General features: G+C 65.4%; 75 protein-coding genes and 1 tRNA gene. 27 read left to right on the top strand and 49 right to left on the bottom strand.

Translation table 11 applies throughout. The annotated features are described in order from the left end of the window. Positions 1-249: 249 nt before the first annotated feature. The 9 genes from BCUN_RS05815 to hisS form a co-directional block, all read right to left on the bottom strand. The gene (locus BCUN_RS05815; protein WP_238552338.1) at positions 250-714 is read right to left on the bottom strand and encodes a Fic family protein; all 465 of its coding nucleotides are present in this window, start codon (positions 712-714) and stop codon (positions 250-252) included. 311 nt (positions 715-1,025) lie between these two features. Beyond that, a complete protein-coding gene (locus BCUN_RS05810; RefSeq protein WP_081895570.1) occupies positions 1,026-1,880 on the bottom strand; it encodes a CDGSH iron-sulfur domain-containing protein in 855 nt (284 codons plus the stop codon). 196 nt (positions 1,881-2,076) lie between these two features. After that, positions 2,077-3,447, bottom strand: a complete 1,371-nt coding sequence (locus tag BCUN_RS05805; protein ID WP_033518643.1) for a uracil-xanthine permease family protein — start codon at positions 3,445-3,447, stop codon at positions 2,077-2,079. A 25-nt stretch (positions 3,448-3,472) separates the two neighbouring features. Then, entirely contained in the window at positions 3,473-4,864 is a 1,392-nt protein-coding gene (locus BCUN_RS05800; RefSeq protein ID WP_051920852.1) for an amidohydrolase family protein, read from the bottom strand. Positions 4,865-5,230: 366 nt separating this feature from the next. Further along, the gene (locus tag BCUN_RS05795) at positions 5,231-6,238 is read right to left on the bottom strand and encodes a helix-turn-helix transcriptional regulator (RefSeq protein WP_033517469.1); all 1,008 of its coding nucleotides are present in this window, start codon (positions 6,236-6,238) and stop codon (positions 5,231-5,233) included. 239 nt (positions 6,239-6,477) lie between these two features. Beyond that, entirely contained in the window at positions 6,478-7,419 is a 942-nt protein-coding gene (locus tag BCUN_RS05790; RefSeq protein WP_033517468.1) for an Mbeg1-like protein, read from the bottom strand. 7 nt (positions 7,420-7,426) lie between these two features. Beyond that, positions 7,427-9,415, bottom strand: coding sequence for a lipase family protein (locus BCUN_RS05785; protein ID WP_033517467.1), 1,989 nt, complete (start codon positions 9,413-9,415; stop codon positions 7,427-7,429). 161 nt (positions 9,416-9,576) lie between these two features. Continuing rightward, on the bottom strand, positions 9,577-11,376 hold the full coding sequence (gene aspS, locus BCUN_RS05780) for an aspartate--tRNA ligase (protein WP_033517465.1): 1,800 nt from the start codon (positions 11,374-11,376) through the stop codon (positions 9,577-9,579). Positions 11,377-11,448: 72 nt separating this feature from the next. Beyond that, positions 11,449-12,849, bottom strand: coding sequence for a histidine--tRNA ligase (hisS, locus tag BCUN_RS05775; protein ID WP_033517463.1), 1,401 nt, complete (start codon positions 12,847-12,849; stop codon positions 11,449-11,451). Positions 12,850-12,975: 126 nt separating this feature from the next. On the opposite strand from hisS, the gene BCUN_RS05770 reads away from it, so the two are divergent. Next, positions 12,976-14,370 (top strand): DUF349 domain-containing protein, encoded by a 1,395-nt coding sequence (locus BCUN_RS05770; RefSeq protein ID WP_033517462.1) that lies wholly within the window; start codon positions 12,976-12,978, stop codon positions 14,368-14,370. Between the two features lie 70 nt (positions 14,371-14,440). Here BCUN_RS05770 and BCUN_RS05765 read toward each other — a convergent pair whose 3' ends face one another. Together BCUN_RS05765 and BCUN_RS05760 are read right to left on the bottom strand one after the other, a co-directional pair. After that, positions 14,441-14,758 carry a hypothetical protein gene (locus BCUN_RS05765; protein WP_034258462.1) on the bottom strand — a complete coding sequence of 106 codons (318 nt, stop codon included), beginning with the start codon at positions 14,756-14,758 and terminating at the stop codon, positions 14,441-14,443. A gap of 273 nt (positions 14,759-15,031) precedes the next feature. Further along, a complete protein-coding gene (locus BCUN_RS05760; protein WP_051920851.1) occupies positions 15,032-17,560 on the bottom strand; it encodes an ATP-dependent Clp protease ATP-binding subunit in 2,529 nt (842 codons plus the stop codon). Positions 17,561-17,719: 159 nt separating this feature from the next. Between BCUN_RS05760 and BCUN_RS05755 the strand changes: the two genes are divergently transcribed. Together BCUN_RS05755 and BCUN_RS05750 are read left to right on the top strand one after the other, a co-directional pair. After that, positions 17,720-18,685 carry a universal stress protein gene (locus BCUN_RS05755; protein WP_193345979.1) on the top strand — a complete coding sequence of 322 codons (966 nt, stop codon included), beginning with the start codon at positions 17,720-17,722 and terminating at the stop codon, positions 18,683-18,685. A gap of 99 nt (positions 18,686-18,784) precedes the next feature. Beyond that, complete coding sequence (locus BCUN_RS05750) at positions 18,785-19,675, top strand: hypothetical protein (RefSeq protein WP_033517603.1); 891 nt, start codon at positions 18,785-18,787, stop codon at positions 19,673-19,675. A gap of 71 nt (positions 19,676-19,746) precedes the next feature. Here the strand turns inward: BCUN_RS05750 and BCUN_RS05745 are convergent, their stop codons facing one another. The 5 genes from BCUN_RS05745 to BCUN_RS05725 form a co-directional block, all read right to left on the bottom strand. Continuing rightward, entirely contained in the window at positions 19,747-20,826 is a 1,080-nt protein-coding gene (locus BCUN_RS05745) for a DUF3027 domain-containing protein (RefSeq protein WP_051920850.1), read from the bottom strand. Positions 20,827-20,829: 3 nt separating this feature from the next. Next, a complete protein-coding gene (locus BCUN_RS05740) occupies positions 20,830-21,219 on the bottom strand; it encodes a cold-shock protein (RefSeq protein WP_033517608.1) in 390 nt (129 codons plus the stop codon). A 103-nt stretch (positions 21,220-21,322) separates the two neighbouring features. Beyond that, complete coding sequence (locus tag BCUN_RS05735; protein WP_051920849.1) at positions 21,323-23,056, bottom strand: sensor histidine kinase; 1,734 nt, start codon at positions 23,054-23,056, stop codon at positions 21,323-21,325. Positions 23,057-23,064: 8 nt separating this feature from the next. Then, the gene (locus BCUN_RS05730; protein WP_033517620.1) at positions 23,065-23,799 is read right to left on the bottom strand and encodes a response regulator transcription factor; all 735 of its coding nucleotides are present in this window, start codon (positions 23,797-23,799) and stop codon (positions 23,065-23,067) included. A gap of 64 nt (positions 23,800-23,863) precedes the next feature. Beyond that, entirely contained in the window at positions 23,864-24,607 is a 744-nt protein-coding gene (locus BCUN_RS05725; RefSeq protein ID WP_152598184.1) for a TPM domain-containing protein, read from the bottom strand. Positions 24,608-24,680: 73 nt separating this feature from the next. Here BCUN_RS05725 and BCUN_RS05720 point away from each other — a divergent pair, with 73 nt between their 5' ends. Next, positions 24,681-24,974 carry a WXG100 family type VII secretion target gene (locus BCUN_RS05720; protein ID WP_033517610.1) on the top strand — a complete coding sequence of 98 codons (294 nt, stop codon included), beginning with the start codon at positions 24,681-24,683 and terminating at the stop codon, positions 24,972-24,974. Positions 24,975-25,062: 88 nt separating this feature from the next. Here BCUN_RS05720 and groL read toward each other — a convergent pair whose 3' ends face one another. The 3 genes from groL to BCUN_RS05705 all read right to left on the bottom strand — a co-directional run bounded on the left by groL (position 25,063) and on the right by BCUN_RS05705 (position 27,990). Continuing rightward, positions 25,063-26,676, bottom strand: a complete 1,614-nt coding sequence (gene groL, locus BCUN_RS05715; RefSeq protein WP_033517612.1) for a chaperonin GroEL — start codon at positions 26,674-26,676, stop codon at positions 25,063-25,065. A gap of 228 nt (positions 26,677-26,904) precedes the next feature. Then, positions 26,905-27,096: a cold-shock protein gene (locus BCUN_RS05710; protein ID WP_420796467.1), complete on the bottom strand. Its 192-nt coding sequence runs from the start codon at positions 27,094-27,096 to the stop codon at positions 26,905-26,907. A 234-nt stretch (positions 27,097-27,330) separates the two neighbouring features. Beyond that, a complete protein-coding gene (locus tag BCUN_RS05705; protein ID WP_033518094.1) occupies positions 27,331-27,990 on the bottom strand; it encodes a LytR C-terminal domain-containing protein in 660 nt (219 codons plus the stop codon). 99 nt (positions 27,991-28,089) lie between these two features. On the opposite strand from BCUN_RS05705, the gene BCUN_RS05700 reads away from it, so the two are divergent. The 9 genes from BCUN_RS05700 to BCUN_RS05660 all read left to right on the top strand — a co-directional run bounded on the left by BCUN_RS05700 (position 28,090) and on the right by BCUN_RS05660 (position 35,860). Then, positions 28,090-28,794 (top strand): uracil-DNA glycosylase, encoded by a 705-nt coding sequence (locus BCUN_RS05700; RefSeq protein WP_033518096.1) that lies wholly within the window; start codon positions 28,090-28,092, stop codon positions 28,792-28,794. A gap of 75 nt (positions 28,795-28,869) precedes the next feature. Further along, complete coding sequence (locus BCUN_RS05695) at positions 28,870-29,946, top strand: AAA family ATPase (RefSeq protein ID WP_033518107.1); 1,077 nt, start codon at positions 28,870-28,872, stop codon at positions 29,944-29,946. Next, positions 29,943-30,905, top strand: coding sequence for a DUF58 domain-containing protein (locus BCUN_RS05690; protein WP_033518098.1), 963 nt, complete (start codon positions 29,943-29,945; stop codon positions 30,903-30,905). The genes BCUN_RS05695 and BCUN_RS05690 overlap by 4 nt, the downstream gene beginning before the upstream one ends. Further along, a complete protein-coding gene (locus BCUN_RS05685) occupies positions 30,902-31,405 on the top strand; it encodes a hypothetical protein (RefSeq protein WP_033518099.1) in 504 nt (167 codons plus the stop codon). Before BCUN_RS05690 ends, BCUN_RS05685 begins: the two co-directional genes overlap by 4 nt. Continuing rightward, a complete protein-coding gene (locus tag BCUN_RS05680; protein ID WP_152598209.1) occupies positions 31,405-32,454 on the top strand; it encodes a vWA domain-containing protein in 1,050 nt (349 codons plus the stop codon). Before BCUN_RS05685 ends, BCUN_RS05680 begins: the two co-directional genes overlap by 1 nt. Continuing rightward, complete coding sequence (locus tag BCUN_RS05675) at positions 32,451-33,458, top strand: vWA domain-containing protein (protein ID WP_033518103.1); 1,008 nt, start codon at positions 32,451-32,453, stop codon at positions 33,456-33,458. The genes BCUN_RS05680 and BCUN_RS05675 overlap by 4 nt, the downstream gene beginning before the upstream one ends. Then, positions 33,455-33,997 carry a DUF6466 family protein gene (locus BCUN_RS05670; RefSeq protein ID WP_033518105.1) on the top strand — a complete coding sequence of 181 codons (543 nt, stop codon included), beginning with the start codon at positions 33,455-33,457 and terminating at the stop codon, positions 33,995-33,997. The genes BCUN_RS05675 and BCUN_RS05670 overlap by 4 nt, the downstream gene beginning before the upstream one ends. Positions 33,998-34,088: 91 nt before the next feature. Continuing rightward, the gene (locus BCUN_RS12550; RefSeq protein ID WP_033517803.1) at positions 34,089-34,385 is read left to right on the top strand and encodes a hypothetical protein; all 297 of its coding nucleotides are present in this window, start codon (positions 34,089-34,091) and stop codon (positions 34,383-34,385) included. Next, positions 34,382-35,860, top strand: a complete 1,479-nt coding sequence (locus tag BCUN_RS05660) for a PGAP1-like alpha/beta domain-containing protein (RefSeq protein WP_033517804.1) — start codon at positions 34,382-34,384, stop codon at positions 35,858-35,860. Before BCUN_RS12550 ends, BCUN_RS05660 begins: the two co-directional genes overlap by 4 nt. 58 nt (positions 35,861-35,918) lie before the next feature. Here the strand turns inward: BCUN_RS05660 and BCUN_RS05655 are convergent, their stop codons facing one another. From BCUN_RS05655 to BCUN_RS05615, 9 genes are all read right to left on the bottom strand, one after another. After that, positions 35,919-36,200 carry an HU family DNA-binding protein gene (locus BCUN_RS05655; RefSeq protein ID WP_033517806.1) on the bottom strand — a complete coding sequence of 94 codons (282 nt, stop codon included), beginning with the start codon at positions 36,198-36,200 and terminating at the stop codon, positions 35,919-35,921. Between the two features lie 164 nt (positions 36,201-36,364). Continuing rightward, entirely contained in the window at positions 36,365-38,812 is a 2,448-nt protein-coding gene (locus BCUN_RS05650) for a lysylphosphatidylglycerol synthase transmembrane domain-containing protein (RefSeq protein WP_033517808.1), read from the bottom strand. Between the two features lie 97 nt (positions 38,813-38,909). Next, a complete protein-coding gene (gene purB / locus BCUN_RS05645) occupies positions 38,910-40,352 on the bottom strand; it encodes an adenylosuccinate lyase (RefSeq protein ID WP_033517810.1) in 1,443 nt (480 codons plus the stop codon). Positions 40,353-40,396: 44 nt separating this feature from the next. Continuing rightward, on the bottom strand, positions 40,397-41,833 hold the full coding sequence (locus tag BCUN_RS05640) for a proteasome accessory factor PafA2 family protein (protein ID WP_033517812.1): 1,437 nt from the start codon (positions 41,831-41,833) through the stop codon (positions 40,397-40,399). Then, positions 41,833-42,030, bottom strand: coding sequence for a ubiquitin-like protein Pup (locus BCUN_RS12765; protein WP_033517814.1), 198 nt, complete (start codon positions 42,028-42,030; stop codon positions 41,833-41,835). The genes BCUN_RS05640 and BCUN_RS12765 overlap by 1 nt, the downstream gene beginning before the upstream one ends. Before the next feature lie 23 nt (positions 42,031-42,053). After that, positions 42,054-42,917 carry an inositol monophosphatase family protein gene (locus BCUN_RS05630; RefSeq protein ID WP_034258460.1) on the bottom strand — a complete coding sequence of 288 codons (864 nt, stop codon included), beginning with the start codon at positions 42,915-42,917 and terminating at the stop codon, positions 42,054-42,056. Positions 42,918-43,064: 147 nt separating this feature from the next. Beyond that, positions 43,065-44,651 carry a depupylase/deamidase Dop gene (gene dop, locus BCUN_RS05625; RefSeq protein WP_033515869.1) on the bottom strand — a complete coding sequence of 529 codons (1,587 nt, stop codon included), beginning with the start codon at positions 44,649-44,651 and terminating at the stop codon, positions 43,065-43,067. Beyond that, positions 44,648-46,189, bottom strand: a complete 1,542-nt coding sequence (gene arc / locus BCUN_RS05620) for a proteasome ATPase (RefSeq protein WP_033515867.1) — start codon at positions 46,187-46,189, stop codon at positions 44,648-44,650. Before arc ends, dop begins: the two co-directional genes overlap by 4 nt. A gap of 85 nt (positions 46,190-46,274) precedes the next feature. After that, positions 46,275-47,009 (bottom strand): DedA family protein, encoded by a 735-nt coding sequence (locus tag BCUN_RS05615; protein ID WP_051920853.1) that lies wholly within the window; start codon positions 47,007-47,009, stop codon positions 46,275-46,277. Positions 47,010-47,047: 38 nt separating this feature from the next. Between BCUN_RS05615 and serB the strand changes: the two genes are divergently transcribed. Beyond that, positions 47,048-47,731 (top strand): phosphoserine phosphatase SerB, encoded by a 684-nt coding sequence (gene serB / locus BCUN_RS05610; RefSeq protein ID WP_033515865.1) that lies wholly within the window; start codon positions 47,048-47,050, stop codon positions 47,729-47,731. 4 nt (positions 47,732-47,735) lie between these two features. Here the strand turns inward: serB and fmt are convergent, their stop codons facing one another. The 5 genes from fmt to rpoZ all read right to left on the bottom strand — a co-directional run bounded on the left by fmt (position 47,736) and on the right by rpoZ (position 54,058). Continuing rightward, positions 47,736-48,704: a methionyl-tRNA formyltransferase gene (gene fmt / locus BCUN_RS05605; protein ID WP_033515863.1), complete on the bottom strand. Its 969-nt coding sequence runs from the start codon at positions 48,702-48,704 to the stop codon at positions 47,736-47,738. A 100-nt stretch (positions 48,705-48,804) separates the two neighbouring features. Further along, positions 48,805-51,006 (bottom strand): primosomal protein N', encoded by a 2,202-nt coding sequence (locus BCUN_RS05600; protein WP_033515862.1) that lies wholly within the window; start codon positions 51,004-51,006, stop codon positions 48,805-48,807. A gap of 77 nt (positions 51,007-51,083) precedes the next feature. After that, complete coding sequence (locus BCUN_RS05595) at positions 51,084-52,367, bottom strand: class I SAM-dependent methyltransferase (RefSeq protein WP_033515861.1); 1,284 nt, start codon at positions 52,365-52,367, stop codon at positions 51,084-51,086. 133 nt (positions 52,368-52,500) lie between these two features. Then, on the bottom strand, positions 52,501-53,727 hold the full coding sequence (gene metK / locus BCUN_RS05590) for a methionine adenosyltransferase (RefSeq protein WP_033515860.1): 1,227 nt from the start codon (positions 53,725-53,727) through the stop codon (positions 52,501-52,503). A 46-nt stretch (positions 53,728-53,773) separates the two neighbouring features. After that, a complete protein-coding gene (gene rpoZ / locus BCUN_RS05585; protein WP_033515859.1) occupies positions 53,774-54,058 on the bottom strand; it encodes a DNA-directed RNA polymerase subunit omega in 285 nt (94 codons plus the stop codon). A 165-nt stretch (positions 54,059-54,223) separates the two neighbouring features. Here rpoZ and ilvD point away from each other — a divergent pair, with 165 nt between their 5' ends. Together ilvD and BCUN_RS05575 are read left to right on the top strand one after the other, a co-directional pair. Further along, a complete protein-coding gene (gene ilvD, locus BCUN_RS05580) occupies positions 54,224-56,083 on the top strand; it encodes a dihydroxy-acid dehydratase (RefSeq protein ID WP_033515876.1) in 1,860 nt (619 codons plus the stop codon). A 221-nt stretch (positions 56,084-56,304) separates the two neighbouring features. Then, positions 56,305-57,264 (top strand): hypothetical protein, encoded by a 960-nt coding sequence (locus tag BCUN_RS05575; RefSeq protein ID WP_152598073.1) that lies wholly within the window; start codon positions 56,305-56,307, stop codon positions 57,262-57,264. Here BCUN_RS05575 and BCUN_RS05570 read toward each other — a convergent pair. From BCUN_RS05570 to efp, 7 genes are all read right to left on the bottom strand, one after another. After that, positions 57,248-57,685, bottom strand: coding sequence for a GNAT family N-acetyltransferase (locus BCUN_RS05570; RefSeq protein ID WP_033515857.1), 438 nt, complete (start codon positions 57,683-57,685; stop codon positions 57,248-57,250). The genes BCUN_RS05575 and BCUN_RS05570 overlap by 17 nt on opposite strands. After that, positions 57,682-58,266: a guanylate kinase gene (gene gmk / locus BCUN_RS05565; RefSeq protein ID WP_033515855.1), complete on the bottom strand. Its 585-nt coding sequence runs from the start codon at positions 58,264-58,266 to the stop codon at positions 57,682-57,684. The genes BCUN_RS05570 and gmk overlap by 4 nt, the downstream gene beginning before the upstream one ends. After that, complete coding sequence (gene pyrF, locus BCUN_RS05560) at positions 58,263-59,180, bottom strand: orotidine-5'-phosphate decarboxylase (RefSeq protein ID WP_033515853.1); 918 nt, start codon at positions 59,178-59,180, stop codon at positions 58,263-58,265. Before pyrF ends, gmk begins: the two co-directional genes overlap by 4 nt. Positions 59,181-59,182: 2 nt before the next feature. Beyond that, entirely contained in the window at positions 59,183-62,572 is a 3,390-nt protein-coding gene (gene carB / locus BCUN_RS05555; RefSeq protein ID WP_033515851.1) for a carbamoyl-phosphate synthase large subunit, read from the bottom strand. Further along, positions 62,565-63,782 (bottom strand): glutamine-hydrolyzing carbamoyl-phosphate synthase small subunit, encoded by a 1,218-nt coding sequence (gene carA / locus BCUN_RS05550; RefSeq protein WP_033515849.1) that lies wholly within the window; start codon positions 63,780-63,782, stop codon positions 62,565-62,567. Before carA ends, carB begins: the two co-directional genes overlap by 8 nt. Before the next feature lie 83 nt (positions 63,783-63,865). Next, positions 63,866-64,297: a transcription antitermination factor NusB gene (nusB, locus tag BCUN_RS05545; protein ID WP_033515847.1), complete on the bottom strand. Its 432-nt coding sequence runs from the start codon at positions 64,295-64,297 to the stop codon at positions 63,866-63,868. Positions 64,298-64,333: 36 nt separating this feature from the next. Beyond that, complete coding sequence (gene efp / locus BCUN_RS05540; RefSeq protein ID WP_033515845.1) at positions 64,334-64,897, bottom strand: elongation factor P; 564 nt, start codon at positions 64,895-64,897, stop codon at positions 64,334-64,336. Positions 64,898-65,174: 277 nt separating this feature from the next. On the opposite strand from efp, the gene BCUN_RS05535 reads away from it, so the two are divergent. Both BCUN_RS05535 and BCUN_RS05530 read left to right on the top strand, forming a co-directional pair. Continuing rightward, on the top strand, positions 65,175-65,849 hold the full coding sequence (locus BCUN_RS05535) for a Pr6Pr family membrane protein (protein ID WP_033515843.1): 675 nt from the start codon (positions 65,175-65,177) through the stop codon (positions 65,847-65,849). A 6-nt stretch (positions 65,850-65,855) separates the two neighbouring features. Further along, positions 65,856-66,650 (top strand): alpha/beta hydrolase family protein, encoded by a 795-nt coding sequence (locus tag BCUN_RS05530; RefSeq protein ID WP_051920847.1) that lies wholly within the window; start codon positions 65,856-65,858, stop codon positions 66,648-66,650. A gap of 135 nt (positions 66,651-66,785) precedes the next feature. Here BCUN_RS05530 and tuf read toward each other — a convergent pair whose 3' ends face one another. From tuf to rpsL, 4 genes are all read right to left on the bottom strand, one after another. Continuing rightward, on the bottom strand, positions 66,786-67,985 hold the full coding sequence (gene tuf, locus BCUN_RS05525) for an elongation factor Tu (protein ID WP_033515841.1): 1,200 nt from the start codon (positions 67,983-67,985) through the stop codon (positions 66,786-66,788). A 165-nt stretch (positions 67,986-68,150) separates the two neighbouring features. Then, on the bottom strand, positions 68,151-70,280 hold the full coding sequence (gene fusA / locus BCUN_RS05520) for an elongation factor G (protein ID WP_033515839.1): 2,130 nt from the start codon (positions 70,278-70,280) through the stop codon (positions 68,151-68,153). A 36-nt stretch (positions 70,281-70,316) separates the two neighbouring features. Continuing rightward, a complete protein-coding gene (gene rpsG / locus BCUN_RS05515; RefSeq protein WP_003836460.1) occupies positions 70,317-70,787 on the bottom strand; it encodes a 30S ribosomal protein S7 in 471 nt (156 codons plus the stop codon). A 5-nt stretch (positions 70,788-70,792) separates the two neighbouring features. After that, a complete protein-coding gene (rpsL, locus tag BCUN_RS05510) occupies positions 70,793-71,164 on the bottom strand; it encodes a 30S ribosomal protein S12 (protein ID WP_006294990.1) in 372 nt (123 codons plus the stop codon). A gap of 626 nt (positions 71,165-71,790) precedes the next feature. On the opposite strand from rpsL, the gene BCUN_RS05505 reads away from it, so the two are divergent. Further along, a tRNA-His gene (locus tag BCUN_RS05505) sits at positions 71,791-71,866 on the top strand. A gap of 197 nt (positions 71,867-72,063) precedes the next feature. Then, positions 72,064-73,089 carry a threonine aldolase family protein gene (locus BCUN_RS05500; RefSeq protein WP_033515837.1) on the top strand — a complete coding sequence of 342 codons (1,026 nt, stop codon included), beginning with the start codon at positions 72,064-72,066 and terminating at the stop codon, positions 73,087-73,089. A gap of 69 nt (positions 73,090-73,158) precedes the next feature. Here BCUN_RS05500 and BCUN_RS05495 read toward each other — a convergent pair whose 3' ends face one another. Further along, on the bottom strand, positions 73,159-74,328 hold the full coding sequence (locus BCUN_RS05495) for a glycosyltransferase (protein WP_033515835.1): 1,170 nt from the start codon (positions 74,326-74,328) through the stop codon (positions 73,159-73,161). An 89-nt stretch (positions 74,329-74,417) separates the two neighbouring features. Here BCUN_RS05495 and purT point away from each other — a divergent pair, with 89 nt between their 5' ends. From purT to BCUN_RS05480, 3 genes are all read left to right on the top strand, one after another. Then, entirely contained in the window at positions 74,418-75,665 is a 1,248-nt protein-coding gene (gene purT, locus BCUN_RS05490) for a formate-dependent phosphoribosylglycinamide formyltransferase (RefSeq protein ID WP_033515833.1), read from the top strand. Positions 75,666-75,833: 168 nt separating this feature from the next. Then, positions 75,834-76,583: a phosphoribosylaminoimidazolesuccinocarboxamide synthase gene (gene purC / locus BCUN_RS05485; protein ID WP_033515831.1), complete on the top strand. Its 750-nt coding sequence runs from the start codon at positions 75,834-75,836 to the stop codon at positions 76,581-76,583. Between the two features lie 95 nt (positions 76,584-76,678). Next, positions 76,679-80,416: a phosphoribosylformylglycinamidine synthase gene (locus tag BCUN_RS05480; protein WP_033515829.1), complete on the top strand. Its 3,738-nt coding sequence runs from the start codon at positions 76,679-76,681 to the stop codon at positions 80,414-80,416. A 67-nt stretch (positions 80,417-80,483) separates the two neighbouring features. Here the strand turns inward: BCUN_RS05480 and BCUN_RS05475 are convergent, their stop codons facing one another. From BCUN_RS05475 to BCUN_RS12615, 4 genes are all read right to left on the bottom strand, one after another. After that, positions 80,484-81,710 (bottom strand): GTPase, encoded by a 1,227-nt coding sequence (locus BCUN_RS05475; protein ID WP_051920846.1) that lies wholly within the window; start codon positions 81,708-81,710, stop codon positions 80,484-80,486. 202 nt (positions 81,711-81,912) lie between these two features. Next, on the bottom strand, positions 81,913-82,422 hold the full coding sequence (locus BCUN_RS05470) for a hypothetical protein (protein ID WP_033515827.1): 510 nt from the start codon (positions 82,420-82,422) through the stop codon (positions 81,913-81,915). A gap of 238 nt (positions 82,423-82,660) precedes the next feature. Further along, positions 82,661-83,410 (bottom strand): hypothetical protein, encoded by a 750-nt coding sequence (locus BCUN_RS12270; protein WP_156100130.1) that lies wholly within the window; start codon positions 83,408-83,410, stop codon positions 82,661-82,663. A 111-nt stretch (positions 83,411-83,521) separates the two neighbouring features. Then, complete coding sequence (locus BCUN_RS12615) at positions 83,522-83,665, bottom strand: hypothetical protein (RefSeq protein ID WP_169744063.1); 144 nt, start codon at positions 83,663-83,665, stop codon at positions 83,522-83,524. A gap of 264 nt (positions 83,666-83,929) precedes the next feature. Between BCUN_RS12615 and BCUN_RS05455 the strand changes: the two genes are divergently transcribed. The 4 genes from BCUN_RS05455 to BCUN_RS05440 form a co-directional block, all read left to right on the top strand. Continuing rightward, positions 83,930-84,577 (top strand): helix-turn-helix domain-containing protein, encoded by a 648-nt coding sequence (locus tag BCUN_RS05455; RefSeq protein WP_238552337.1) that lies wholly within the window; start codon positions 83,930-83,932, stop codon positions 84,575-84,577. 91 nt (positions 84,578-84,668) lie between these two features. Further along, positions 84,669-85,949, top strand: a complete 1,281-nt coding sequence (locus BCUN_RS05450) for a hypothetical protein (RefSeq protein ID WP_033515821.1) — start codon at positions 84,669-84,671, stop codon at positions 85,947-85,949. An 84-nt stretch (positions 85,950-86,033) separates the two neighbouring features. Continuing rightward, the gene (locus tag BCUN_RS05445; RefSeq protein WP_156100118.1) at positions 86,034-86,504 is read left to right on the top strand and encodes a helix-turn-helix domain-containing protein; all 471 of its coding nucleotides are present in this window, start codon (positions 86,034-86,036) and stop codon (positions 86,502-86,504) included. Then, positions 86,501-87,195: IS3 family transposase (locus BCUN_RS05440; RefSeq protein ID WP_051920845.1), on the top strand; the 695-nt coding region annotated here is incomplete at its 3' end. The genes BCUN_RS05445 and BCUN_RS05440, both read left to right, overlap by 4 nt.

The raw sequence follows: 87,195 nt of genomic DNA, 5'->3' as shown, positions 1-87,195 counted from the left end.
CAAAAAGGGCGGAATTCCGCCCTTTTGCGAAAGCGGATACCTGGCCATATGCCCGATTCTGATATCTCTCAACGTCGCCGTGGTTCCGTCGTTACGTCTGTGCACCGTATCGGGCACGTGTCGGTCGTCGCACGGCACCAGTCAACGACCAAAGTGCACATGACCATGCCGATAAGTCAATGACCCGATGCCTCGAAGCATGTCTTGTTCACGCTGTCGGACCTAATGCACTGAAACGCGAAAAGCCCTTCAATCTTCGGACGGCACGGCATGCCCGAATCGGTCCAAGCCATCCACGTTGTTGTTGTAGTCCGCCAACCAGCGGATTACGTCGGAATTCCCGTTGACGTACCATTCGCCCAGCAATGTGTTGAATTCGGTCCTGTCCGGATCGTCCACTGGTACCACCAACACCTGATTGCACCCTTTGATCATGAGCAACTGATTGGCGGCCAGCAGTGCGGTGCGCTTGTTGCCGTCTCCGAAGGGCTGCGCCTTCGCCAGGACCGCGAACAGACGTGACGCATCGGTCAAGGTTCCGTCTGTGGCTTGAATGTCGGCAATGACGGAAGCCAGTTCGTCCCGGTTCGGTACGGGAGGAACATAGCTCCCCAACGCGGTGCGGACCATGATGTTCTGCGCCGTGCGCAGGACTCCCGGTTCCAGGGCGGCGGTCCTGCTGAGATTGGCATTGATCCTCTCCACGAACTGCACGTCCAAAGGTTCCCATGGGTGCATGCAGCGTGGTGGCTGCCGCATCCCGCAGATCCTCGAGCAGTGCCAAATCGGAACGCGAACCGATGATCTGTGGGTTGTTTGTTGTCAGGAATTCAGCGGCTGCCATGTAGGTCGCGGACAGGTTGTCGAACGTGCGTCCCATGGAATACAGGAGGCCGGTCAGCTGGCGGGTATCCATCATAGCCAGGCTCCTTTCGGCCGTCATCGGGATTTGCGTGACAGTGACATGATACATCCGATGTTTCATGATTCCACCGATGCGCAACTGCAGGAGCCGCGGCAACTGGTCACGGACGGGCTTCGTAGCGGAAGGTCGGGTCTAGGGTGCCGGTCTCGCCTTGCCAGGCAGGGCTGTTGTCTCGGTACTGCACGTTGATGTGCATGGCATCGCAGAAAGGCATCTCCTGGGTGGAGCCGCAGCGGCACAGGGCGTACCGATTGCGGCGTTCATACTCGGTGCCGTCCGCGGAGATGAGCTTGATGTCGCCGGCCACGAAGATCGGCGCGGACACGCCCTCCTCCACGTCCTCGAGCAGCACGATGATGGGGTCGAACCGCTGTTCGATGGGCGTGCCGTCGGAGTCGCGGAAGGACACAAGACGGCCCGTGGGACAGTTCCATGCGCCGACGATGGCGGCACTGACCTTGTCCGGCGTCTTGGCCTCCTCGGTGAGCGTCCAGGCTTCCGAGCCGATCTGGTGACACATGCGCGCATAGGCGCAACGCTGGTCGTCGCCCATGCTCACCACTGGGCCCTCGAAGAGTTCGGCACGCTCATCATAGGGTTTGCGCGACGCGGTTTCCGTGCCGTCGAAGCCACAGGTCTCATGCGACCCGTCGCAGAACGGCGGATTCTTCGAGTCACCGCAGCGGCACAGCGCGACGGACTTGCCCGGCTGTGTGGTGAATTCACGGATGCGGTTGTACTGCATGTGCAGGCGGTCGTCGGCAGCCACGATGGTGTCCTCGACGATGCGCACCTTGCCGCGCACGATGTACGGGCCGTTCTTGGTGATCGTGACGGAGGGCATGTCGTCGCCACCGTGGCCGGCCTGTCCGTTGCCGGTCGTGCTCGCGCCATGTGCCGAGACGCTGCCGCGGCGTTCGGTAGTTGCAGGATGCGTGTGTCTCCATTCGCCCATGGGGTGCTCCGTTCCGTGGTGTGCCCGTGGCATGCTGTTTTCGCATGCCACCATATGTCAGCCATCATGTCCTTTCCGACCGACGCCGGTATCGGTTTTCGCTGCAAAGGAAGCATATGCCTGCTGCAGTCCGCGGCTTCTTCGGGGTTGTGACCCGGTCACAACACACAACTACCGACTGCACCTACTCCAGGGTTCAGGCCGCAGCACTCTCTTGTGCAATCATGGTCATGTCCTGGGTGGCATCTGCTGCATGCCGCTGCCTTTCTTTCGAACATTTGGGCAACACCAGCTGCAGCAGGATGGCTACCGTACCACCGATTGCAATGCCAGAGGACAGGAAATACTGCAGGAAGGCAGGCGCGGCGGCCACCACATCGTCGGGCAGGATCATGGTGCTCACGCCGCAGACCACGGACGCTCCCAGGATCATCATCGTGCGTTCGTCCAGCACTGCGGTCTTGATCATGTGCAGGCTGTTGGAGATGAGTGTCATGCAGACCACTGCGAAAATGCCGTTGATGACCGGCGTGGGAATGGCGGTGATCAGGGCCATCAGCTTCGGGCAGAAACCCATGGCCGCAAGCAGGACGCCGCCGGCAAGAATGGCACGGCGGGACGCCACGCGCGTGATGGCGATCAATCCGGCATTCGAGGAATAGCCCGTCATGGGCGTGCCGCCGAAGAGTGCGCCGACCAGACAGCCGAGGCCTTCACCGATTGTGGCCTTGTCGATGCGACGGTCATCGAGTTCCTCGCCGGTGATGGCCGTGATCGTGAACCAGGTGCCGGTCGCATCCAGCAGGATGAAGAAATACAGGAACGCCATCAACAGGCAGGCCTGCACGTTGAACTGAGGTACACCGAAGTGGAAGGGCTGCGGCAGTGAGAACCATGCAGCGGAAGAGACCTGCGAGAAATCGGCGGCACCCATGCCCACGGCAATCACGGTGCCCGCCACCAAGGCAAGGATCACCGAGCACATATGCAGCCCCTTGACATCGGGGAACCGATACTGCAGCACCATGCATACCAGCAGCACCAAGAATGCCACGCAGCCGCTCACTGCATTGGCGGTGAGGTCGCCATCCGTGCTGAAGACACCCGTAATGGCCGTCGGTACCAGTGTCAAGCCGACGATCAGGATGATGATGCCGCCGATGAACGGAGGGATGGCCTTCCTGATGAACCGGGAGAATCCCTTGCACATGCCCAGCGCGATGACCAGCAAGGCGCCGGGAATGAGACTGCCGATCATGACGGGAATGCCCATGGTCGAACCCACCATGCACAGTGCCGCGAGCGGCACATAGGACGGTCCCTGCACAATCGGGAACTTCATGAAGAGACCGGCCTGGATGAGGGTGGCCAATCCGCAGGCCAGGAAACTCATCTGCAGGAAATACGACAGGTCGGCGCCTTGCAGGCCGATGACGGCACCAAGGATGAGCGGCATGATGTACAAGTCCATGGACAGCACATGCTGCAGACCGAGCACGAAAGCACGCCCGAAGGGAATCCTGTCATTGACGCCGGCAATGAGTTGCATATGGTCGTTGCTGTTCATCGTTCATTCCTCTCCCATGTCCGCTTCAGCAGGCCTGCACTTCGTCCAGGCTCAGGGCCACACGCAGCTTGCGCAGTTCCTCGTCGATGTCGCGGGACAGTTGCCGCTCATCGATGCCGCATGCGAACACGCCGTCGCGGTAGACGACCTTGCCGTTGACAATCGTGGTGCTGATGTTCTCCGGGGAGGACGAGTACACCACGGTGGCGTAGGGGTCATGCATGGGCATGGACTTCAAATGACGCGGTTCGAAGAGCACCATGTCGGCCTTCTTGCCGACTTCGATGCTTCCCAGGCTCTGCTGCATGCCGATGGCCTTGGCTCCCCCGACCGTGGCCATGGCCACGGTTTCGCGTGCGGTGATGCGTGCGGCATCACGCGAGAACCCCTTCTGGATGAGCGCCGCGAATTTCATCGCCTCCAGGAAATCGGTGGTGTTGTTGCTGGCCGCACCATCCGTGCCGATGGAGACCGTGATGCCCTTGTCCAGACATTCGCGGATCGGCGCCACACCTGACCCGAGGTACATGTTGGACACCGGATTGTAGCTGACGGACACGCCGTGACGGGCGAAAGCGTCGATCTCGTCATCGGTCAGGTTCACGCAGTGCACGCCGAGCATGTGGTCGCCCAGGAATCCCATGCCTTCCAGCATGGGCACGATGTCCGAGTCGTAGGTTGCCTGACACATCGCATCGTCGACTTCGGTTTCGTCGATGTGCATGGCATAGCGCACGTCGTGGGCCTTGCAGTAGTCGAGCATGGTCCGGTAGCCTTCCGCCGAGGTCGACCAGGTGACATCCGGCCCTGTCCAGATGGACAGCATGTCGCCATGGTCGCGGTACTCGGTGCGCAGGCGCTCCACTTCCCGCATGGCCTCCTCGGCGGGCTGGACCATGCACGCCGGCATGCCGTAGTCCTCGCCGCGGTCCTGGAAGGTGCGGATGAACACGCTTCGGATGCCGGTGTCCATCATGCCGGCGATACAGCCGTCAGCCAGTTCGGGGTCCTGGTCGGTATAGAAGAACTCGCATAGCGTGGTGCATCCGGAACGAATCGCCTCCATGCAGGTCAACTGAGCGGCCAGGCGATGTTGGTGCGGCGTCATCACGGCACCGTACGGCAGGGCGGAACGGTTGAGCCATTCGATGAGTTGATGGTCGGCGCCCAGACCCTTGAGGAAGGACTGGAAGATATGGGTATGCGTATTGATGAATCCGGGGAAGAGCACCTGTCCGTCGGCGTCGATGACGTCGCTGGCGTTCATGCTGCTCGATGGTTCACCGCTGCCGATCATGGCGATGCGGTCATCGGTCACGGCGACGAAGCCGCGGCCGATGACCTGCATGTCCTCGTTCATGGTGCAGATGGTGGCATTGGTGATGAGCAGATCATACTGGGTGTTGGACTTGTTCATGGGTGCAGGCCTTTCGGGAGCCGCGGATTCCGCGCTCCTACCCAAGGGCTGCAACGGGAACCCGCATGACGGTTGTGCTGTCATGGTCCGGCGAGATTCCCGCGAAATGAGATCATCTCAAGAAAATCAAGCCTTCACCTGTTTTGGTAGGAAGGAAAACAGGGAAAACTTATGGCCCTCAAGGTATGCATCCACGGTTTCATCGAGGTGTCAGGCCAGTTACACGCGCCGAAACGGCATGTTTTGGTTGTGTAACATCCACTCTCCGACACATATGTGAAGTGTGACCCGGTCACAACACACAACTACCGACTGCACCTACATCCAGCAGTTGTGACCGGGTCACGACTCACAACTAGCGGATGCTCATGCCTTGGTGGTCTTCACCACGGTGAACACCAGGGTGGAGATGCCGCACAGCAGGCCGCCGATGGGCCAGCTCAACCAGAAGTACACATGGGCGGCACCGTCCACGAAGAGAAACAGCAGGGACAGGCCGACGATGGTGGCAAGAATCATGATGATGCCGCAAACGGCTTCGTTGATGGCGTCATAGCGTGATTTCCCCTGCCGGCCGGCGTCTTCAAAACCGGCACTCTTGCGGTTGTAGTCGTCGATGTTGAGCCGCCCGTAGTCCATGCCGCCGCGGATGAAGCACCAGACGCCCATGGCGATGCATATGAGCATCAAGGAGTACGGCCAACCGTCATGGATGCCCCAGGCCTCGTCGGCCACCACCGAGAAGGCCACGCCCACCACAATCAGTGCCATGCCGGCCACCAGGCATACGGCCAGTTCGCGCCGGCCGGCAGCATGGTCGGCATCGGAGTAGAAATCCTGCACATAGGGATGCCTACGCTGGAACGCCGTATGCGACAGTCCGGCCGGGATCAGCAGTGCGCAGCCGATGAGGACGCCCACCATGATACTCAGGAAGGCGCAGACGTCATTGTATGGATTGTCGGCACCCAGGACCGACCCGGAAGAGTCGAAGGAGTTGCCCACCGCCACGCCGAGGACGATGACCGCCACGCCCCAGGCGATGCGGTTCGCGAAGCGCCGCATATGCTCGTCGTACCCGGTCACGTCATATGCCGTGCCCGTCGGCACCGGCGTCACCCCTGGAAAACCCTCGGCATCATCCTCCGCTGCTGGCGCCGGGCCGGATGCCGTGGTCACGTCGCCAAGCACCAGGTCGTCGAGCGTCACGTCGAACAGGTCGCACAGGATCAGCAGCTTGTCCATTTCCGGATATGCCTTGCCGCTCTCCCACTTGCTGATCGCCTGGCGGGACACGCCCACCAGCATGGCCAGCTGTTCCTGGGTCATGCGCCGTGCAGCGCGCAGGGCCTGCAGGTTGTCTTCGAATGCCATCGGATAGTCCTTCCTCTCGTCCTGTCACGACCTTACCGGCCGTGGCTCCGATGGGTCCACTGTGGCCCATGAGGCGGAAGGATGTCCACCACCTTATGGTTGCATCGCGCACAACGGCGCGCAACCACCGGTTGCATCCGCATGATTCCAACGATTCCCCGCATGCACGGCACGCGGCCACGCAACCGCCACGAGACGGTCCCGCAAGGCCGGAACGTGAGATGCCGGCCGACTGTTGCCTACAGCAACCGCCGCCCCAGCACGCGGTACGGCTTGAACATCACGGTGAACAGGCGCTGCTTGAAGGCGTCGTCCGTCACGTCGATGAGCGTGTTGAGCGCCTTGCACACCACCTTGCCCAGCAAGGTCTGGTGCGCCCCCATCAGGTGGATGCCGCGCGTCTTCCAGTTGTACACGTAATGCTGCATGACGAAGGGCTTCCTGCTGTCGATGTAGGAGACCCTGCCGGCGCCGTGGTCATGGATGTTGCCCACGATCGACGACTTGGGGATGAAGGCATGGATGAGCGGCTCAATCAGCCGGTACGCGTCGGTCCGGCGGTAGCGCGGCGCCAGCCCCGGCCCGTCGAAGTTGCAGATGCACTGGATATCCCGGACACTCTCCGGATCGTCCTCCACCAGCTGACGGCACGCGAACTCCGCCAAGTTGCCGCCCTTGGAGTGCCCGCAGACGATGAGCGGGCCGCCGAAACGCGCGTGCACGTCCTTGAGAAAGGTGGCGGCGTCGCGCTGGGAACCGGTCGGCTCGTCGCGCGACAGCTCCAGCGACTCGTGCCAGCCGGTGACCGTCAGGTCGGTGGCACGGAACGCCACGCACAGCGTGTCGCCGACGCGCACGGCGAGCGCCCCGAACTGCTGGCCGCCTTCCACGTAGTGTGCGCGGAAGTCGGCCATGGTCACGTTGCGGTAGCGTCCGGCCTGCTTGACGACTTGTGCGAGTTCGAGGTCCTCCTTGTTGTTCAGGGAGACGATGGTGCGGTGGCTGGTGCTGGTGATGGTGGGCAGCACGGCGCGTTCGATGGCGTGTGCGATGGGGGTGCCGGCGGTGTGGCTGGCGTAGTCGAAGTTGGACAGTTCCGCCAGGACGAGCAGGTCGAGCGTGTTCGGCTTGACCTGCTCGAAGGTGGCGTCGCCGTAGTCCTTCACGTAGTCCAGGAGCACTGGCGGGTCACCGCTTCTCGAACCAGGCCACGAGGTGACGACTGTCGGTGAGCGGGAAGCTGTATTTCTCCTCGGTGGAGACGGGCTGGTCCACGCCGGGCACCTGGTTCGGTTCGAACCAACCGCGGAAGGAGACGTGGGTGCCGTGGTGGGCTTCGACGATGGCGTAGTCGCCGGCGGAGGCGTCGTGGAAGCCGAGGACGTCGCAGACGACCTGGGGTCCAGGAATGGGGAAGGTGTGGGCGCCCTGCTCGTAGGTGGAGGCGAAGGCCTCGCCGTCCTTGAGTTCGCCGATGCCCTGCACGCTGACGGTGGCGTTGACGGTGTTGAGCGCGTCCATGTCGGTGCTGTGTTCCTGGGTGCGGCGGCGCGTCCAGTCGACGATCTCGTGCCTGGGCAGCGTCACCTGCGTGTAGACGTGTTGGGAGACGGTCTGTCCCATGGGGTGCACCTTGCCTTCGCGGATGTCGAAGGCACCGTCTTCGCGGGCGCGCATGGAGACCACGTAGCCGCCGCCGTCGGGCACCCAGACGCTGTGTTCGCCGGTGTGTTCGTTGACGTACATGGCCAGGAAGTCGTCCCGCTCATACAGTTTCTCGTCGATCCTGTCGCGTTCGATCGAAGCCACGATGTTTCCTTCGGCGTCGTTGACCTGCAGGTCGACGGGGCCGAAGACGCTGATGCGGGTGGTGTCGGTGTCGGCGCCCCGTTCGATGTCGATGCCGTACTTGCAGCACAGGGCCAGCTTGATGAGGTAGCCTTCCTCCTGGTGGGCGCCCGGTGCGCAGTGGCCCATGATCTGGTTGTGTACGAAGAAGGACAGGTAGTCGCCGAAGACGCCGGAGCCGTACTTGACGAAGTCGGCGGCCTTGAAGTCGAGTTCGTGGCCCTGTACGGCGGCCAGGTCGGTGAACAGGGTGAAGTACTGGGCGAAGGTCAGGGTGCCGGCGTGCGAGAAGCGCTTCTGTTGGTACATGGTGGGCACGTCGGGGCACAGGCTCTCCAGCACGTGCTCGAGGGCGTTCGTGGCCGCGTTGCCGTGGAAGGCGGGGAAGTCCATGCGGGTCCACGCCTTGAAGGTGTCGAGGAACTCTTGGCGGTACATGCGGTAGTCGGCGTAGCGGGTGGCGATGCTCGGCAGGTACAGGTCGCGGCCGAAGCGGCGGATGCCCCAGCCGTAGGGTGGCAGGCGGGGGATGTAGTCCTCGGGGTTGATCACGTTGAAGATGTTGTCGAAGCGTTCGCTGTTCCAGTCGTCGCGCATGGTCACGCGGCTGGCGGAGAAGGTGTACGCGTAGAAGCGGTCTTTGCTCACGCCCAGCGTGGTGTCCTCGTCGATGATGGCGGCGAGCGCGTTGGCCACGGCCGCTCCCCTGCTGTGGCCGATCACCCACAGCTTGGCCTGGGACATGTCGAGGTCGTGCCGGGCGATGTAGGTCTTCAGGTCGCGCATGGCCTTCTCGGCGCTGAAGCGGAAACCCTCGTGCTCGCTGAAGCGCGAGTAGTCGCCGTCGCTGATGGAGTCCGCGACCTCGCTGTTGGACAGCCATTCGGTGGTGTCCGAAGTGCCCCGCAGCATCATGACGAGCAGCATGCGCCGGTTGCCGTTGCCGTCGTCGACCATGCGGTGTCCGAAGGCGTAGCTGACCTGGTCCACGTTGCGTACGAAGCCGATGCGGTTCTCGTCGTTGAGGTGGTAGTAGCTCGTGATGTCGATGTCGTCGCAGCCCAGGGCCTCGAAGGACCTGCGGATGTAGCGGTACTGGTTGGACGGCACGTTCTTGTAGCCGGACAGGCAGATGGCCATCGCCGACCATGCCATGTAGGGGTTGTATTCGTTGCTCGGCGCGAAGAACCAGGCGCCGTCGAAGGGGAATTCGATGTCGTTCTCGAACCGTTCCTTCGCCTTGCCGCACATCTGCGCGAAGTGGGACAGGAAGGTGGTGGAGAGCATGGTCATGTCCGGGCTGTGCTGTTGTGCTTCGCGTGGCGTCATGGTGGGGCCTTTCCTCAGTCGTGGGTCTGTACTTTCGGATTGTAGGTGATGGAAGGCGTTGCACTGGCAGAGAACGCGGCGGGACATGTCGGCGCCCGATGCGATGAGCGCCACCGCCCGTGGCGGGCGGTGGCGCTCATCGAGTCAGGAAACGGGGAATGTCAGTCCTCGTCCTCGTCCGGGTCGTAATCGACGCCGGTCTCGGCGCGCTGTTCGGCGCTGATCGGGGCCGGGGCGCCTGTCAGCGGGTCGCGGCCGCCGCCGGCCTTCGGGAAGGCGATGACGTCGCGGATCGAGTCGGCGCCGGCGAGCAGGGCCACGGTGCGATCCCAGCCCAGGGCGATGCCCGCGTGCGGCGGGGCGCCGTACTTGAAGGCCTCGAGCAGGAAGCCGAACTTGTCCTCGGCTTCCTCGGGGGTGATGCCCAGCACCTTGAGCACACGGTCCTGGATGTCGTCGCGGTGGATACGCACCGAGCCGCCGCCCATCTCGTTGCCGTTGCACACGATGTCGTAGGAGTCCGACATGGCATGTTCCGGATCGGTGTCGAAGGTGTCGATCCAGTCCTTGGACGGCATCGTGAAGGGGTGGTGCATGGAGGTCCACTTGGAGTGACCGACCGCCACGTCGTCGTCATCCGGGTCGTCGGTGCACTTGAACAGCGGGAAGTCCACCACCCAGGTGAAAGCGAAGTCGTCGGGCTTGAGCAGGCCTGCACGGTCGGCGAGCTCGACGCGCACCGCACCCAGCAGCAGCTGGGAGGATTCACGGGCACCGGCCGCGAAGAACACGGCGTCGCCATCCTCGGCGCCGACGGCCTCCTTGAGGCCCGCACGCTCGGCTTCGGAGAGGTTCTTGGCCACGGGGCCCTTGAGCTCGCCGTCCTCGGCGAAGACCACGTAGGCCAAGCCCTTGGCACCGCGCTGCTTGGCCCAGTCCTGCCAGGCGTCGAACTGGCGACGCGGCGTGGCGGCGCCGCCCTTGAAGAGCACCGCACCCACGTAGGGAGCCTGGAACACGCGGAACGGCGTGTCCTTGAAGTAGTCGGTGAGCTCGACGATCTCGTTACCGAAGCGCAGGTCCGGCTTGTCGGAGCCATACTTGTCCATGGCGTCCTGCCAGGTGATGCGCGGCAGCGGCAGCTGCACGTCGTAACCGTCGGCCTTCCAGATCGCGGCAATGACCTGCTCGGCCATGGCCATGACGTCCTCCTGGTCGACGAAGGCCATCTCCATGTCCAGCTGGGTGAACTCCGGCTGGCGGTCGGCGCGAAAGTCCTCGTCACGGTAGCAGCGGGCGAACTGGTAGTAGCGTTCGACGCCGGCCACCATGAGCAGCTGCTTCAGCAGCTGCGGCGACTGCGGCAGCGCATACCAGGAGCCGGGTACCAGGCGGGCCGGCACCACGAAGTCGCGGGCGCCTTCCGGCGTGGACTTGATCATGGTCGGCGTCTCCACCTCGGTGAAGCCGAGACGGTCGAGCACGGTGCGCGCAGCGCGCATCATGTCGGAACGCAGCTTGATGTTGCGCTGCATCTGCGGGCGGCGCAGGTCGAGGTAGCGGTACTTGAGGCGCACGTCCTCGCCGGGCAGCTTGTTCTCGGACTCGTTCTCCAGCGCGGTGGACACCTGGAAGGGCAGCGCGTCCGACTTGGCGAGGATGCCGATGCGGTCGGCCACGACCTCCACCTTGCCGGTGGCCAGGTGGTCGTTCTCGTTGCCTTCGGGGCGCAGGCGCACGTCGCCTTCGACCTCGATCACGTATTCGCTGCGCAGGGGGCGTGCCATCTCCTCGTCGTTGATGACGATCTGCACCAGGCCCGTGTTGTCGCGCAGGTCGATGAAGGCGACCCCGCCGTGGTCACGGCGACGGTCGACCCAACCGGCGAGCTTCACGTGCTTGCCGGCCATGTCCTCCGTCACGTCGGTGGCATGCTGCGTACGATAAGCCGTCTGGCTCATGCTTCCTCTATTCCTTGTATTCCTGTTCGTTGGCTGTTGGTTGACAGTATGGTTGGCATACCCGTCCGGACGTCACTCGCCGGCCGCGGGCAGCCGCACCGCCTGCGAAGCGTATTCATTATCGGGCGTCCAGGTGTCTGCGTCGGCGCGCTTCTGCTCTCCGGTGACGATGTTCTTCACTTCGTCGGCGCCGTCGTCGTCTGGGTCCTCGTTGGGGAACCACACGTACGGGATGCCGAGCTTGTCGGCGTACTTGATCTGCTTGCCGAGCTTCGCGGCGGTCGGCGCCACGTCCGCCGCGATGCCGCGGGCGCGCAGCCGGTAGGCGACCTCGTTGGAGTCGGCGCGGTTCTCCTCGTTCCACACGGCCACAAGCACGCAGGCCGGCGAGATGCGGCTCGCCTCGGCGCCGGCGGTGTGCAGCAGGTAGGACACGAGGCGCGACAGGCCGATGGACAGGCCCACGCCGGGGTAGGTGCGCTTGCCGGAGGACGCCAGGTTGTCGTAGCGGCCGCCCGAGCAGACCGAACCGAGCGAATCGGCGCCCTCGAGGAAGGTCTCGTAGACCGAACCGGTGTAGTAGTCGAGGCCGCGGGCGATCTTCAGGTCCGCGATCACGGCGCCGGGGCGCAGGTGATGGGCCTCGTCCACGATCATGGTGAGGGTGTCGAGGCCCTCCTTGAGCAGCGCGTATGCGTCCGCGTCGTCGTCCACGTGGTGGATCTCGCACAGTGCGTTGACCTGCTCGACCAGGGAGGCGCCGTTGTCGGCGGTGATGCGCGCCAGTTCCAGGCACGCGTTGGCCTGGTCGCGGCTGGCACCGCAGGTCTCCATGAGCAGGCGCATGACCTCGTCGGCGCCGATCTTGTCGAGCTTGTCGATCTCGCGCAGCACGCCTTCGATGTCCGTCAGGCCCAGTCCGCGGTAGAAGCCTTCGGACAGCTTGCGGTTGTTGGCATGGACAGTGGCCTTCGGCAGCCCGTACTCGCGCAGGCGCTCCAGGGCCTGCACCATGACGAGCGGCAGTTCCACCTCGTAGTGGTCAGGCAGGGTGCCTTCGCCGACCACGTCGATGTCGGCCTGCACGAACTCGCGGAACCGGCCCTCCTGGGGACGTTCGCCGCGCCACACCTTCTGGATCTGCCAGCGCTTGAAGGGGAAGGCCAGCTGACCCGAATGCTCCACGACGTAGCGGCTCAGCGGCACGGTGAGGTCGAAATGCAGGCCCAGCCGCTGTTCGACGGGCGTATCGGACTCGTGTCCCACTTCCTGCAGGCGGCTCAGCAGGTAGATCTCCTTGCTGGTCTCGCCTTTCTTGAGCAGGCTCGAACCGGGCTCCACCGCCCTGGTCTCGATGCCGATGAACCCGTTGAGTTCGAAGACGTCACGGAGCGTGTCCACGACACGCTGCTCCACTACGCGTTCAGAGGGGAGCCACTCTGGGAATCCTGAAATCGTTGCACCTTTTGCCACGATGTCCCATGATATGACAGGTCACGGAAAACGTATCGACGGGATTGCCTACACTAGGGAGCCAGGGATGCGCGCGCATGCGCACGCGTGGCCCGCCGTGTACCACCAAGCTTAAGGAGCTGACCCATGGCCGACAACACTGTCACCGAAGCACAGACCACCGATGCCGCGACCGCGCAGGAGGCACCGACCCCCGCCGCCGTCAAGGCACATGCTCCCTCCCCTGCCGCCCTGGCGAAGACCACCACGCACACCACGCCCGCACCGACCGGCTATACCGAATCCGAGGTGAAGGCCGCCGAGGCCTTCGGCCGCGTCGCCGAGGACGGCACCGTATTCGTCAAGGAAGGGGACGGCGAACGTGAGGTGGGTCAGTTCCCGAACGCCTCCAGCGAGGAGGCGCTTTCCCTCTACGCACGCCGCTATCTGGACCTCAAGGCCAAGCTCGACCTGTTCGCGCAGCGCCTCAAGTCCCGTTCCATCAAACCGCGCGAGATCGACGAGACCCTCAAGACGCTGTCCGAGGAGATCGCCAAGCCGGATGTCGTCGGCGACATCGCCGCACTTCAGTCCCGCTTCGAACAGGTCAAGACCGAGGCGGCCGCCAAGAAGGAACAGATCGCCAAGGCCCGCAAGGAAGCCATGGACAAGGCCGTGGCCGAGCGCACCGCGATCGTGGAGAAGGCGGAGGTCCTGGCCGCCAACCTGGGTGACGGCACCAACTGGCGTTCCACCGCGGACAAGTTCCGTTCCCTCTTCGAGCAGTGGCAGGAGCACCAGCGCACCACCATCCGCATCGACAAGGCGCAGGCCGACGCCCTGTGGAAGCGCTTCTCCGCCGCCCGCACCACCTTCAACCAGGCACGCCGCAAGTGGGCGCAGGCGCGCGACAACGAGCGCAACCAAGCCAAGAAGGCCAAGGAGCAGATCATCGCCGAGGCGAACGAGATCAAGAACTCCACCGCCTGGGGCGAGACCTCGCACAAGTTCAACGAGCTCATGGACCGCTGGAAGAAGGCGGGACGAGCCGGCCGCAACGACGACGACACCCTCTGGACGCAGTTCCGCGAGGCCGCCGACACCTTCTTCAATGCACGCCAGGCCGACCGTGACCAGACGAACAGCGCCGAGAAGGAGAACCTCGCCAAGAAGGAGGCGCTGCTGGCCCGCGCCGAGGCGCTCCTGCCGGTCAAGACCGAGACCGAGGCGAAGCAGGCGCGCCAGCAGCTCGCCGCAATCCAGGAGGAATGGGACCAGATCGGCTACGTGCCGCGCGACGACATGCGTCGTATCGAGAACCGTCTCGACAACGTGGACAGGCAGATCAAGGCCGTCGAGGACGCCGCTTGGAAGAAGAGCGATCCCGAGGCCGATGCCCGCAAGTCCAGCTTCGAGGTCCAGCTCAAGGCGCAGCTCGACGAACTCGACGAGCAGATCGCCAAGGAGTCCGACCCGAAGAAGAAAGCCAAGCTCGAGGCCGAGAAGGCCACCAAGGAGCAGTGGCTCAACGCCATCAAGTAGCCACTAGGACGTGAAAAGGGGCCCCGGCACATGTGCCGGGGCCCCTTTTCACGTCGTGACGACGTCCTCGTCACTCGAAGAGGGTCATGTTCGGGTCCTTGGTGGCCTTGTCGCCGTACTCCACCACCAGCCAGTCGTTGACCAGGTACTTGGCGATGGTCAGCAGCGGCGTGCGGTACGAATCCACCTTGAGGCCGGAGCGCAGGTCATCCACGCCCTGGGCGTCCGTGTCCTCGGGGACGAAGGAGGTGGGATCGCCATCCTCGAGGTGCCTGGCGATGGACGCGGCAGCCCCCTTCACGAAGTCCGCCGCCAGGTACGAAGTGCCGCGTGAATCCGGGAAGTACCCACCGTAGTTGGCATCCACACGGGCGTTGAAATCCTTCACCAGCGTATCCCGTCGATGGACGAGGCATCGATCCGGCCGATTCCCATGGCAGTCATGTTTGCGCCATCCTTTCGTTGTCAAGCCTTGCAAACAACCCCGACTCTAAGGCGATTCTCCGCCATGGGCGCCTATTCGCCCTGTGAGCAAATCCCGCTTTCCGGACATCGGTTCCGTGGCCTAGATGTGCCATGCAGGGATGCCGAGGGGCCGTCTGCGGAATGCATCAAATGCATTCCGCAGACGGCCCCTCGGCATCCACGGTGTCAGGGAGGCTTACTCGACGCCCACGGCGACCGGTTCCTCCCGCTTGGCGGACTCGTCCTGCGGTTCGTCGAAGGGCTCGCTGGCGAAGGTGAACTCGCCGAGGATGCCCTCGCCGTCCGCGTCCACGACCACGCGCTCGTTGTCGTGCAGCTCGCCCATGAGGATCTTCTCCGAGACGGCGTCCTCGATGTCGCGCTGAATCACGCGGCGCAGCGGACGAGCGCCGAGCAGCGGGTCGAAGCCCTTCTGCGCGAGCAGGTCCTTCGCCTTGTCGGTAAGCTCGAGCTCCATATGGCGGTCGAACAGGCGGTCGTTGAGCTGCTTGACGTCGAGGTCGACGATCTCGCGCACCTGCGGCTCGGTGAGCTGGCGGAACACGATGATGTCATCCAGTCGGTTGAGGAACTCGGGACGGAACTGCTGCTTGAGCTCGTTCGACACCTGGTCCTTCATGCGCTGGTAGCTCGTCTCCGTGTCGTTGCCCAGGTTGAAGCCGGTATTGGCGGCCTTGGCGATGTCATGGGTGCCGAGGTTCGTGGTCAGGATGATGATGGTGTTCTTGAAGTCCACCTTGCGTCCCTGGCCGTCGGTCAGGTGGCCGTCGTCCAGCACCTGCAGCAGCGTGTTGAAGATGTCCGGGTGGGCCTTCTCGATCTCATCGAAGAGCACCACGGAGAAGGGCTTGCGACGCACCTTCTCGGTGAGCTCGCCGCCCTCCTCGTATCCGACGTACCCCGGGGGCGCACCGAAGAGGCGCGACGCGGCGTACTTCTCGGAGAACTCGGACATGTCCACGCGGATGAGCGCGTCCTCGTCGTCGAACAGGAACTGGGCGAGCGTCTTGGCCAGCTCGGTCTTGCCCACGCCGGTGGGACCGGCGAAGATGAACGAGCCGGAGGGACGCTTCGGGTCCTTGAGGCCGACGCGGGTGCGGCGGATCGAGCGGGACAGGGCGGCGACCGCCTCGTCCTGGCCGATGATGCGCTTGTGCAGCTCCGACTCCATGGACAGCAGCTTCTTGGACTCGGCCTGGGTCAGCTTGAAGACCGGGATGCCGGTGCTCTGCGAGATGACCTGGGCGATGACGTCCTCATCCACCACCATGCGCACGTCGGACTCGCCCTCGCGCCAGGACTGCTCCTTCTCCTTGCGCTCAGCCTCGAGTTTCTCCTGCTTGTCTCGCAGTTCCGCAGCCTTCTCGAACTCCTGGTCCTTGATGGCCTGATCCTTCTCCTTGGCGATGCGCTCCACGCGGGCATCGAGCTCCTTGAGCTCGGGCGGGGCCGTCAGCCGCTTGATGCGCAGGCGGGCGCCTGCCTCGTCGATCAGGTCGATGGCCTTGTCCGGCAGGTTGCGGTCCTGGATGTAACGGGCGGACAGCTCGGCAGCGGACTGCAGCGCACCGTCGGTGATGGTCACGTGGTGATGGTTCTCATACCGTGCACGCAGGCCCTTGAGGATCTCGATCGTCTCGGCGATGGACGGCTCGTTGACCTGGATCGGCTGGAAACGGCGTTCCAAGGCGGCGTCCTTCTCGATGTACTTGCGGTACTCGTCGGTCGTGGTCGCGCCGATGGTCTGCAGCTCGCCACGTGCCAGCATGGGCTTGAGCATATCGGAGGCGCCCAGGGCACCGTCCGCGGAGCCCGCGCCCACGATGGTGTGGATCTCGTCGATGAACAGGACGATGTCACCGCGGGTCTTGATCTCCTTGAGCACCTTCTTGAGGCGTTCCTCGAAGTCGCCGCGGTAACGGGAGCCCGCCACCATGGAACCGAGGTCCAACGAGTACACCTGCTTGCCCTTGAGCGTCTCCGGCACGTCGCCGGCCACGATCTTCTGCGCCAGGCCCTCGACGACGGCGGTCTTGCCGACGCCGGGCTCGCCGATGAGGACCGGGTTGTTCTTGGTGCGCCTCGAGAGCACCACCATGACGCGCTCGATCTCGGCGGTGCGGCCGATGACCGGGTCCAGCTTGCCATCCGCGGCCTCCGCGGTCAGGTTGCGGCCGAACTGGTCCAGGATGGCGGAGCCCGACTGTCCGTGCTTGTCCTGCACACCGCCGGCGTTCGCCAGGTCGCCCTTGTCGTCGTCGCCACCGGCATTGCCACGGATCATGTCGATCGTGGTGGTGCGCAGCTCTCCGAGATCCACGTCCATCTTGATGAGCACCTGAGTGCCCACGCCCTCGCCCTCGCGGATGAGGCCCAGCAGGATGTGCTCCGTGCCGATGTAACTGTGTCCGAGCTGCAGCGCCTCGCGCAGGGACAGCTCAAGCACCTGCTTGGCGTGCGGCGTGAAGGGGATGTGGCCGTTGGGAGCGGCATTGCCCTTGCCGATCATTTCCTCGACCTGCTTGCGGGTGTCCTCCAGGGTCACGCCCTTGGCCTCCAGAGCCTTGGCGGCCACGCCCTCACCTTCACGGATGAGGCCCAGCAGGAGGTGCTCCGTACCGATGTAGTTGTGCTGGAGGGCACGAGCCTCTTCCTGCGCCAATACGATGACGCGCCGCGCACGGTCGGTGAACCGTTCGAACATGCTAGTCCTTCCATTACGTAGTAATTCCACCTCACTCTACAGATTTCAGGTGACGAACATTCCCGTTCCCCGAGATTTTCTCGAGCGACGGTACACGTTATGCTGGTCTGAGGAGCAATGGACAGCCAATCGCAAGGAGGCCATGAGATGAATGACGCCATGAGCACACTCAACCAGCAGGGGGATCTCGTCGTCGGCGTGGACGGTTCCGCGGAATCCTTCGGGGCATTGCGTTGGGCACTGGGCCAGGCGGCCCTGTCGGGACAGAGCGTGAACGCCGTGTACGGCTGGTCCTATTCTTGGGACATGGGGCCCGAGCCGCAGACCGACGAGGAGGTCGCCGAACTGCGTGTGACGATTGCCGACCGACTGCGCACCTGGGTGGATGACGCCACGAAGGACATCGACATCGATCGGGACAGCATCAAGCTCACGTCCTTCCGCGCCTCCGGGGCGGCCGCGTTGCTGGAGATCGGCGCCAACGCCCAGCAGATCGTCGTCGGCCGCCGTTCCATGAGCCGCGTGGCGCGCTGGCTTGTGGGCTCCCTGTCCTCCTCGGTCGCCGAGGATGCCACGGTGCCGGTCACGGTGATCCGCACGGCCGGCGACGAGGACCTGGACGTGCAGGACCAGATCGCCAATGCACTCACCCCGGAGGACACCGAAGTGCATTACGAACGTCCGGGCAGTCCGGTGCCCCGCGTCGGCAGGCCCGTCGTCGTGGGTGTGGACGGCTCCGCGCTCTCCCTGCGCGCATTGTCCTTCGCGGCACGGCTCGCCACGCTCAACCATGCACCGCTGCATGTGATGTTCTGCTGGACCCTGCGTGACCTGGGCACGATTCCGGGCTACGAGACCACCGTCGCGCCCATGGAGGTGGCACAGGAGCATGCCAAGGGCATCGTGGAGCGGCTCATCGACGAGACCGACCTGCCCCAGGGACTCACGGTCACGCCGGATGTCTTCCACATCAGCGCAGGCAAGGGCCTGGTGAGCGCATCCCGCTATGCACGCCACCTGGTGGTCGGTTCACGCGGCCTGAGCGGACTGGACGCCCATTTCCTCGGCTCGGTCTCCAAGCAGGTGCTCAACCTTGCCGAGTGCAACTTGACCATCGTGCACTGACCGTCGTCACCACCGCCTCCCGCACCCGTGTGCCGTTCGTTCACCGTCGGCACACGTCCGGCCGTTTTCCAAGGTCCCCTTGTTACGCTTACCGATGCTATGACACAGAATGAGCAGCACGGACAACAGGCATCCACGGACGAGGTGCCCGAGAACAAGACCGATGGACCCGACGAGACCGACGAGACCGACAAGACCGAGGGCGGCGACAGCCGCGGGGACACGCAGACCCTCCCTTCCTTCAAGCCGGCCAAGGCACGCGCACGCGGTACGGCCGGCACGCCGGGCAAGGGACGGCGACGCGGCCACCGCCATTGGAAAGGCATCGCCGTGACGGTCCTCGCCGTCTGCGCCATCGTGGCCGTGCTCTTCGCCAACGGCAATATCCCGCACACCTCACGAGCCAGCGTGATGAGCGCCTGCCGCTCTGCGGCCGCGGAAGCCACGACCGCGCGGGACATGGCACAGCTGGCATCCAAGGAAGCCAAGGCATACCGGGACGACGACACCCATGAGATGAGTGCCGAGGACCTCCAGACGATGGTGACCCTCCTGGATGACATGGACAAGGAGCCCGACATCCCCACCTGCTCGATCACCATGGTGGACGAGACCCTGTCCGCCAACGGCAGCGATTCAGGCAAGCTGCGCGATGCCTATGTTGAAATCAGCCGGCAGCTGCTCCTGTTGACTGCCACCGACACCGGCCAATCCGCCACATCGCAGGACCAGGAGTCAGGCAGTGGGTCCGGTACCGACGGCACGGAATCCACCCTGGTGCCGCAATGGTCGACACAACCGACCCCCACTCCCACCGCCAGCGCCTCCCCGAGTGCCAGCGCGTCGGCCACGCCGACCGCCAGTGCCTCCCCCAGCCCGTCGGCCTCCGCGTCCTCCGGACAGACGGCGTCGCCCAGCGCCACGGCCGAATCGACGCCGTCCCCCAGTGCCAGTGCGTCACAGTCCGGCAGGACCGGTACTGCGCAGTGACGGCAGGACTGAGGGCATCATCGTGAAGGGGCGGATGGCATGATGCCATCCGCCCCTTCACGATGATGCCCTCAGTCCTGCCGTGGGTCCCCCTCGGTCCCTTGGTCTTCCAACGTAACCGCTTCTTCCAGGACTTCGGTCGTTCCCACCGGCTCCTCCTCCGGTGCCTCACCGTCATCGTCGTGCTTCTCGGTTTCGGAGACTTCCAGGACCACGGCCTCGGCAGCCGCCACGTCGCCCATGTCAGGCTGTTCGTCTGCCTCCGCTTCGGCGGTCTGTTCCACCTGTTCCGCAGGCTCCGGGACAAGTGCCACCCTACCGTCGTCAAGCTGCTCGAGCAGTTCGACGACGGCGTTCTCCTCACGCTCCCCCTGCTCCACGATGTCCACGTGCAGGTTGTCGAAGGCCGGCTTGGTCTGGACCCACAGACGGCTTGGCTCAGGCGGCTCGATCTCGGAATGCTCGCCGCAGCCATGGTCGACGGAGACCACGCGACCGTCATCCGGACTCCACCGGTTCGCGCACACGCCGAACACCGTGCTCAGTTCGCCGCGCAACGGAACGAAGAAGCCACAGGTCGAGCACACGTGCCCGTCGGCTGTCTTCGTGGACAACGACTTGGGGCCGTGGGGCCCCTCATACCAACGGCGTGCGGCCTGCTCCCGCCCCAAGGGCGACATCACGTGGCGTCTCGACAGATCGAAGTCGTCAATGGCATCCTGGAGGTCCTGCGGATCGGTGACCGAGCCGTCCTCGGCCACGGTGCGCTCGACCTGTGTCACCACCTGCTCGGTGGCACCATCCTCGAGACGTACGTCGTCGCTGGCAGTGCCGATGGAATCCGTCACGCTCAGGTCGGTCGGCTCCAGCCGGTCCTTCCAGGGAACCCAAGGCGGGGGCAGCAGCGAATCGTCGGTAGGCGCCAAGGTCGACTCGTCCACGGTCCACTGGTCGAGCTCGGTGTCATGGAACAGGGTCACCGACCACTGCCATCCCTCGTAGCCGACCATGTCGGCCACGAACCGAAAATCCGTGACGCCGTCGTCGTGTTCCAGGGCGGCGACGAAGTCACCGACCTTTGCGGGATCGCCGGCCGTGTCGATGGCCACGGCACGTGCCAACGAGACGGGGTCTACATCATTGAACGCCATCAATCAGTCCTGTACGTCGAAGTTGTCCGCGACCGCGCGCAACAGCACGGCCAGCTTGTGGCTCTCCGCCTGGGAGGGGTAACGGTGGCGGCGCAGCTGGTTGCCGGCCGAGTCGAGCAGCTTGATCAGGTCCTCGACGATGGCCGCCATGTCATCCGGCTTCGGCCTGGTCGCCTTGACCAGGGACGGCGCGGATTGCACGACGGTCACGTCCATGGCCATGGGGCCCTTGCTTCCGTCCACCACGGAGAACTCGACCTTCGTCCCCTTGCGCAGGTCCTTCGTTCCCTCCGGCAGCGCATTCTGGGGCAGGAACACGTCGCTCCCCGCATCGCTGAGAATAAAGCCAAATCCTTTCTTCGGATCATACCAACGCACACGTCCGCTGGGCATTGTCACCTCACACAAGCATCGTTCCGCGCATCCGGCTTCCTGCCGGGCACGCCCATTACGAACGGCCATTGTACCGCAACCGTCTGCCATGGCCAAACCGCCATTACGCTGATTGCAAGGCATCCTTCCCGGTCGGGGGCTGCTCAAGAGGCATGACGATGGTGAAGGTCAGGCCGCCCCCATCGCTTTGGGTGGCGCAGATGAAGCCATGGTGCGCCCTGACCACCGAGAGCGCGATGGCCATGCCCAGCCCGGTGCCGCCTTTCTGGCGCGCACGGGACGGGTCGGACGTGTAGAAACGTTCGAAGATGCGCGACAGCGACTCCTCGGGGACGCCCGGTCCATGGTCCGTGAAACGTGCCACTGCCACCATGGTGCCTTGGCGCGTGGTCCGGAAGCGGGCGGCCGCCTCCAGAATGAGCTGCAGGGAGTTGCCGTCCGGTGCCATCTCGTCCAGTTCGCCGGCATCCAGGTCCAGGCCGATGACGCCCAGGGAGAGTTCCACGGGCGAATCCGCCGGCGTGTAGCGGTGGATGTTGCCCACGATGTTGGTCACGATCTGGTGCAGCCTGGTGCCGTCGGCCACCAAGGCGACGTCGGGCAGCGCCCCTGTGACCATCTCCAGCCGCGGCGGTGCCGGAGCGGCCGCGTTCAGGCCCACGATGCCGGTCCTGATGACGCGTTCCGGGTCGAGCGCGTGCAGGTCGTCGGCGCAATCGCGCATCACCGCGCCGAGGTTGATGTGCTGCGTCATGTCGATGCCGTGCCCCTCGTCCAGTCGTGCCAAGGACAGCAGGTCCTCCACCAGCAGGGTCATGCGCGCGCTCGATGCCTCGATGTGCGCGATGGAGTCGTCGGCCCGCTCCAGCGCATCCGGCGCTTGCCGCTGCATGCGGTAGAGCTCCGCATAGCCGTGGATCGCCGCCAGCGGCGTGCGCAGCTCGTGGCTGGCGTCGGACACGAAACGCTTCATCTTCTCGGTGGTGCGTTGCTGCTGGCGGAAACTGCGTTCGATGCGCGCCAGCATCGAGTTGAGCGAGCGCGCCAGGGAACCCATTTCCGTGTTGTACTGCGCATAGGGCACGCGCTGCGACAGGTCGCCGTCGGCGATCTTCGCCGCGGTCTTCTCGATGCGCTTGAGCGGGCTGAGCGCGTGTTGCACCGCGAGTGCGGACAGTACGCCGCCGAGCAGCACCACGGAGATGCCGACCATGGCGCAGAAATGGGTGAGCTTGTTGACCAATTCGATCTGGTTGCCCATGGACAGGCCGATGTAGATGATGCCGCAATGCTGCATAGGACCGTCCGCGCTCTTGCGGCAGTCCAGCTGCAGAGCCACGACGCGCCATGGGTAGTGCGCCATCTCCAGGGTGGAATGGTCGGGCTGCCGTGTGGCCTTCGCAGTGTCGACGATGGCGGGCGTGGTGAAGGGAACGCCCAGCTGGTACTGCCCCAGGTCGCCGTCCTCGGGCAGCTGCGGCCTGGAGATGATGTCGTTCTTGTAGACCGGCTGCAGCATGATGGTCGTCTGCCCGTTCAGTTCGTCATACAGCTCCACGTAGTAAGTGATGAGGGAATTGCTGACGTTCGCCTTCTCGTTGAGCTCGTGCACGTTGTTGACCACGAGGCTCGCCTGCTGCAGCAGCTGGTCGTCCGTGCGCTTGGTCATGTAGTTGTTCACGAGCGTGCAGATGGCCCAGGAGATGCTGGCGGCACCCACGCTGAGCAGGACGATGATCATGGACACGAGCTTGACGCTCAACGGCACGTCGGAGCGCCGCGGCGCCTTCCGGCCCGCAGCGTCCTGTGATGCCTGGCCTGTCGCGGGCTGGTTCATCCGTACACCTACTGCTTCTTGGGCACCCTGATCATGTAGCCGATACCGCGTTTGGTCTCGATGAGCGGCTGCACCTTGTGCGTGGTGCCGTCCTCGTCGGTGACGGTCAGGTCGTCCACCTTCTTGCGCAGGTAGGAGATGTAGGACTCGACGATGGCCGCGTCGCCGCCCCAGTCGTACTGCCAGACGTGGTCGAGGATCTGCGCCTTGGAGAGCACGCGGCCCTCGTTGTCCATGAGGTAGCGCAGGAGCTTGTATTCGGTGGGGCTCAGTTCGATGGGCTGGCCGGCGCGGGTCACGTCGTGGGAGTCCTCGTTGATCTCGAGGTCGCCGACCCGGATGATCGGGTCGTCCTCCTCCTGTTCGCGGGTACGGCGCAGGATGGCGCGGATGCGTGCCACGACCTCTTCCAGGGAGAACGGCTTGGTGACATAGTCGTCGCCGCCTACGGTCAGGCCCATGACCTTGTCCTGAGTGTCGTCGCGCGCAGTGAGGAACAGCACCGGCGCGTTGATGCCCTCCTGGCGGATGCGGCGCGTGACGGTGAAGCCGTCGATGTCCGGCAGCATCACGTCGAGGATGATGAGGTCCGGATGGCTTTTCTCGATGACCTCGATCGCTTCGGCGCCAGAGGAGGCGGTCTCCACCTCGTATCCCGCGAAATGGAGGGAGGCGACGAGCAGTTCGCGGATGGACGGTTCGTCGTCTACGACGACGATCTTGCTTTCGCTGGCTTTGTTCATGGCACCCATCTTCGTCACTTTCGCTGAATGTTTCCTGAGAGTCTTCTTAAAGGGAGGGGTCGGTTCAGGAGGACCGGCCCTGATGCGCATGGCGGCCGCGATGCTTGCGATGCACGAAGAACCCGATGGCGACCGCGATGAGCAGGACCGCCACGGCGGCCAGGATGATGATGCCCACGGAGGAGGCGGTACTGGACGTGGACGTGGCCTTGGCGTTGCGGATGGCGGCCATCATGTCGAGCGCCGAGGCCGCCCAGTCCGGCGTCTCGTTGCCGCTGACGGCCAACGGGGCGTACGCGGCCTCGGACAGGGCATCCACGGTGGACTGCTTGTGCAGCCATTCGTCGGAATCCGGCGAGACGACGACGGCCAGGTTGGCGTCATCGGTGGCGACGACCAGCATCACCGTGTTGGGCGCCGGGTCGAGCGACTTCATGGTCGACTGCGCCCACTGCGCCGGCGTCTCGGTGGTGTTCAGCGAGGAGAGGTAGGTCAGTCGCACCAGGACGCCCGTCTCCTCCTTCGTCTGCGCGATGGTGTCCGAGACCTTGGTGAAGTCGTCGCCCAACAGGTTCTGGGTGTCCACGATGTATGTCCCCGACGAGGACTGCGCATCGTCGGACGCCTGGCCGTCGCCCTCGGCCCATGCCGTCGCCGGCATGCAGCCTGCGACGGCCATGCCGAGCGCCAGAAGGACGGCGAGGATGCAATGCCATGCCATTGCGCCGACGGCAAAGCGGCGATGTGGATAGGGGGACCGTCCGACCACATCGGCCCCGCTGACTTCCATGCCCATTCGTGATGTCATATCCTCCACCTTACCGGGCGCCCCAGCCGTGGCGCACGGCATTCAGCATACGACACAACCGAAAGGACAACCCATGCCGCAGTACCAAGTCGATTCGGAACGCATCCAGGCGTCCGGCGCCGCCGTGTGTTCCTCCATCAACGCCATCCGCCAGGCGGTGGATGGCATGTACGCCAACCTCAACGCCCTCCAGGATGCCTGGCACGGCAGCGCAGCCACGCAATTTGCGTCCCTGGCCTCGCAATGGCGGGCGTCGCAACTACAGATGGAGCAGTCCCTGCAGTCCATCCAGCAGGCCCTCACCCAGGCCTCCTCGGTGTACGCCGACGCAGAGACCATGGCCACCAGGCTGTTCAGCGCAGGATGACGTGCCTGAAAGCAGGACTGCCGTCCGCTCGGCGAGCGGACGGCAGTCCTGCAAGGCAATCGGCCGGCCCCAAGAGGGCCCGGGTCGATCAGTAGCCCATATCCGGGGAAGCGGCAGCGGCCGGGGCCGGTTCGGGCTTGTTGGCCACCACGGCCTCGGTGGTCAGGAACAGGCCGGCGATGGAGGCGGCGTTCTGCAGCGCGGAACGGGTGACCTTCACCGGGTCGGTGACGCCTGCGGCCATGAGATCCTCGTAGGTGTCGGTGGCGGCGTTGAAGCCTTCGCCCTCCGGCAGGGACAGGACCTTGTCGAGCACAACGTCACCGGACAGGCCGGCATTGTTCGCAATCTGCTTGAGCGGGGCCTCGACGCCATCGAACACGATGGCGGCACCGGTGGCCTCGTCGCCCTCGAGTTCGACGTCCTTCTCGGCCTTCGCGGCAGCCTGCACCAGGGCGACGCCACCGCCGGGCACCAGGCCCTCCTCGATGGCGGCCTTGGCGTTGCGCACGGCGTCCTCGATGCGGTGCTTGCGCTCCTTGGCCTCGACCTCGGTCGCGGCACCCACCTTGATGACGGCCACGCCGCCGGCGAGCTTGGCGAGACGCTCCTGCAGCTTCTCGCGGTCGTAGTCGGAGTCGGTCTTCTCGATCTCGGCGCGAATCTGCGCCACACGGGCCTCCACGTCCTCCTTGGAGCCGCCACCGGAGACGATGGTGGTCTCGTCCTTGGAGACGATGACCTTCTTGGCGGTGCCGAACACGGACAGGTCGATGGAGTCGAGCTTGAGGCCCAGCTCCTCGGACACGACCTGGCCACCGGTGAGGATGGCCATGTCCTGCAGCATCGCCTTGCGGCGGTCGCCGAAGCCCGGGGCCTTGACGGCGCAGGACTTGAAGGTACCACGGATGTTGTTGAGGATGAGGGTCGGCAGCGCCTCGCCGTCGACGTCTTCGGCGATGATCAGCAGCGGCTTGCCCGTCTTCATGACGAGCTCGGCGATGTGGACGACGTCCTGCTGCGAGGAGACCTTGTTGCTGGTGAGCAGGATGTAGGGGTCATCGAGCACTGCGGTCTGGTCCTCGGCGTTGGTCACGAAGTACGGGGAGATGTAGCCCTTGTCGAAGCGCATGCCCTCGGTGAACTCGAGGTCCAGGCCGAAGCGGTTGTTGTCCTCGACGGTCACGACGCCGTCCTGGCCGACCTTGTCGAGCGCCTCGGCGATCTTCTCGCCGACTTCCGGGTCGGCGGCGGAGATGGTCGCGGTGGCCGCGATCTGCTCCTTGGTCTCGACCGGCTTGGCGGAGGCGACCAGTTCCTTGACGATGGCGGCGGACGCCTTCTCGATGCCGCGGCGCAGCGCGATCGGGTTGGATCCGGCGACCACGTTCTTCAGGCCCTCGTGCACCAGCGACTGGGCGAGGACGGTGGCCGTGGTGGTGCCGTCACCGGCGACGTCGTCGGTCTTCTTGGCGACTTCCTTGACGAGCTCGGCGCCGATGCGCTCGAACGGATCCTCGAGGTCGATCTCCTTGGCGATGGAGACGCCGTCGTTGGTGATGGTCGGGGCGCCGTAGGTCTTGTCGAGCACCACGTTGCGGCCCTTGGGGCCGAGCGTCACCTTGACGGTGTCCGCCAGCTTGTCCAGGCCGGCCAGCATTCCCTGGCGTGCTTCCTCATCGTATTCAATGATCTTTGCCATGCAAATTCCTCCACTGATATGGGAAACCATAATGTTCAGCACCACCCGCCCCACGGGAAGGCCCGCTCCGGCCGTCAGCTTCCGGACGTCCCCGCCATGTGTCGGGTGCTATCAGGGAGATTAGCACTCTCGGTGGTCGAGTGCCAACATCCCCATGTCGGGGATGTCGCACCGGCATCCCCGTGCATCGGGGAGACCGGCGGGACCCACTGGCATGGGCCGCACACGTCAGCCCAGCGCGACCACCTCCGTCGCCTGGAGGCCCTTGGGGGTTTGCTCAACGCTGAATTCCACCGGTTCCCCCTTGCTGAGACTGCGGAAGCCGTCGCCCCGGATCACCGAATAGTGGACGAACACGTCCTCCCCTCCCCCTTCGGGGACAATGAACCCGTATCCACGGGCATCGCTGAAGAATTTCACGGTTCCTTGTGCCATAGACCTGCATCTCTCCGCTCGACCGATTCCAGGCAGCATGCGCACGCTCCCGGTCCTCCCTCTCCACGACCTCGGATGCTGGCCTGCAAGCCTCGAAGGGCAGTCGAGCCTCCCGCGCAACCACGGCACGGGCGGACTCCAACCTGTGAGACGGGCATGAAGCGGGGGCCGGCCATCGGATGTCCGATGGCCGGCCCCCGCAGGTCGGCGCATAGCCGTTCAGCCCATGAGCACCGCGACGACAGGTGCGCCAATGGCGGGATTGAGCTCCACCGCCACGCCATCCAGCCCGAGCGAATTGGCGACTTCCTGTGCGGTGGCCAGCTGGTCCTCGGATTGGTACCACACCACGGTCTGGCCCGGAGCGGCCAGACCCAGGTCCGCGAGGTTCGTGGCGGTGACGTCGGTGAAACCGGCATTGCGCAGCTCGTCCGCCTTCGCACCTGCATAGTTGGCCACGCCCGTGCCGTTGGCCACGACGACCTGGTCGGCCAGGTCCGCCGTAGGCGATTCCTCGGGCTCCTGTGACGGGGATGCCGTCTCGCTCGGCGATTCGCTGGCGCTGGCGGACGCGGATTCGGTGGTGCTTTCGCTGGGGGATTCGGTCTGTACGGACGAGGAGGCCGAGGTGGTGGATGCCTGGGTCGTCGTCTGCTGCTCGGCCTGGCGGGCCGAGCGGAAGATATTGGCAGCCTGTCCGGAGAAGATGCTCCAGAACAGGACGCCTGCCAACACGGCCAGGACCAGCACCACACCGAACGGCGCGATGCGCACCAGCGCGGAACGGCGTCCGCGGTGCACCCCGACAGGACCGTCCGGCGGATTGTCGAACGCGTCCTTCGGGTACGACTCATAGCCACGGCTGTCTTTCTGGGCCATTGCGCGTCCTTCCATCTCACTCGTTGTCCATGCATGCATACTGCTTCGTGAACACTATACCAAGCATATGCCAAGATGTGCGTGTTTATACTGTCTACCATGACACAACAGGAACCGACGGACGACGTCATGTCCCGCATCGACCCGGGCTGGGCCAAGGCCCTTGCCCCGGTAGCCGACCGCATCAACGAGCTGATGGCATGGGTCCGTGACCAACAGGCGCACGGCGTGACCGTGCTGCCCTCCTACGAGCGCATCCTGCGCGCCTTCAGCATCCCCTTCGAGAGCATCCACGTGCTGATCGTGGGCCAGGACCCCTACCCTACGCCCGGCCACCCCATCGGCCTGAGCTTCGCGGTCGCCCCCGGCGTCACGCCACTGCCCAAGAGCCTGGTCAACATCTACCGTGAGCTGCAGGACGACCTGCATGTCCCGCCGCCCCGCACCGGCGACCTCACCCCCTGGACGCATCAGGGGGTCATGCTGCTCAACCGGTGCCTGACCGTGGAGGCCGGCAAGCCCAACAGCCACGAAGGCAAGGGATGGGAGGCCATCACCGACCAGGCCATCCGCGCCCTGGATGCCCGCGTGGGCCAGGAAGGCAGGCCGGTGCCACTGGTCGCGATCCTCTGGGGACGCAAGGCACAGCAGCTCGCACCGCTCATGCCGCATGCAGCCATCATCGCCTCACCACATCCCAGCCCGCTGTCGGCTTCCCGGGGGTTCTTCGGCTCCAGGCCCTTCTCCCGTGCCAACGAAGACCTCGAACGCATGGGCGCCCGGCCCATCGACTGGAGTCTGTAACCGCGCCCAGCGAACATCCACGCACTGTCAGTACAATGTGCCTGTCACCATCCACCGAAGGGAAGAATGCACGTCATGTCCTTGTTCTCCAAGCAGCCTGTCCCGGCAACGCCGGTGCCGGCACCGGCGCCGGCCACGGTCACGACCCCACCGGCCGGTGCGCTCACCGCGCAGGATACCGAACTGGCACGCCAGCTCACCGGCCGAATCCGCACCCGTTTCGCCAAGGCAGTGGTCGGCCAGGACAACCTGCGCGAGTCCCTCATCGCCACCCTGCTCGCCGGCGGCCACATCCTCATCGAATCGGTGCCCGGCCTGGCGAAGACGACGGCGGCGCAGACCCTGGCGACCTCGGTCTCGGGAAGCTTCCGACGCGTGCAATGCACCCCCGACCTCATGCCCTCCGACCTGGTGGGCACACAGGTCTTCGACTTCTCCACCCAGCGGTTCACCACCCAGATCGGCCCCATCCACGCCAACTTCGTCCTGCTGGACGAGATCAACCGCTCCAACGCCAAGACCCAGTCGGCCATGCTCGAAGCCATGGCGGAGAACGCGACCACCATCGGCGGCCAGCGCATCGAACTGCCCAGGCCCTTCATGGTGATCGCCACCCAGAACCCCATCGAGGAGGAAGGCACCTTCAACCTCCCCGAGGCCCAGATGGACCGCTTCATGATGAAGGCGGTCATGACCTATCCCACCCCGGAGCAGGAACGGACCATGCTGGCCATGCTCACCACCCGCGGCTCCGACACGCTCAACCCCGCCAGCCTGGGCAACGACGTGCTCTCCCTGCAGGACGCCGACTTCCTGCGCAGTGCCACACGCCGCGTGCATGTCTCCGACGCCATCATGAAATACGCCGTCGAACTGTCCGACACCTCCCGCGGAGGCGGCCCCAAGCCCGTGCAGGGCCTGGCCCAGCTGGTGCGCCTGGGCGCCAGCCCCCGAGCCTCCATCGCACTGGTGCGCGTCGGGCAGGCCAATGCGCTGATGTCCGGCCGCGACTACGTGATACCCGAGGACATCAAGCGTTTCGTGCCCGAAGTGTTCCGCCACCGCATCCTGCTCACCTTCGAGGCACTCGCGGACGGCGTCACCACCGACCAGGTGGTGGATTCCATCGTCAAGGCGGTTCCCGTTCCATGATGCCTCCCCTGAGCGGATCCAATCCCGTCCGGCGCAGGATCGAGTCGCTCGGCACATCCCTGTCGCTGCCTGCGGTGCGCCGTGCCCTGGGCATCGTGGAGGGCGAGCACCGGTCCGCACGCCGCGGGGGCACCGACGACCTCATCGACATCCGCGCCTATGCCGCCAGTGACGAGGCACGCAGCATCGACTGGAAGATCAGTGCCCGCTCCGGACGCCCCATGGTGGTGCAGCGCGAACGGCGCTCGAACAGCACCGTCTACCTGCTGATGGACGGCGGCGAGCACATGCAGTCCACCTGTTCCTCGGGAGAACGGGCCCTGGACGTGGCCGCGAACGCCCTGTGCATGTTCGCCATGCTCGGCCTGCGCCACAGCGACGACGTGTCCCTGTCCGTGGGGGATGCCGACCGCATCACCCGAGTCCCCTTCCACGGCGGTTTCGCGGAGTTCGAGCGCACGCTCGACCGTTCACTGGAACGCCCTTGGGACCAGGGCGGCAACCTCGCCGCACTGCTCGACCATGCACTGCATCTGCGGGACCGGCATGCCCTAGTGGTGCTGGCCACCTGCGAGCAGACCCTGGACGAGGACCACGTGCCCACCATCCGACGCATCGCCAGGACACATCCATTCGTACTCATCGACGTACGGTCGGTCAATCCCTTCGCCGAGCGTCCCATCGAGGGCCATGGCCGCGTGCCGGTCATCGACGGCAGGAGCAGGAGGCAGCTGCCGGCCTTCCTCGTCAATGCAACGGCCGCCCACGAGCTGGCCACCCATCGCGCCTATGTCGCCTCGGCCCTGCGCCAGGACCTGGCCCGCTGTGGCGCATATTTCATCCATGCCGGTTCCAGCGAGGCGGCATTCCACGAATTCATGAAGCTCCTGTCGGCCCGTCGTGCCGGCATGGGCGCCATGATGCCCAGGGTCCCGGCCACTGTGGGAGGTGCACGGTGAACAAGGCGCTGGATCTCGACGTGCCGCACATGGCAGGCGATTTCACTGGCATGTCCATGCTGTGGACCGTAGTGGCGGTGGCCCTCCTCGCCGCAGCGGCCCTTGCGGCTGCCACCGTATGGCTGTCACGGCCGAAACGACGCCGCGCCAGGCCCCATGGAGCCCATGCCCCTGCGAGCAGCCAACAGGCATGGCTGCAACGCATCCAGGACGTGGTGTCGTCCTACGAGTCAGGTTCCATCGGCGAGGACGAGGCATACGCCCAGCTGGCAGCCATCGCCCGTCGGTTCGCCTCGGAGCGGTCCGGCCGGACCCTGACGACCCACACCCTGTCGGACCTGGAACGCGCACCCCGTGGGGATGGCGGCGGTAACTGGGATGCACTCCGCCTGACCATCAGCGCCTTGTACCCGCCCGAATTCGCGGACCCCGGCCAACGACAGGCGAACGTGCGCACGGCAGCCGGATGGGTGGCCGACCTCGTGGAAAGGTGGAGGTAATGCTGCACTGGCAATGGCCCTGGGCGGCCCCCGTCGCCTTGGTGGCAGTGGCTGCGGTGGCCGTATTCGCCTATTGGCTGGGCATGCGGACACACCGCGAGGAGGTCGCCGCCACCGTCTACGACCTCGGGGAGGATCTGCGCACCCCCGAGGCCGCCGCACTCCTGCGCCGATGGAAGACCGTCTCGCGGATCATGGCGGCGTGCCTGGCCGGCGCCTTGGCGACGGCCGTGGCGCTCATGGCGCGTCCCGCGCAGGTGGATGCCGCCAGCGAGCGCAGCTCCACCCGCGACATCATCCTGTGCCTCGACGTCTCCGGTTCGGCACTCCCCTACGATCGGCAGGTGATCGAGGCGTACCGCTCCCTGGTGAGCCATTTCCAGGGTGAGCGCATCGGCATGAGCATCTTCAACTCCACTTCGCGCACGGTCTTCCCGCTGACGGACGACTACGACCTGGTCGCCGAGCAGCTCAGGAAGGCGGACGAGATACTCGCGGGCGTGCAGAGCCAGGATGACATCGACCAGCTGACCGACCGGCAGTACCAGGACATCTCCGACTTCCTGGCGGGCACGCAGAACCGCAGGAACGAGACGAGCCTGATCGGCGATGGCCTGGTCAGCTGTGCGGCCATGCTGCCTGGCGTGACCTACGGCAAGGCCGCGACGGACAGCCATCGTGAAGCGTCGATCGTGCTGGCGACCGACAACGTGGTCTCGGGCAAGCCCACCTACTCCCTGCAGGAGGCCCTGGACCTGACCAGCCAGGCGGGCATCACCGTGGACGGCCTGTATTCCGGTCCGGTCCAGGGTGAATCGGATGAGGCCACCGTGCAGATGCGCACGTTGATCGAAGAGCATGGCGGCATCTTCCTCCTGCAGTCGGACGGTACGTCCGTGCAGGACCTGGTGCGCTCCATCGACGAACGCCAGACACGGATCCAGGACACGCAGCAGGCGGACTGGGTGGACGCACCGGGCTGGTGGACCCTGGCAGTGGCCGTGCTGCTGCTGGCGGCACTGGCATGCGGATGGAGGATACGCAGATGAGCTCGTTCACCTTCGCCCCCGCCTTGGGGTGGGTTGCCGGATCCGTCATCGCCGCGACCATGGCGGTTGCTGCCGTGGCCGTCATATGGCTGCACGCAGTACGCCGTGGTGCAAGCGACGAGACACCGGGCATGTGCATACGCCGATGCGCGGCATGCGTATTGGTGGCGCTCATGGCCCTGACTCCCTGCATCGCCACGACCACCACGACACGTGCGGTGAGCGCGACCGACGTCGTCATCGCCACGGATGTCACCAAGTCGATGGACGTGGCCGATGCGACCTACGGCGACCAGGAGGGGATCAGCCGACTGGAGGCGGCCCGTCTTGCCATCGACGACATCGTCAAGGCCTACCCGAACTCCAGCTATGCCGGCATCAGCTTCGGCGCGCAGGGCACGTTGGACGTCCCGTTGACGCCGGATGCGCAGGCCATTGACAACTGGGCCGACGCCCTGGAGACGGAGCCCGCCTCGGTGGTGTCGGGGTCGTTGATGGATTCCGCGCTCGACGCCTTGCAGCGCACCCTCGAGCACCTCCATGAATCACGGCCCGATGACACGGTGATCCTGTACGTCATCACGGACGGCGAGCAGACGGTGCCCCACCTGCGGCGCACCTTCTCCGCGCTGCGTCCCTTCGTCAAGGATTCCTGCGTCATCGGCGTGGGCAGCACCCAGGGCGGCAAGGTGCCCAAGTCGGCCGGTTCCGACCAGTGGGTGCTCGACCCGGACACGGGCCAGCCGGGCGTATCCGTCATGGATGCGGAGCAGGTCAAGGCCATCGCGGACGAACTGGGCGGCAGTTCCATCCTCACCGCCGATGGCATGACGGTCGCCGACCGCAGCATCGAAGGCGAAGCCAAGCGCTGGACCCAGACACAGTCCGTCAAGGAACGCACGCATCTGGCACCCGTGACCTGGCCGCTGACCATGCTTCTGCTGGCAGTGCTGGCCTGGGAGGCGGGCGCCTGGCTGGCGCAGTCAAGGAGGTTGGTCCGATGAGCGCACGTTCACCGCTTGCCGTACGCATCGTCCTGGGGGCGGTCGCAGCACTTGCCCTGCTTGGTGCGGCCTGGGGCGCCTGGAACCTGCGTGCCGCCGCCGCATACGACCAGGCGACCGCCGCGCTGCGCAACGTGGCCCAGGAAGCGGCCGCCCCCGACGCGGACGCCAGCCAGCTGGCCCAGCAGGCACGGCAGGCACAGGACCGACTCGCCGACGTCGACGGCGACGTCCTGCTGTTGCCTGGGCTGCGTGCCGACATCGGTACGAACCTCGCGGCGGCGCAGGACCTGGTGTGCCAGCTTGACGCGGCGAATGCCAGCCAGGACGGTGCCGACGCCTCCGGCGGTACGGGGACGAACGGCAACGGCACCGCCGCTGGGGTCAGCACCGAGCTGAGCGACGAGCAACGCCAGCGCATCGAGGACATGCTCAAGGCCAACCAGTCCGCATCTCCCAGCCCGGATGCCGGCAGCAATGCCGATGCCGGCCAGGAAGGCACCCCGGGCACGACCTCCGGCGAAGCAAAGCCCTGGTAGCGTCATCCACATTCCGCCGTTCCGACGGCCGTCCGACCACAATGCCCCTGGCGGCTTGCCTTCCCATGGGCCCATGCGCTTGCATGGGCCCATGACCAATTCATTGCCCGCGATCATGCCCGGCCCCGGACCGGGCTTCTCGCTCAACCCCTGTTCGTGCGCACCGGAGCGCACCACCTACGGCGACGCCCTGCGCATGGCCATGCGTTCCAGCGCGGATGCCAACGCACGACTCCGTGCCCTCCATGCCGCCATGGCACTGGAGACATGGCAGGGGCGCGCAGCCGAGCTGTTCCGTACCCGGCTGGCCACGTTGCTGGCCCAAGGGGATACCCACGACGGCACGGCCCTCCAGGACGGGAACGCCAACCTCGCGGTGCTGTCATGAACGTCCAGGTCAGTGCCACCGTGGTCGGCGGACGCATGAGTGCCGCCACCCGCGAAGCGTATGCCTGGGCCCACGAGGCCCTCGATGACGCCGCCCGGGCGTTCCGCTCGGCCAGCCTGGGCTGGCAGACCGCCGCTACACGGTGCATAGCGGTCCAGCAGGCCGCCCTGTGCTGCGCCCAGCACCTGCCGGGACTCGGCGCCGCATTCGATCCGCGTCTCCACGTCGACCGCTGTACGGAATGCCACACGCAGGCGATGCAGCTGGCAGATGAATGCGCGCGTCTCGCCGACCTGGTGGCCCGGGCCTCCGGCATCTATGCCCAAGCCGAACAGGATGCGCTGGCCCTGGCCAGCCAAGGCATACAGGCCGTCACAGTCCTCTCCCCCATACGCTCCACGGTGGCCCTGGTCTCCGGCATGGTGGTCGGCGGCATCGTGGAAGGCGTGCGCACCGGATCGTCGTTCTCCTTCACCGGCGCCTCGCGCGCCACCGCCAGGTTCCAGGAGGGGACCATTGCGGGACTCGGCACTGTCTTCGCGGGCACGGGAACGCCGTGGGGTAGCAGCCGGAGCCGCCTCAACCAAGGCATATCCGACATGGCCCGGACCACTGGTGCCGTCAACGACATGATGCAGGGCAACCGGCTGACGGTCCGCAAGGTCGACACCGCCGCCCATCCCGTGCCGGCGGCCGCCGGCATCGGCGACGCGTTGCATGGCCTGCGCCTGCTGGGCGAGGCGAATGCGCGCCAGGATGACGGACTTTCCTATGCCACCATCGCCATATCACGCTATGAGCGCCAGGACGGATCCTCGTCATGGCTGGTCACCATTCCCGGCACCGACGGACAGGCGAATTCCCCATTCGGTTGGGAACAGAACCTCGAGGCCATGAGCTCCGACGCGGACCAACGCCGGCAGGCGGACAGCGTACGCATGGTCACCGAGGCCATGCGGCAAGCAGGCATCGGACAGGATGACCCCGTCGTCCTGGTCGGACATTCGCAGGGAGGCATCGTGGCCGCCGCCATCGCCTCGGACTGCACGCAGGAGTTCCACGTCGACCACGTCGTCACCGCGGGTTCCCCCATCGCCGGGCACCCCATCACGGCATCGTGGGTCACCAGCGTGGAGATGGAGGACGAGCTCGTGGCAGCCTTGGATGGTGCCGCCAACCCGGCGACCGATACATGGCTCACCGTACGCGGCCGTGTGACCGACAGCACCGCTGCCGCCCAGGATCGTCTTCTGGCCGGCAGCATCGTGCCCGATGCCGTCGGCACTGCCGAGTTCACCCACAACCTCAAGTACCATGAAGCCGCCTGGCGCAATGCCGACGACCTGGGATCGCCGGCATTGCGGGAGCACGACGACCATGTACGGGACACCTTGGCAGGCACCTACCAAGGCACCACCTACTGGCAGGGACGCATCAGCCAGGGACAGGCAGCGGATGCCGCCGATTCCCCATGACAACGGAAGGGGCCCCGCACATGCGGGGCCCCTTCCGTCCGGGTTCAGCCGAGGAGTGTCACTCGGTGACGGCCTTCTTCAGCAGGGAACCGGCGGAGATGCGCACACCGTAGGTCGCGGGGATCTCGATGGTCTCGCCGGTACGCGGGTTGCGACCGGTGCGGGCGGCACGCTTGACGCGCTCAGCGGAGAACAGGCCGGTGAGCTTCAGGCCTTCGCCGGACTTCATGGCCTCGACGAACACTTCCTGGAATGCGTTGACGGCTGCCTCAGCCTGTGCCTTGGTCAGGTGGGACTTCTGAGCGATCTTCGTGACGAGATCAGACTTGTTGTATGCCATGTGAGCATCCTTCTTGATTCAGGGGTTGATCCTACTTACGCGGGTCAACCACACGTTCAGTTATGAATCTTAGCGCACAACACACCGAAACGCCGCCATTTTTCGCGGTTTTCCCGAGTTTTTTCGCCCTTGGCGCCCATTTTCCGCGCATCGGGCGGCGAAAATCAGATGAGGTTGTGCCGATTGAGCCATTGCATGGCGAGCGCTCCCACCGGGATGCGCAGCCAATAGAAGGCGATGCGGTACAGCAGGGTGGCCGAGACCGCGATGGTGGAAGGGACGCCCACTGCGGTGAAGGTCACCGACAGGGCCGCCTCGACCGCCCCCAGGCCGCCGGGCGTCGGTACCGCCGAACCCAGCGTGTTGGCCAGCAGGAAGATGAAGGTGACCTGGATGGGGTTCATCGAGTATCCGAAGGCCAGCAGCGCCGCCCAGAAACCGAAACCGGTGGCGAGGTTGAGCAGGAGCGAGCCGACGCTGGACAACAGCAGCTCGCGCGGCTGGGTCAGCGTCTCCAGCAGGCTGCGTGCATACGACTTGACCAATGGCAGGTAGGTGTCGGTGACCTTCCTGCGCACCGGCGGGATGGCCATGGCCACGGAGACCACCAGGGCGACGCCGGCGACCACCAGGATGAGGGTGTTCACGGGGATCATGCCCGACAGGGCGTTCTTGCCGGAGAACAGGCCGATGAGCAGCAGCAACAACACGGTGATGACGGCCTGCACGGCCAGCACGGCGCTCATGATGGCCGTGGCGACCGTGTTGCGGTAACCGGACTTGCGCAGGAACTGCAGGTTGACGAAGGCGGGGCCGATGCCGGCGGGCATGGAGACCGCCGTGAAACCGGCAGCCATCTGCGAGCACAGCAGTCCCAGGGGGTTGCGCTTGTCACGGTCCATGAAGCCGCCCAGCGAGACGGCCGCGCCCACCCATGCCAGGAAGCTGAAGCCGAGGCAGGCGATCGCCATCCACACGTTCGCATCGCGGATGGCCTTGACCATCTCGTTGGGATTGAGCTGGGTGAACACGACTGCCACGGCCACGACGAGCAGGGCCAGTGCGAAGAAGGAACGCAGGCTGAACCGCGAGAGCGTGACCTGCTCGAGTGATTCGCTGACCTCCTCCGGAGCCATGGCGCCCATGGCACGGCGCAACTGTTCGAGCAACTGCTTGTTCCATCCCGGCAACGCACGCGTGTCCGCGGGGACGGCGACCTTCTGCACGAAGGGAATGAGGTTGATGACCGTTTCCTTGCCCCACACACGGCTCGCCAGTTCCACCGTGCGGTCCACGCCGACGGTCGCTGCGAAGAGCGCGAGCATCTGGACCTTGTCCAGGGCGAGGTTGGCGGCGCTGCTGGCGAAGTCGCCGTTCTGCCAGCCCGCCAGGAAAGGCTGTCCCAAGGAGGTGCGCGCCATCGCCTCGGGGGTGATCCTGCGGTGGGTGAAGCCGCGGCGGTGCGCCTTGGCCAGGTATGCGAGGAAACCGGTGACCGTCTCCTCGTCGAAAGTGTCCGGCAGGCACGCCACGGGCCGCGGCTCGGCGTCGAGCACCAGAATGGAGGATTCGCCGGTGTCAGCGACCCCGTAGGCCACCGGGGCGGGCAAGCCCAGGGACCGCAGCCCGTTGATCATGGCGTAGTGGTGGTGGTTCGCGGTGACGGCGGAACGGTCGTGTCGCACTGCCACGCCGCTGAGACGCACCAGCTGCCACAGCTGGTTGAGGTACCCGGTGAGGTGCACCTGGTTGTCGAGCACCGAAACCACGAAACGCCGTCCGTCCTCGTCCTCGAGTTCGTAGATGCGCGAATTCTCGATGAGATCGTCCTCCAGCGAGGCGGCCAGCACGTCGTCCGCATCCTCACGGTAGATGCGCTTGAGCGCATGTGGCGCCAATCCGATGGTGCGCAACGCCTGGACGACCTGTTCGCCCCAGGCGCCGGTGTTCTGCGTGCCGATCGCGAAGCGCAGGACAAGGCCGACGATGCGCCCGATGCAGATGGAGACGACGACGCCGACGACGGAGTTCCAGGAGAGGATGATGAGGAGCATGGCGCCGATGACCAGGATGTTCCATCCCCATTTGATCGCGGAACGGGTGCGCCGCGGACCGGCTACGGTGAGGAAGGCGGCAATCGCCGCATAGAAGTCAGGCAGGAGCCCCGCACCGATGTGGGTACTGCCCGACCACAGCGCGGACAGGAGCAGTGGGTTGCCGCTCCCGCTCAACAGCAGCGAGACGCCCCACGCACAGGCGAAGCCAAGGAGGAGCGCCCCTACTGCACATGCCGACTGCAGCCACTCCTTGTGGACGAGCAGCTGGACGAGCACGCTGACGGTGACGGAGAGGACAACCAGCTGCTGCAGCAGGGACGAGGGGATGTCCACCAGCCATTCGAAGACGCCTGCCGCGGAACGGGCATCACTTTCGACGCCGAAGGTGATGCCTCGCAGGTAGATGGCGAAGAGGATGACCACGATGGCGAGGATCAGGGCCATGGCCGCATGAACCAAGTCGGAGAACACGCGGGTGCGTCGGGGGACGATGTCCGCGACCAGGACGCCGTCCCGGCTGTCAGGTGGCGCCGTTTCCGCCTGCTTCTTGCTCATCGATGCCCTTCCGTGAGAATCGAACGTCTTGGCCGGGTCCGGGCCCGGCCAAGGACGGTTATGACTCACCCATTGTAGGGCATGGCACGCATGGGCGTCAGCGCATGAACGAGACCAGGTCCGCGGCCGCGCCGACGTAGCCGGACGGGGTGAGCGCCTTGAGTCGTGCCGCGGTCTGTTCGTCGAAAGCCAAGGAATCGATGAACTCCTCCACGTCCTCACGGCCGATGCGCTTGCCGCGCATCAGTTCCTTGACCTTCTCGTAGGGTTGCTCCATGCCCGGCAGTCCGGCGAGCTCGCAGGCGCGCATGGCGGTCTGGATCGGCTCGCCGAGCACCTCCCAGTTGGCATCGAGCTCGGCGCGCATGGCCTGCTCGTCGGGGTGGATGGAGTTCAGGCCTCCCAGCAGGTTGTTGAGGGCAAGCACGGCGTACCCCAGTGCGGAGCCGATGTTGCGCTGCGTGGTCGAATCGGTCAGGTCGCGCTGCCAGCGGGACTCCACCAAGGTGGCGGACAGCGTGTCGAGCAGGGAACAGGACAGCTCGAGGTTCGCCTCGGCGTTCTCGAAGCGGATCGGGTTGACCTTATGCGGCATCGTGGACGAACCGGTGGCACCCTTGACGGGCACCTGCACGAAGACGCCACGGGAGATGTACATCCAGATGTCCACGCACAGGTTGTGCAGGATGCGGTTGGTGTGGCTGATGGTCCCGTACAGTTCGGCCTGCCAATCATGGGACTCGATCTGTGTGGTCAGCGGGTTCCAGTCCAGGCCCATGCGTTCGGTGACGAAGACACGGGAGACCTCGGTCCAGTCGACGTCCGGGCATGCCGCCAGGTGGGCGCCGAAGGTGCCGGTGGCGCCGTTGATCTTGCCCAGGTATTCCTGGTTCTTGACGTGCCTGACCTGGCGTCCCAGACGGTAGACGTACACGGCCAGCTCCTTGCCCAAGGTGGTCGGGGTGGCCGGCTGGCCGTGGGTCAGCGACAGCAGGGGCAGTTCACGGTATTCGTCCGCACGGATGGTCAGCGTCTCCACGATGGACTCGGCGTCCGGCAGCCAGACCTGCTCGATGGCGTTCTTGACGCACCGTGCAGTGGAAAGGTTATTGATGTCCTCGGAGGTGCAAGCGAAGTGCACCAGGGTCTTGAGGCCGCTGAGCTGGGTGGGGCGTCCCAGTGCCTCGGCCGCGCGGTCGAGTTCGTCGTCGATGTAGTATTCCACGGCCTTGACGTCGTGGTGGGTGACGGCCTCGTGGGCGGCATGCCGTGCGATGCCTTCCGCGCCGAACCGCTCGGGGATGGCACGCAGGTAGGCCTGCTCCTCCTCGTCCAGCGGCCGCACGCCGGGCACCAGGGGCTGCCAGCCGTTGCCGGCATATCCGTTGGCCAGCATGACCATCCATTCGACTTCGACGCGCATGCGTTCGCGGTTCAGTGCGGGTTCGCTGAGGAATTCCACGAGCCGGGCGGTCTGCGCATGGTAGCGGCCATCGAGCGGGGTGAGTGCGATTGCGGGGGAAATGTCGGTAAGCTTCATGGGCACGAGGATACCGAATCGTGTGAACGGACGGGTCGGCCGTCTCACGTCTCGCACGTGGCAGGCAATGCTGCGAGGCGGTCCAGCAATGCACGGCACTGCGCGTCGCCGCGGTCGTCGAAGGGGTCGAGCAGCGTGACGGATTGCCTGAAGGGTTCCTGGACATGCAGCGCCGTCCAGTCGCAGGAGAAGCGTGCCCGGGCACGCCGGGCCTCCTGCACGAAGCGTCCGCGCAGCACCGCACGGGTGCGTCGCGGCGGCTCGTGCACGGCGCGCTCGAGCTCGTCCGCACCGGCCAGGGTGCGCATGCGGCCATGGGCCAGCAAGGATTCGTACAACGCGCCATTGGCCACGTCGTGGTAATCCAGGTCGAGCTGGCGCACCTGGGCCTCGCTGAGGTGGCGTCGCTTCCGGATGCCCTCGATCGTCACGCGCTTGCACGCCCAGTCCACGACGTGCGCGAGCGCCGGAAGGTCCCGGTCCGCCAGGAGTCCCAGCACCCAGCGCCATTGGCCGAGCACACCGTCGAAGTCATGGCCGTCCACCAGGGGATGTCGTGCGGCGAAGTTCTCCACGACGTCCAGGATGCGCAGCTGCAGCTCCAAGGCGGTTGCGTGGGACCCGTCGGCCAGTCCGAGCTGAGCGTCGGGACCCTGGGCATCCACGGCCAGGTTGGCGGTGATCGGGTCGGCCAGGGCGATGCCCTCGAGTCCGTTGGCCTCCCCGGTGCGGGCGCTCCATTCCATGGCGCACAGCACGTAGTGCGTGGTGGCGGCTTTCATCATGGTGGCCCACTGCGACCGGTTGGAATCGCCGATGATCACGTGGAGCCGACGGAAGGAGTCGGGGTCGGCATGGGGTTCGTCCCGGGTGTTGACCATGGGACGCGAACGCGTGGTCGCCGAGGAGACCGTCTCGTCCACCACGCCGGCACGCTGGGTATAGGTCCATGCACGGCCGTCGGTGTGCCCGGCACCGGTGTAGATTTGGCGGCTGATGAGGAAGGGCAGCAACTGCGTCTCGATGGCCTTGAGGGGGACCCTGCGGCGCACCAGGTAGTTCTCGTGGCATCCGCAGGAATTGCCAGCACTGTCGAGGTTGTTCTTGAACACGTGGATGCGCGCCTGGGGATGGTCGCGGTGCAGGCGTTCCTGGGCCTCGAGTGCCATGGCGCGCATGATGAGCTCGCCCGCACCGTCGCAGACCATCATGTCGCGCGGGGTGCGCGCCTCGGCGGTGGCGACCTCCGGGTGTGCCCCCACGTCCAGGTAGAGGCGCGACCCGTTGTCCACGTATGTGTTGGTGGAGCGTTCGGAACGCACCATCGGCTGGAACATCAGCATGGCGACCTGCGCGGCGTCGATCCGTGCGCCGCTGACGGAGATGCCGTATTCGGTCTCGAGACCGAAGATGCGCGCGGTGTCGTCACGATGGGCGGCGGGACCGGCCAGCCGGTTGCCGCTGTCGTGCAGCTGCGGCATCACTGGCCGCCTTTCTGCACGAACCCGCGCACGTAGTCCTCGGCGTTGGTCTCGAGCACCGCCGACAGGTCGTCGAGGATGTCGTCGAGGTCGTCGACGCTGTCCCGGGCCTCATCGGCAGCCTGCATCCGCAGCTGTTCCTGGTCCTGGGTCGGTTCGTGGTGCATGCCCTGCATGCTGGGGCGTTCCTGCGGCATGGGATTTCCTTTCCGGGCGCCCCTCAGGCGTCCTCGTGTTCCATACGCGCCAATTCATCCAGCAGGTAGGGACGCAGTTCATCGTAGACCAGTCCGTTGGAGGCGACGATGTCGTTCTCCTGGCGCCAGTAGATGGTGCCGCCCGCCCAGTCGCACAGCTTGCCCTGTGCCTCCCAGATGACCACGGCGCCGGCGGACATGGCCGGGACGTCCCATTGGTGCAGGTGCGGCTCGAAATAGGCGTCATAGGTGCCGTCCGCCACCTTGCACAGGTCGAGGGACGCCGGGCCGATGCGCTTGATGTCGGCGGGCCGTCCCGCGAGCCGGTACACGACGTCCAGGGCCTGCTGCGCGTCCTCGGGCTTGAAGGACATGCCGAACGCGACCACGGAGCCGTCCAGCTTCGTGGTGGTCGACGGCATGATCTTCTCACGCTTCTCCCCCAGCGGGGTGCGCCGGATGCGGATGGCCCCCTGGCCGCGGGCCGCCAGGTAGGTCAGGGCCAGGGCGGGCACGTGCACGATGCCGATGATGGGTTGCGCCGAGCCGTGCTCGTTGAACTCGAAGAGCGAGATGGTCACGGCCCATTCCGCCATGTTGCGCGAGTAGTTGATCACGCCGTCGATACCGCCGATGCACCAGTACCGGCTGCCGGGCGCGCCGTGCTCGGGTCGGTCCTCCCACCGGCCCTGGAAACCGTCGACGTAGGTGAGGCGGTTGTAGATGAACTGTGCCAGCCGGTGGTCCACGTCCAGGCCCCGCGAATAGTCGCGGGACCCGATGTCCAGCGCGCCCAGGTCCTTGGGCGTGATCTGGTCGTTGAGCGCATGTTTGCCGGCGTCCTGTGCGATGCTCGCTGCCTGCATCGCAAGTTCGCGTAGTTCCATGGTTCCTGCTCGTTTCTGTCCGTAGGACGTCTGTGCGGCGCAAGATGAGCGCCATCGTGCAATCGTCTCCAAGGCTCCACTATAGACGCATCGATAGGAAATGGCACGTTGGAGACTGCTGGTGAGACAACGTTTGCAGCGGCTTGGTCACCGTGGGACGCCGCCGAGGGCCCGCACCAGGTGCCACAGGTCGGCGGCTTGTGCCACGGCTTCCGCGCACTCGGGCTCCGTCCAGCGCAGCGGGTCATCCATGTCCAGCAACCAACGACGTCCCCGGCTGTCCGGCTCGGTGGTGATGCGCGTCCAGGACACGGCATGCACCTGGGGCGCGAAACGTCCGATGGCCTGTCCGCGCAACCAGGCACGCGTGTCCACGGGGGCATCCACGGAGGCCTGGGCCACGTCGCCCTCGCTCGAGGTGCGCTCGGTACGCGCGGCCAGGCGGGTGAAGAGCGACGTTGCCGGATCCAGGTCTGCCCATGCCAGGTCGACGGCCTGCATCCGCGGGTCGGCGCACGCTTGTTCCATGGGCTTGTCGGCCATCTTTCGCCGGCGCAGACGGTCGAGCACCTGCCATTTGAGCAGCCATTCCACCCGACCGGCCTCGTTGGCGAGGCCATGCCATCGGTCCCGTGGCGTATGCCGGATGGTCGCCACGTCCACCAGGGCCTGGCGCCACATCGCCATGACGGAGCGCGTCGCACGGTCCGGCCATTGCGGCTCCCCGCGTGTATCGGTGCCGTGGATGACCGCAGCGGCCTCGTGGACCAACGACATGAGCCGCACCTGCAACTGCCATGCGGTGGCTGCCGTGCCGTCGGCGAGCGCCAGAGACGTCGACAGGGTCAGGTCGTGGGACACCTCATGCATCGCGGCGACCGGGTCGTCCAGGACCACTTGCCGGACGATCGACCCGAGGTCCATGCCCGCCTGTTCCGCGTGCTCGCACAGCCACAGCACCATGCTGGTCGTGCCGAGCTTGAGGACGCGCGGAACGTCCATGCGGTTGGCGTCGCCGACGATGACGTGGAGGCGACGGTATGCCTCGGGGGCATGGGGTTCGTCCCGGGTGTTCACGATGGGTCGGTCGAAGGTGGTCTGCAGCCCGACCTTCATGTGGAAGTAGTCAGCCCGCTGGCTCAGCTGGTAGCCGGGACGTTCGCTGCGCTCCCCCAGCCCGACGCGTCCCGCACCCGCGTAGGTCTGCCGGGTGGCGAAGTGGGTCATGAGCACCTGGCTGAGCGGATCGAAGGGGACGGCACGGTCCATGAGGTAGTTCTCATGGGTGCCCCAACTGGCCCCCTTGCCGTCCACGTTCGTACGGTAGAGCCGCACCCGGTCTTTTCCCTCCTGCATGCCGCGGACCGCCTGCATCATGAGCAGGTCACCGGCACTGTCATAGGCGACCGCGTCGAAGGGGTCACGGGTCTCCGGCGCGCTGTATTCGGGGTGGGCATGGTCCACGTAGATGCGTCCGCCGTTGGGGGCGAGCACATTGGTCACCTGTGCCTGGGGGGCGTCGGTGAGCATGTCCGTACGGGCGTTGGCGCGGGGAAGGCGCATGCCCCGCAGGTCGTTGACGGGGTCCTCGGGCGCATAGTCCCAGCGAATGTGTGCTGTCGCCGGGGTGCTGGCCGCCGCCACCACGTCGAAGGACCATTGCACGGGATTGCCACCGGGCGCCCCTTGGACGCCGTATTCCGTCTCCGTTCCCATGATGCGTCGTACGCTCATGCCTCCCAGTCCTTTCGCTCCGCGACGCGCAAGTGGCGCATGCGCCCGTTGCCGATGCCGTTGATGCGGGCCCACTGCCCCGCGTCCACGTCCGCCAGGGTGTCACGCATGGACCGGCATTCCGCCTCCACGGCGCCGGTGATGAATCCCCGGTCCACGCACACGTCGTCCCCATGGTCGATGGAGGCCTTGACGGCTTGCGTCTTGGCCCGGTCCACGATGTTGCGCACCATGGCGCCGCTCATCACGTCCGCCAGGTACAGGGGAGACCAGGTGTCGTCCTCGTCGCGCATCCGGGCCAGGAGGCGACGTGGCTCGCGCGCATAGGCGTCATCCACGAGCGCGTCCACCAGGGTGGCGGCGTCGGGGGTCAGCGGCAGCCGGTCTGTCAGGTAGCGCGATGCGATGGCACGTGCCGCACCGGCGTCGGGGCGTGCCACGTGCACGAGCATGTCGAGCCGTCCGGGACGCAGCACTGCCGGGTCGATCATGTCCACCCGGTTGGAGGCGCCGATCACCATCACGTTGTCCAGGCGCTCCATGCCGTCGAGCTCGGCGAGGAACTGCGGCACGATGGTCGTCTCCACGTCGGAGGAGATGCCCGATCCGCGGGTGCGCAGCAGGGAGTCCATCTCATCGATGAACACGATGACCGGATGCCCCTCGCCGGCACGTTCGCGTGCACGGGCGAAGAGGCGCCGGATCAGTCGCTCCGACTCCCCCACGTACTTGTTGAGCAGTTCGGGGCCTTTTACCGACAGGAACACACCGCGGCCGCCGTCCCACTGGGCGAGGGCGTGCGCCACCGCCTTGGCGATGAGGGTCTTGCCGTTGCCCGGGGGTCCGTACAGCAGGATGCCCTTGGGTGCCGCCAGGTCGTAGCGGGCGTAGAGCGCACGGTGGGTGAAGGGCAGCTGCACGGCGTCGCGGATGGCGTCGATCTGCGCGTCGAGGCCGCCGATGTCTGCGAAGGAAATGTCCGGCGTCTCCTCCAGCAGCAGGTCCTTGTCGTCCTGGACGGGCAGCGTCTGCAGGGCGAAGCGGCCTCCCGCATCCACCAGCACGCGGTCCGTCACGCGTATGCGCGCAGTGCGCAGGTCACGGGTACGGTCCACCAGCTGTTGTGTACCCGTGGTGTCGCGCACCAGCAGGCGTCCGTCGTCGAGGACGTCGTCGACGGTGCGCACCACCCCATGCCGCTCCCCCTCGGCGGTGCCCACGAGCACGAGGTTCTCGTTGAGCGTGACGGTCATGCCGGGGGCGAGGCGGGACGCCTGCACACGCGGGTCGACGGCCACGAGGATGCGTCGGTTGCCGGAGACGACCTCGGCACGTGCCTGCTGGACGCCATGGTCGTCCGTGGTGCACCGGTCGAGGCGCAGCATGGTGGCGAAGGTCAGCGGCGGGACGGTGAATCGCTCCAGCTGCCCCTTGGCCTTCGCCAGTTCCTCGGTCGCCCGCGTCAACGCCTTGGCGAGCGCGTGGTTGCGTGACCGCAGCTGGTCGTTCTCCTCGGCCAGGGTGCGCGAATCATCCATGGGATCTCCTTGGTGTGTCGTGTCCTGTTGCGGGACGGAAAAAGCCGGACGGCACGTACATCGTACGCATGCCGTCCGGCTGACTTCAACGCTCATTCGCGCCGGTGCCATCGTACTGCGCTTGCCGTGTCTCGCGGCGTTCGCGTACCAAATTGCGAACCCAGTGCACCGCGAAGCACACGACGGCGATGGCGAAGGCGGCGATGACCACGTCCTCGAAGACGTTGAGCACCCCGAGGATGGAGCACCATTGGTCACCGAGCAGGTAGCCGGCGGTCACCAGCACGCTGTTCCATACGGCCGACCCCAAGAAGGTCCACAGCGAGAACTGCAGGAAGTTCATGCGGTTGAAGCCGGCGGGGATGGAGATGAGGGAGCGTACGACGGGGATGATGCGGCCGAGGAGCACGGACCAGCTGCCGTACCTGTTGAACCATTGGTCCGCCTTGTCCACGTCCTTGCGGGCGACGCCGGGCAGGTAGTCGACCGCCTTGTGGATGCGGTGCAGCCCCACCCACCTGGCGATGCCGTAGAGTGCCCAGGCACCGAGGAGCGAGCCGACGGTCGCCCAGATGACGGCAGCGGCCAGCGACATGCTGCCGCGCGCCGCGGTGAAGCCGGCGAGAGGCAGGATGATCTCGCTGGGGATGGGCGGGAAGATGGATTCCAGGGCGATGGCCAGGGCCACCCCGAAGCCGCCGATGTGCTCCATGAGCGTGATGAGCCATGCGGTCATGGAACCGATGATGCCATCGGAGCCGGTGGCGCATTCCAGCTGCTGGGTCACGGGGGCCTGTACGAGAATGGTGGAAAAGGTCATGATGGTCATTGTCCCAATGTTTTTCGACAATCGGAAGCATGAGCTCCCAGTTTTTTCAAGTTCTTGACGAGTTGCCCTCCCTGCGCCGTCCCGGCCTGCTGGTGATGGACGTGGATTCCACCCTCATCGACGAGGAGGTCATCGACGAGCTGGGTGCCGCCGCGGGCCTTGGGGCACGCATCGCCTCCATCACGGCACGTGCCATGAACGGCGAGCTCGATTTCGCGCAGGCGCTCGAGGCACGGGTGGCGTTGCTGAAGGGGTTGCCGCTGTCCGTGTTCGACGACGTCTACCGGTCCCTGCATTTCACGGACGGCGCCCTGCAGCTCATCGACATCCTGCACGAAAACGGCTGGAAGGTGGGCGTCGTCTCCGGCGGTTTCCACGAAATCGTGGACCGTCTCGCCGTCGACGCCGGCCTCGACTACCGAATCGCCAACCGCCTTGGCCGCGACGAGGGGAGCGGCACCCTGACCGGCACCGTGGACGGCCCCATCGTGACCAAGGATGTCAAGCTGCAGGCGCTGCGCCAGTGGGCCGGCGACAACGGCATCGACATGGCGCAGACCGTGGCCGTCGGCGACGGCGCCAACGACCTGCCGATGATCGACGCGGCCGGCCTGGGCATCGCGTTCTGTGCCAAGCCTGCGGTCCGTGCCGTCGCGCCGCACGCCATCGAGACACGCGACCTCATGCAGGTATTGGCGTACCTGCGTCACTGAGCCGTCAGTCCAGGAAGGCGTTGTCCGCCAGCCTGGCTCCCCTCGCCCACTGGTCCGCGGTCATCTCCTTCTTGCCCTGCGGCTTGACGAGAAGCAGCTCCAGCGGGTCGCTCTTCGTGCCGACCCACACATGGTGCTTGTCCACGGCGAGTGCACCCGGCTTGAGGCCATGCGACACCTGGTCGTCCTCGGGGGAGGTCGGGGCGGCCTTCGCCACGTGCAACACGGTGGACTGGCCATCGTCGCCGTCGTGGTGCAGGAAGCACCAGGCACCCGGGTTCGGCGTGCAGGCACGCACCTGACGGTCGAGGGCGAAGGCGGGCACGTCGAAGCGCATGTGTGCATCCTCATGACTGATCTTGGCGGCGACCTCGTAGACGCCTTCCGGCTGGTCGACCGGCGTGACCTGCCCTTCCTCCCAGGCGTTGAGCGATGCGGCCAACAGGTGCGCGCCGTCCTCGGCGAGGCGCCCCAGGAGCTCGCCAGCGCTCTCGTGCGCGCCGATGCGCGTCGTGGACTGTGCCAGGACCGGACCGGTGTCCATGCCGGCGGTCAGCTTGAAGACCGACGTGCCGGTCAGTGCCTCCCCCGCCCAGATGGCACGCTGCACCGGTGCGGCACCGCGCCATTGCGGCAGCAACGAGAAATGCAGGTTGACCCACCCCATCGGCAAGGCGTCCAGGACCTTCTGGCGCAGGATGCGCCCATAGGCGACCACCACGCCGACCTGGGCCCCGGTGGCCTGCAATGCCGCCGGGAAGGTGTCCTCGCGCGGATCGCATTCCATGACCGGCAGGTCCAGTTCCAGGGCGGCCTGCTTGACCGGGCTGGGCGTGAGCTTGCGGCCGCGGCCCGCGGGGGCGTCGGGATTGGTCAACACGGCCACCACCTCGAAATGCTCATGGTCATGCGCCAACATGCGCAGCGACGGGACTGCCGTCTCGGGGGTGCCGGCAAACAATACGCGTAACATCCATGCTCTCCTTCTGATGCTTGGGTCCATCCCATCCTAATGGCACCGGCTGCCGTGGACGCCTTTGTTCGCTCTGGCAACAGCCGGCGCGCAGGTTCTCCTACAGCAGGTCCTTGGGATCCACCATGAAGCGCAGCTCGCCGCCTTCGCGGGCGGCCACATGGCGTGCCACGGCGGTGCGCAACCTCACCGCGAGCTCACCACGCCGTTCCAGGGGCACCAGGACGACTGCCTTCACCCGGTCGCCCATCTCCTCAAGTTCTCGCGCGTCCACCGTCGGCCCCGGCGGGAAGGGCACGGGGCCGAGCACGGCCGGTATGGGCTGGCCGTCGTGCTCGATCGTGGCCCAGTCGCCTTCCAGGACGCCGATCTCGTGCAACGCGTGCGCCACGGCGTCCCGGCGTCCCCACACGCGGGCGGCGCCCACGGTCGGGGGCAGCATGGCCTCACGGCGATCCTGCAGTTCGGCCTGGGCGAGCACGCGCGCGTCCCAGGTCATGAGCGATCGGGCGATCAGCGGGTCGGTCTCCCCGCACAGCAGCCCCTGGCCGCCGTCGGTGCGCGACGCACACAGGGACATGGCACGCATCCAGTTGCGCAACACGTCGATGCGCGCATCGATGCGCTGCTCGTACAGGCTCGTCCAGGCGTCCAGGATGGCGACCGCACGGTAGGCGCCGCCGCGCACCCGCGGTTCGGCGCCGGGGGCGGCGACCACGATCAGCGGCGCGTCCTGCACCTGCTCCACCACGCCCTGCGGCTGGTGTTTGCCGGACACCAGGATGGGGATGCCGCGGAACAGTCCCTGGAGTTCCTGGACGGTGCCGGCAGCGCCCACCCTGATGACGCGGAAGCGGTCGCCGCCGCACTGCCGGCAATGCCAGCCCACGGCCCCGGCGCCGCACCATCGGCACCGTGGCGCGGTGCCGGGAGCGACGCGTTCCAGCGGGCCGCTGCAGCGCAGGCACCGCGCCTGCCGGAGGCATTGCGCGCAACTGAGCGACTCGGTGATGCCGTCCTCGGGAATGGAGAGCAACACGGGGCCCGATTGCAAGGCGCGGGACAGCACGCGCACTGCCGTATGGGGCACGCGGGCCCCGATGCTCGGATCGGCCAGGCGCGCCAGCTCGTTGCGGTTGAGCCAGCGGATCGGCGGCACGGCGGCACGCGTGGCGTCGACGGGTGGATGGAAGGCAGTGCTGGGACCCGCCACGGGCGGTTCGCATCCGGTCCGGGCAGACGCCTCCCATTCGCTGAGCACGCTCCTCGCCTGCCCGAGCGCCAGGAAGGTGCCTTCGTGCAGGCTGGCCCGCAGACGGCATACGCCGCGCGCATTCGCATAGGGCATGAAACCGTCCGCATATTGATAGGCGTCATCGTCCATGACGGCGAACAAGGCACGTCCGGACACCGGCGCATACATGGCGCTGCGGGTGCCGATCACGCACTTGACCTGGCCGTTGGTGACCGCATAGTAGGCACGGTAACGCTCGGCCGGCGTGGTGGTGGCGGACAGGACCGCCACGTCTCCCCCGTACGGTGAGTCCGTGTCGTCGCCCGTCGGCGCAAAGGCGGTCAGGCCGCATGTGTTGAGGACATGCATGAGGTCCCAGGTCTCGCGCATGCCGGGCAGTATGGCGACGGCTGTCTTCCCCGACGCCAGTGCGCGGCACATGGCGTAGGCCAGGCAACGCAACGGTGCGGTCCCGGGCAAGGTGTCCAGGACCAACGAGCGGAATCCTTCCGTCTGGATGGCTTCGGCCAGGGCATGGGCATGCTCGACTGCGCGCGCCAGGAACGGCCCCAGCTGCGTGCAGGCCTGCGCACTGCGCTCGCGCAGGTCGACGGCACAGGAACCGCGGTCCTGCGCCGCCTCGATCCTGGCCACACGAGTGGGGACCGCCACACGGACGATATTGGCGCGGGTGCCGCCGTAGGCGTCAGCGACGGCGGTGATGTCACGGCGCATCTGGTCGTGCACCACCACCGGGGACAGGACCCGCTCCACGTAGCGCAGGGTGTGCGAGGAGGATTCGGGCCGTTCGGCCCGTTCCCAGATGATGCCGGTGACCCGCTGGGCACCGAAGCGCACGCGTACCAGGCATCCCGGCTGGGCGGCCTCCGACTGTCTCGCGTCGACCAGGTAGTCGAAGGGCTGGCCCAGGTGGGTGGCCTGCACATCCAGCACCACCCGCGCGATGGGCAGCGTGGCGGCCGGTACCCGTTGCGCCTTGCGCCGGGGCTTGCGTTTGCGTTCTGCCATGCCGTCGAAGGCCGGCTGCATCACCTCGTCATCTTCCATGGTGCCGCCCAGTGTACAAACACGGCCCGGCAAAACGGCACGCAGGGTGCCGTTTTGCCGGGCCGTCGAGCCGTGGCTCAGTGCCGGGGCCACCAGGGGCGCAGCGGATAGGTGCCGGTGCCGTCCGCATCCGGCTTGATGGCCAGGAACTGGTGGACCTGGATGTGGTTCATCTCGAAGTTCACCGCGCAGCCGGCCATGTACAGGCCCCACAGCCGCGCCTTGGGCTCCCCGACCATGGACACGGCCTCGTCCCAGTGCGCGGCAAGGTTCTCGTTCCAGTGGTGCAGGGTCATGGCGTAGTGCTGGCGCAGGTTCTCCTGGTTGATCACCTCGAAGCCGCAGTCCTGGATGGTCATCTCGATCTCCGCCGGGCTGGACAGCTCGCCGTCGGGGAAGATGTAGCGGTCGATGAACAGGCCGGCCTTCTTGCCCTGGTTCGAGTTGCAGCGGGTGATCTGGTGGTTGAGCAGCATCGCGCCGGGCTTGAGCTTGGCGTAGATCTCCTGGAAATAGGCAGGGTAATGCTTATGGCCTACGTGTTCCATCATGCCGATCGAGCAGATGCCGTCGAAGTCCCCTTCGGGCACGTCACGGTAATCCATGAGGCGAATCTCGGCGAGGTCGTCGAGCCCTTCGTCGTGGATCCAGCGCTGTCCCCATTCGACCTGCTCCTCGGACAGGGTCACGCCCAGGACCTTGATGCCGCGCTTGGCCGCCGCGATTTCCATGGAGCCCCAGCCGCATCCGATGTCCAGCAGGCGCTGTCCGGACTGCAGGCCGAGCTTGTCCAGCACCAGGTCGAGCTTGTTGCGCTGGGCCTGTTCGAGCGTGGTGTCAGGCGAGTCGAACACCGCGCAGGTGTAGGTCATGGACGGTCCCAGGAACAATGCGTAGAAGTCGTTGGACTGGTCGTAGTGGTAGCTGACGGTGGCGGAGTCCCCCGCCTTGGTGTGGGGCAGAAGCCCCTCGCTGATGCGGCGCATCTTGCCCGGCCCCTCGATGGAGGGAGGTTCGGGACGCTTCCAGCCGTGGGAGGCGACGGATGCCAGCGCACGCGCCAGTTGGGCCGGGGATGGGGTGCGCAGGTAGGGCTTGACGGCCACCAGGCTCTTGAACAGTTCGTATGGGTTGCCGGGTACCAGCTGGGGCGAGTCGATGTCCCCCTGCAGGTAGGCGCGTGCCAGTCCGAGGTCGTTCGGGGAGTTGACCAGATAGTAGACTGCGCGCGAGTTGCGCACCTCGATCGTCAACGGTGCGTCTTCGCTGCCGTACGACGAACCGTCGAACGCAACGATGCGCAACGGTGCGTCCGGCTTGATGAACAGGGCCGCCATCTGTCCGACATTCATGGCTGTCATGGGGTCGCCTCCTTGTGTGTTCCGGTGTTCCTGCCAAGTCTAGGAGTCGGCGGGACCAGTGCCGTGCCATGCGTTCGCCGCAGGAAAAAGGCGCCGCACCCCGTCATGGGGTGCGGCGCCACTGTCCGGTGCATCATTCGCCGTCTTCGGCGATGGCTTCCCTAAGTGCCTCGACGCGGTTCGTCGCTTCCCACGGGAAGTCGACATCGGTACGGCCGAAATGTCCGTAGGCGGCGGTCTTCGCGTAGATGGGCCGCATCAGGTCGAGTTCGTCGACGATGGCGGCCGGCCGCAGGTCGAAAACGCGGCGGACGGCACGCTGGATGCGCTCGCGCGACATGCCGTCGGACTCAGTGCCATAGGTCTCCACGTTGATGCTCACCGGCTCGGCGACGCCGATAGCGTAGGCGACCTGCACCTCCACGCGATGTGCCAGGCCTGCGGCCACGATGTTCTTGGCCACCCATCGTGCGGCATAGGCGGCGGAACGGTCGACCTTGCTGGGGTCCTTGCCGGAGAAGGCGCCGCCGCCGTGGTGTGCGGCGCCGCCATAGGTGTCGACGATGATCTTGCGGCCGGTCAGGCCGGCGTCAGCGGCCGGGCCGCCCATGATGAAGGAACCGGTGGGATTGACCAGCACGCGGTAGTCGTCATGGCGGACCGCGTCGCCCAACACGTGATCGAGCACCGGCTCGATCACGTGCTCCTTGAGCTGTCCGCGCAGCCATTCCTGGGTCACGGCCGGATCGTGCTGCGTGGAGATGAGCACCGTGTCCACGCGCACCGGACGGGCGGCGTCGTCGTATTCGATGGTCACCTGCGTCTTGCCGTCCGGCCGCAGGTATGGCACTTCCTGCTGCTTGCGCACCTCGGTCAGGCGGTGCGCCAGACGGTGTGCCAGATGGATCGGCAGCGGCATGAGCACCTCGGTTTCGTCGCTGGCGTAGCCGAACATGACACCTTGGTCGCCGGCACCCTGCGCTTCGTAGCGTTCCTCGCGCGAGACGGCGCTTTCCTGGGCCGCGCTCAGGCGCGCCACGCCCTGATTGATCTCCGGGCTCTGCTCCGTCAGTGCCACGAGCACGCCGCAGGAGTCGGCGTCGAGGCCGACCTCCGAACTGGTGTAGCCGATGTCGCGCACCACGGAACGCACGATGTGCTGGATGTCTGAATATCCCTCACTGGTCACTTCGCCGAAGACCATGAACTGTCCGGTGGTCGCGCAGGTCTCCACGGCGACGTGCGAATGCGGGTCCTGCCGCAGCAGGTCGTCGAGGACGGCATCGGAGATCTGGTCGCAGATCTTGTCCGGGTGTCCTTCGGTGACGGATTCGGCGGAAATCAGCTTGCGCTCTGTCATGGGGCGATGCTCCTTGTGTTGCCGGTGCGGGGTTCGGTTCTGTCGGTCAGTTGCCTTCGGTCAGGTCGTCCTCGCCGAGGGTCTCCTCGAGCAGGCCTTCGTTGATCTCGCGGAAGGCGATGGACAGTGGCTTCTCCTGGCTCTGGTACTCGACCAGCGGGCCGACGTTCTGCAGCAGGCCCTCGTTGAGCTGCGTGAAGTAGGAGTTGATCTGGCGCGCGCGCTTGGCGGCGAAGATGGCAAGCGCGTACTTGGAGTCGGCGTGCTCCATGAGGTCGTCGATCGGCGGGTTCGCAAGTCCGGTGGGGGTGGGTTCGGTACCGAATGCCATGGTGGTGCCTCCAAAACATGTGCATGAACATTGTTTCCAGTCGACCCATGATACCGGGGGGACTGTACCGCGCAACCGCGCCGATTTGTGGGGATTTGTCAAATGTTTTCCAGCATGTGGCCCCGAGGCATGGATTTCCCGCGCCGTTCGGGTTGAATGGTTGCCATGGAAATGCGATCTGCGAAAATCATGAATGGACGTATCTTCGCCGGTGCCCGCGCACTCTACCGTGCGGCCGGCGTCGACGGCAAGGACTTCGGCAAGCCGATCGTCGCCATTGCCAACTCCTTCGACGAGTTCGTGCCCGGCCACGTGCACCTCAACAAGGTCGGCCGGCTGGTGTCCGAGGCCGTCAAGCAGGCGGGCGGCATCCCCCGCGAGTTCAACACCATGGCGGTGGACGACGGCATCGCGATGGGACACACGGGCATGCTCTACTCGCTGCCCAGCCGCGAGATCATCGCGGACACCGTGGAGTACCAGGTCAACGCGCACTGTGCGGACGCGCTGATCTGCATCTCGAACTGCGACAAGATCACGCCGGGCATGCTCATGGCGGCGCTGCGCCTGAACATCCCCACCGTCTTCGTCTCCGGCGGCCCGATGGAGGCCGGCACCACGGTGCTGCCCGACGGCACCGTCAAGGAGAACACCGACCTGATCGACGTGATGTATGCGTCGGCGGACGACACGATGACCGACGAGGACCTGCTCGCCTACGAGCGCACGGTGTGCCCCACCTGCGGTTCCTGCGCGGGCATGTTCACGGCGAACTCGATGAACTGCCTCAATGAGGCGATCGGCCTGGCACTGCCGGGCAACGGCACGGTGCTCGCCTCGCACGGCTACCGCAAGCGCCTCTTCGAGCGTGCCGCGCAGACCGTGGTGGACATCGCGAACCGCTACTACCAGGAGGACGACGAGAGCGTGCTGCCGCGGTCGATTGCCACGAAGCACGCCTTCGAGAACGCGATGACCATGGACGTGGCGATGGGCGGCTCCACCAATACGGTGCTGCACATCCTGGCGATGGCGCAGAGCGCGGACGTGGATTTCACGCTCGACGACATCGAGCGCATCTCGCACACGGTGCCGTGCATCTGCAAGGCGTCGCCCTCGGGCGAATGGGAGATCTCCGACGTGCACCGTGCCGGCGGCATCACCGGCATCCTGGGCGAGCTCGACCGTGCCGGCAAGCTGCACCGCGACGTGCATTCGGTGGATTACCCCTCCCTCGAGGCGAAGCTCGCCGACTGGGACATCATGCGCGACACGTGCACCCAGGAGGCGCAGGACTTCTTCAAGGCGGCACCGGGTGGCATCGTCTCCCCCGAGCCGTGGACGCACGAGACCACCTTCGAGGAGCTCGACCGCGACCGCGAGCACGGTGCGATCCATGACATCGACCATCCGGCGGTCACCGAGGGCGGCCTGGCGGTGTTGCGCGGCAACCTCGCTCCCGACGGCTGCGTGGTGAAGACGGCCGGCGTGCCCAAGGAAATCTGGAAGTTCCGCGGGCCGGCGCTCGTGGTAGAGTCCCAGGAGCAGGCCATCGAGGTGATCCTCAACGACACCCTCAAGCCGGGCCAGGCGCTCATCATCCGCTACGAAGGCCCCAAGGGCGGCCCGGGCATGCAGGAGATGCTCTACCCCACGTCCTTCGTCAAGGGCAAGGGCATCGGCAAGGAAGTGGCGTTGATCACCGACGGCCGCTACTCGGGTGGCTCCTCCGGCCTGTCGATCGGCCATGTGGCGCCCGAGGCTGCCAGCGGCGGCCCGATCGCGCTGGTGGAGAACGGTGACGTCATCGACATCGACATCCCCAACCGCACCATCAACGTGGAGCTGAGCGACGAGGAACTCGCCGAACGCCGCCGCAAGCTCGAAGCCGGCGACGGCTACGTGGCGCACCGTGACCGCGTGGTCAGCCAGGCCCTCAAGGCCTTCGCCGCCTTCGCGCGTTCCGCCGACAAGGGCGCCACCCGCGACCCGGAGCTCATCAACCGCCTCTCCGGCCTCGCCTGATTTTTCCCCTTTGTCTGGCTTTTCGTGTCACAACCACACGGAAAGCCAGATAAACGGTGCTGCTTGTCTGGCTTTCCGTGTCCATCTGGCACGGAAAGCCAGACGAAGGGGAGCGCAGCAACGCCGGATGCGGGGCGTCCGACCACATTCCCCTTGCGCACTTGTTTTCCCCATCACGGTTCTCCTAGCGTGGGACGTATCGCCCATGCAGAGGAAGGACCGTGATGCGCAACAATCCGAATATCACCAGGCTGCTTGACGAGGCGAACCAGGAGTGCCGCCTGGCCTTCGCCGCCAGTCGCCCGGACTGCGAGGCCATGCGCAACCGCGTGCGGCATCACGAACTTGTCGAACCATTGCCCAACTGCTTCACCGCAGCGAATACATGGGCGCAGCTCTCCCCCACCGACCGCACGATGCGGTTGGCACGCACCGTGCAGGAAAAATATCCCACGCGCATCTTCGCCGGGGTCACCGCCGCCGTCATCCTCGGATTCTGGGTCGGATGGGGCGCGCTCGATGGCACCATCCATTGCACGGTACCTTCCGGCCGCGTACCAGGAGCCCGCAACAGCCCCATCGTCTACCATGCCCGCCGCGGTGCGTCCATCCTCACCGTCGACGGCCTGCGCGTCACCGACCATATCCATACGCTCATCGACTGTGCACTCATCCTTCCTTTCTGCCATGCACTGGGCGTCTTCGACTCGGCACTGCGACTCGGCGTGCAGCCGGCGCGGATACTGGCCGAATGCGGGCGGCAACGTCGCGACTGCTCGCGTGTGCATCGCCTGTTGCACCATGCCGACCCCTGCAGCGAGAACGGCGGTGAATCCTGGGTGCGCGCCACCATCATCGAACTTGGCTTCGCCAGGCCGCAGCTGCAGGTGGAACTGCGCGATCCGCAGACCGGCAAGTGCTACCGCGTCGACTTCCTGTGGGTGCTGCCCGACGGCACACTCGTGGTGTTGGAATACGACGGCCTGGAGAAATACACGAGCGAACGGATGAAGGGCGGCAGTTCCACCGCGCAACGCGTTGTGGACGAACGCGAACGCGACGCCGCGCTCACTCGTTGCGGCGTCGTGCGCATCGCCCACGTCTTCCACCGCGATGTGGCGAACCGACGGCGGTTCATATATGTACTGTCCTCGCTCGGCGTGCCTACAGCCATTGGATGAAGGCCGTCTTGTCGGCACTGTTGTAGCCGGCATGACGGTAGAAGTCGAGCGTGGACGGATCCTTCGAACCGGTGAGCAGCATCATCTTGTAGCAGCCGGCCGCCATGGCCAGTTCACGCGCCCGGTCCAGGCATGGCGTGGCATGGCCGCGGCCGCGGGCGTCCTGCCTCGTCACCACGTTCTCGACGAAGGCGTAGGGGCGCACTCCCCTGGTGAGGTTCGGGATGACGACGCAGACGCAGGAGGAGACGATGCGACCGTCTTCCTCGCATACGATCACGTGATGGTTCGGGTCGTCCAGGATCTGTTGCCATGTGGCGCGCAGATGGGCGTCCTCTTGGGGGATGCTGTCCTCATGCAGATGCAGGTACAGGTCCAGCAGCTGGCCGAGGTCGGTCGGTGCTGCTCCCCGGAGCGTCATCGGATGCCGTACTCCTGCGCGATGACCTGCCACAGGTCGTGGGCTGCCTGTTCGACGGTGTTGTTGACGATGGTCACGTCGAACTCGTCCTCCGCGGCAAGTTCCACACGCGCGGTCTCCAAGCGCTTCGCCTGTTGTTCCGGCGTCTCCGTGCCGCGGCCCTTGAGGCGCGCGACGAGCTCGTCGAAGCTCGGCGGCGCCAGGAACACGTAGACGACCTCGAGCCCCAGTTCGGCGGCGCGTTCCTTGACGCGGCGGGCGCCTTGCAGGTCGATCTCGAGGAGCGTGGGCACGCCCATCGCCAGATGCTCCTCCACGGGGCGCAGCGGCGTGCCGTAGTGGGCCATGCCGTGCACCACGGCGGTCTCGAGGAACTCGCCGGCCCTCTCCTTGGCGAGGAACTCCTCCTCGTCCATGAACCAGTAGGTCACGCCGTCCACTTCACCGGGACGGGGCGCACGCGTCGTCGCGGATACGGACACCCACACCCCGGGGTGCTCGCCGCGCAGCGCGGCCTCGACGGTGCCCTTGCCGACGGCGGTGGGGCCGGTCAGCACGATCAGGCGGTTACGTTGGCTCATTGCTCATCCTCCATGGACTGTGCCATCAGTGCGCTGCGTACGTCCAGCGCGATGCTTTCGGTCGCCTGGCTCAGGGACTGGATGTCCGGACCGTGCTCCGCAATGGCGCGCGACACGGTGACGAGCACGTTGCCGTGCGTCCCGCGGAACACCGTCTTGAGGTCCTTGGCCTCGGCGCCCTGCCAACCATAGCCCGGGGAGAGGATGGGGCCGGTGAAGCTGGAGGGGGCGATGCCGCTTTCCTGCAGCCACTGGCCGATGGTGGCGCCGATGATCAGGCCGACCGAACCGAGGCCGGGGACCTCCCTGTTGTATTTCTGCGCCGTGCTGGCGATGCCGTAGGCCACCGTCTTACCCTTGTATTCGCCGGTCTGGCGGATGGCGGTCTGCAGGCTGGCCCCTTCGGGATTCGAGGTGAGCGACGCGATGAACACGCCCCGGCCGTTGTTGAGCGCCTCCTCGATGAGGTCACCCAGGGAACGCGCCCCGTAATACGGCAGCAGCGTGATGGCGTCGGCGAGCATCGGGGCGCCGGGCTTGAAATAGGCGTCAGCGAAGGCGCGGATCGTCGTGGACAGGCCTCCGTGGAGACAGTCGACGATGGTGATCAGCCCGATCTGCCGTGCCGCGTAGAGCACGCGCTCGAGTGCCGCGACTCCCTTGGAGCCGTAGCGTTCGAACATGGAGGCCTGGAACTTGACGGCGGCGGCACGTCCGCTGGCCGCCTGCAGCATGCGCATGGCGAAGAGCTCCGCGCCCTCCGCATCCACGTCGTACCCCCAGTCCAGGAGGAGCTGGCGGTGCGGGTCGATGCCCACGCACAGGGGTCCGTACTGCTGCATCGAATTGCGCAGGCGCAGGCCGAAATCGCTGCGCAGTGCCAGGCGTTCCTCGGGACTGGGGTCACGTGTCATGGTCAGGCTGCCTTTCTCTCGCTCTCGAGCGCGAACAGCTCGCGGGCATGTTCCTGGATGCTCATCACCTGGTAGTCGTTGGCCTTGACCGCCTCGATGGCCAGGAGCACCGCGGAGAACTCGGTCATGGTGGTGAACTGCGGGATGTCCGCCGCGATGGCGGCGGCACGGATGGAGTAGCCGTCGGAACGCGAACCGCGGGAGTTCGGGGTGTTGAGGATCAGGTCGATTCGGTTCTCCTCGATGAGCTCGACGACGTTCTTGCCGATGCTGCCCTCGGCACGCTCCACCTGCACGCCGGCGTCGGGATCGCTGTCCACGCGGGCGGTGATCTTGTCCACGATGGCGCAGTCGATGCCGTAGCGGCGCAGTACCGAGGCGGTGCCTCCGGTGGCGCAGATGGTGAAGCCAAGCTCCACCAGACGGGTGGCGAAGAGCGGCAGCTGGCGCTTGTCCGTGTCGTTCACGGACAGGAAGGCGACGCCGCTGGTGGGCAGGCCACCCTCGTAGGCGGACAGCTGGCTCTTGGCGAAGGCGTGCGGGAAGTCCCGGTCAAACCCCATGACCTCGCCGGTGGAGCGCATCTCGGGCCCCAGCAGGATGTCGACGGTCTTGCCGACGGGCGTACGGAAACGCTTGAAGGGCAGCACGGACTCCTTGACGGCGACCTGCTGGCCGATGCGGACGTCACCGCCGTCGCCGTGGGGCAGCAGCAGGCCGTTGTCGCGCTGCTGCCGGATGGTCTCCCCTGCCATGATGCGTGCCGCTGCCTTCGCCAGCGCCACGCCGGTTGCCTTGGATGCGAAGGGCACGGTGCGAGAGGCGCGCGGGTTCGCCTCGATCACGTACAGCGTATTCGCCATGAAAGCGTACTGCACGTTGATCAGGCCCTGCACGGAGCAGCCCTTGGCGATGGCGTAGGTGGCCTCGCGCAGGCGGCGGATCTGGTCGTCGCTCAGCGTGCTCGGCGGCAGCGTACAGGCGGCGTCGCCGGAGTGGACGCCGGCTTCCTCCACGTGCTCCATGATGCCGCCGATGTAGAGCTCTTCGCCGTCGAACAGCGCGTCGACGTCGATCTCGATGGCGTCCTGGAGGAACTTGTCGATGAGCAGCGGCGAGGGCAGGCGCCCGGAGACCACCATGTCCGCTCTGGCCTCGCTCAGCGCACGGTTGACGTACTTCTCCAGCTGGGCATCGTCGTAGACGATCTCCATGCCGCGGCCGCCGAGCACGTAGCTGGGGCGCACCAGCACCGGGTAGCCGATCGAATGGGCCGCCTCCAGCGCCTCCTCCAGGCTCAGCGCGGTGCCGAAGCGCGGCGCGTTGAGCTTCTCGGAGCGCAGGACCTCGCCGAAGAGCTCGCGGTTCTCCGCCAGGTCGATCGCCTCGGGCGTCGTGCCCAGGATCGGCACGCCGGCTGCCTTGAGGCGCGCGGCGAGCGACAGCGGCGTCTGGCCGCCGAGCTGCACGATGACGCCCTTGACTGGTCCCTGCTTCTTCTCCGCCTCGTAGATCTCCAGGACGTCCTCGAAGGTGAGCGGTTCGAAGTACAGGCGGTCGGACATGTCATAGTCGGTGGACACGGTCTCGGGGTTGCAGTTGACCATGATCGTGTCATAGTCCTTGCCGAGCTCCTGGACGGCGTGCACGCAGGTGTAGTCGAACTCGATGCCCTGGCCGATGCGGTTGGGGCCGGAGCCGAGGATGATCACGGCCTCGCGGTCGCGCTTGCGCAGCTCGCTCTCCTCGGCGTAGCACGAGTAGTAGTACGGGGTGGCGGCGTCGAATTCGGCGGCGCAGGTGTCGACGGTCTTGTACACGGGGTGCAGCCCGTAGTTCCAGCGCAGTTCGCGTACGGTGTTCTCGCCGGCATCGCCCAGGCCGCGCAGCCGTGCGATCTGCAGGTCGGACAGGCCGGCCAACTTCGCCTTGCGCAGGATGCGCTCGCTGAGGGTGTCGGCCTCGCGCACCTGGAGGGCGACCTCGTTGATGTACTGGAACTGGCGGATGAACCACGGGTCGATCTTCGTGGCCGCGTAGATCTCCTCGGCGGTGGCGCCGCCCCAGATGGCGCGCATGAGCTGCAGGTAGCGGTGCTCGGTGGGCACCTTCATGGCCTCGAGCAGTTCCTCGACCTCGGCTCGCTCCGGGGGTTCGCCATCCCAGGAGAAGCCCATGTCACGCTTGTCGATGGAGCGCATGGCCTTGCCCAGGGACTCGGCGAAGTTGCCGGCCAGGGCCATGGCCTCGCCCACGGACTTCATGGAGGTGGTCAGGGTGGGGTCTGCGCCGGGGAACTTCTCGAAGGCAAAGCGCGGCACCTTGGTGACCACGTAGTCGATGGTCGGCTCGAAGCTGGCGGGCGTGGACTCGGTGATGTCGTTCTGGATCTCGTCGAGCGTGTAGCCGAGGGCCAGCTTGGTGGCGATCTTGGCGATCGGGAAGCCGGTGGCCTTCGAGGCGAGCGCAGAGGAACGCGAGACGCGCGGATTCATCTCGATGACGATGATGCGGCCGGTGTCGGGATGGATGGCGAACTGGATGTTGCAGCCGCCGGTGTCCACGCCCACGCCGCGGATGATGGCGATGCCGATGTCGCGCAGCTTCTGGTATTCACGGTCGGTGAGGGTGAACACGGGGGCGACGGTGATGGAGTCGCCGGTGTGCACACCCACGGGGTCGACGTTCTCGATCGGGCAGACGACCACGACGTTGTCGTTGCGGTCGCGCATGAGCTCCAGCTCGTATTCCTTCCAGCCCTCGATGCCTTCCTCGATGAGTACCTCGTCCGTAGGAGAGTAGTGGATGCCGGCACCTGCGATGCGGTGGAGTTCCTCGGTGTCATGCGCGATGCCGGACCCCAGGCCGCCCATGGTGAAGCTCGGGCGCACCACGAGGGGGAAGCCGAAGCGCTCGGCGATGGCATCCACTTCCTCGAGGGTGTGGGCGATGTCGCTGCGCGCGGATTCGGCACCGGCCGCCTCGACGACCTTCTTGAAGGATTCACGGTCCTCGCCGCGGTCGATGGCCTCGAGGGAGGCACCGATGAGTTCCACGCCGTACTTCTCGAGGACGCCGGCCTCGCCGAGGGCGACCGCCGCGTTGAGCGCGGTCTGGCCACCCAGGGTGGGCAGGAGCGCGTCCGGACGTTCCTTGGCGATGATCTTCTCGAGGATCGGCACGGCAATCGGCTCGATGTAGGTGGCGTCGGCCATCTCCGGGTCCGTCATGATGGTGGCCGGGTTGGAATTGACCAGGATGACGCGGATGCCTTCCTCGCGGAGGACCCGGCACGCCTGGGTTCCCGAATAGTCGAACTCGGCGGCCTGTCCGATGACGATCGGTCCGGAACCGATCACCATCACCGACTTGATGTCGTTGCGCTTAGGCATTCGTCTTCTCCTCCTTGGCTGCGTTCATCATGGCGACGAAACGGTCGAACAGGTATGCCGCGTCATGGGGACCCGCCGCGGCCTCGGGATGGTACTGCACGGAGAATGCGGGGATGTCCACGCATTGCAGCCCCTCGACCACGTCGTCGTTGAGGTCGACGTGGCTGACGAAGACCTTGCCGTAGCGGCCATGGTCATAGGGGGCGTCCACGGTCTCGCCCAGCGGGGCGTCCACGGCAAAGCCATGGTTGTGGGCGGTCACCTCCACCTTGCCGGTGGTCACGTCCTTGACGGGTTGGTTGATGCCGCGGTGGCCGAACTTGAGCTTGTAGGTGCCGAAGCCCAAGGCGCGGCCCAGCAGCTGGTTGCCGAAGCAGATGCCGAAGAAGGGGTGACCGGCGTCGAGGACGGCACGCAGGAGTTCGACCACGTCCTCGGCCTGTTCGGGATCGCCGGGGCCGTTGGAGAAGAAGACGCCGTCGGGATTGACGGCCTCGAGCTGTTCGAGGCTCACGTCGGAAGGGAAGACGACCACGCGGCAACCACGTTCCGCCATGCGCTGCGGCGTCATCGCCTTGATGCCCAAGTCGACCGCGGCCACGGTGGCTACCGGTTCCTTGCCTTCGAACTCGCCAGTGGGTTCGATGACGTAGGCCTCGTCGGTGCTCACCTCGTCGAAGAGGCGCATGCCCTGCATCTGCGGGACCTGGCGCACCTCCTCGAGCAGGGATTCCAGGGAACGCACCTCGCCGGGAGCGGCGAGCAGCGCCTCACCGGAGAAGATGCCCGCGCGCATGACGCCTGCGGTGCGCAGATGGCGCACGAGCTTACGCGTATCGATGTGGCTGATGCCCACGATGCCCTGTGCGACCAGTGCGTCGTCCAGGGAACTGTCGGCACGCCAGTTGCTCACGTTCATGCTGGGGTCGCGCACCACGTACCCGGCCACCCAGATGCGCACCGACTCGGGATCCTCGGCGTTGACGCCGGTATCGCCGATGTGCGGGAAGGTCTGCACTACGATCTGGCGGTCGTAGCTCGGGTCGGTGAGCGTTTCCTGGTAGCCGGTCATCGCAGTGGAGAAGACGATCTCGCCGAAGGTGATGCCGTGGGCACCGTACGGCTCGCCCACGTAGACCTGTCCGTCCTCGAGGACGAGCACTGCGTCCCCATCGGTAAAGCGAGCGGTTGCCGAGTCGTTCTGGTTCACCCAAAACCCCCATTCATCAAGGTAATTGTCCCGTGGATAGCGGCCGGTTGAGAGTCGCGACCCGGCCGAACGCGCTTGTTGGATCAATCGGTCGTTTCGGTTGGGGCCTCCACCGTCGGCTTGTGCGCACAGACCGCGCTGAGCAAACCGTGGATGAACGCGGGAGCGTCATCGTCACATAATGTCTTTGCGAGATGCAGCGCCTCGTCAATGGCCACCTTGTCCGGGATGTCGTCGTTGTAGACGATCTCCCAGGTTGCTATACGAAGGATATTACGGTCCACTGCATGCATGCGCTTGACCTTCCACCCTGTGGAATGCCGGTTCAGCGTGCCGTCGATGTCCTTGAGATGGTCCGCCACCCCTCGCACGATCTCGATGGAGTATTCGGGAAGCGGGGTCTGCGCACCGGGCTCGGCGATGCGCTCATCAAGAAGGGACAGGATGTCCTGTCCCTTCTCATCCGCCTCATACAACGTGTTCAGAGCCCTCTTGCGAGCAGTGGAACGTGCCATGAAAGCCTCTCGATGGTCTGTCGGTGAAGGACGGAATCAGTTCTCGCGGCCCAGGTAGGAGCCGTCGGTGGTGTTGACCTTGACGCGCTCGCCTTCGCTGATGAACAGCGGCACCTGGATCTCGGCGCCGGTCTCGACGGTGGCGGGCTTGGTGCCGGCGTTGGAACGGTTGCCCTGCAGGCCGGGCTCGGTGTGGGTGATGGTCAGCACGACGGACGCCGGCAGCTCGACGGAGAGCGGCTGGCCGTCATGGAAGGAGATGATGCAGTCGGTGCCCTCGATGAGGTACTTGGCCTGCTCGCCGACCAGGGTCTTGGGGATCATGATCTGGTCGTAGGTGGTCATGTCCATGAAGACGAAGTTGTCGCCGTCCTCGTAGGAGTACTGCAGCGTGCGATTGTCGACGGTCTCGAACTCCATCTTCATGCCGGCGTTGAAGGTCTTGTCCACGATCTTGCCCGACAGCACGTTCTTGATGGTGGTGCGCACGAAGGCAGGGCCCTTGCCCGGCTTGACGTGCTGGAACTTGATGACCTGCCACAGCTGGCCGTCGAGGTTGAGGATGGAACCGTTCTTGATGTCATTGGTAGTCTGTGCCAAATTTCTCACCTATTCGTTCTTGGTTCGGGAAAAGCTGTACAACGAGCCACGGTCATTATGCCAGCACCTCCCTACAGCACGCAGCGTTGTCCCATGCGCATTCCGCGGACGTGGACGGCTGCGTTGTGGATGCGTCCCACGACGGCGCACGCATTTCTGTGGCTTCGCACAATGCCGCGGGAAACCCGCCGACTGTAGAATCGGGCGGGTTGCGACGGACCCGGCTTGCCGCCGTCGTGCCTCCCCGGCCCGGCAAGCCCCAAGAAAGGAATCACCCATGGTACACAGCAGGACGGCCCAGCTCATCTTCCAATCGTTCTACCTGGCAATCGGATGCATCGGCATCCTCGGCAGCCTCGGCCTCTACGATGCCGAGTTCGACGGGACCTTCTTCGTGTACTTCACGAACCTGTCGAACTACCTGTGCATCGCGGTGATGCTCTTCGAGCTCGTGCAGACCGCCAACCGCAAGGGCGACGGCTTCGTGCGCCTCTCCCCCACCGTGAAGTTTATCAGCGTGACGGCGATCCTGCTGACCTTCTTCGTGTTCAACTTCCTGCTTGCCGGCGCACCGGACCGTGACCCGCTCTCGAACTTCAAGGTGACGAGCATCGCCTTCCACATGGTCCTGCCGCTCATGTTCACCGCCGACTGGATCCTCTTCTACGAACACCGCAAGGTCAAGTGGACCTATCCGCTGTATTCGACGATCTTCCCGCTGGTCTACCTCGCCTTCGTGTTCCTGCGTGCCTGGGCGGTGGGCTTCGATCCCGACGTGCCGCTGCTGTACCCCTACTTCTTCCTCGACGTATCCCAGCAGGGCGTGGCCGGCGTGGTACGTTGGTGCTGCATCCTGCTGGTGGCCTTCATCATCCTCGGCTACATCCTCATGGCGCTTGACCGTTCCATGGGGGCGAGGACATCGGCTGCGCAGGAGGTGGACAAGGAGTAAGGACAGATGGAGTATACGACCAAGGAAGTGTGGTGCCATGACGGGGATACCAGGATCTACGGCCTGGCGTTCCTGCCTGAGGTGGAGGACGGCCGGCGCGTGCCGCTGGTGATCTTCTCCCACGGCTTCGGCACGAATCATGCCTCGGGATCGACGTACGGCCGGCATTTCGCCGAACGCGGCATCGCCTTCTATGAATTCGATTTCCCCGGCGGCTCCCTCGGCGGCAACCGGAGCGACGGCGATCCCAAGGACGAGTCCGTGGCCACGGAGATGCAGGACCTGTTGGCGGTGGTCGAGCAAGCACGCCAATGGGATTTCGTGGACCCGGAGCGAATCGTGTTGTTCGGGCAGAGCCAGGGCGGCTGCGTCAGCGCCCTGGTTGCCGGGAAGCATCCCGGATACGTGCATGCGCTCATGCTTGAGTATCCGGCACTGTGCATCAAGCATGATGCGGAAACCCGCTACCCCGGGCTCAAGGACATCCCCGACACGAATGCCATGTTCAACGGCATGGTAGTGGGTTCGAGATACTACACGGACCTGCGTGGCCTCGACATCTACGGCACCATCGCCGGCTATGACGGCCCGGTGCTCATCCTGCATAGCAATGACGACACCATCGTCGACATTTCCTACTCTGAACGGGCCGCCCAGGAATATGCGGGCCACTGCCGGTTCCATGTGATGCAAGGACATGGCCATGGTTTTACGCAAGACGGCGACTACCGCGCCATGGAGGTCATGGATGCATGGCTGCCGGGCGAGGCGGGCATCGACGTACCGTCACTCGATCGTTGACCCATGATTTGATTCCGGCTGTTCCTGCGAAACGCGAAGTGAACAGCCGGAATATACGGGAAGGGCCCCGCAGCTTCAAGCTGCGGGGCCCTTCCAGGTTTCCGGGGTTCTACCCGATCACCGACCTGATGGGAATCAGGCGAGGATCTTGGTGACACGGCCCGAGCCAACGGTGTGGCCACCCTCGCGCACAGCGAAGGTCAGGCCCTCTTCCATGGCGATGGGCTGGATCAGCTCGACCGTGAAGGTCGCGTGATCACCGGGCTGCACCATCTCGACGCCTTCCGGCAGGGTGATGACGCCGGTGACATCGGTGGTACGGAAGTAGAACTGCGGACGGTAGTTCGAGAAGAACGGCGAGTGGCGGCCACCCTCGTCCTTGGTGAGGACGTAGACCTCGCCCTCGAACTTGGTGTGCGGGGTGACGGAGCCCGGAGCGGCCACGACCTGGCCACGCTCGACGTCCGTACGGTTGATGCCGCGGAGCAGCAGACCGGTGTTGTCGCCAGCCTCGCACTCATCCATCTGCTTGTGGAAGGTCTCGATGGAGGTGACGGTGGTGGTCTGGGTCGGGCGGATGCCGACGATCTCCACGTTGGTGTTGATCGGCAGGCGGCCACGCTCGACACGACCGGTGACCACGGTGCCACGGCCGGAGATGGTGAAGACGTCCTCGATAGGCATCAGGAACGGCTTGTCCAGGTCGTGGGTCGGGGTCGGGATGTACTCGTCGACATCGTTCATGAGCTCCTTGATGGTCTCGACCCACTTCTCGTGGTCCGGGGCATCATCGTGCAGGGCGCCGTAGGCGGAGGTGTGCACGACCGGGCAGTCACGATCGAAGCCGTTCTCGTCGAGGAGGTCACGGACCTCTTCCTCGACGAGCTCGATAAGCTCCTCATCGTCGACCATGTCGCACTTGTTCAGGGCGACCAGAATCTTCGGAACGCCGACCTGACGGGCGAGCAGCACGTGCTCGCGGGTCTGGGCCATCGGGCCGTCGGTGGCGGCCACGACGAGGATGGCGCCATCCATCTGGGCGGCACCGGTGATCATGTTCTTCACGAAGTCGGCGTGGCCCGGGCAGTCGACGTGAGCGTAGTGACGCTTCTCGGTCTGGTACTCGATGTGGGCGATGTTGATGGTGATACCACGCTGCTGCTCTTCCGGAGCGGCATCGATCTGGTTGAAGTCGTAGGCCGGGTTGACGTCCGGGTACTCCTCGTGCAGCACCTTGGAAATGGCTGCCGTCAGGGTCGTCTTGCCGTGATCGACGTGGCCGATGGTACCGATGTTAACGTGCGGCTTAGTACGCTCGTACTTTTCCTTTGCCATGTATTGTCCTCCTGGACGTTTCTCGTTGTAAGCCTTGAACATTCAAGGCACTTGCAACATTTTACTGGGTTTCTGGGTTGTCGCCACTTTCGAGCCCGAACCCAGTCAGCGCTACAGAATACTAGCGCTGACTGGGGACACGGTCAAGTGCGGTGACAACGTGTGTCACTCGCCGCGCTGGGCCTTGATGATTTCGTCGGCGACGGCCTTCGGGACCTCCGCGTAGGAATCCATCTGCATGGTGAACATGGCGCGGCCCTGGGTCTTGGAACGCAGGTCGCCGATGTAGCCGAACATCTCGGACAGCGGGACCTTGGCGTCGATGACCTTGACGCCGGTGGCGTCGTTCATGGACTGGATCTGGCCACGACGGGCATTGAGGTCGCCCATCACGTCGCCCATGTACTCCTCCGGGGTGCGGACCTCGACGGCCATGATCGGCTCGAGGATGACCGGCTTCGCCTTGGGAGCGGCCTCCTTGAAGCACATGGAGCCGGCGATCTTGAAGGCCATTTCCGAGGAATCGACGTCGTGGACCTGACCGTCGACGACGGTAGCCTTGACGCCCACGACCGGGAAGCCGGCGAGGATGCCGGATTCCATGGCCTCCTGGACACCCGCATCGATCGAAGGAATGAATTCTTTGGTGATGTGGCCGCCGGTGACCTCGTTCGCGAACTCGTAGACCTCGCCGTTCTCGGTGTCGAGCGGTTCGAAGTTCATGAGCACCTTTGCGAACTGGCCGGAACCACCAGTCTGCTTCTTGTGGGTGTATTCCTGGTTCATGACGGCCTTGCGGATCGTCTCGCGGTAGGCGACCTGCGGCTTGCCGACGTTGCACTCGACCTTGAACTCGCGGCGCATGCGGTCGACGATGATGTCGAGCTGGAGCTCGCCCATGCCGGAGATCAGGGTCTGGCCGGACTCCTCGTCGGTCTTGACCTGGAAGGTCGGGTCCTCGTCGGAGAGCTTCGCCAGGGCGATGCTCATCTTCTCCTGGTCGGCCTTGGTCTTCGGCTCCACGGCCACTTCGATGACCGGGTCCGGGAAGGTCATGGACTCGAGGGAGATCGGGTGCTTCTCGTCGCAGAGGGTGTCACCGGTGGTGACGTTCTTCAGGCCCACGAAGGTGTAGATGTTGCCTGCCTCGGCGGAGTCGACCGGATTCTCCTTGTCGGCGTGCATCTGGAAGATCTTGCCGATGCGCTCCTTCTTGCCCTTGGTGGAGTCGAGCACGTTGTCGCCCGGCGTGACCTTGCCGGAGTAGACGCGCACGAACACGAGCTTGCCGTAGAAGGGGTGGGTGGAAATCTTGAAGACCAGGGCCGAGAACGGGGAATCGAAGGTCGGCTTGCGGTCGATCTCGATGGATTCGTCGGACGGGTCGAAGCCGACGATGGACGGGACGTCCTCCGGGCTCGGCAGGTAGTCGACCACGGCGTCCAGCATGGGCTGCACGCCCTTGTCCTTGAACGCGGAGCCGCACAGGACCGGGTAGGCCTGGCGGGCGATGGTCAGCGTACGGATTCCCTTGCGGATCTCCTCCTCGGAGAGCTCGCCGGACTCGAGGTACTTCTCGAGCAGCTCCTCGTCGGACTCGGCGACCTGGTCGAGCAGCTCGGAGCGGTACTGCTCGGCGCGCTCCTTGAGCTCCTCCGGGATGTCCACGGTATCGTAGTGGGCACCCATGTCGTCCTTGACATCGTTCCAGACGTAGGCCTTCATGCGGATGAGGTCAACGACGCCGGAGAAATCGTTCTCGGCGCCGATCGGCAGCTGCACGACGAGCGGGGTCGCGCCCAGCTTCTCCTTGATGGTGTCGACGGAGTAGTAGAAGTCGGCACCGAGCTTGTCCATCTTGTTGATGAAGCAGATGCGCGGCACGCCGTACTTGTCGGCCTGGCGCCACACGGTCTCGGACTGCGGCTCCACGCCTTCCTTGCCGTCGAAGACGGCCACGGCGCCATCGAGCACGCGCAGGGAGCGCTCGACCTCGGCCGTGAAGTCCACGTGGCCGGGGGTGTCGATGATGTTGATCTGGAACTTCTCGTCCGTGTCGTGCGTCTGGCGGTTCCAGAAGCAGGTGGTCGCAGCGGACTGGATGGTGATGCCGCGCTCCTGCTCCTGGGCCATGAAGTCCATGGTCGAGGCGCCGTCGTGGGTCTCGCCGATCTTGTAGTTCTTGCCGGTGTAGTAGAGGATGCGTTCCGTGGTAGTGGTCTTACCGGCATCGATGTGGGCCATGATGCCGATGTTGCGAACCTCGTTGAGGTTGCTGAGCACGTCCTGTGCCATATATGTTCCTTAACTCTCTTGGCCTGGGGCCTTGAATTACCAGCGGTAGTGAGCGAAGGCCTTGTTGGCCTCGGCCATCTTGTGGGTGTCCTCGCGACGCTTCACGGAAGCGCCGAGGCCGTTGGACGCGTCGAGGATCTCGTTGGCGAGACGCTCGGCCATGGTCTTCTCGCGGCGGGCACGGGAGAAGTCGGTGAGCCAGCGCAGGGAGAGGGTGTTCGCGCGGGCCGGCTTGACCTCGACCGGGACCTGGTAGGTGGCGCCGCCGACACGGCGGGAACGCACCTCGAGGGACGGACGGATGTTGTCCAGGGCGCGCTTGAGCACGGCCACCGGCTCCTGGTCCGTCTTCTCCTTCACCATATCCAGCGCGGAATAGACGATGTCCTCGGCGATGGACTTCTTGCCGTCCAGGAGGATCTTGTTGATGAGCTGCGCCACGACGGTCGAACCGTAGATCGGGTCCGGCAGCAGCTGGTGCTTCTTGGAAGGTCCTTTACGTGACATATCTCTTACTTCGCCTTCTTTGCTCCGTACAGGGAACGGCCCTGCTTACGATCCTTGACGCCCTGGGTATCGAGTGCACCACGCACGATGTGGTAACGCACGCCCGGGAGGTCCTTGACACGGCCGCCGCGCACGAGCACGATGGAGTGCTCCTGCAGGTTGTGGCCCTCGCCCGGGATGTAGGCGGTGACTTCAACGCCGGAGCTCAGGCGGACACGGGCGACCTTACGAAGGGCCGAGTTCGGCTTCTTCGGGGTGGTGGTGTACACACGGGTGCACACGCCGCGACGCAGCGGGCTGCCCTTGAGCGCCAGGGTCTTGGACTTCTTCGGCTTTGCCTTGCGTCCCTTACGGACAAGCTGTTCAATAGTAGGCAACTTGAATTCTCCGATTCAGTGGTTTGCTGTTTTCTTCCTCGTGAAGCCGCCGCACCGCAGCCCCACTTCCCCGTTCGGAAGTCCTCCCACTGATGGAGGAAGGCAGCCACTGTTCACCGGCCCGATGACCCGTCGCCCTATTGCTGCCGCATTACTGCGCGCAATCCATGCGGGTTCCGGGATATCCCAGCCCAGGTTCCTGTCACATAAGGCACCTGGCTGGCACACACAAAGGATCACCATACCATGGACCGCAGAAAAAGACAACCCCCGGGGGTGTCTAGGTTCCCGCCGGGGGTTGTCTCGTCCTGGTTCATTCCATCCATCCAATGCGGCCGCCTCCTGCGGCCGTCCTTTCATGCCTGCCGCAATGCCGCCCACACCGCCTTGTGTGACGCGGCCGGCTTGCCGTTCCATGCGCTGGCATCCATCCATCGTTTCCGAACGTTCCCTGCGGCCCCTTGGCCGCCGCCCGGATCATTCATCCTTCGCCATGCACCACCCATTATACCGCGCGCACGAAGGCGACATGCTGACGCGCGTACGACACGCCGGTGAGCGCCTTTCATGCAGCCTTCGTGTATAGTGTTCACCTGTTGTCCGGTTCTTCGAGGACCGCTGCAATGGTGGCTATAGCTCAGTTGGTAGAGCATCTGATTGTGGTTCAGAAGGTCGCGCGTTCGAGCCGCGTTAGCCACCCCACGAAACCCCGTGGTTCCACTTGGCGGAACCACGGGGTTTTTCCGTTGCCCCGGGGTGCCCACCCGGAGCGGGGCACGCCATCCATCACCCATTTCGCGCGGCGCCGCAACCTCTCCGATGCCGCGGCGCGCAGGCGTACACTGCTGTGCAGTACCCTGTGCGGTTCGCCGCCTGTCCCGGAACACCAAGGAGCACCCATGCTGTCCTTCGAAAACGACTATTCCTCCACCGCCTGCCCCCAGATCGTCCAGCGCATGACGCAGATCCAGGACGAGCAGTATCCCGGCTACGGCCAGGACGACTACTGCACCATGGCCGCACAGAAGATCCGCAAGGCCTGCGACGACCCGACATGCGACGTATGGTTCCTGGTGGGCGGCACGCAGACCAACCAGACGGTGATCGACTCCATCGCGCCGCAGTACACGGGCGTGGTCTGCCCGGACAGCGCGCACATCAACGTCCATGAGGCAGGCGCCATCGAGGCGACCGGTCACAAGGTGCTGCCGATGCCCCAGCAGGACGGCAAGATCGGCGCCGCGCAGCTCGACGACTACTGCGAACGCTTCACGGCTGACGCCAACCATGCGCATATGGTCCGTCCGGGCATGGTGTACGTCTCCCAACCGACCGAGTACGGCACCGTGTACACCCGCGAGGAACTCGCCGCCCTGGCGCAGGTCGCACACGACCACGGCATGCCGCTGTTCATCGACGGCGCCCGCCTGGGGTACGCGCTGACCAGCGACGGCAACGACGCGAACCTCGACGACATCGCGCGCATCGCGGACGTCTTCACCATCGGCGGCACCAAGGTGGGTGCCATGTTCGGCGAGGCCGTGGTGTTCACGCGCGGCAACACCCCGGCGAACTTCACGGCCCTCGTCAAGCTGCACGGCGCCCTGCTTGCGAAGGGCTGGCTGCTGGGCCTGCAGTTCGACACGCTGTTCACCGACGACCTGTACCTGAAGCTGGCCCGGCGCGCCAACCAGGAAGCCGACCGCATCCGCCAGGCACTGCTGGAGAAGGGGTACGACGTGGCCTTCGTCTCGCAGACCAACCAGATCTTCATCACCGTGACCACCGCGCAGGCCGAGGAACTGCAGTCCAAGGTCAGGCTCGGCTTCATGGAGGCGGTGGACGCCGACCACGTGATGCTGCGCATCTGCACGAGCTGGGCCACCACCGACGACCAGGTCGACCAGCTCATCGCACTGCTCTGAGGCGTCGTCGCCCCCTATAACATCCACAGACCCGACGACGCCCCTGATGGGGCCAAGAGGACCGACCCCTCAGCGGGACTCCGCCCAGTCGGCGACGACGCCGCGCTCCATGGCCACGAATTCATGCACGCTGGATTCCACCGAGTAGTGCTCCTTGGTGTGTTCGGCGTAGGTCGCTCCCCACTCGTTGAGGTCGCGCGGATGGTCGATCCACCAGTCGATGCGCTGTGCCAGCTGTTCGACGTCGCCCACTTCGTAGCTGGACTCCTCGCACAGCGCGAACTGGCCGGCGGCGCTCAGCCTGGAGTCGGCGATCACCGGCACCAGGCCGCTGGCCATGCCCTCGATGACCGAGACGGATTCGAGGTCCGCGATGGAGGGGTGGACGAGCAGGTCGCAGGAGCGCAGCAGTTCGGGCATCTGCGCGTTGGGATGGAAGCCGATGGTCGCCGACCGGTCGAGCAGTTTCGCCGCCTTGCGCACCAGCTTGCGCTTGAGCGGGCCGGTGCCGGCGATGGTCAGGTGGATGTCAGGCGCATGGTTGCAGCGCGCAATGGCCTCGATGAGTTCAATGTGGTTCTTCTCGTTGGTGAGGCGTCCCGAGGCCACCACCTCCACGGGCACGGCCGGCCCGTCGTCCCCCTCGCGCTGCGCCTTGGGCGTGAACCGCGCCTCGTAACCGTTGGAGATCACGTGGATCGGACGTGTGTAGCCGTGTTCGTGCAGCAGTTCGGCACCCAGCTGCGTGGGTACGTGGATCGCCTCGACCTTGGAGAACAGCCAGCGGTCGAACAGCCAGTAGATGAAGGAGCTCACGCCGGGCACGTACTTGAGCGGGCCCGCCGAATACGTCACGTTCTCCGGCTGCACGTGGTAGCCGGCCGTAACGGGGATGCCCATGGCGTGCGCTTGGGCGAGCGCGTGGCGGCAGAACTTGAACGGCGTGTACAGGTGCACCACGTCCACCCCGTCGAAGGCGCGCTCGAACAGCGTCCTGTTGGGCTGCGCGAATTTCATCTGCTGCTTGGCCGCCACCCAGCTGACCAGGGGGACGTGGTTGACCTGTGCGGGGTAGTCGGGTGCGCCGATGCCCACCATGCGCACCTCATGGCCTTGGCGGCGCAGTTCCTGCGCCCACTGCAGTGCCGAATTGGACGTGCCATTGCCGCGGTTGCCGGAAGTCTCCACCACCATGGCGATGGTCAACGGCCGCGAGGATTGCCGAACGTCATCTGTCATGGGTGCCAGTCTAGCGGGGCGGATGCCAAAGGGGCGCGCATGGCGGACACTGCGGCACGGTTGGGCGCCTCGGCTGGCACAATGCAGGTATGACGAAGATCAATCCAGTTGTCGGTACTCCCCTCGGTTCCCATCCCACGCGCGTCCTGCTGCTCGGCTCCGGCGAGCTCGGCAAGGAGGTCGCGATCGCACTGTCCCGCCTCGGCGTGTGGGTCTGCGCCGCCGACTCCTACGACGGCGCGCCGGCGCAGCAGGTCGCGCAGGCGCATGAGGCGATCGACATGACCGACGCCACGGCCCTGGCCGACCTCATCGCGCGCGTCAAGCCGGACATCATCGTGCCGGAAGTCGAGGCCATCGCCACCGACGTGCTCAAGGACGCGCAGGACCACGGCGTACGCGTCGTGCCCAGCGCCGGCATCGCCGCGACCTGCATGGACCGCGAGGCGCTGCGCACGCTCGCGGCACAGGAACTGGGGCTGCCGACCAGCGACTACCGGTTCGCCGGCAGCCTCGACGAACTCAAACAAGCCGCGGCGCAGGTCGGCTTCCCCTGCGTCGTCAAGCCGCGCATGAGCTCGTCGGGCCATGGCCAGTCCGTCGTGCGCGACGCCGGCCAGCTGGAGCAGGCATGGCAGGAGGCGCAGGAAGGACGGCGCGGCGCCGGCGACGGCACCGTCAGCCGCGTCATCGTCGAACGGCTCGTCGACCTCGACTACGAACTGACCATGCTCACCGTCAGCTCCGTCGCCGGCATCGTCACCTGCGCACCCATCGGGCAACGCCAGGAGGACGGCGACTACCGCGACTCCTGGCAACCTGCCCGGGTCGACCCGGAGATTCTCGACGAGGCACGACGCATCGCGCGGGACGCCGTCGCCGGCCTCGTCGCGCACGCCGGCACGGACACGCCGTGGGGTGTCTTCGGTGTCGAGCTCTTCGTGCTCAAGGACGGCCGCGTCCTGTTCAACGAGGTCTCCCCGCGCCCCCATGACACCGGCATGGTGACCATGGCCAGCCAGCGGCTCTCCGAGTTCGACCTGCACGCACGCGCCATGCTCGGCCTGCCCGTCAAGGAGGGGCACGTGGCGCTCTCCATCGGCAAGTTCGAGGGGGCGGCCAGCCATGCCATCGTCGTCGAGGGCTACGGCGAGGCCGAATTCGCCGACCTCGACGAGGCGCTGGCCACGCCGGGCACCGACCTGCGCGTCTTCGCCAAGCCGCGCGTCGAGGGCCGCCGTCGCATGGGCGTGGCGCTCGCCGTGGGCAGTGACGTCGAGGAGGCGCGCATCAAGGCCGTGCAGGTGGCCCAGGCGCTGCGCATCCAGGTCGTGTGAGGCGGCCGCCCGAATCAACTGTCCCGATGCGGCCGGCACCATCCGTTCCACGGTGTGGTACCGGCCGCATCGGCATATGAGAAGCATCCGCTTCCATGTAACCGCCAATTGCTAGGCTGAATCCGTCAGTCCATCCGCATCTCCCTTTTTCCGGAAGGTAAGCACACCATGCAGAAGCTGGACAAGCTCTACGAAGGCAAGGCCAAGAAACTGTACGCAACGGACGATCCGGAGGTGCTCTGGGTCGAATACATGAACCAGGCCACTGCCGGCAACGGCGCGAAGAAGGCGCAGATCGAGGGCAAGGGTTCGCTCAACAACCGCATCACTTCCGTCGTCTTCGACCTGCTCAAGGCACGCGGCGTGGACTCCCACTTCATGCAAAGGCTTTCCGATACCGAGCAACTCGTGCAGAAGATGGACATGTACCCGCTCGAGATCATCATGCGCAACACGGCCGCCGGCTCCTTCGCCAAGCGCTACGGCGTGGAGGAGGGCACCAAGCTCGCCCGTCCCATCCTCGAGTTCTGCTACAAGTCGGACGACCTGGGCGACCCCTTCATCAACGACGACGGCATCGTGGCGCTGGGCCTGGCCTCCCAGGAGGAGCTCGACGAAATCTCCCGCCAGGCGCGCGCGGTGAACGATGCGCTGCTGGACATCTTCGCGAAGATCGACGTGCAGCTGGTGGACTTCAAGATCGAGGAGGGCCGCAACGCCCAGGGCGCGATCCTGCTGGCCGACGAGATCACTCCCGACACCTGCCGCCTGTGGGACCTCAAGGACGGCTCCGGCCGGATCGAGCACCTGGACAAGGACCTGTTCCGGCGCGACCTGGGCAACATCATCCCTGCCTACGAGGAGATCCTCTCCCGCCTCGAGCAGCTCGCCGAGGACGAGGGCGTGGAACGCTCCTGAACCGACCGATGGCCCACGGGCTGCCCCAGGGCGATCCGTGGGCCGTTCGCATGCCGCAAGCCGCAACCAACACGAAGAGAAGCGAAGGAACAACAGTGGTTTTCCGCGTTTATGTAGAGAAGAAGCCTGGATTCGACGTCGAGGCGCAGCAGCTGCAGCACGAGCTGCAGTCGATTCTCGGCGTACGCGCCCTGGAGCGCGTCCGACTGATCAACCGCTATGACGTCGAGGGCATCGACGAGCAGACTTTCCGCAAGGTCGTGCCCACGGTGTTCAGCGAACCGCAGTCCGACGACGTCAGAGAGGAGCTGCCGCCGGTGGCCGACCCGTCCACCGTCTTCGCCGTGGAGTTCCTGCCCGGCCAGTTCGACCAGCGCGCCGACTCCGCCGGCGAATGCATCCAGCTGATCACCCAGCAGGAGCGTCCGACGGTGCGTTCGGCCCGCGTGTACGTACTCGAGGGCAACATCAACGTCCCCGACCGCGACGCCATCAAGAAGTACGTGATCAATCCCGTCGAGGCGCGCGAGGCAAGCCTGGAGCCCCGGGACACCCTGGCCGCCCAGGTGCCGGTGCCGCAGCCCGTGGAAGTCATCGACGGCTTCCGTGACATGGAGGACGAGCAGCTCGAGCGGTTCATCGCCGACCGTGGCCTGGCGATGGACATCGCCGACCTGCAGTTCTGCCGCGCCTATTTCCGTCATGAGGGCCGCGACCCGTCCATCACCGAGATCAAGGTGATCGACACCTACTGGTCCGACCACTGCCGCCACACGACCTTCGGCACCCGTCTCGACTCGGTCGAGATCGACGATGCCGTGGTGCAGGCCGCCTTCGACCGCTACCTGGCGATGCGCGAGGAACTGGGCCGCTCGGACCGTCCGGTGACGCTCATGGACATGGGCACGATCGGCGCGAAGTGGCTCAAGCATGAGGGCATCCTCACCGGCCTGGACGAGTCCGAGGAGATCAACGCCTGCACCGTCAAGGTGAAGGTGGATGTCAACGGCACGGACGAGGACTGGCTGTTCCTGTTCAAGAACGAGACCCACAACCATCCCACCGAGATCGAGCCCTTCGGCGGCGCCGCCACCTGCATCGGCGGCTGCATCCGCGACCCGCTGTCGGGCCGCGCCTACGTCTACCAGGCGATGCGCGTGACCGGCGCGGCCGACCCGCGCGTGCCGGTGGACCAGACCCTCGAGGGCAAGCTGCCGCAGCGCAAGCTGGTGACCACCGCCGCGCACGGCTATTCCTCGTACGGCAACCAGATCGGACTGGCGACCGGCCAGGTCAACGAGATCTACCATCCGGGCTACGTGGCCAAGCGCATGGAGGTGGGCGCCGTGGTGGCCGCCACCCCAGCCGACCACGTGCGCCGCGAAGTGCCGTCCCCGGGTGACAGGATCATCCTGCTGGGCGGCCGTACGGGCCGTGACGGCATCGGCGGCGCCACCGGATCCTCGAAGGCCCACAACGTGGAGTCCCTGGAACTCGACGGCGCCGAGGTGCAGAAGGGCAACGCGCCCGTGGAACGCAAGCTGCAGCGCCTCTTCCGCCGCGGCGAGGCGACGCGCCTGATCAAGCGCTGCAACGATTTCGGCGCGGGCGGCGTCTCCGTGGCGGTCGGCGAGATCGCCGACGGCCTGGACGTGGACCTGAACCGGGTGCCCAAGAAGTACGAGGGCCTGGACGGCACCGAACTGGCGATCTCCGAATCGCAGGAGCGCATGGCGGTGGACGTGGCCGAGCAGGACGTGGAGGAGTTCCTCAGGTACGCGGCCGAGGAGAACCTCGAGGCGACGGTGATCGCCACGGTCACCGAGGAACCGCGCATGGTGATGCGCTGGAACGGCGACACGATCGTGGACCTGTCGCGCGAATTCCTCGCATCCAACGGCGCCGAGAAGCACCAGGATGCACGGGTACCCGAACAGGGCGACTATGCCACGCCCTTCGCCGAAGGCACCCTCGAAGAGCGTTTGACCGCCATGCTTGCCGACATCAACGTGGCCTCGAACAAGGGCCTGTCCGAGATGTTCGACTCCACGATCGGCGCCGGCACCGTGCTCATGCCCTTCGGCGGCGCTGCCCAGCTGACCCCTTCCCAGGCGATGGTGGCCAAACTGCCCGTCTTCGGCGAGACCACGACGGCTTCCGCGATGGCATGGGGATTCAATCCCTTCATCATGGAACGCAACCAGTTCACCGGCGCCTACCTGTCGGTGGTCGAGTCCATCGCCAAGCTCGTCGCTTCCGGCTTCGAGCACCGCAAGGCGTACCTGAGTTTCCAGGAGTACTTCGAGAAGCTGCGCGACGAGCCGGAACGCTGGGGCAAGCCCGTGGCCGCCGTGCTCGGCGCGCTCATGGCCCAGGTGGACCTGGGGGCGGGCGCCATCGGCGGCAAGGACTCCATGTCCGGCTCCTTCGAGGACCTGGACGTGCCGCCCACCCTGGTGTCCTTCGCCGTGGCCGTGGGGGATGTCAACCGCACCGTCTCCCCCGAGTTCAAGAATGCGGGCAGCCGCCTGCTGCGCATCGCGCCCGCCTACGGAGAGGATGGCCTGACGCCCGACAAGGACACGCTCCTGGCGGCCTTCGACCTGGTCGAGCGGCTCGTGGCCGAGGGCGCTGCGGCTGCCATCGCCACCCCCGGCTTCGGCGGCACCGCCGAGGCGCTCGTGAAGATGGCCGTCGGCAACGGGATCGGCGTGTCCCTCAACGACTCGCTGGACGTGGATGACCTGTTCGCCCCCGCCTATGGTTCCTTCCTCGTGGAGCTCGCCGATGGCGCGGAGCTTCCCGCCCCGCAGTGCGGCGCCACCGTGGAGGTCATCGGCGAGACGACCACGGACTACGTGTTCGCCGCAGCCGGCGAGGAGCTGCCGATGGCGACGCTGCAGGAAACCTGGGAATCGGGCATGGAGTCCGTCTTCCCCTACCGTTCCAAGGACCACAGCATCCTGGACTCCGTGGAATGCGTCACCTTCAGCACCGAACGCCGTGTGCAGTACATGGGCTCGCCCGTCGCGCGCCCGCGCGTGGTCATCCCCGTCTTCCCCGGCAACAACTGCGAGTACGATTCCGCAGCTGCCTTCGAGAAGGCCGGCGCCGACGTCACCACCCTGGTCGTGAACAACCTCACGCCGCAGGCCGTGGCCGAGTCTACGCAGGCCTTGGTGGACGCCATCCGCTCCAGCCAGATCGTCATGATCCCCGGCGGGTTCTCCGGCGGCGACGAGCCCGACGGCTCCGCGAAGTTCATCACCGCGTTCTTCCGCTCCCCCGCCGTCACCGACGCGGTGCGTGACCTGCTCAAGAACCGCGACGGCCTCATGCTGGGCATCTGCAATGGTTTCCAGGCGCTCATCAAGCTCGGTCTGGTGCCCTTCGGCGACATTGTGCCCATGACCGACACATGCCCGACGCTGACCTTCAACGAGATCGGCCGCCACCAGAGCCGCCTGGTGCGTACCCGTGTGGCGTCGAACATGTCACCGTGGATGGCCAGGAGCACCGTCGACGACGTCCACGCCGTCGCCATCTCCCATGGCGAAGGCCGCTTCGTCGCCTCCTACGACATGCTGGCGCAGCTGTCCACCAACGGACAGATCGCCACGCAGTACGTGGACGAGGCCGGCATGCCCAGCATGGACCTGTCCGTCAACCCGAACGGCTCGATGATGGCCATCGAGGGCATCACCTCCCCCGATGGCCGCGTCTTCGGCAAGATGGGCCACTCCGAGCGTGCAGGCAACGGCCTGTACCTCAACGTGCCCGGCAACACCTACCAGCCGATCTTCGAGGCAGGCGTGGAATACTTCACCGCCTGACGCCTACGGCTCGGCGAAATGGCTTCGGGGCCGGCGGAACGTTCCGCCGGCCCCGAAGCCGTTTCGCTCACTTGCCACGTCCCATGAACACCGCCTTGACCAGGTCGACGATCATCTGCGACATGTCCTTCGCATCGCCAGCCTGGGATGCCTTGGCGACATCACTGACCTTGCCCAGGAAACCGTCGCCGAACTGATCCTGCATGAGGTGGCGCACCCAGCCGACATCCTGGATGCTGCGCCTGCCGGCGGCCACCTGTTCGAAAGCGGCGACGGCGCCTTCGCCGAGGGCGGCGATGATGCTCGCGGCCACGACTGCGTTGAGTGCGCTGGCGGCAATGTTGATGCCGGGAATCGCCTTGATGGCGCTGATGGCGGCATGCGCCACCGTCCCTGCCGTGCCCACCTGCACGATGGCATCGAGGAAATGCCTGGAGTCCTCATCCTTGTCGATGCCGTACAGCCGCGCCAGGCCGTTGAGCTCCGCCAATTCCAACGGGGAAAGCACGAGCGAGTCCGCGATGGGCAGCGGCACCGCACCCACGGTGGCGCCGGCGGCCACGCAGGCGCCGATGAGCCCCTGGGCCAGCACACGCTTGCGGTTGAGCTTGAAGGCCATGAGGTCCTGCGCGCCGCCGTGCATGCCGTCCGGCATCGCCTGCATGGTCGCGTCGATCAGGTCGCCGATGCCTTCGGGGCCGGCGAAGGCCGTCTCGTCGAGCACATAGGTCTGCGCCACCACCGGGACGATGGCCCGCAGGTTGCGTTCCACGCGCTGTCCGGCGAAGGCCTCGCGCACCATGGCCACGTTGCGCTCGCGGTCGGGTTTCGAATACGACTTGGTGATGACGGTGATAATCGGCACGGACCGCCACATCGCCACCGCGTTCGACAGGTTGCGGATCGTCTGCGGGAACAGCTTGGCCGCGGTGCCGTCCACGCAGAACCAGATCACGTCGATCCTGTGGCCCTCCCCGTCCTCCTTGGCGCTCGCCTTCGACCAGGAGCGCACCGCGTGCACGGCCTTGAGGCTCTTGATGGGCGAAGGTTCGAAGCCGATGGAATCGATGACCCGGAAGGGTACGGCGTCGCTTTCGTACACCATGAGTTCGCTGGTGGTGCCCCGCGTGCCGAAGCTCGTGCGCGCCACCTGGTCGCCGATGACGGCGTTGATGAGCGTCGACTTGCCCACGCCGGAGTTGCCCAGCACCAGCACGTTGCCCTTCACGCGCCGTTCCCGTACCACCGGCGCCGCTGCCTGCACGTCGATTACCTTGCCATTGTCATACGTCATGGGCCTATCCTAGGCATGCGGTCCGTCTGGGACTTTTGTATTTGTTCATGGGGGAAACCGCGGTGTCCGCCCCTCCTCCTCCCACCTGCTAGATTTTGTTCATTTTTTCGAACAAAATCTAGGGCGAGCGGCTGCTTCGCAGCCAAGCTCGCATCCTAGATTTTGTTCGAAAAAATGAACAAAATCTAGCAGGCGGCGCCGGTCACCGCGCCCGCCGCTTGGCGACCACCGTCCAGATGCCGCCGGCGAGCGCAATAGCAGCCGCCACGAAGAACAGGTAGTAGCCGAATCCCAGGCCGTAGGTGTCACCACCCACCACGCCGCGGTCGGAGAAATCCCAGTTGAAGGCCAGGAACGCGGCGAAGGCGACCACCGTGAAGACGATGGTCGGCACGCCCTTGCGCAGCAATGCGAAGACCAGTGCCAGCACCGCCGCACAGGCGATGGCCACCACGAGGACCGTGGTGACGGTCGCCTGCGCACGTTGGACGGAGCTGGACGCCATCCGCCGGTAGAGCCGCGCGAAGTCGAACATGGAGACATCCGCCAGGTCGCCGGCGCGTACGCCGTCGGAGACGACGTCGGGACTGCGCCGGAAGATCGTGTCATCGGCGGCGCTGGCGTAGGGCAGGAAGACCGACAGCAGCATCAGCGCCGAGCCGGCGATGGACAGGACGAGGGGCCACAGGGGCTTGCGTTCGATGGTGTTCATGGGTGTTCCTCACTGTCCTTGCTCGAACTTGGCGAACTTCTTCTGGTAGCGTTCGATGACCTTGGTGAAGTCGTAGTCGTCGCCGTAGATTTCCGAGCGGATGTCGGTGTACATGCCGTAGACGTCCCCACGCATGTCGGAGAGGTCGGAGTAGAAGTCGGAGCGTGCGTTGGACAGTGCCTTGTAGGTGTCGCTGCGCACGTCGGACACCTCGGCGTACGGCACGGTGTCGAGCGCGTCATCGAGCACGCCGTCGTAGTACTTGTCGTAGACGTCGTCGAGGATGCCGTCGTAGATCTCGTCGTACCAGTCGTCCAGCGTGCCGTCGTATACGGCGTCGTAGTAGTCCTCGGACAGGGCGTCGGCGTCCAGGTACTTGCTGTCCTGCGCCAGGGCGGACAAGGTCTGCCAGTACTTGACGGTGTTGTCGCCCGATCTTCACGTACAGGCGGTGGGATTCCTCCTCGAGGTAGGTGTACCAGTCGTCGAGGGCTCCCATGTTGTTCTTGTAGGAATCATAGGTGTCGCCCAGCTTGCCTTCGGTCTCGGCGAGCTTGTCCTTGATGGACTTCACGGAGGCCTGCATGTCGCTCTCGATGGTGTCGGTGATAGCGGCCAGGGATTCGATGGACGCGTCGGCGGGTGCCTGTGTGGAGGTGTTGCCGTCGCCGCCGGCGCTGTCGTCGGCGGCGATGCCCGGGGAATGGGCGGGTGCCGACGACTCTGCGGAGGACGTGCCGGTTGTTGCGTTGTCCGTCGTCGCCGGCTTGTTCAGGTTGGTGAAGACGAGGATCAGCGCGATGACGACCACGGCCGCGATGGCGGCGATGATCGTCGGCACGACCCAGGCGGGGCGCTTGCGGCGGTGGTCGGGCGACTGTTGCGGGCCCTGCGGCTGCGCCGGCATGGTCGGGGTGATGGGTTGTGTGGGTTGTTGCGTCGGCGCTGTCTGCGGGTGCAGACGGTCGAAATCATTGGGGTCGGTCATGTGATGCTCCTTCTCCTCCCTGCCTTGCGGCTGCGCCAGCGGCGGTTCCCCAGCGTTCTGGGCGACCGCCGCCGGCAAGGCTTCTGCATGTGGAACATCGGCCGTGCGAGGTTATCCTTGCCCGTTCTTCGTCTCCGTGGACGGGGAGTCGGCGACGTCGTCGCACGTCTCATCCCGTGCTGCCGCGTCTTGACGGACGGCGTCGTCGAACTCCCGGATGCCTCGCAGGATCATGCTGGCCAGTTGCGCAAACATGTCCGGTCCTTTCTGACGAGGCTCCCCATGCCATGCCCGCCCTTCGGGCATGGGCCGCGGGGTCCGTGGTGGACCTGCAGCGGGACTCGTCATCAAGGGCCATGTTTTTTTCGCGAATCCGTCGTCCTTTCCGTACGACGACCGGCTCGTCAACATGACGAGTTATGTTCCGCTCCCCATTCAAACGGGTTTGGAATATAGCGTCAATGACGTAACATGTTATAAATTCTTTAATTTGAAGGGTGTTTATATACCATGGAGACTATGACCTCTCGAAGTGCTGCCTGTTGGCGTCAGCGGCTGCGCGCATGCATGGAGGAACGCGGACTGACGCAGGTGGAGTTCGTGGGGGCGCTCAACCGCCAATACCTCACGCGCTTCCACCAGAAGGACGTGAGCCGCTGGCTCAACACCGGCAACCGCACCACCAACGGCACCATCGGCTTTCCCAAGTACGAGACGATGGCCGTCATCGCCGACTTCTTCGGCGTGGACGTGGGCTACCTGACCGGCGAGACCGACGAACGCAGCTTCGACCTGGCGAAGGCATGCGACTATATCGGCCTGGGTGCTGCGGCAGTCGAGGCGATCCGCTCATGGACCGCCGTCGACGGCGCCATGGCCGCCTACCGTGCCGACACCCTCAACCGCATGTTCTCCTCCGCCCACTTCCCCACGGTGGCAGACAAGATGATGACGCTCAACGAGATGTCGACGATGTGGCGCCAAGACCCGCAGCAGTTCTCCCGCCTGATGGCGTCCCTGGCATCCAGCGAGGAGTATCCGCGCGACCTGACCCTCAGGCTCCTGGTCGGCGCCTTCTACGGCATGGCCAACGAATCCTTCTCCACCCTGCTGCGCGATGCGTACCCCACGCCGGACGAGGAAGTCGTGGATGGCGAGCGGGAATGAACGGTCACTGTTCCGACGTGCGAGACAATTCAGTTGACAACAGGCACAGGCACAGTACCGTCGGATGCACGTCATGACCAAGGAGGGTGCAATGGACGGCGAAATCGAACTGTATGGCGACGACAATGGAATCCTGCTGGTGGGCGATCCCCAGGAGATCAGCGAAGCATTGGCTGCACTTGGCATCGAGGAATCCCGTGGCCGGGACATGCATGAATCCGCCATATTGAAAAGCGGCGTGAAGGTGACCCAGGCACTGCAGGCGATGCAGGACCGTTCAGGACGCTGGGTCAAACTGACCCCGGACACCGCGGACAAGATCAAGAAGCATGGTCTGATGCGCAACAACGCGACCGGCAATTTCATGGGCGTGATCGGCAAGGGAGGCAAGGGCGGCATCAAGGGCAACGTGCAGTTCGAGCGGCTGGCGTCCGTCGCGAATCCGGCCACCGTCGCCAATGCACAAATGATCATGGTGACCATGGCCATCCAGCAGACCATGCAGGAGATGACCGAATACCTCAAGGCCATTGATGCCAAGGTGGACCTGGTGCTCAAGCGCCAGAAGGACGCCTTGTTCGCGAAGTTCCTTGCCGTGAACGACCTGGCACGCGAGGCTGAACGGGAACTGCAGCGCACTGGCGCCATCAGTGAATTGACCTGGGACCAGATACAGGGCGCATCCATCACTTCGAATGAAGTGTTTCGGTATGCCATCCTCCAGTTGCGTGGCGTCAACGAAGACATCGAACACGCGATGGTGGACACGCGCACGGCCAAGGATACCCTGAACAGAGTGCGCAACGACATGCAGGAATGGCTTACCGTGACAGCTGATTGCCTGCGTCTGCGCGACCGGTTGGACCTGCTCAAGCTGCAGCGGTACCTGTCCATAGACATGGATGAGGAACATTTCGCAACGCAGCGGGAACTCATGCTCGAGAACCGGCGCGACCGGTTCAAGGAAGTGACCGGCATGACCGCCACGCTGCGGCACAGCGTCAAGCATGTGATGGAAGGCAAGGACGACACGATGCGCGTCATTCTCCTGCCGTTGGATGCGCCTGCGGTCATGCGCGCCGGCAATGAGATCACGGACGCCCTGGTCCGCTTCGAACATGCCCTCGGCCAGGAAACCAAGGCCGAACGATTCAACGAGAAACAGTGGAACCAGGCCATGGGAGAACTGGGCCAGGGCATAGCCGATGGCACCCAGCAAATCGCCAAGCAAACCGGGGATGCGCTCCAGCAAGCCGGCAATGCAGTAGGCAACGCGGGCAAACAGGCCACCGATGCCGTAGGCAAGATCGCCAACGACGTCGGCAACCAGATCCGCAAGGGTCTTGGCGGATTCAAGCTGCCATGGCAGTGACTGCCTGCGGTCTAGAAATCTTACGAAAAATGATCCGTCCCCCGTTTTCTGGACACAGGAAATAGGAGGACGGTTCTTTTGGTTGTGTATCGTCGTGAGGTACGTGAGCAGGCGTTGGTCCTGTTCGAGTACGGGTTCAAGTATGGTGCGGTTTCCTCGAAACTGGGCATAGGCCAGGGCGTGGCACGTGCTTGGCAGGACCTGTACGAGGCTTGTGGCAAGGAGGCTTTGCTGGATATGGGAAGCACGCATCGTTCGTACGCGTACGAGACCAAGCTCGAGGCGGTACGCCGTCTGGAGGCGGGTGAGTCGCCGCGCCAGGTGATGGCCGGGTTGCATATCGCGTCCAGGAGCGTGCTGGCCCGGTGGCGGGCCGCGTGGAAGCAAGGCGGGGACGATGCGTTGCGCGCCAAGCCCCGGGGACGGCCTAGGGGGTCGGTGAACAAGCCGGTCGAGCCCACGCGCGAGCAGCAGCTCGAACGGCGTGTCCTGGAGTTGGAGTGCAAGCTGGCCGTCCTGGAAAAAGCGAGGGCCCTGAGGGACTCGCGCGGATGAGCAACCGTGACAAGGTCGCCGTCTGCGAGGCTCTCTCGGGGCGTTTCCCGCTTGGCTTGCTGCTTGAATGCCTGTCCCTGTCGCGTTCGAGCCGGCATTACGTGTTGACCCATGAGGCGCATGTGTCCCGCCCTGACCTGCACGGGCAGGTGCGTGAGATCTTCCATGGACCCGGGCCCAATGGGTGCGGGCACCGGCAGGTATGGATGCAGTTGCGTGAGCGGGGTGAACGCGTGACGCGCAAGACCGTGCTCAAGATCATGGGCGTGCTGGGGTTGCGGTGCACGATCCGGCGTGCCCGGCACGGCCGCTATGACTCGTACCGGGGCGACCTGGGTGGTGTGTGCCCGGATCTGGTGCGCCGTGACTTCCATGCGGCCGCGCCGTTCGTCAAGCTGGGCACGGACGTCACGGAGTTCAAGCAGCCATGGGGCAAGGCGTACCTGGCGCCCGTGGTGGACTGGTGCACCAAGCGTATCGTGGCGTACAGCATCTCGCGTCACCCGGACTGGGCGCAACAGGCTGACTTGTTGGCCGGCCTGGCCGATGCGCTGCCGGCGGGCGCGGTGCCGTTGCTGCACAGTGACCAGGGCTGGCAGTACCAGCAGCCCGCCTGGGCGCGGGCGTGCGCGCGCATGGGCATCGTGCGCAGCATGTCACGCAAGGGCAACTGCTTGGACAACGCCGCGAC

The sequence above is a fragment of the Bifidobacterium cuniculi genome (assembly GCF_000741575.1).
GTDB classification, from domain to species: Bacteria; Actinomycetota; Actinomycetes; order Actinomycetales; family Bifidobacteriaceae; genus Bifidobacterium; species Bifidobacterium cuniculi.
The sequence above is the reverse complement of the archived record's forward strand: the minus strand, read 5'-3'. Positions and strand labels throughout refer to the sequence as shown.

Coding starts and splice junctions, on each gene's coding strand:
- BCUN_RS05810 (WP_081895570.1), bottom strand. CDS start 1,880: ATGGGCGAATGGAGACACACGCATCCTGCAACTACCGAACGCCGCGGC.
- BCUN_RS05805 (WP_033518643.1), bottom strand. CDS start 3,447: ATGAACAGCAACGACCATATGCAACTCATTGCCGGCGTCAATGACAGG.
- BCUN_RS05800 (WP_051920852.1), bottom strand. CDS start 4,864: ATGAACAAGTCCAACACCCAGTATGATCTGCTCATCACCAATGCCACC.
- BCUN_RS05795 (WP_033517469.1), bottom strand. CDS start 6,238: ATGGCATTCGAAGACAACCTGCAGGCCCTGCGCGCTGCACGGCGCATG.
- BCUN_RS05785 (WP_033517467.1), bottom strand. CDS start 9,415: ATGACGCCACGCGAAGCACAACAGCACAGCCCGGACATGACCATGCTC.
- aspS (WP_033517465.1), bottom strand. CDS start 11,376: ATGAGCCAGACGGCTTATCGTACGCAGCATGCCACCGACGTGACGGAG.
- BCUN_RS05770 (WP_033517462.1), top strand. CDS start 12,976: ATGGCCGACAACACTGTCACCGAAGCACAGACCACCGATGCCGCGACC.
- BCUN_RS05760 (WP_051920851.1), bottom strand. CDS start 17,560: ATGTTCGAACGGTTCACCGACCGTGCGCGGCGCGTCATCGTATTGGCG.
- BCUN_RS05755 (WP_193345979.1), top strand. CDS start 17,720: ATGAGCACACTCAACCAGCAGGGGGATCTCGTCGTCGGCGTGGACGGT.
- BCUN_RS05750 (WP_033517603.1), top strand. CDS start 18,785: ATGACACAGAATGAGCAGCACGGACAACAGGCATCCACGGACGAGGTG.
- BCUN_RS05745 (WP_051920850.1), bottom strand. CDS start 20,826: ATGGCGTTCAATGATGTAGACCCCGTCTCGTTGGCACGTGCCGTGGCC.
- BCUN_RS05740 (WP_033517608.1), bottom strand. CDS start 21,219: ATGCCCAGCGGACGTGTGCGTTGGTATGATCCGAAGAAAGGATTTGGC.
- BCUN_RS05735 (WP_051920849.1), bottom strand. CDS start 23,056: ATGAACCAGCCCGCGACAGGCCAGGCATCACAGGACGCTGCGGGCCGG.
- BCUN_RS05730 (WP_033517620.1), bottom strand. CDS start 23,799: ATGAACAAAGCCAGCGAAAGCAAGATCGTCGTCGTAGACGACGAACCG.
- BCUN_RS05725 (WP_152598184.1), bottom strand. CDS start 24,607: ATGACATCACGAATGGGCATGGAAGTCAGCGGGGCCGATGTGGTCGGA.
- BCUN_RS05720 (WP_033517610.1), top strand. CDS start 24,681: ATGCCGCAGTACCAAGTCGATTCGGAACGCATCCAGGCGTCCGGCGCC.
- groL (WP_033517612.1), bottom strand. CDS start 26,676: ATGGCAAAGATCATTGAATACGATGAGGAAGCACGCCAGGGAATGCTG.
- BCUN_RS05705 (WP_033518094.1), bottom strand. CDS start 27,990: ATGGCCCAGAAAGACAGCCGTGGCTATGAGTCGTACCCGAAGGACGCG.
- BCUN_RS05700 (WP_033518096.1), top strand. CDS start 28,090: ATGACACAACAGGAACCGACGGACGACGTCATGTCCCGCATCGACCCG.
- BCUN_RS05695 (WP_033518107.1), top strand. CDS start 28,870: ATGTCCTTGTTCTCCAAGCAGCCTGTCCCGGCAACGCCGGTGCCGGCA.
- BCUN_RS05690 (WP_033518098.1), top strand. CDS start 29,943: ATGATGCCTCCCCTGAGCGGATCCAATCCCGTCCGGCGCAGGATCGAG.
- BCUN_RS05680 (WP_152598209.1), top strand. CDS start 31,405: ATGCTGCACTGGCAATGGCCCTGGGCGGCCCCCGTCGCCTTGGTGGCA.
- BCUN_RS05675 (WP_033518103.1), top strand. CDS start 32,451: ATGAGCTCGTTCACCTTCGCCCCCGCCTTGGGGTGGGTTGCCGGATCC.
- BCUN_RS05670 (WP_033518105.1), top strand. CDS start 33,455: ATGAGCGCACGTTCACCGCTTGCCGTACGCATCGTCCTGGGGGCGGTC.
- BCUN_RS12550 (WP_033517803.1), top strand. CDS start 34,089: ATGACCAATTCATTGCCCGCGATCATGCCCGGCCCCGGACCGGGCTTC.
- BCUN_RS05660 (WP_033517804.1), top strand. CDS start 34,382: ATGAACGTCCAGGTCAGTGCCACCGTGGTCGGCGGACGCATGAGTGCC.
- BCUN_RS05655 (WP_033517806.1), bottom strand. CDS start 36,200: ATGGCATACAACAAGTCTGATCTCGTCACGAAGATCGCTCAGAAGTCC.
- BCUN_RS05650 (WP_033517808.1), bottom strand. CDS start 38,812: ATGAGCAAGAAGCAGGCGGAAACGGCGCCACCTGACAGCCGGGACGGC.
- purB (WP_033517810.1), bottom strand. CDS start 40,352: ATGAAGCTTACCGACATTTCCCCCGCAATCGCACTCACCCCGCTCGAT.
- BCUN_RS05640 (WP_033517812.1), bottom strand. CDS start 41,833: ATGCCGCAGCTGCACGACAGCGGCAACCGGCTGGCCGGTCCCGCCGCC.
- BCUN_RS12765 (WP_033517814.1), bottom strand. CDS start 42,030: ATGCCGCAGGAACGCCCCAGCATGCAGGGCATGCACCACGAACCGACC.
- BCUN_RS05630 (WP_034258460.1), bottom strand. CDS start 42,917: ATGGAACTACGCGAACTTGCGATGCAGGCAGCGAGCATCGCACAGGAC.
- dop (WP_033515869.1), bottom strand. CDS start 44,651: ATGAGCGTACGACGCATCATGGGAACGGAGACGGAATACGGCGTCCAA.
- arc (WP_033515867.1), bottom strand. CDS start 46,189: ATGGATGATTCGCGCACCCTGGCCGAGGAGAACGACCAGCTGCGGTCA.
- BCUN_RS05615 (WP_051920853.1), bottom strand. CDS start 47,009: ATGACCTTTTCCACCATTCTCGTACAGGCCCCCGTGACCCAGCAGCTG.
- serB (WP_033515865.1), top strand. CDS start 47,048: ATGAGCTCCCAGTTTTTTCAAGTTCTTGACGAGTTGCCCTCCCTGCGC.
- fmt (WP_033515863.1), bottom strand. CDS start 48,704: ATGTTACGCGTATTGTTTGCCGGCACCCCCGAGACGGCAGTCCCGTCG.
- BCUN_RS05600 (WP_033515862.1), bottom strand. CDS start 51,006: ATGGAAGATGACGAGGTGATGCAGCCGGCCTTCGACGGCATGGCAGAA.
- BCUN_RS05595 (WP_033515861.1), bottom strand. CDS start 52,367: ATGACAGCCATGAATGTCGGACAGATGGCGGCCCTGTTCATCAAGCCG.
- metK (WP_033515860.1), bottom strand. CDS start 53,727: ATGACAGAGCGCAAGCTGATTTCCGCCGAATCCGTCACCGAAGGACAC.
- rpoZ (WP_033515859.1), bottom strand. CDS start 54,058: ATGGCATTCGGTACCGAACCCACCCCCACCGGACTTGCGAACCCGCCG.
- ilvD (WP_033515876.1), top strand. CDS start 54,224: ATGGAAATGCGATCTGCGAAAATCATGAATGGACGTATCTTCGCCGGT.
- BCUN_RS05570 (WP_033515857.1), bottom strand. CDS start 57,685: ATGACGCTCCGGGGAGCAGCACCGACCGACCTCGGCCAGCTGCTGGAC.
- gmk (WP_033515855.1), bottom strand. CDS start 58,266: ATGAGCCAACGTAACCGCCTGATCGTGCTGACCGGCCCCACCGCCGTC.
- pyrF (WP_033515853.1), bottom strand. CDS start 59,180: ATGACACGTGACCCCAGTCCCGAGGAACGCCTGGCACTGCGCAGCGAT.
- carB (WP_033515851.1), bottom strand. CDS start 62,572: ATGCCTAAGCGCAACGACATCAAGTCGGTGATGGTGATCGGTTCCGGA.
- nusB (WP_033515847.1), bottom strand. CDS start 64,297: ATGGCACGTTCCACTGCTCGCAAGAGGGCTCTGAACACGTTGTATGAG.
- BCUN_RS05535 (WP_033515843.1), top strand. CDS start 65,175: ATGGTACACAGCAGGACGGCCCAGCTCATCTTCCAATCGTTCTACCTG.
- BCUN_RS05530 (WP_051920847.1), top strand. CDS start 65,856: ATGGAGTATACGACCAAGGAAGTGTGGTGCCATGACGGGGATACCAGG.
- tuf (WP_033515841.1), bottom strand. CDS start 67,985: ATGGCAAAGGAAAAGTACGAGCGTACTAAGCCGCACGTTAACATCGGT.
- fusA (WP_033515839.1), bottom strand. CDS start 70,280: ATGGCACAGGACGTGCTCAGCAACCTCAACGAGGTTCGCAACATCGGC.
- rpsG (WP_003836460.1), bottom strand. CDS start 70,787: ATGTCACGTAAAGGACCTTCCAAGAAGCACCAGCTGCTGCCGGACCCG.
- BCUN_RS05500 (WP_033515837.1), top strand. CDS start 72,064: ATGCTGTCCTTCGAAAACGACTATTCCTCCACCGCCTGCCCCCAGATC.
- BCUN_RS05495 (WP_033515835.1), bottom strand. CDS start 74,328: ATGACAGATGACGTTCGGCAATCCTCGCGGCCGTTGACCATCGCCATG.
- purT (WP_033515833.1), top strand. CDS start 74,418: ATGACGAAGATCAATCCAGTTGTCGGTACTCCCCTCGGTTCCCATCCC.
- purC (WP_033515831.1), top strand. CDS start 75,834: ATGCAGAAGCTGGACAAGCTCTACGAAGGCAAGGCCAAGAAACTGTAC.
- BCUN_RS05475 (WP_051920846.1), bottom strand. CDS start 81,710: ATGACGTATGACAATGGCAAGGTAATCGACGTGCAGGCAGCGGCGCCG.
- BCUN_RS05470 (WP_033515827.1), bottom strand. CDS start 82,422: ATGAACACCATCGAACGCAAGCCCCTGTGGCCCCTCGTCCTGTCCATC.
- BCUN_RS12270 (WP_156100130.1), bottom strand. CDS start 83,410: ATGACCGACCCCAATGATTTCGACCGTCTGCACCCGCAGACAGCGCCG.
- BCUN_RS12615 (WP_169744063.1), bottom strand. CDS start 83,665: ATGTTTGCGCAACTGGCCAGCATGATCCTGCGAGGCATCCGGGAGTTC.
- BCUN_RS05455 (WP_238552337.1), top strand. CDS start 83,930: ATGACCTCTCGAAGTGCTGCCTGTTGGCGTCAGCGGCTGCGCGCATGC.
- BCUN_RS05450 (WP_033515821.1), top strand. CDS start 84,669: ATGGACGGCGAAATCGAACTGTATGGCGACGACAATGGAATCCTGCTG.